We start from the raw sequence: 110505 nt of genomic DNA, 5'->3' as shown, positions 1-110505 counted from the left end.
GAGCCGGCGCCGTAGCCGCCGGCCGTCAGGCCCACGGCCAGGCCGCGGCGGTCGGGGAACCACTTGAGTGCGTTGTTGATGCAGGTGGCGTAGATCGATCCCACGCCGATGCCGCCGACGGCCGCGCCGATGTAGAAGCCCAGCAGCGTGGTCGCCTGCGAGTTGATGACCCAGGCCGCGCCGATGAAGACCGCGCCGAATGCCACGATCAGCCGTGGCCCGAACTTGTCGATGAAGTAGCCCTCGATCGGCGCCAGCCAGGTCTGGACCAGCACGAAGATGGTGAAGGCGATCTGGATCGAGGCGCGTTCCCAGCCGAAGGACTTCTGGATCTCGGGCACGAACAGCGTCCACGCGTACTGGATGTTCGCGGTCGCGATCATGCAGACGATGCCGACGACCAGCTGCGTCCAGCGGCTGGCGTACCAGCGTACCGGGACGCCGGCCGAGGCGCCGACGGCCGGCGAGAGGGATGTGGGGGTGCTCATTGTCGAATGTCTCCTTGGCAGGTCGCGCCGATCGCGTCGCGGCGCTGTCGAACTGGGTGGATGTGGCGCATCTCTCGACACGCTGCGCGATGGACGCAACTGTCGTCTCGAAAATAACTGCTCGCGCCTGCCGGAAGTCACGCCGCGACCCGAGGAAAACCCCGAGATGTCAGGGTAAGTGCCCATACCGAAAGTCATGGGCTGACGCGCCGCGGGTCCTTTGCGACAATGCGCCGCCCATGACCGCGCGCCCCCCTTCCGCCTCGCCGGCCTCGACCCCTCGATGAGCCTGCTGCAGCGCATCGACCCCCGGCGCAGCCTCGCCGCCGCGATCGGCTGGCTGATGATCGCGCTGGCCATCTGCCTGGCGCTGGCGGCCAATCTCTGGCTGCGCAGCTTCGTGCGCTCGACCCTGCTCGAGGTGCACTCGCAGCGGCTGGAGACGGCCGGCGAGCACGTCAGCGCCGAGCTCGATACCGCGATGCTGTTGCGCCTGCAGTCGGTGAGCGTGGTGGCCTCGATCCTGTCGCAGGACGTGCAGGGCGACGATGCCGCGTGGCGGCAGCGCTCGCTCGAAGCGGTGCACCGTGGCGTGCCGGACCTGATATGGCTGGCGCTGACCGATGCGGACGGCTTCATCGTCGCCGCCACCGACAGCCAGGTGGTGGGCCAGAACGTCAACCAGCATGCGTGGATCTCGCAGGGGCTGGCCGACGCGTGGATCGAGGAGGGCCGCTCGCCGGGCGAGCATTTCCTCAAGCTCAGCGCGCCGGTGAGCAATGCCGATGGCGCCATCGTCGGCGTGGTCGCGGCGCAGCTCAGTTGGCAGTGGGTGGACCACACGGTGTCCGGCATCAAGGCCTCGCCGGGCGAGTGGCTGCTGATCGACCGCGACGGCATGGTGCGCCACGGCCCGGCGGCCCTGCTCGGCACGCGCTGGCGCGAGACCGGCGACCTGGCCGCGCCCTTCGACCCGACGGTCGCGGGCCTGGGCACCGATGGCGCCGACCTGCCGGCGCGCATCCGGGTGCGGCGGCTGGTCGACAACAAGCCCTTCCTGGTGGCGGCGCCGCGCACCGAGCGCGACGGCACCTTGCGGCGCCTGGGCTGGCGCGTGGTGGTGGTGGAACCGGTGGCGTCGCTGGCTTCGTTCGCGACCGCCATCGAATGGCGCATCACGCTGGTGCTCAGCATGCTGGGCCTGTGCGCCGCGGTGGTCGGCGTGGCGATGACGCACCGCCTGACCCATCGCGTGAGCGCGATCGCGAGCTCGGCCGATGCGGTGCTCGCCGGCAGCGCCTCGCGCATCGAGGTGCCCGAGGGCGCCGACGAGGCGGCGCGCCTGGGCACCGCGCTCGACCGGCTGCTCGACACCCTGCAGCGCGAGCGCGACGAACTGCGCCTGCTCAACGCGGAACTCGACGAGCGCGTGCGCCAGCGCACCATGGAGATCAGCCGGCTGGCGCAGGAGTCGCGCGAGTCCGCCGTGATGCGCGAGCGCCTGCGCATGGCGCGCGACCTGCACGACACGCTGGCGCATTCGATGATGGCCATGCTCACCGAGATCCGCGTGCTCAAGCACATCGCGACCGCGCAGCCGCAGCAGCTGCCCGACGAGCTGATGCGTGCCGAACAGGCCGCGCGCGAGGGCCTGGACGAGGCGCGCCGCGCCATCGACCAACTGCGCAGCAACCCGGTGCGCGACATCGGGCTGGGCGCGGCGCTGACCGAGCTGGCCAGGGGCACCAGCGAGCGCACGGGCATCGCCGTGGACTGCGAGCTCGCGCCCGGGCTGCCGGCGCTGGCCGCCGAGCCCGCGGAAACGGTCTACCGCATGTGCGAGGAGCTGCTGCGCAATGTCGAGCGGCACGCGGGCGCGCGGCATCTGGGCCTGCGCCTGCGGCGTGCCGACCCCGGCGTTCTGCACCTGGAGATCGCGGACGATGGCGTGGGCTTCGACAGCCGGGCCATCGCGCCCGGGCACTACGGGCTGGTCGGCTTGCGCGAGCAGGCCGAGGCGATGGGTGTGCGGCTGGACATCGACAGCCGGCCCGGGCAGGGCACGCGCGTGAGCCTGCGCTGGGCCGCGCCCGGCTACGCGCCGATCGTCTGAGCGTCGGCCCGCGGCATCGACGATCGCGCCTGCGCCATCTGCCGCGCCGCGATGTAGCCGAAGGTCATCGCCGGCCCGATGCTGCTGCCACCGCCCGGATAGCGTCCGCGCATGATGGAGTTCATGTCGAGCCCGGCCGCGTAGAGCCCCTCGATCGGTACGCCCCGTGGCGTCAGCACCCGGGCCTCGGCATCGGTCTCGAGGCCGCCCACCGTGCTGAGATCGCCCGGATGCAGCGCGAGCGCGTAGTAGGGCCCGTCGCCGATCGGCGCCACGCCCGGATTGGGCGCATGCGTCTGGTCGCCGCGAAAGCGCGAGTGCGCGTCGGCGCCCTTGCCGAACTCCGGGTCCTCGCCGCGCGCCGCGCCTTCGTTGAAGCGCCGCACCGTGGCCTCGAGTTCGCCCGGATCGATCTGGAGCCGCCCGGCCAGCTGCGTCAGCGTCGGCGCCTCGACCAGGTAGCCGGCCTCGATCAGCGAGCGCGCGCTGAAGGGCGCGGGCCGCGCGAGGCCCAGCCCGTAGCGGCGAAGGAAGTCGCGATTGGCGATCAGGTGCGCCGTGGTGATGCCCCGCCGGTGCATCGTGCCCACGAAGGTCTGGTACGACCCGCCCTCGTTGACGAAGCGCCGCCCATCGGGCCCCACGGCGATGCAGCCGGGCATGGCGCGGTCGATGAAGATGTGCGGATACCTGACGATGCCGCCGTCGGGCTTGCGCAGCACCGACACCGGCGTCCAGATGCAGTCGCCCGCATGGGCCGGGTCGTGCAGGCCGCCGGCCGCCACGCCGAGGCGCACGCCGTCGCCGACGTTGCCCTCGGGCTGCAGCGAATGGTGGTGCTCGGCGAACGGAATGTGCTTGCGGCGCATCGCCTCGCTCGCGCCATAGCCGCCGGTGGCCAGCAGCACGCCGCGCCGCGCGAGCACCTGCATGCGGCGGCCCTCGCGCTCGATCTCCACGCCGGTCACGCGGCCGTCCTCCATGGCCAGTTCGAGCGCGGGCGTGTTCTTCCACAAAGTCACGCCGGCCTGGATCGCCGAATGAAACAGCCGCGCGGCCAGCGCGTTGCCGTTGACGATGCGCGTGCCGCGCCCGTAGCGCAGCCGGTCGGCGACGAAGCGCCGCATCACGCGTGCGGTGTGGCGAAACCCGGCCCAGGTCTTGAGCGCATGGCGCATCGGGTGGATGTCTGCGCCCTCGATCTGCATGCTGCCGAACAGCATGAGCTGCGGCAGCGGCATGCGCAGGTCGGCCAGGCGGTGGCCGAGCAGCCGGCCGTCGAAGGCCTGGGTCAGCAGCGAGCGGCTGCGCGCGGCGCCCGGCAGGTCCGATTCGTAGTCGGGCAGCGGAAAGGGCTTGAAGCGCACCTCGGAGTGCCGCTCCATGAAGGCCAGCATCTCGGGCGCGTGGTCGAGGTAGCTCGCGACGAGGTCGTCGCGGTAGGCCTCGCCGAGCACGGCACGCAGGTAGGTCTCGGCGGCCGCGCGCGAATCGTCGAGGCCGATCTGCTTCATCACGTGGTTGCACGGAATCCACGGCGCGCCGCCCGAGTAGGCGGTGGTGCCGCCGAACAGCGCGGTCTTCTCGACCACCAGCACCTCCAGGCCCAGCTGGCGCGCGGTGATGGCGGCGGTGAGCCCGGCCGCGCCGCTGCCGATGATGACGACGTCGGTTTCGATCATGGGGAACCTCCGGGAAACGATGGGAAGAATGAAGATCAGTCGATGGCGAGCACGACGTTGCCCAGCACCTCGCCGCGCTCGACCAGCTCGTGCGCGCGCACGATCTCCTCGAGCGGCAGCAACTGGCCGATGGTGTGCAGCAGCAGGTCGTCCTCGAGCAGCGGCAGCAGTTCGCGCAGGCAGGCCTCGCGCTCGCTGGGTGCGATCTCGTAGATGGTGAAGAAGCGCAGTTCGGCGCTCCTCTGCATCAGCACCACGGCCGGCAGCACGGCGTCCATGCCGGTCGTGCCGTAGACCACGACGCGCGCGCCGGGCTTCAGCAGCTTTGGGTAACGCGCCGCGTTGTTCGCGAGGTCGACCTCGATCACGCGGTCCACGCCCGCGCCGCCCGTGAGGGCCTGCACGCTGTCGCCGAGGTCCTGCTCGCGGTAGTCCACGACATGGTCGGCACCGGCCGCGACCGCGTGCGCGGCCTTGCGCGCCGAACTCACGCTGGCGATGACCTCCGCGCCGCGCAGCTTCGCGAACTGGATCGCATAGTGGCCCACCGACCCGGCGCCGCCCGCCACCAGCACGCGCTGGCCGGGTCCGCATTCGGACAGGCGCACCGCATGCAGCGCGGTGAAGGCGGGAATGCCGAGGCAGGCGCCCTCGGCGAAGCCCAGCGCGGCCGGCAGCGGCACGGCCTGCGCGGACGGCAGCGCGACGTAGTCGGCCGCGGTGCCGAAGGCGCGCCGCCACTGGGCGTTCCAGGTCCACACGCGTTCGCCGATGCGCGCGGCGGGCACGCCATCGCCCACCGCATCGATCACGCCGGCGCCGTCGCTGTGCGGAACGATCAGCGGCGCCACCAGCGCGCGACCGCCGCCGCCGCGCCGCATCTTCCAGTCGGAGGGGTTCACGCCCGAGCTGCCAAGCCGCACCCGCACTTCGCCCGGGCCGGGCTCGGGCCGCGGCTGCTCGCCGATGCGGATCACCTCGGCCGCTTCGCCCTGCCGCGTGTAGAAGGCGGCGCGCATCGAGCTCATGCTTCGCTGCCCGCGACGACGCCGCGCCGCTTGAGCTCGGCGATCTGCGCGGGCGTGAGGCCGATCTCGGCGAGCACCGCGTCGGTGTCCTGTCCGAGGCGTGGCGCGTTGCGCCGCTGCGCACCGGGCGTGCGCGAGAGCTTGGGCACGATGCCCGGCACCTGCAGCGCATCGCCGTCGCCCATGGCGATGGTCTGCAGCATGCCGCGCGCGAGGTAGTGCGGATCGGCCGCGATGTCGGCCACCGAGTAGATGCGACCGGCCGGCACCGAGGCCGCGTCGAGCCGCGCGAGCACCTCGGCCACGTCGCGTTGCGCGGTCCAGGCGCCGATGGCGGCATCGAGTTCGGCCACGCGCGCCACGCGGCCGGCGTTGTCGGCCAGCGCCGGATCGGCCGCGAGATCGGGTCGCTCGATCGTCGCCATGAGCCGGCGGAAGATGCTGTCGCCGTTGCCCGCGATCAGCGCATAGCCGCCGTCCCCGCAGAGGTAGGCATTGCTCGGCGCGATGCCGGGCAGGGCGCTGCCGGCCGCGCCGCGCACCGCGCCGAAGGCGCTGTACTCGGGCAGCAGGCTCTCCATGCAGTTGAACACCGCCTCGTAGAGCGCCACGTCGATCACCTGGCCGCGGCCCGAGCGCTGGCGCTCCTGCAGCGCCATCAGGATGCCGATCACGCCATGCAGCGCGGCCAGCGTGTCGCCCAGCGAGATGCCCACGCGCACCGGCACCCGGCCGGGTTCGGCCGTGAGATGGCGCAGCCCGCCCATGGCCTCGGCCACCACGCCGAAGCCGGGACGGTCGCGGTAGGGGCCGGTCTGGCCGTAGCCGCTCACGCGCAGCACGATCAGGCGCGGGTTGGCCTCGAGCAGCGCCTCGGGACCGAGCCCCCAGCCCTCGAGCGCGCCGGGGCGGAAGTTCTCGATCAGCACGTCCGACTCGGCGGCGAGCCGGCGCACGATGGCCTGCGCCTCGCTGTCCCGCAGATCGAGCGCGATCGAACGCTTGTTGCGCGACTGCACCTGCCACCAGACCGAGGTGCCGTCCTTCAGCAGCCGCCACTTGCGCAGCGGATCGCCGGCGCCGGGCGGCTCGATCTTGACGACCTCGGCGCCGAAGTCGCCGAGCGTCTTGGCGGCGAAGGGGCCCGCGATCAGCTGGCCCATCTCGAGCACCTTCAGGCCCGCGAGCGGACCGCGCGCTTCGCTGCCCGCCGTCATGCCGGCACGATGCGCATCGGCAGCCGGTCGAGCGTGCGCATCTGGTTGATCGGCCGGTAGCTTGCCGGCGCCGTGAGTTCCATGCGCGCCACGCGGCGGCTCAGCGCGCCGATCAGCGCTTCCGATTCCTGGCGCGCGAGCATCTGGCCGATGCAGGCATGGATGCCGTTGCCCAGCGCCACGTGGCTGCCCGCGAGCGCGGGGCGGTCGACGTCGAAGCGCTCGGGCTCGGGGAACTGGCGCGGGTCGCGGTTGGCCGCGCCCATGAACACGCCGATCTTGGTGTCGGGGGCCAGGCGCACGCCCGAGAGCTCGGTCTCGCCGCGCGTGGTGCGGTAGGTGACCTGGAACGGCGTCTCGTGCCGGATGCCTTCCTCGAACGCGGCCTTGACCTTGGCCGGCTCGGCGCGCACGCGCTCCCACTGCGCCGGGTTCTTCGCGAGCTGGTGCAGCGTGAAGCCGATGCCGGCGATGGTCGAGTCGGTGCCGCCGCCCACGAAGCTGCGCACCACGTTCGAGGCGATGCCTTCGTCGAGCTCGCCCGCGTCCTCGGCGCGGAACAGCAGCTCGGCGATCGAGTCGGGAATCACGCCCTGGCGCGACACGCTCTCCTCGAACCATGCGAGGTAGGGCTGCGCGGCCTGCATCGCGCGCTCGTAGAGCGCGTTGCGCGGCCCGCTCTGGTTGAAGCGCATCTCGCCGATGGCCAGGGTCTCGGTGCGTGGCAGGCGCACGCCCACCGCGGCCGGAAAGGCCTCGAGCACGAAGCGCTCGGCGCAGTCTTCCACGCCGTCGAACTCGCGCTGCTCCAGCAGCCGATCGACCAGGGCCTCGGCCTTGCGATCGAAGCCTTCCTTCCAGCGCCGGATCACCAGCGGCGACAGCAGGCGCTTGACCACCGAGCGGATCTTCGTGTGATCGGGCGGGTCGGCCTCGAGCAGCCGGCTCGGGATGCGGAACTCGCCGGGCTTGCGGATGTCCTGGATGCCGATGCCGCCCGCGTTGGTGAAGCGCGCATGGTCGGCCAGCACCGTCTTCGCCTCGGCATGGCGGCCCACGGCATAGATGCCGTGCGGCGCGATGTAGGCCACGGGACCGGCTTCGCGCAGCGCTTCGTGGAACGGATAGGGATCGAGCAGCACCTCGATCGCGTACGGGTCGATGTCCAGCACGGGCGCGTCGCGCAGCGCGACGGGTTCGGCGGTGGTGGTCATGCAGGGGCTCCTGGCGTGGGGGAATGCATCGAGTCTCGATGCGCTCCCGCCGCTCGTCAGTCCCCTTGACGGGGACGGCGCGGGCCTGTCGAGAGACTGCGTCCCCGGCAAGGGGACAGACGCCGCGCGCTCCGCTTGATGTACTCGCGCCGGCTCGAAGAACGACCATCCCCCGGAACCAGGAGACACACACATGCGCGCTTCCCTGCTAGCCCTCGTGGCCTGCACCGCCTTCGCGACCGCGGCGACGGCACAGGCCCAGAAAACCTATGGCCCCGGCGCCAGCGACACCGAGATCAAGCTCGGCCAGACCGTGGCCTACAGCGGCCCCGGCTCGGCCTATTCGATGGTGGGCCGCATGTCGGTGGCCTACTTCAAGATGCTCAACGAGACCAGGGGCGGGGTCAACGGGCGCAAGATCAACCTGCTGTCGGTCGACGATGCCTACAGCCCGCCCAAGACCGTGGAGGGCACGCGCAAGCTGGTCGAGTCCGACCAGGTCCTGGCGCTGGTCAACTCCATGGGCACGGCCTCGCAGACCTCGGTGCAGAAGTACCTCAACGGCAAGAAGGTGCCGCAGGTGTTCTTCTATGCCTCGAGCCCGAACCTGCATGACTCCGCCACCACGCCGTGGACCGTGCCCTTCTCCTTTGCCTACGACATCGAGGGTTCGATCTACGGCAAGTACCTCGCCGAGTCCAAGCCCAACGCGAAGATCGGCGTGCTCTACCAGAACGACGACGTGGGCAAGTCCTACATGCGCGGTTTCCGCAAGGCGCTCGGCTCGAAGCAGTCGAACATCGTGAAGGAGGTGAGCCAGGAGATGAGCGACCCGACCGTCGACTCGCAGATCCTGCAGCTGCAGGCCTCGGGCGCCGAGGTGCTGGTGGCCTTCACCTCGAACAAGGCGCAGGCGCAGGCGATCCGCAAGACGGCGGCGATCGGCTGGAAGCCGTTCTACATCGTGCCCTACGTGTCGAGCTCGATCAGCGGCGTGCTGACCCCGGCCGGCCTCGACAACTCGGTGGGGCTGGTGTCGAGCTACTGGTTCAAGACGCCGTCGGACCCGACCTGGAACAACGACAAGGCGATGCAGGAGTACCTGGCCTTCTTCAAGAAGTACCTGCCCAACGACGATCCGGGCGACACCACCTCGGTCTACACCTACATGGGCGCGCAGCTCACGGCGCTGGTGCTCGAGCGCTGCGGCGACAACCTCACGCGCGAGAACTTCCTCAAGCAGGTGCAGGGGCTCAAGGACATCGAACTGGGCATGCTGCTGCCCGGCATGAAGATCAACTTCCGCGCCGACGACTACTACCCGATCCGGCAGGCGCGGCTGGCGCAGTTCGATGGCAAGTCATGGAAGCCGATGACGGAGCTCATCACGATCGAGCGCTGAACGCGCGCGGCTCGCGCGGCCCGCGACCTCGGGCATGACGAAGGTCATGCCGGGGCTTGCTTGGCGAAGGGCACGCCAGCCTCTACGATGAGGCCCCCTTTTCCCGCGGGCCCGCCGCCATGTCCACCTCCGCCCGAGCCGCCGTCCTGCTGGTCGACGACCACGCGCTGGTGCGCCTGGGCTTTCGCGCGCTGACGCAGGCGCACGGCGCCTACACCGGCGAGGGCATGGAGGCGCTGGAAGCCAACACGCTGGCAGAGGCGATGGCGCTCTACGAGCGGCACCGCGGCGCCATCGGCCTGGTGCTGCTCGACCTCGCGCTGCCCGACACGCAGGGCCTGTCGGGCCTGGCCGAGTTTCGGGCCCGTTTCCCGGACGCCACCATCGCCATGCTCTCGGGCAGCCGGCAACCGGCGCAAGTGCAGGCGGCGCTCGCGATGGGCGCGGTGGCGTGGCTGCAGAAGGGCGGCGACTTGCAGGAGCTCGCGCACTTCCTGCGCCGCTGGCGCGAGGACGGCGTGCCGCCGCTGGCCGACGCGGCCGATGCAGCTGATCCCGCCACGGCGCGGGGGCAGGCCCTCGGGCTGCGCCAGCAGCAGGTGCTGAGGCACGTGCTCGAGGGCATGTCGAACCGCGAGATCGCCGAAGCGATGTCGCTCGGCGAGGGCACGGTGAAGAACCACGTCACCAGCCTGCTGCTGCGCTTCGGCATGCGCTCGCGCTCGCAGCTCATCAGCCGTCTCGGCGCGCAGGGCTGAGCGGTGGGCGGCGACGGACTGGACACGCTCGGGCTGCCCGCCGCCGATCCGGCGCGGCAGGCCCGCGTCGAGGCGCGCGTGCGCGAGCGGCAGGCCGACCAGGTGTTGGCCTACCTGCGGCGCCTGCCCTATTCCTATGCGGGCTTCGTGCTGGTGGCGGTGATCGGCTACCGCCACGGGCTGCGGCTGTCGCTGCCATGCTGGCTCGCTGCGCTGGCTGTCGTCACCTTCCTGCGCTGCCGCCAGGGGCGCCGGATCGAGCGCCTGGGCCCTTCCGCGCGCGCCGCGGCGCTGCCGGTGCTGCTGCGCGGCTTCCTCGCGGGCGGGCTGCTCAATGGCGCGATCCTGCCCTTCGTGTTCATGGCGCCGGGCGACGACTTCGCGCCGCTGGCGGTCTCGGCGATCCTGATCCTGGTGCTCTCGGTGGGCGCCGACGGGGTGGCCGGTTCCACGCGTGCCTTCGCGAGCCTCTCGCTGCCGCCCACGCTGCTGATGTCGCTGGGCTGGTTCCTGCGCGGCACGCCGATCGACGTGCTGATCGGCTTCGGTCCCTGGCTTGCCTACTTCCTGCTGCTGGCCGGCGTGCGCGACCGCGCGCGCACCCTGCATGCGCTGATGGAGATGGTCGACGCCAACCTGCACCTGTCGAACGTGGCGCGCGAGGAGCGCGACCGCGCGCGCGAACTGAGCGCCGCCAAGACGCGCTTCCTCGCGGCCGCCAGCCACGACCTGCGCCAGCCGCTGCATGCCATCAGCCTGTTCGGCGCCGCGCTCGAGCACGAACTGGGCGGCCATCCCGCGCAGGCCAATGCGCGCCGGCTGATGGGCGCGGTGCGCACGCTCGATAGCTCGCTCGACGCGATGCTCGACATCTCGCAGCTCGACGCGGGCGTGGTCCGCACCGAGCTGCGGCCCTTGCCGCTGCAGGGCCTGCTCGAGCGCGTGTTCGACCTGTTCGAGCCGCGCGCCAACCAGCGCGAGCTGGAGCTGCGCGTGCGCTCCAGCCCGCTGTGGGTGCGCAGCGATGCGCAGCTGCTGCAGCGCCTGCTGGGCAACCTGGTGGACAACGCGCTCAAGTACACCGAGCGCGGCGGCGTGGTGGTGCGCGCCCGGCCGCGCGGCGACGCGGTATGGCTCGAGGTGCGCGACACCGGCATCGGCATCGCCGAGCAGCATCGCGCGCGCGTGTTCGACGAGTTCTACCAGGCCGGCAATGTCGGGCGCGACCGCTCGCGCGGCCTCGGCGTCGGGCTGTCGATCGTTCAGCGCATCGCGGCGCTGCTCGCGCATCCGCTGGTGCTGCGCACGCGCGAGGGGCGTGGCACCTGCTTCCGGCTGGTGCTGCCCGCGGCCGAGGCGCCGCCGATGAAGGCGAGCGCCGCGGCGGCCGCGCAGTCCTGGCAGACCGTGTTGCCGCCGCTGGGCCAGGGCGAACTCGCGCGGCGCGTGCTGGTGCTCGACGACGATGCCGACGCGCGCGCGGCGATGGTCGAGGTGCTGCGCGCGTTCGGCGTGCAGGCCGCGAGCGTGGACACCGAGGCGGCCGCCCTGGCGGCGCTGCGCGAGGCGCGGGGGGAGGGCGGCGCGCCGTTCGAGGCCGCGCTGTGCGACTGGCGGCTGCGCGACGGCGAGGATGGCCTCGCGGCCGCGCAGCGCTTGCGCGCGGCCGGCGGCGGCCTGCACGTGCTGATGGTCACGGGCGAAACCGACCCGCTGCGGCTGCAGGCGCTGCAGGCCAGCGGGCTGCCGGTGCTGTTCAAGCCGGTGGAGGCCCGGCATCTGGTGTCGGCGCTGGTGATCGATCGCGCCAGCGGTCGGTCCGCGGCGGTGGCCTCTGCCTGAAGGCATAGGCCGCCGCCACATGACCTTCTTCACTCACTGCCTGGCGCGGCTTGCTTCTAACTTCTGCGGGTGGCGCCTTCGGGCGCGGTCCACCCATTGCACGAGGAGAAGCCCATGCATCCCATCCTGCCGGCACGCAGATCGCGGCGCGGCGTCGCCCGTTTCGCCACCGCGCTCGGCCTCGCCTTGCTGCTCGCGGCCTGCGGTGGGGGCGGCGGTGGTGGTGGTGGCGTCGGCCTGCCGGTGGTCCCGCCGGCGCCGGCCCCGGCCGAAGGCAGCGCCACGCTCGGCGCCGAGGGCGGCGTGGTCGAAGGCCCCGACGGCGTGCGCGTCACCGTGCCGCCCGGCGCCTTGCGCGAGCGCGTCACCTTGCGCATTGCGCGCGACGGCAGCGGCGCGCCCGGCGTACCGGCCGAGGCGCAGCGGCTGTCGGCCGTTTATGCCTTCACGCCGCACGGGCAGCAGTTCGACCTGCCGGTGGAGATCCGGCTGCCGATCGATGCATCGGGCCTGCCCGCGGACCGCAGCCCGCCCGTGCTGCTGAGCCAGCCCGGCGAGCCGTGGATCGGCCTGCCGGTCGACGAGGTGAAGCGGGACGGCAACGCGGTGCGATTCCTCAGCACGCATTTCTCGTGGGGCCTGGCGGCCTGCGAATACAAGTGCACCGACGGCCAGCCGTGGTTCGGCGGCGCGCTGCTCGGCAGCTACACGCTGCTGCCCGCGCAGGCCGTGCCGGGCCAGCCGCAGTACAAGCTGATCGACCAGGCGGGCACGCGCATCGCGCGCCTGCAGGTGAACGCCATCGCCTACCAGCCCGGCACCAACCGCATCTGGTGCGAAGGCCCGATCACGCTGCGGCTGATGCGCCACGATGGCCGCGGCACGCGCAGCTTCATCGCCAGCCGCGTGTTGGCCGGTCCGGGCAGCGTCGACGTGCCGGTGGCCTTCGACCACGGCTTCAACGGCACCGGCGGCCTGTACGTGGACTGGAGCTGCACGCACCGCAGCGGCTATCCGCCCAACGTGGCCTTCGTCTACGACGGCTGGCCCCATCCCTTCGGCGTGGCCGCCGTGACGGTGGCGATTCCGGTGCCGGTGGCGGCACCGGTCATCACGCGCCAGCCCGCGGATGCAACGGCGGGCGCCGGCCAGGCGGCGAGCTTCAGCGTGGCGGCGACGGCGCCCGACAGCCTGTTCGTGCAGTGGCAGCGCAGCGACGACGCGGGCGCGAGCTGGCGCAACGTCGGCACCGGCACCAGCTTCTCGGTGGCGAATGTGCAGGCGGCCGACCATGGTGCGCTGATCAGGGCCCGGGTCTGCAACGCGCGCGGCCTCACGCTGAACTGCATCGATTCGGACGTGGTGCGGCTCGACTACACCGGGCCGATCGCGCCGGCCATCGTGCAGGCGCCGCATGACCTGTCGGTGGTCGCGGGGCAGACAGCCTCGTTCACCGTCACCGCCAGCGGCCGGCCCGCGCCGACCCTCGCGTGGTTCCGCGTGGAGGCGAGCGGCGACCAACAGGTGGGCACCGGCGCGACCTACACCACGCCGGCCACGCAGCTGTCCGACGATGGCGCGCGCTTCTACGCGGTGGCGACCAACAGCGGCGGGCGCGCGGTGTCGAGCGAGGCCGTGCTGCGCGTGGCCTCGGCCGCGCAGGCACCCACGGTGGGTGCGATCTCGGCAACGCCGGGGCTGTCGATCGTCGCCTGCGCCAGCGTGACCCTGAGCGCTACCGCGAGCGGCACCGCGCCGCTCCAGCACCGGTGGCGCCGCAACGGCACGCCGCTGGCCGACGGCGCGCAGGCCGCCAGCTGCAACGGCACCCCGGCCACCGTGAGCGGCGCGGGCAGCGCAACGCTGGTGCTCGGCAACGTGCCGGCGGCCTGGAGCGGCAGCAGCCTCGACCTCGCTGTGAGCAACAGCGCGGGCAATGCCAACGCCGCGGCCGTCACGCTCACCGTGATCGCGCCGCCGAGCGGCCAGGGCTGGAGCCCGGGCGCGACGATTCGCGCGCCCTTCGATGCCGCGCCGTGGAACTACGGCGATGCCGCCCTGCAGGGCTACGGCAACGGCGATGCCTGGGCCCTGCTGAGCGACGGCGGCCGCAACGTCTGGGCCACGCGCTACCGCGCGGCGTCCGGCGCCTGGGATCCGGCCGAGCCGATCGCGGCGGTCGCCGAGGCCGCGCAGGCGGCGCCCGTGGGCATCGCCACCGACGACCAGGGCCGTGCCGTGGCCGTCTGGGTCGAGATCATCAACGGCATGCCGCGCCTGTGGATGCGCCATCACGGCGGCACGGCCTGGAGCGCCGCGCGGCGGCTCGACGACGGCGCCGATCTCGGCGAGAGCGTACGCATGGGCCTGTTCCCCTGGCAGCAGGCGCGCGTGCAGCGCTCGGGCGGCCAGGCGCTGATCGCATGGTCCAGCACGCACGACAGCCTGGGCAGCACGGTGCGGGTGCGCCGGCTGCGGCTGTCCGATGGTTTGCTCGAAGCGGCGAGCACGCTCGGCAGCTCGATCGCGTCGCTCGAGCGCGATACCTATCGCATGCCGCTGCAGCTCGCGGTGAACTCGCGCGGCGACGCGATGGCCTTCTGGCATCACCTCGACGGCACGGTGCGCGCCGCGCGCTATGCGTTGTCCACCGAGCAATGGACGCTCTGGTCCGGTCCCGGGCCCAATGCAGCCGACTACCCCGCGTTCGCGCTCGACGGCACGGGCCGCGCCTGGCAGGCCGTGCCCGTGGACAGCAACAGCCAGGGACAGGAGATCGACGTCTACAGCCTCGGCCCGGCCGATACGCGCTGGACGCCGCACGGTTTCGTCACGGCCGGCCGCCTCGGGGCCTACGTCGCGCCGAAGCTGGTGGCCGACGATGCCGGCAACGCGATCCTCGCGTGGCCCTGCGGCACCTGCGTGGGCGCCAACCTGCCGATGAACAACGCGCCGATCCACGGCAGCCGCTTCTCGGCAGCGACCCAGGCCTGGAGCGCGCCGCAGCAGCTGGACCCGCGCGCCGCGGGCAGCAACGGCTTCGTCGACATGAGCAGCTTCGACCTGCGCATGAACGCGCGCGGCGATGCGCTGCTGACCTGGGCCTATACCGAGAACGTGCTGGGCAACGGCACGGGCGTGGGCCTCAGGATCCATGCGCGGCAGTTCCGGCACGACACGCTCGCGTGGGGCGCGGTCACGCAGATCGCTGCCTCGAACGTCGGCGAGCACTTCGCGCCGATCGCCTGGCTGGCGCCCGATTCACCGCGTGCCATGCTGCTGTGGTCGCATGCGCCGGGGGCGCAGGGCACGCAGGCCGGCTGGTCCGTCTACCTGCCTTGATTGAACGCGGGGCGCGCGGCTCAGGGCCGCGGCTGGCGCTCGATGCTGAGTTCGCGCCGGCAGCTCATGTCGGCCATGCGGATCGCCTGCGGCGCGCTGTCCATCGAGCGGCCCGTGGGCTCGAGCGCGCCCCACTGGTTGCGCGCGAGCTCCACGCCATAGCGCATCTCCCAGCGCTTGCCGATGATCCGCTCCATGCAGTGCTCCGCATCCGCATAGCGTTCGGCCATCTCCATCGCGTCGGCGGGTTCGGCCCGCACGGCGGCGGTGGCAAGCAGCGAACACAGGAGGAGGGCGGAGCGTGCGGGGAAGCGAAGGAGCATGGTGGATGCGAAAGAGGGGATTGAAGGAAAGTCGCGGATTTTAACGACCGGCCCGCGCACGATGCCGGCTGTTACAAGACGGCGGCCCGCGGCCTCAGTCGCGCAGGCTGCTCGCCAGCCGCACCACCTCGGCCAGGGTCGCGAGCTGCCCCGCGTGCTCGGTCGCGAGCCGCGCGAGCTTCTTGCGGCCCGCGGGCAGCAGGTGCACCTCCACCTGGCGCCGGTCGACGGCGCTGGGCTTGCGCACGACCAGGCCCGCTTCCTCGCAGCGCGACACCAGCGCCACCACGCCGTGCGGCTGCGCCTGCAGGCGCTCCGCCAGCTCGCCGATCGAGGCCCAGTCGCGGCCCGGAAAGCCCTGCGTGTGCAGCAGCAGCTGGTATTGCAGCGCGGTGATGCCTTCCTCGCGCGCGGCGTCCTCGCTGAAGCGCAGGAAGCTGCGCAGCGTGTAGCGGAAATCGGAGAGGGCTTCGAAGCGCTGCTTCTGGAGCGGGCTGGAGGAAGTCGGCATGGGCGGGATCGGCAAAGGAGACCGCAATGTATCAGCCGTTGCGCGGGCCCAGAGGGTAATCACTCATGCTGTGACATAAAACATGTCATAGCATGATGAAACTGATCGGAAGCTGACCGCGAGGCGGCGACCGGTTCTTCCGCGCGAACGCCCCGGCGTCCGTTGTCGACAACACCCCCGCTTCGCCCCGCCCGCGTCCTTCGGCGCGGAAGGTCGCGGCGTTCCCTCCTCCTCATCCATGAAGATCAAGAGCCAGAAGGACTTTCTGTCTGGAATCATGTTCATCTGCGTCGGCGCGGCCTTCGCGATCGGTGCCACCAACTACACCATCGGCAGCGGGGCGCGCATGGGCCCGGGTTACTTCCCGCTCGTGCTGGGGATCCTGCTGGCGATCGGCGGTGCCGTCGTGCTGGCGGGCTCGCTGCGTTTCGGCGCGGCCGGCGGCGAGCCGGTCGGGCGCATCGCCTGGAAGCCGCTGCTGCTGATCATCGGCGCCAACCTGGTGTTCGGCGTGCTGCTCGGCGGCCTGCCGACCTGGGGCGTGCCGGCCATGGGCCTGATCGCGGCGATCTACGCGCTGGTCGCCGTCGCGAGCGTCGCGGGGCCGCGCTTCTCGATGCGCACCGCGCTGATCCTCGGCACCATCCTCGCGATCGGCAGCTACCTCACCTTCATCGTCGGCCTGAGCCTGCAGTTCCAGGTCTGGCCCACCTTCATCAGCGGCTGAGGAAGAGCGCCATGGACCTGATCAACAACCTCTCCATCGGCTTCGCGGCGGCCTTCACGCTGCAGAACCTGGTCTACGCCTTCATCGGCTGCCTGCTCGGCACGCTGATCGGCGTGCTGCCCGGCATCGGCCCCGTCGCGACCATCGCGATGCTGCTGCCCGCGACCTACGCGCTGCCGCCCGTGGCCGCGCTCATCATGCTGGCGGGCATCTACTACGGGTCGCAGTACGGCGGCTCGACCACCGCGATCCTCGTGAACCTGCCCGGGGAATCCTCCTCGGTCGTGACCGTGATCGACGGTCACCAGATGGCGAGGCAGGGCCGGGGAGGGCCCGCGCTCGCCGCGGCCGGCCTGGGCTCGTTCTTCGCGGGCTGCGTGGGCACGCTGATCCTGGCCGCCTTCGCGCCGCCGTTGACCGAGCTGGCCTTCAAGTTCGGCCCGGCCGAGTACTTCTCGCTGATGGTGCTGGGCCTGATCGGCGCGGTGGTGCTGGCCTCGGGCTCGCTGATCAAGGCCATCTGCATGATCATGCTGGGTTTGCTGCTGGGCCTGGTGGGCACCGACGTGAACTCGGGCGTGGCGCGCTTCAGCTTCGACATTCCCGAGCTCACCGACGGCATCAGCTTCATCGCCATCGCGATGGGCATCTTCGGCTACGGCGAGATCATCGCGAACCTCTCGCAACCCGAGGAGGAGCGCGAGGTCTTCACGGCGAAGCTGCACGGCCTCATGCCCACCAAGGAGGACTTCCGCAACATGATCCCGGCCGTGCTGCGCGGCACGGCGCTCGGCTGCTCGCTGGGCATCCTGCCCGGCGGCGGCTCGCTGCTGTCGGCCTTCGCTTCCTACACGCTCGAGAAGAAGCTCAGCCTCAAGCCAGGCGAGATTCCCTTCGGCAAGGGCAATATCCGCGGCGTGGCCGGCCCCGAGTCGGCCAACAATGCCGGTGCCCAGACCTCGTTCATTCCGCTCCTGACGCTTGGCATTCCGGGCAACCCGGTGATGGCGCTGATGGTGGGCGCGATGACGATCCACAACATCCAGCCGGGCCCACAGGTCATGACCAGCAACCCCGAACTGTTCTGGGGGCTGATCGCCTCGATGTGGATCGGCAACCTGATGCTGATCGTGTTGAACCTGCCGATGATCGGCATCTGGATCAAGCTGCTGTCGATCCCCTACCGCTGGCTGTTCCCGGCCATCGTGCTGTTCTGCGCGATCGGCGTGTACTCGACCAACAACAACACCTTCGACGTCTGGATGGTGGGCTTCTTCGGCATCGTCGGCTACGCCTTCCTGAAGCTGGGCTGCGAGCCCGCGCCGCTGCTGCTGGGCCTGATCCTCGGGCCGATGATGGAAGAGAACCTGCGGCGCGCGCTGCTGCTGTCGCGTGGCGACTGGAGCGTGTTCGCGACGCGGCCGATCTCGGCCGGGCTGCTGATCGGCGCGGCGCTGCTGCTGGTGATCGTGCTGTCGCCGGCGGTGCGCTCGAAGCGCGAGGAGGCGTTCGTCGAGGAGGGGTGAGTCCGCCGGGCGCCTGGCGTCAGCGCGGCGCCGGCACATAGAACGAAGCGCTGGCCTGCACCAGCAGCTTCTCGCCGCAGACCACGTCGCATTCGCCGAAGCGAACCCGTCCATGCCCCTTCACGAGCCGCACATGCGCTTCGATCCAGTCGCCGACCTGCGCCCCCGCGATGTAGTTCAGCGTCAGGTTGACGGTCAGAGTGGTGTCGACCGACGAGCCGGCGCCCGTGCGCGCGAGGTTGGCGCCGATGGCCGTGTCCGCCAGCGTGGCCAGCAGGCCGCCGTGCACCACGCCATAGCGGTTCGCATGCTGCGCGCCCGCCCGCAACGCCAGCACGAACTCGCGCGACTCCTTGCGATGCGGCCGCATGTAGAGCGGGCCCACGTGCACGAGAAATCCCTCGTCGAGGTCGGAGGGTAAGAAGCCTTGGGGAACCGTTGAGTCGATGCGCATGGCGCGATGGTGCGATCGACCGTGCCGCCGGCGACTCAGGGTTTCTGACATGTTCACATAGTGAACGATGCACCGCTTTTCCGCCGGTGAAGCCTGGCCGGATGTCCACACTCTGCACGCGATCAACACAAAGCGGAGACAAGCATGAGTGGACTTTCAAGGCAATCGACGGGCCGTCGCCAATGGCTGATGGCGATGGCACTGGGCCTCGGCCTGGCCGGAACCGCCGTGGCTCAGACCACGGTCAAACTGGGTTGCGTACTACCGCTCAGCGGTGGGTCGGCCGCCGTTGGAAACCAGACGCGCGCCGGCGTCATCGCGGCCGTGGAGCAGGTCAACGCGGCCGGTGGCATCAAGTCGCTGGGCGGCGCCAAGCTGCAGGCCCTCTTCGGCGACTCGCAATCCAAGGCCGACGTGGGGGTCTCGGAAACCGAGCGGCTGATCCAGCGCGAGAACGTCGCGGTGCTGTGCGGCGCGTTCAACAGCGCCGTCACCTTCCCCGCCACCGAACTGGCCGAGCGCAACAAGACCCCCTGGGTTGCCGTGGGCGCGGTCAAGGACGAGATCACCGAGCGCAATTTCAAGTACGTGTTCCGCATCAACAACAAGGCCACCTACGATGCGCGGGAGCAGCTCGAGGCCATGGCGCTCCTCGCGAAGGAGACCGGCAAGTCGGTCAAGCGCGTGGCGCTGTTCTATGAAGGCGGCGACTGGGGCCGCTCGCACGTCGCCAACGTGCGCAAGATGGCGGCCTCGTACGGGCTGGAGATCGTGCTCGACGAGCCCGCGCCGCCGAACCAGGTCGACTTCACCTCGCAGCTGCTGAAGATCCGCGCCGCCAAGCCCGACGCACTGATCCTCGCGCTGTACACGCCCGACCAGTTGCTCTTCACGCGGCAGCTGGCCGAACAGCGGCTGGACCTTCCGTTCGGCGTGCATTCGGCGGGGGGCGGCACCGAGGACCCGAGCTTCTACGCGACGGTCGCACCGAAGTCGGTGGCCTACTACTTCGTGCAGGAGGACTGGCAGGTCGACGCGCTCGAAGTGAACAAGGATCCGTTGCTGCACGCGGCGGACAAGCGCACGCGCGAACTGCTCGGCTATGGCATGAGCGCCTACGTCTCGCAGGGCCTGTCGGCGGTCTACGTGATCGCCGATGCACTCGAGCGCGGCAAGAGCGCCGAGCGCCAGGCGCTGCGGGATGCGCTGTCCGCGACGGACATCAGCGCCGGGCCCGCGCTGTTCCCCGGCTACCAGCGCATCAAGTTCGACGAGCAGGGCCAGAACACCTTCGCCCACGGCGTCATCTCCGAGAACATCGACGGCAAGCGCCGCACGGTGTGGCCGCTGGCCAACCGGGCGGCGGGCACCAAGCCCGTCTGGCCCGTTCCGGGCTGGGCGCAGCGCGCGAACAACTGAGCCCCTCGTTCTCCTGCACGCCTCCCTGGCGCGAGACAGGGCGGGGAGCGCGTGCGCGGAGAAGTTCGTCCGACATCTCCTGAGGTCTACCCATGGACTGGTTTGTACTTGGCTATGCCGCCATCAACGGCATCCTGGTCGGCGCGATGCTGGGCGGCATCGCCCTCGGCCTGAGCCTGATCTTCGGCGTCATGCGCATCGTCAACTTCGCGCACGGCTCGTTCCTGATGCTGGCGATGTACACGGCCTTCTGGCTGCAGCAGCGCCTGGGGCTCGATCCCTACCTGAGCATCGCCGTGGCGGCACCGGCCATGTTCGCGCTGGGTTATGCGGTGCAGGCGCTGGTGATCGCCCCGCTGGTGCGGCGCGAGCGTGCCCTGGTGGTCGAGCCCATCAGCGCGCTGCTGCTGACCGCCGGCGTCTACATCCTGATCGACAACCTGGCGCTGATGGCCTTCGGCCCCAACGTCCGCTCGGCCAGCTCCGGCATCGCCGTGCAGACGATCATGCTCGGCGAGTTCCCGATCAACACGCTGCGCCTGGTGTCCGCCGCCGTGCCGCTGTTGATGGCGCTGGGCCTGTCGTTGTGGCTGGGCCGCACCGACCTGGGACGGGCGGTGCGCGCCACGGCCTCGAACCGCGACGCGGCCGCCATGTCGGGCATCGACGTGGCCCGCATCTACAACCTGACCTTCGGCCTCGGCTGCGCCACCGTAGCCGTGATGGGCTGCCTGATCGCGCCCTTCATCCCGGTGACGCCGCAGGTCGGACTGGCCTTCGGCATCAAGAGCTTCATCGTCGTGGTGCTGGGCGGCATCGGCAGCATCGCCGGTTCGCTGGTCGGCGGTGTCGTGATCGGCCTCTTCGAATCGGTGGCCTCGCAGTTCGTCGCCACGCCCACGGCCGCGATCTTCTCGCTGGGCCTGTTCATCGTGATCCTGCTGCTGCGGCCGCAGGGGCTGATGGGCAAGAAGGGAGGCGTCTGATGTCCGCCATTCCCTCCGCGCTGGCAGGTTCGGTTCGACCGGCCGCGGCCCGCGGCGTCCATGTCGCCAGGATCGCCCTGGCGGGGTTGCTGCTCGCCGGATTCGCGCTGCCGCTGGCCGTGCACGACGAGTTCTTCCTGCACAGCGCCATCATGGTGCTGTACTTCGCCTACCTGGCCAGTGCCTGGAACCTGATGTGCGGCTACGTGGGACAGATCTCGTTCGGCCACTCCGTGTTCAGCGGCGTGGGCGGCTATTGCTCGGTGCTGCTGCTCACCGGCCTCGGCCTCTCGCCGTGGATCGGCATGCTGGTCGGCGGTGCGCTGGCGGCGCTGCTGGCCGTGGTCATCGGCTACCCGACGATGCGCCTGCGCGGGCCGTACTTCGCGCTGACCACCATCGCCGTGGCCGAGATCGTGCGCATCTGGGTCGAGAACACCGACCTGGTGATGGGCATCTCGCTCAAGGGTGCCGAAGGCCTGCGCGTTCCGCTGGTCGGCACCGACTGGCGCCTGTTCCAGTTCGAGAGCAAGGTGCCGTACTACTACATCATCCTCGTGCTGGTGGTGGTGATCACGGCCATGACGTGGCTGATGGAACGCAGCCGGCTCGGCGTGTGCCTGAAGGCCATCCGCGGTGATCGCGATGCCGCCGAATCGCTGGGCATCAATCCCACCCGCTACACGCTGAGCGCGTATGCACTGAGCGCGTTCATGACGGCACTCGGCGGCAGCTTCTACGCGCAGTTCATCCGCTTCATCAACCCGGAGCGCAACATGGGCACCGAGCTGTCCATCGACATGGCGCTGATGGCCATCATCGGCGGCCAGGGCACGGTGTTCGGTCCGCTGGTGGGCGCCGCGTTCCTGGCGCCGCTCGCCGAGGTGACGCGCGGCTACCTGGGCGGCCAGTTCATCGGGCTGCACCTCGTGATCTACGGGCTGGTCCTGATCCTGGCCGTGCTGTACCTGCCCAAGGGCCTGTGGGATCCGATCAAGCGGCTGGGGACCTGGCTGCTGCGCGGCGGGAGCACGCGATGAGCACGGGTTCCGACATCCTGCTCTCGGTGCGCGGCATTTCCAAGCGCTACGGCGGCGTGCAGGCCGTGAAGGGCCTGTCCTTCCAGTTGCGGCGCGGCGAGATCCTGGGGCTGCTGGGCCCGAACGGCGCAGGCAAGACCACGGCCTTCAACATGATCGCCGGCTTCGTCGGCGTGGACGAGGGCGAGATCGAGCTCGACGGGCGGCGGATCAGCGGCCGCAAGCCCTGGGACGTCTGCGCCGCGGGGCTGGCGCGCACCTTCCAGCTGTCCAAGCCCTTCGGCGGCATGACGGCGCGCGAGAACCTCGTCGTGGGCAGCCTGGTCAAGACGCGCGACCGCGCGCGCAGCCTGAGCAAGGCCGACGAACTGCTGGACTTCCTCGGCATGTCGGCCCTGGCCTCCACGGATGCCGACAACCTCACCGCATTCGAGCGGCGCAAGGTCGAACTGGGCCGTGCGCTATCGACCGAACCCAGCCTGCTGCTGATGGACGAGGTGGTGGCCGGCGCGACACCGCAGGAAGCCATGGTGATGGTGGAGCTGATCAAGAAGGTGCGCGACCGCGGGGTCACGGTTCTGATCATCGAACACGTGATGAAAGTGATCATGGGCCTGTCCGACCGCGTGATCGTGATGAACCTGGGCGAACTGATCGCCGACGGGCTGCCGGCCGACGTGGTGCGCCAGGACGCGGTGCTCAAGGCCTACTTTGGAGAAGACTATGTCGACGCCGGCGCTTGAGATCCGGGGCCTCGTGGCCGGCTATGGCGACGTGTCGGTGCTGCGCGGGCTGGACCTGTCCATCGCCCCGGGCCAGCTCGTCGCGTTGATCGGCGCCAACGGCGCAGGAAAGACCACGCTGCTGCGCACCATCTCCGGCCTGATCAAGCCGCAGGCCGGCGAGATCCGGCTCGAAGGCTCGCCGCTGCAGGGCCTGGCCCCCTACGAAGTGGTCAGGCAGGGCTTCGTGCAGTCGCCCGAAGGCAAGCAGCTGTTCGGCGGCATGTCGATCCGCGAGAACCTGCTGATCGGCGCGCACAACGCACGTGCGCGCGAGGTCCGCGACCAGACCTTGAAGGAAGTCTTCGCGCTGTTCCCGATCCTGGAAGAGCGCCAGAAGCTCGCGGCCAACACGCTGTCGGGCGGCCAGCAGCAGATGGTGGCGGTCGGCCGCGCGCTGATGGCCAAGCCGCGGCTGCTGGCGCTGGACGAACCTTCGCTGGGCCTGGCGCCCATCATGGTCGACCGGCTCTTCGAGTCGATCCGGCGCATTCGCGACCTGGGCGTCACGGTGCTCGTGATCGAGCAGAACGTCTTCAAGGTGCTGCAGATGGCGGACCACGGCCACGTGCTGGAGAACGGCCGCATCGCCCTGTCGGGCAGCGGTCGGGAGCTGCTGGCCGACGGCCACCTGCGCGCCACCTACCTCGGCATTTGAACCACCACGCAAGGAGCACACATTTCATGAACGCGAGACCGAACCCGCCGGACGAGGCGGCCGATGTGCAGAGGCTGCGGGCCAAGGCCCTGGCCCTGCGCCGAAAGATGGTCGTGCAGGCACGCGGCAAGGGCCAGGGCTATCTGGGCCAGGGCCTGGGCATCGCCGACTTCCTGGCCGCGCTCTACTTCCACGAGTTCAGCGCGGACGACCTGGACTTCACGCGCGCCGACCGCAAGCGCTTCTACCTGTCCACCGGCCACTACTCGATCGCGATGTGGGCCGTGCTGGCCGAGGCCGGGCTCATCGACGCGGCCAGCCTGCCCAGCTACGGCGCCGACGGCAGCCCGCTGGAGATGAGCACGATGGAGGGCCATGTGCCCGGCGTGGAGATGACCGGCGGTTCGCTGGGCCACGGCCTGGGCATCGCCACCGGTGCTGCGCTGGGCTACCGGCTGGACGGCCACCAGTCGGCCATCCATGTCGAGCTGTCCGACGGCGAGCTGCAGGAAGGCTCGACCTGGGAAGCAGCCACCGCTGCCGCCAGCTTCGGCCTGGACAGGCTGGTTGCGTGGATCGACTGCAACGGCATCCAGGCCGACGGGCCCATGGTCGTGAACATCGAGCCCGTCGCGGGCCGCTTCGCCGCCTTCGGCTGGGCCGTGCGCGAGATCGACGGCAACGATCTCGCACAGCTGCTGGAAGCCCTGGCCTGGGCGCGCCTGTGCGAGGGCAAACCCAAGGCCGTGGTCATGCGCACCCGCCCCGGCCGCGGCATCCGCCGCATCGAGCAACGCGATCGCGCGCACTTCGTGCGCATCGACGCCGACGAATGGGACGACGTCGCCCGCGAACTGGAGATCGAGAATGCCTGAGACCCTTGTCCCTTCGCGCACGCTCGCGATGAGCGAATCGGAGGCCGTGGTCGGCCGTCCCGCGCAGTTCGCGCCGTTCGCCATCGGAACCCTGAAGGCCGCCGAGCGGCATCCCGAACTCGTGGTGCTGACAGCCGACCTCGGAAAGTACACCGACGTACACGACTTCCGCCACAAGTACCCGCAGCGCTTCTTCAACGTCGGCATGGCCGAACAGGCGCTGGTCATGGCCGCGGCCGGGCTGTCGAAGACCGGCAAGGTCGCCTACTGCACGACCTACGGCACCTTCGCCACGCGGCGCGCCTACGACTTCCTCGCGATCGCCTGCGCGCACAGCGACGAGAACGTGAAGATGTTCGCCGGCAACCCCGGCCTGGCCTCCGGCTATGGCGGCACGCACCAGGCCAACGAGGACCTGGGGTTGATGCGCGCGATCCCGAACATGACGGTGCTCGACCCGTGCGACGCGACCGAGATGGCGCAGATCGCCGAGATGGCCGTGGACATCCCCGGCACCGTCTACAGCCGCCTGCTGCGCGCCAACGTGCCCGTGGTGTTCGATCCCGCGACGCATCGCGTGCGCATCGGCAAGGGCCATGTGGTGGCCGGCGGCAGCGACGTGGGCTTCGTCTCCACCGGATCGATGACCGAGCGCGTCATCGATGCGCAGCGCGAGCTCGCGGCAGGCGGCATCGCCAGTTCGTTGTTCCACACCGCGTCGATCAAGCCCTTCGACGCGGCCGGCCTGGTCGAGTTCGCCGCCTCCGTCAAACGCCTGGTGGTCTGCGAGAACCATGTCGCCAGCGGCGGCCTGGCTTCCCTCGTGATCGACGCGCTGTACGAGGCCGGCCAGCACCGCCCGTTGCTGAAGATCGCGATTCCCGACCAGTTCACCGAATGCGGCTCGCACGCCTATCTGCTGGACAAGTACGGCCTCAGCAAGGCGCGCATCGTCGAACGCGTGACGGCATGGCTGGCATGAGCGCGAACCCGCAGGCGATCCGCGCGTTCGGCGCGGCGCACCGCTACTACCAGGGCCCCGGCGCGCTGGGACTGGTGGGCGATGTGGTGAGCCGCCTGGGCCGCCGGCCCGTGCTGGTGTGCGACGCCATCGTCGCCGGCCTGCTGCGCCCGGCCGTCGATGCGGGTTGCAGCGCGCAAGGCATGGCGGTTCCGTGGCTCGAGGTGCGCGGCGATGTCACGCGCGCCATGGTGCAGGGGCTGGTGCGGCAGGCTCGAGGCACCGACGCGCCGGACGTGGTGCTGGCGGCCGGTGGCGGCAAGGGCGTGGATGCCGGCAAGGCGGTGTCGCGCGAGCTCGGCGCGCGGCTGGTCGTGCTGCCGACCTCGGCCTCCAACGACGGGCCCTGCAGCGAGTCCTTCGTGTACTACGACGATGAGCACCGGATGGAATCGGTCGAGCACCTGCCGCGCAACCCCGATGCGGTGATCGTGGACACCGAGGTGCTGGTGCGCGCGCCGCGTGCATTGCTGGTCTCCGGCATCGGCGACGCGCTGTGCAAGTTGTACGAGGGCGAGCAGGCGCGCCGCGCCCATGGCCTGAACCTGTTCGGCGGGCGCAACACGCTGGCCGCGGCGCAGCTGTCCATCGCCTGCGAACGGGCCATTCGCGAGCACGCCGTGCCGGGGCTGGCCGCACTGCAGGCCGGCTCGCCCGACATGCATTTCGAGCACCTGACGGAAGCGCTGGTGCTGCTGGCGGGGCTCGCGTTCGAGAACAGCGGCCTGTCGATCGCGCATTCGATGACGCGCGGCCTGACGCGCGTGCCGCGGATAGCCGCGACGCTGCATGGCCAGCAGGTCGGCTACGGACTGCTGGTGCAGTTCATGCTCGAGCGCCGCCCGCAGGACTTCATGCAGCAGCAGTTGGACTTCCATCGTGCGGTCGGCCTGGCGACCAGCCTGCAAGGCTTCGACGTCCCCGCCACCGACGACGTGCTGCGGACGATCGCCGACGGCGCGATGACGGCGCCGCACCTGAAGCACTTCGAGCGGCCGCTGAGCGCATCGGACTTCGTGGCCGCCATGCGCGGGCTCGAAGCGCTGGCGGACCGGTCCCCTTCGCAATCCCTGGAGAACGCATGACACACGCGCAAGACGATCGCCTTGCCATCATCACGGGCGGCGGCACCGGCCTGGGCCTGGCCACCGGCCTCGAACTGCGCCGGCGCCACTGGCGCGTGCTGGCGCTCGGCCTGGACACCGAGCCCGGCCTGGAGGGCTCGGGCATCGAGTTCGAGCGCATGGACATCACCGATGCCGAGGCGCTGGGCGCGGTGGCACGGCGCACGCCGCGGCTGCACCTGCTGGCCAATGCGGCCGGCATCATCCTGCACGATGAGCGCGAGCACACGGTGGAGGGCTTCCGGCGCGTGGTCGACGTGAACCTGCACGGCACCCAGCTGGCGTGCACGCTGCTGCGCCCCGCGCTGGCCGCCGCTGGCGGCAGCATCCTGAACTTCGCGTCGATGTGGAGCCGCTTCGGCTCGGGCCGCAATCCGGGCTACTCGGCCAGCAAGGGGGCGGTCGAAGCGCTGACACGCGCGCTGGCGGTCGCCTACGCCGCGCAGGGCGTGCGCGTGAATGCCATCGCGCCCGGCTGGATCGACACACGCATGTCGGTCAATGCCTTCAGCGATCCCGAGCGCGCCGGCCCCATCCTGAAGCGCCTGCCGGCGGGCCATTGGGGCCAGCCGGGCGACATCGGCAAGGCGGCGGCCTTCCTCGCATCGGACGACGCCGGCTACATCACCGGCGTGACGCTGCCGGTCGATGGCGGCTACAGCATTGCGTGAGGTGGACGTGCGACCTGCCGATGAACTGAACCGCTACGGCGAACTGCACGGCCTGACCGTGCCCGCGCTGCTGCGGCGCCGCGCCGCCCAGGCGCCCTTCAAGCTGGCGTTGTCGGCCCACAGCCATCGAGGCCACCGCGACCGGCTGAGCTACGCCCAGCTGGTGATCCGCATGGAAGCGATGGCGCGCGGCCTGTCGTCGCGCGGCCTGAAGGCCGGCGAGCGCGTCGCGCTGTTCGTCTCCAACCAGGCCGTGCGCGAGGCCGTGCTGACGGCCCTGGGCTGCTGGCGGCTCGGCGCCATCGTCTCGCCGCTGAACGTGCGCGCCTCCGACGACGAACTGCGCCACGCATTGGCGCTGGTGGAGCCCGCCTTCGTCGTCTGCATGCGGGCGGAGGCCGCACGCGTGGGTGCGCTGTACCCCGTCGCGCGGGTGCTGCTGCTGGACGGCCCGGCCGCGGCCGCCGACACCTGGCCCGAACCGGAGGCCGAGTTCCATGCCGCGGTCCTGCCCGAGGTGGCGCGCCCCGAGGACCCCAGCGTTCTGTTGTTCACCTCGGGCACCACGGCGCGCTCGAAGGCCGTCACGCACTGCCACCGCAGCCAGCTCTATTGCGGTCATGCGATTGGCGGCGCGGTTGGTCTCACCGACCAGGACACCTACCAGGGCGCCTGGCCGGTCTACACCAGCTCGGTGCTCAACATGGCCTGCATGGCGGCCTGGGTCAGCGGCGCCGGTGCGGTGCTGGAGCCCAGCGTGCTCGACAACGCGGGCCGGTTGCGGCTGATCGAGACCGAGGGCACGACCGTCTACCACGGCGTGACCTCGCCGCTGAACTTCATGATCGACGAGTACCCCAACGCGGCCTACGACCTCTCGCGCGTGCGCCGGCTCGGCTACGGCGGCGCGGCCATGCCGGCCGAGGTCATCGCCAAGTTCCGCCGCCACCTGCCGTGGGTGGACCAGGTCCACATCTGGGGCATGACCGAGACCGGCCCGGCCGGCACGGTGCTCGCGCCGTGGTTCCTGCCGCGCAAGGCGGGCTGCATCGGCGTGGCGCAGCCCGGCTGCGCGGTGCGCGTGATCGGCGAGGACGGCCAACCGGCGGCACCAGGCGAGAGCGGCGAGATCGTGTTCTCCGGTCCTTCGGCCGCGCTGGGCTACTGGCGCAACCCCGAGGCCACGGCCGAGGCCTTCGTCGACGGCTGGGTGCGCACCGGCGACATCGGCCGCATCGACGACGAAGGCCACCTGCACTTCGTCGATCGCAAGAAGGACATCATCAACCGGGGCGGCCTGAAGATCGCCTCGGCCGCGGTCGAGGAGGCGATCTACCGCTTCGCCGGGGTGGCCGAGGCCGCCGTCGTCGCGGTGCCGCACGCGGGCCTGGGCGAGGACATCGCGGCCTGCGTGGTGGCCCGGCCCGGCGTGGCGCTCGACACGGCGGCGCTGCGCGCGCACTGCGCCGGCCTGCTGGCCGATTTCGCCACGCCACGCCAATGGCATGTGCTCGAAGCCCTGCCCAAGAACCCGATGGGAAAGATCCTGAAACGCGAACTGCGCGAGCAACTGCTCGCCGCCACGAAAGCCCATGCCCATGTCGACTGAATACGCGGTTCGAATCCACGCCTACGGCGGGCCCGAAGCGATGGTGTGCGAACCCATCGAGGTGCCGCCGCCGGCACCCGGCGAGGTGCAGATCCGCCAGAGTGCCATCGGCATCAACTACCTCGATACCTACCACCGCCGCGGCGTGTTTCCGCTGCCGGCGCTGCCCGGCGCGCTCGGCGTGGAGGCCGCCGGCAGCGTGGTGACCGTGGGCGAGGGCGTGACCCACCTGGCGCCGGGCATGCGCGTGTCGTACGCATGCCCGCCGGTGGGCAGCTACGCCACGCTGCGCAACCTGCCGGCGCGGCATGTGCTGCGCGTGCCCGATGGCGTGAGCGACGAGCAGGCGGCCGCCGTCACGCTGCAGGGGCTCACCGCCCACATGCTGCTGCGCAAGGTGACGCGGCCGGAGCCCGGCCAGACCGTGCTGGTGCATGCGGCCGCGGGCGGCCTGGGTTCGCTGCTCACGCAGTGGGCAAGCCGGCTGGGCTGCCGCGTGATCGGCGTGGTCGGCTCCACGGCGAAGGCCGAGCAGGCGCGATGCCAGGGTTGCGATGCGGTCATCGTGGGCAGCGAGCAGCCCTTCGTCGAGGCGGTGCGGGCGCTCACCGATGGCGCCGGTGTCGATGCGGTGTTCGAAGGCCTCGGCGGCACGGTCTTTCAAGATTGCCTGCGCGTGGTCAAGCCATTCGGCCAAGTCGTCAACCTCGGCCAGGCGGCCGAGGGCCTGCCCAACGTGGCCCTGGCCGACCTCGGGCCTGCGCGTTCGATCGGCGTGGCCGTGCCGGGCGTGTTCGCCTATGTGCGCACGCATCCCGACCTGCAGGGTGCGGCCGACGAGCTGTTCGGCCTGGTGGCCGACGGCGCCCTGCAGGTGCACATCGGCGGGCGCTTTGCGCTGCGGCAAGCGGCGCAGGCGCACGAGGCGCTGCAGTCGCGCGGCACCACCGGCTCGCTGGTGCTGCTGCCTTGAATCCACTCGCCCCCAACGACCCATGAGCCTGTTCAACACCCCCGAGCTGCGCCGCTTCCGCGCGGAAGTGCGCGACTTCCTGCAGACCCACCTGAGCGAGGACCTGCGCCACGAGACGCGCGGCGGCCTGCACATGGCGCGCGAGGACATGGCGCGCTGGCAGGCCATCCTGCACCGCCGCGGCTGGGGTGCGCCGCACTGGCCGCAAGCGCTGGGCGGCACCGGCTGGACGGCCCTGCAGCGCTACATCTTCGAGGAGGAGAGCGCGTTCGCCGATGCGCCGCTGGGCGACGTGCATGGCCTGTTCCTGGCCGGTCCGATGCTGATCGCCGAAGGCAGCGACGCGCAGAAGGCGCGCTACCTGCCCAGGATCCTTGCCGGCGAGGAGTTCTGGTGCCAGGGCTTCTCCGAACCCAATGCGGGGTCGGACCTGGCCTCGCTCAAGACGCGCGCGCGCTTCGACGGCAGCCACTGGGTCATCGACGGGCAGAAGACCTGGCTGTCGAGCGGCCATCACGCCGACCTGATGTTCTGCCTGGCGCGCACCGAGCCCGAGGCCAAGCCGCAGGCCGGCCTGTCGGTGTTCATCCTCGACATGCGCGATCCCGGCATCACGCTGCAGCCGATCCTCACGATGGACGAGGGCCACAGCGTCAACGCCGTGTTCTTCGACAGCGTGCGCGTGCCGGCCGACGCGATGATCGGCGCCCCCAACAAGGGCTGGGGCTACGCCAAGGACCTGCTGGCGCGGGAACGTGTGAACAACGCCCAGGCGCCGCGCACCAAGCGCGACATCGTCGAGCTCGACCGGCTGGCGCGCGAGTGCCGCGGCGCCGACGGCAGGCCCCTCATCGAGCAGGCCGGCGTGCGGCGCAGGCTGGCCGTGCTGACGGCGGATTTCGTCGCGCTGGAGTCGGCCGCGCTCTCGGTCATCGCCGAGCAGATGCGCGGCATCGAGCCGGGGCCCGCCGCGTCCACGCTGAAGATCCGCGGCTCCGAGCTGCAGCAGCGCGTGAGCGAAACCGCGATGGCGCTGCTGGGCGACGCCGGCCTGGTGCTGGGCGCCGACTACGGCAGCGGACTGCTGCATCCCTCGGGCCGGGGCTGGGCCGAGCGCCATTTCTTCCGCCGCGTGGTGACCATCTACGCGGGTGCGAACGAGATCCAGAAAACCATCATCGCCAAGTCCATCCTGGACATGTGAGGGAGCCGCACCATGGAACGCGAAGAACTCGATCTGCTGCTGGACGGGGCCAGGCGCTGGTTCGCCGAGCATGCACCGCTGTCCGAGCGCGTGGCCCGGTTCCGCCAGGGCCACCTTGCGCCGACAGGCTCCTGGGCCGCGCTGGCCGGCCTCGGCTGGCTCGCGCTGCCGCTGCCCGAGGAGGCCGACGGCTTCGGCGCACCGGCCAGCGCCTGCTTCGAGCTGCTGCGCCTGGCCGGCCGCGACGCGCGGCCCGAAGCGCTGGACCTGCATCTGCTGCTGGCCCCGCTGCTCGTGCGGCTGGCCCCTGAACTGGCGGCGTCGCTGAGCGCCGGAACGCTGCGCCTGGCCATGGCCGACCTGCAGCCCGAGGCCGAAGGGCCGCGCCGGGATGCGGAGCAACTGAGCGGTCGCACCGGCGCGCTGCTGGGCGCCGAGCACGCCACCCACGCGCTGCTGCCGCTCGCCTCCGGCGGCCTGGCGCTGCTGGAGCTGGCGGCCGCCGGTGTTTCGCGCGAACCGGCACGCTGGGTGGACGGGCGCGCCACGGCGCGGCTTCAACTCGACCGGACCACGGTGCGCCATTGGCCCGGCCTGGCCGAACAGGCTGTCGACCGGGCCGCGGCCGCGCTGGTGGCCGATGCCACCGGCGTGTTCGAGGCCGCGTTCGAACTCACGCTCGACTACCTCAAGCAGCGCATGCAGTTCGGCAAGCCGCTGTCGGCCAACCAGGCACTGCAGCACCGCATGGCCGAGATCTTCTGCGACCTCCAGCAGGCGCTGGCGCTGACCGAGCGCCTCGCTCAGGAGATCGATGCCGAGGCAGCTGGCCCCTGGCCCACGCTGCCGGTGGCCAAGAGCTTCGTCGGCCGGCGCGTGCTGCGCGGCGTGGGCGCGCTGATCCAGGTCACGGGGGGCATCGCCGTGACCGAGGAATACCGGCTCACGCACTGGTACCGCCGCCTGCACGTGAATGCCCGGTGCTTCGGTGCCGCCGAGGCGCAGCTGAACCGCATCGAGGTGCGCCGGCAATTGCTGGCGGCCTGACTCCCCTTCCTTCTTTCCAACCTCTTTTTCCACAGGAGACTTCCCCATGTCCAATTCCGCCCTGCAGGTCGAGATCGCCGACCGCGTCGCCCGCGTCACCATCAACCGTCCGAATGCGCTGAACTCGGTCAACGCCGAACTCCACACCGCGCTGTCGCGCGTGTTCATCGACCTGGGCGAGCGCCGCGACATCGGCGTGATCGTGCTGACGGGTGCCGGCAAGGCTTTCTGCGCCGGCGGCGACATCGAATGGATGAAGGAGGCGGTGCGCGAGCCCGAGGGCTTCGAGATCGTGACCTGGGAGGCCAAGCGCATCGTCTATTCGATGCTGGACTGCGAGATCCCCATCATCGGCCGCATCAACGGCGACGCCGTGGGCCTGGGCGCCACCCTGGCGCTGCTGTGCGACATCACGGTGATGGCGGACCATGCGCGCATCGGCGATCCGCACGTGCGCGTGGGCTTGAACGCAGCCGATGGCGGAGGCTTCCTGTGGCCGCAGATGATCGGCTTCGGCAAGGCGCGCGAACTGCTGCTGACCGGCGACCTGCTGAGCGCGGCCGAGGCGAAGCAGTTGGGCGCGGTCGGCAACGTGAGCACGGCCGACGAACTGGACGCCAAGGTCGAGGCCCTGGTGAGCAAGCTCAAGAACGGTGCCACCAAGGCCATCCGCTGGACCAAGGCCGGCTACACCATTCCGCTGCGCCAGCTGGCGCACGGCCACATGGACGCGGGCACGGCCTACGAGTGCCTGACCAACCTGACGCAGGACCACCACGAGGCGGTCGAGGCGTTCGCATCGAAGCGCAAGCCGGTGTTCAGCGGTCGTTGAAGGTACGCGCGCAGATGAGCGAGATACAGGATTTCGAGGGCCGCCTGGCCCTGGTCACCGGCGGTGCCAGCGGCATCGGCCTGGCCTGCTGCGAGCTGCTGGTCGCGCGCGGCGCCACGCTGGTGCTGGCCGACATCGACGAGGCGCGCACGCACGAGGCGGCGCGGCGCCTCGGCGCCCAGGCCCTGGTGCTCGACGTGTCCGACCACGCGGCCGTGCAGGCGGCGCAGGCACGGCTGCAGGCGCGGGGCCTGCACGTCGACCTGCTGGTGAACTGTGCCGGCATCGTGCAATCGCCCGACACGCCGGCCGACCTGCCGCATGCGGAATTCCAGCGCGTGCTCGCGATCGACTTCGAGGGCACCTATTCGTGCTGCGCGGTGTTCGGCAGCGCGATGGCACGGGCCGGGCGCGGCGCCATCGTCAACATCGCCTCGGTGGCGGGCATGCGCTCCATGCCGCTGCATGCCTATTCGCCCGCGAAGGCCGCGGTCATCTCGCTGGGCGAATGCCTTGCGGCCGAGTGGGGCCGCTCGGGCGTGCGCGTGAACACCGTGTCGCCGGGCTATACCGTCACGGCCGCGCTGCAGAGCCAGATCGACCTGGGGCTGCGCGATCCCGAGAAGCTCAAGGCGCACAGCGCGCTGGGCCGGCTGATCGCACCGCGGGACATCGCGCGGGTCGTGGTGTTCCTGCTGTCCGAAGAGGCCGGTGTGCTGACGGGCATCAACGTGCCGGCCGACGCGGGCTGGCTGGTCGCGGGCTCGTGGCAGACCTTCGGCGGGGTTCGCGCGCCCCAGCCGCGCTGATCGATTGCAAGACAAGGAGACAAGCATGAAAGATTTCGACGCTTCTGCGCACCTGAGCCGCCGCGCGCTGCTGACGCTGGCCGCGGGCGCGGCGCTGTCCACGCGGACGCTGGCGCAGCCATACCCCAGCCAGCCGCCGCGCTGGATCGTTCCCTATCCGGCCGGTGGCGGCACCGACGTGGTGGCGCGCATGCTGGGCGATTCCATGGGGCGCGCGCTGGGCCAGACCCTGGTCATCGACAACAAGCCCGGCGGCGGCACCATGATCGCGGGCGATCTGCTGGCTCGCGCCAAGCCCGACGGCCTGACGGTCGGCACGGTCGACACCTCGACGGTGGCCCTGGCCCAGCACCTGTACAAGCGCGTGCCCTACCAGCCCGAGAAGGACTTCAGCTACATCGGCGGCACCACGCGATTTCCCTTCGTGATGGTGGTGCGGCCCACGCTGAAGGCCCACACGCTGGCCGAGCTGATCGCGCTGGCGCGCACCGAGCCCGGCGGATTGAAGTACGCCACGCCGGGAGCGGGCGGACCCAACCACCTGGGCATGGAGCTGTTCCAGCGCAAGGCGGGCATCGCGCTGCTGCACGTGCCCTACAAGGGCGACGCACCGGCGCTGCAGGACCTGCTGGGCGGTCAGATCGACATGTACCTGGTCAACACGGCCGCCAGCCTGCCCTACATCAAGAGCGGCAAGCTGCGGCCGATCGCGCTGTCCATGGCGCGGCGCAGCGCGGCGCTGCCCGAGGTGCCGACCTTCGCCGAGGCCGGGCTGGCCGACTTCGAGTCGTATTCGTGGCAAGGCCTGGCGGCGCCCGCGGGCACGCCCGAGCCCATCGTGGCGCGCTTGAATGCCGAGCTCAACAAGGCGCTCGCCTCCGACGACATCCGCAAGCGCCTGGCCGACCTGGGCATCGAGCCGTCGCCGACCACGCCCGCCGAGTTCACCGCCTTCGTCAAGGCGCAGAGCGCGCTGTGGGGCGAGGTGATCCGCGCGGCCAACATCAAGCTCGAGCAATGAGCGGGCGAGAACATGCCTATCCGGAACTGCAAGGCCGGGTGGTCCTGATCACCGGCGGCGCCAGCGGCCTGGGCCAGGCCTCGGCCCGCGGCTTCGCGGCCGCGGGCGCGCGGGTGGCGGTGGCCGATCTGCGGCGGGATGCCGCGCTGGACGAGGCCGCGCAGCTGGGCCCCGACCATCTGGGCCTGGCCGGCGACGTGGCGGACGAAGGCGACGTGCGGCGCATGGTCGATGCCGCGGTGGCGCGCTGGGGGCGGCTCGATGTGCTGGTCAACTGCGCCGGCATTCCCGACACCTTCCAGCCCACCGTGGAGCAGGACGTGGCCGCTTTCCGTCGGCTGGTCGACATCCACCTGTGCGGCACCTACCTGATGTGCAAGGCGGCCGCGCCGCACATGCTGGCGCAAGGCCGCGGTGCGATCGTCAACCTCAGTTCGATCGCCGGCGTGCTCGGGCTCGCGCGTCGCAATGCCTACAGCGCGGCCAAGGCCGGCATCGGCATGATGACGCGCACGCTGGGTTGCGAGTGGGCGGCGCAGGGCGTGCGCGTGAACGCGGTGGCGCCGGGCTACATGCTGACGCCCTTCTCGCAGCGCCTGATCGACGAGGGCAAGCTCGATGCGCAGCGCGTGCGGCGCCGCACCCCGGCGGGTCGGCTCGGCACGGCGCAGCACATTGCCGACGCGGTGTTGTTCCTCGCCTCGGACCGCGCCGAGTTCATCACCGGCGTGACCCTGCCGGTCGATGGCGGCTACATGGCCTGGGGCGCCGCGAGCGACGCCTACGACGGCCCCCTGGATTGAACGGAGGCGACACATGATCTACGAAGAACGCAACTACAGTTTCGCGCCGGCCAACTTTCGGCCGTTCCTCACGCTTTTCGAGGCTGAGGGCCTGCCGCTGGTGCGCGGTCACCTGGGTCACCTGGTGGCCTACTTCACGGCCGAGACCGGGCAATTGAACACGGCGGTGCACATCTGGGGCTTCGAGGACCTGGTGGACAGGGACCGGCGCCGGACCGCGCTGTGGAACGATCCGCAGTGGATCGCGTTCTCGGCCAAGGTGCTGCCGTGGATCGTCGGCATGGAGAATCGCCTGCTCAAGCCGACCGGTTTCTCGCCGCTGCACTGAGCCGGCGCGGCGCCAATCGGCCAAGGAGGTGCGTGTGGGTTCGGAATTGTCGGCGGAAGAGAAACGCGGCGGCGAAGCGCTGGCGGAAACCGCGGGGGAAGGGCCCGGCGAGGGGCCGGCGCGCGGCACGCAGAGCGTGCGCCGCGCGCTGCAGTTGCTGCGGCGCGTGGCCAAGTGCAACGACCACGGCATCAAGCTGGCGCAGCTGGTGCGGGACTCGGGCCTGGACCGGGCCACGGCATACCGCCTGCTCTGCTGCCTGGTCGACGAACAGTTCGTCGACCGCGATGCCGAGCATCTGTACCGGCTGGGGCCCCAGGCGGTGCTGCTCGGCTCGCTGCTGCCCCAGCCCACGCCGCTGCTGCGCCGCTTCGTGCCGACCATGAAGCGCATCGGGCGCATCGGCGGCGACACGGTGTTCCTGATGATGCGCCAGGGCGACCTGGTGTATTGCGCGCATCGCGAGGAAGGCAGTTCGCCGATCAAGATCCTGACGACCAACATCGGCCAGCGCCGCCTGATCGGCACCGGCACCGGCGGCCGCGCGGTGCTCGGCTTGATGGACCCCGCGGAGATCGCCGCCATTCATGCGCGCAATGCCGCGCAGTATGCGGAGAACGGCCTGGCGGTGGAGCAGTTGCTGCAGACCGGCGTGGCGGCGCGCGAGCAGGGCTGCATGGTGACCTTCGATGCCTTCGGCGAGGTCGGTGTGGCCGGCTTCGGCATCGCGTTCCGCATGGGCGAGCACGCCATGGGCGCGCTCAGCATCGCGACGCTGACGGCGCGCTTCGGCTACGAGCGCCAGCACCGGCTGCGCCAGTTGATGGAGACCGAACTGCGCGCGCTCGGGCTGCAACCCGCGCAGTGAATCCGGTTCAGGCCGTGCCGCGCAGCGGCCGGTAGAACGCCCGGATCTCCTGGGCCAGCAGCTCGGGCTGCTCCATGGCCGCGAAATGGCCGCCGCTCGGCAGCGCGCTCCAGCGCCGGATGTCGGTGAAAGTGCGCTCGGCCAGTTCGCGCGGCGGATGCAGGATTTCGGCGGGGAACTCGGCATAGCCCATGGGCACGTCCACGGTGGCGCCCTCGGGGATCGGCCACTGCGCGGCATGCTGGCGCGCGTAGTAGGGCCAGAACGAGGAGCCGATGGCGCCGGTGAACCAGTACAGCGACACGTTGGCCAGGATCTCGTCCAGGCTGAACACCGATTCGATGTCGCCGCCGCAGTCGGACCAGGCGCGCATCTTCTCGGCGATCCACGCCGCCAGGCCGATCGGCGAATCGCTGAGACCGAAGGCCAGCGTGTGGGGTCGCGTGCCCTGGATCGCGCTGTAGCCGGTCTCTTCGCGCAGCCAGTGCTGCAGTTCCTCGCGGTAGCGTTGCGCTGCCGGGCTGGAACCCAAACGCGCCGGATCGCGCGCTATCGGCAACAGGTTCAGGTGCACGCCGATGGTCTTGCGTGGGTGCACCAGCCCGAGCCGCGCGGAAATGGAGGCACCCCAGTCGCCACCTTGGGTGGCGAAACGCTCGTAGCCCAGCACGTCGGTCATCAGCGCGGCGAACGCATCGGCGATCTGCTCCACCGAGAATCCCGGCTGGCCGGGGTGGAACGACAGGCCATAGCCCGGCAGACTGGGCGCCACCACCGTGAAGGCATCGGCGGGATCGGCACCGAAGCGCGCCGGGTCGGTCAGCCGCGGGATCAACTCGGCGAACTCGAACACCGAGCCAGGCCAGCCGTGCGAAAGCAGCAGCGGCATGGGCGCCGGGCCCTGGCCCGCCACGTGGATGTAGTGCAGCTGGATTCCGTGCAGCGGCGTCGTGTATTGCGCAAACGCGTTGAGCCGCTGCTCCTGCGCGCGCCAGTCGAAACGATGGCGCCAGTGCGTGGCGAGCCGCTGCATCCAGGTCAGGTCGGCCCCGTACGCCCAAGGCGGGCCCGCGGGCTGGTCTGGCCAGCGGGTCATGTCCAGCCGCGCATGCAAGTCGGCGATCGCAGCATCCGCGATTCGAAGCCTGAAAGGTTGGGGCGTCATGCGGAGCAATCTAGCGCAGGGCCGGCGAGGCGTGGACTCGGCAAACCCCGAGTTCGCATCGTGAGCAACTCGAAGGCTTCCTCATGCACGATGGCTGGCGAGGCTCAACCGATCGCCTGCGCCTCCCTGAACCCCTCGAGCACCGCATCGTCCACCTCCCGCGGCGCCACGCAGTCGCCGATGCGGCGCACCGCCAGGCCGCGTGCCTTCAGCTGCTGGTACAGCCCATCGTCGCTCTCGCGCAGCATCGACAGCACGACCGTGTCGGCCGCCAGCGTCTCGCTCGCGCCGCCCAGCGTGCTGCGCAGCACGACGCTGCCCGGCTCGATGCGCTCGACGGTGGTCGAGGCGCGCAACGCCACGCCGGCCGCGGCCACGCGCGGCATCAGCCAGGGCCAGTCGAGCGTGGGCTCGAGCTTGCGGCCGAGCATCGCGTCGGCGCCGACCACCGTGACCTCTCGGCCGGCGGCGCTCAGCAGCCGGGCCAGGCCCAGCGGCAGGTAGTCGCCGTTGTCGTCGACGATCAGCACGCGGCGCCCGCAGGCGGGCAGGTCGTCGAGCGCCGAGAGCGCGTCCGTCACGTGCGGCAGCTCCGCGCCCGGGATCGCGTCGCGGTCGGTGCGGAACATCGAGCGGCCGCCGCGCTGCCAGCGCGCGCCGGTGGCCACGATGACCTCGTCGGCGCCGAAGGCGGCCACCGCGTCGGCCGTGGCCTCGCGGCGCGGCACGATCTCCACGCCGCGCCGGCGCAGCGAGGCTTCGAGGTCGTCGACCAGGAAGTTCCATGAGCCGTAGTCGGGCAGCAGGCCGGCGCGTCGGATTTGGCCGCCGAGCCGGTCCGTGCGTTCCCACAGGGTGACGCGGTGGCCGCGCGCGGCCGCGCTGTCGGCGAACTTGAGGCCGCCCGGACCGCCACCGATCACGAGCAGCGTTCGCGGCGTGGCGGCGGGACGCGGCAGCGCCGCGCCGAACTGCAGCTCGCGGCCCGCCTCGGGGTTCACGGTGCAACTGACGTTCTGTCCGAGCCGTCGCCAGCAGCCCTGGTTGGCGCCCACGCAGCGCCGGGTCTGGTCGGCACGGCCTTCCCTGGCCTTGCGCACGATCTCGGGGTCGGCGATCTGGGCGCGCACCAGGCCGACCATGTCGGACTGTCCATGTTCGACGATGTTCGCGGCGGTGGCGATGTCGCGCACCGAGCCCTGGATCAGCAGCGGGATGCGCCCGCGCAGCGCCTCGCGCACGCGCGCGGTGTTGGCGGCCAGCGGCGCGGTCTCGCCGCTCGACTGCGGCGGCACCAGCCGGTGGTTCTGGTGGTAGTCGGTGTGGGAGAGGCACACGTAGTCGAACAGGCGCTCGGCCTCGAGCAGCGCGACCACGCGCAGCGTTTCCTCGGGCGTGGTGCCGGCGTCGCCGAGGTACTCGTCGAGGCTCAGCTTGATGCCGATCGCGAAATCGCTGCCGCAGCGCGCGCGCACCGCGCGGCCGATCTCGAGCGCGAGCCGCGCGCGGCGTTCGGTGTCGCCGCCCCAGCGGTCGTGGCGCCGGTTCCAGTACGGCGAGAGGAAGTTGCTCAGCAGGTAGCCGTGCGAGCCATGGATCTCCACGCCGTCGCCGCCACCGGCCTGCACGTTGGCGCAGGTCGCGGCGAAACCCTCGATCACTTCGCGGATGTCGTCCTCCTCCATCGGCTGCGGCATCGCACGGTGCACCGGCGAGGCCAGCTGCGAAGGCGCGAGCACGGCGCCCCAGTGCGCGATGTCGTCGGTGCGGCGCGTGCCGCTGGCGCCCATGTGCGTGACCTGCACGATCACCGGCACGCCGAGCCGCTTGCTCGGGGTGACGAAGGCCCGCACCGCATCGGCCCAGCCGGGCTCCCACGGCGACACGCCGGCGCGCGCGCTGGCCGGATGCACATGGAAGCCGTGCGTGACGATCAGGCCGACGCCGCCGCGCGCGCGTTCGGCCAGGTAGGCGCCATAGGCCGGCGGCGGCAGGCTGACCTGGTGCGCGGGCAGGTAGATGCGGTTGAGCGCCTGCACGGGGCCGATGCGCACCGGCTCCCACAGGACGTCGAGCGCGGTCGGCATCGTCATGCGCGGCTCAGGAGAAGCACATGCCGCCGTTGACGTCGAGCACCGCGCCGGTGGTGAAGCTGGCGCCGCGCGAGGCCAGGAAGGCGGCGGGCCAGCCGATCTCCTCGGGCTGGCCCAGGCGCTTCATCGGGTACTGGTCGACGGTGAAGGGCTGGTTCGCCGACACCAGCAGCGGCGTGAAGATCGGCCCCGGCGCCACGCCGTTGACCACCACGCCCGAGGCCGCGGCCTGGCGCGCGAAGTAGCGCACCAGCGCCGACAGCCCGCCCTTCGAGGCCGCGTAGGCCGGCTCCACCGCCAGCGTCGAGCCCGCGTTGCGCGCGGCCATCGAGCTGGTCAGCACGATGCGGCCGCTGCCGCGCTTCATCATCGCGGGCAGCGCGGCGCGCAGCAGGTTGACCGGGCCCTTCACGTTCACGGCCATGGTGCGCTCGAACAGCTGTTCCCATTCGTCGCCGCCATCGAGCCAGTCGCCCTTGACGTAGTAGCCGCTGGTGTCGATCAGCGCGTCGATCTCGCCGATGTCCTGCAGCAGTGCGTTGACGTCGTCGCGCTTCGTGTTGTCGAGCGCGGCGGCGCGCGCCTTCAGTTGGTCGGCCAGCTCGGTCGGCGCCTTCAGGTCGGCGATGAACAGCTCGGCACCGAGCGCGGCGCACACGCGCGCGGTCGCGCCGCCGATGGCGCCGCCGGCGCCGGTGATCAGGATGCGCTCGCCGCGCAGGTCGAAGAGGTTCTTCATGGGTTGTCGTCCTTCAGGGAGTGGTGCAAAGAGTTCGGTTCATTCGGGCGCGCCGTAGGCGCCCGCCTCGAGCAGCGCGCGCGAGCCGAGGTCGGCGCCGTTCCAGCGCGTGAAGAAGCCCGCGGCGCTGCCGCCGTCGACGGTCATCACCGAGCCGGTGACGTAGCTCGCGGCATCGGACAGCAGGAACAGCGCGGGGCCGGCCTGCTCCTCGGCCCGGCACAGGCGGCCCAGCGGGTTGCGGTCGACCATCGCGTACTGCAGGTGGTCGGGCGGGATGTTGGCCTGCACGAGCGGCGTGTCGACCACGCCCGGCGCGAGCGCATTGACGCGCACGCCGAAGCGGCCCCACTCGATCGCGAGCGCGCGCGTGAGGCCGATCACGCCGTGCTTCGAGGCGCTGTAGTGCGCGCGGCCCGCATGGCCGCCGAGGCCGTCGATCGAGGCCACGGTGACGATCGCGCCGCGCCGGCGCTCGAGCATGCGCCGGCCCACGGGCTGCAGCGAGCGGAACATGCCCGTGAGGTTGACGTCGAGGCAGCGGGTCCAGAGTTCGTCGGGCATCGCGTGGGCGGGCGCGGGCGGCGAGATGCCCGCGCAGGCGACCATGCCGTCGATGGCGCCGAGCTGTTCCTCGATGCGTGCCACCGCGGCTTCGCAGGCGGCGGCATCGCGCACGTCGAGCGTCTGTGCGACGGCCTGCGCGCCGAGTTCGCGCAGTTCGGCCGCCACGCTCGTTGCGCGCTCTGCCACCGCGTCGACGACGGCGATGCGCGCGCCGCCGCGCGCGGCCTCGATGCCGATCGCGCGGCCGATGCCGCTACCGCCGCCGGTGACGAGGATCACGCGGTCCTGCAGTCCGTAGTCCATGGCTGTGCCTCCACGAGGGAATGAATGAGTGAATGAGGAGTGGGAAGAGGGGAGTGCGGCGAATGTGGCAGCCGCGTCGCGCGGCGTCTGTCCCCGTGGCAAGGGACAGCGCGGCCTGTACCACGGGCAGGGGACTGACGGGCCCGCGATGCGCGGCGAATACTGCCCGCCATGACAACCCCCTCCGCCTCCACCAACGCCGCCGCCGACGTGCTGCTGCGCGTCAGCGGCCTCGGCGTGCGCTTCGGCGGCATCGTGGCGCTCGACGGCATCTCCTTCGAGGTGCGCCGCGGCCAGATCTGCGGGCTGATCGGTCCCAACGGGGCCGGCAAGACCACGCTGTTCAACTGCCTGAGCCGCATCTACACGCCGGCTTCGGGATCGATCGTGTTCGACGGCGTCGACCTGCTCGCGCAGCCGCAGCATGCGATCGCGGCGGCGGGCATCGGCCGCACCTTCCAGAACGTGGCGCTGTTCCCCGCGATGACGGTGCGCGAGAACGTGATGGTGGGCCGCCATTGCCGCACCGGCACCGGCTACCTCGCCAATGCGTTTCGCCTGCCCTCGGTGCGGCGCGAGGAGGCCGAGGTGCGCGAGCGCACCGAGCGGCTGCTGGCCCTGCTTGACCTCTCGGCGCTGGCCGAGACGCCGGTGAAGAACCTCTCGTTCGGCACCCGCAAGCGCGTGGAGATGGCGCGCGCGCTGGTGGCCGATCCCAAGCTGCTGCTGCTCGACGAACCCGCGGCCGGCCTCAACCACGAGGAGGTCGACGGGCTGCGCCAGCTGATCCTCGACGTGCGCGAGCGCTTCCACGTGACCGTACTGCTGGTCGAGCATCACCTGAACCTGGTGATGCGGGTGTCCGACCAGGTGGTGGCGATGAACTTCGGCCGCAAGATCGCCGACGGCCCGCCCGCGCAGGTGCAGGCCGACCCGGAAGTGGTGCGCGCCTACCTCGGCACGGAGACCGCCTGATGGCCGCGCTGCTGGAGGTGAAGAACCTCGAGGCCTTCTACGGCCCCACGCGCGTGCTCGAGGGCATCGACTTCGAGGTCGCCGAGGGCGGCATCACCACCATCCTCGGCGCCAACGGCGCGGGCAAGACCACGACGCTGCGCGCGCTGAGCGGCCTGGTGCGACGCACCGGCGAGATCCGCCTCGCGGGCCAGCGCATCGACGGCCACAGCACCGAGAAGACCGCCGCGCTGGGCATCGCGCACGTGCCCGACGGGCGCGGCACGCTGGTCAACATGACGGTGGAGGAGAACCTGCGCGTGGGTGCCTACCTGCGCCGCGGCAAGGCCGAGGTCGAGCAGGACATGGAACGCATGTTCGGCTACTTCCCTCGGCTGCGCGAGCGGCGCGGGCAGCAGGCCGGCACGCTCTCGGGCGGCGAGCAGCAGATGCTGGCGATCAGCCGCGCGCTGATGCAGCGCCCGCGCCTCCTGCTGATGGACGAGCCCTCGTTCGGCCTCGCGCCGCTGGTGATCCGCGAGATCTTCGAGATCATGCGCGTGGTCAATCGCGAGGAGGGCGTGGGCATCCTGCTGGTCGAGCAGAACGTGGCGCGCGCCCTCGAGATCGCCGACCACGCCTGGTTGCTCGAGACCGGCCGCACCGTCATCTCGGGCACCGCGAAGCAGCTGCGCGACGACGCGCAGATCCGCCGCTCCTACCTCGGCTTCTGACAAGGACCCTCCCCATGTACAGCCTGCTGCAACAGATCGCCTCCGGCATCGCCATGGGCGGCATCTACGCCTGCCTCGGCCTGGCGCTGGTGATGATCTACCAGTCCACCCACCACATCAATTTCGCGCAGGGCGAGATGGCGATGTTCTCCACCTTCATCGCCTTCCTGCTGCTGAAGTGGGGCCTGCCGTACTGGGCCGCCGCGCTCGCCACGCTGGCCTTCGGCTTCGTGGCCGGCTTCGCCATCGAGCGGCTGGTGCTGCGGCCGCTGGGCGACGTGCCCGAGCTGTCGGTGATCGTGGTCTTCATCGGCCTGTTCGTCGGCATCAACTCGCTGGCCGGCTGGATCTTCGGCCACCAGCTCGAACCCTTCCCGAGTCCGTTCCCCGACAAGCTGCCCGGCGGCAGCACGCTGATCTCGGGCCACGAGCTCGGCACGGTCGCGGTGGTGCTGCTGGTGATGGCGCTGCTCTATGTCTTCCTGCGCTTCACCAAGGTCGGGCTCGCGATGCGCGCCTCGGCCGAGAACCCGGTGTCCTCGCGGCTCGCGGGCATCCCGGTGTCGCTGATGCTCTCGCTGGGCTGGGGCCTGTCGGCGCTGATCGGCGCGGTGGCCGGGCTGATGGTGGCGCCCGTGGTCTTCCTCGAGCCCAACATGATGGGCGGCGTGCTGATCTACGCCTTCGCGGCGGCGCTGCTCGGCGGCATCGACAACCCCTGGGGCGCGGTGGCCGGCGGGCTGATCGTGGGCGTGGTCGAGAACCTCGCGGGCACCTACCTCGTGGGCACGGAGCTCAAGCTCACGCTGGCCCTGGTGCTGATCGTGGCCGTGCTGCTGGTGCGGCCCTCGGGCCTGTTCGGCCGCAAGCTGGTGGCGAGGGTCTGAAGATGTCGGCACTGCCCTTCATTCCCGAGCAGGCACCGGCGCTGGCCGCCGATGCCGCGCCCGCGCGTTCGCCCTGGCGCATCGCCGTCTTCGCGCTGCTCGCTATCGCGTCGCTCGCGCTGCCCTTCGCGCTGTCGGACTACCGCCTCTTCCTCGTCACCATGACGCTGATCACCGCCATCGGCGTGCTCGGCCTCAACATGCTGGTGGGCTACAACGGCCAGCTCTCGCTGGGCCATGGCGCGCTGTACGCGCTCGGTGCCTACGTCACCGCGGTGCTGATGGAGCACGGCGGCTTCGCCTGGTGGGCCACCCTGCCGGTGTCGGCCGCGGTGTGCTTCGGCTTCGGCTTCCTGTTCGGCTGGCCGGCATTGCGGCTCAAGGGCCACTACCTCGCGCTTGCCACCTTCGCGCTCGCGCTGGCCACGCCGCAGCTGCTCAAGCACAAGGCGCTCGAGCCATGGACCGGTGGCGTGCAGGGCATCGTGCTCATGAAGCCCGAGGCGCCCTTCGGCCTGCAGCTGTCGGCCGACCAGTGGCTCTACCTGGTGGTGCTGGCGATCGCGGCGCTGATGTTCGTCTGCGCCTGGAACATGCTGCGCGGCCGGCTGGGCCGCGCCACCATCGCGATCCGCGAGCAGCCGACCGCCGCGGCCGCGATGGGCGTCAACGTGCCGCACGTGAAGGCCATGACCTTCGGCATCAGCGCGCTCTACACCGGCGTGGCCGGCTCGCTCGGCGCCATCGCCACCGCCTTCGTGGCGCCCGACAGCTTCGGCATGTTCGTGTCGGTGTTCTTCCTCGTGGGCGTGGTGGTGGGCGGGCTCGGCACCATCTCGGGCGCGCTGGTGGGCGCGGCCTTCATCCAGTTCATACCGAACGTCGCCGACCAGATCTCGAAGTCGGCGCCCTCGGCGATCTTCGCGGGCTTCCTGATCCTGTGCATGTTCCTGATGCCGCAGGGCTTCGTGGGGCTGGTGCGCAGCGTGCTGCGGCGCCTGCGCGGCGGCGCGGGCCAACGTCCCCGTCGAGGGGACTGACGCGAACGACCGCCTGAGAGAAAGTCCTTCCATGCCCCGTGCCATCTACATCCATTCCAACGGCGAGCGCACCGAGCTCGAGGTCGCCGAAGGCCAGAGCCTGATGCTGGCCGCCACCAGCCACGACCTGCAAGGCATCGTCGGCGACTGCGGCGGCGTCATGAGCTGCGCCACCTGTCACGTGATCGTCGACGAGGCCTTCATCGACAGGCTGCCGCCCGCGGTCAACACCGAGAACCAGATGCTCGACTACACGGCCGCGCCGCGCGAAGCGGGCAGCCGGCTGTCGTGCCAGATCGTCATGAGCGAGGCGCTCGACGGCATCGCCGTTCGCATCGCCGACCCTCAACTGTAAGAACGAGTTCCAAGAGCCGACATCAACACGGAGAAACGCTTCATGCAAGCCACTGCACCCGATCTCAGCACCAAGCCCAAGGCCCCGCTGACCCCGAACCCCGGCCTCACGCCGATGATGCTGAACCATGCGGCCTGGGTAACGCCCGACGCGGCGGCCACCACCGACTTCTACACCCGCATCATGGGCATGGAGCTCGCGAGCACGGTGCTCGACGACAGCGTGCCCTCTACCGGCGACGCGATTCCCTACTTCCACATCTTCTTCCGCATGGGCGATGGCTCCACGCTGGCCTTCTTCGAGGCGCCGGGCGTGCCCGCGCCCTCGAAGTCCAGCCATCCGGCCTACGACATCTTCAACCACATCGCTTTGCAGGCGAAGGACCGCGCCGAGGTAACGAAGTGGTACGAGTGGCTGACCTCGCAGGGCGTGGAAGTGATCGGGCCGACCGACCACAAGGGCCTGATCCTGTCGATCTACTTCCACGACCCGGCCGGCGTGCGCCTGGAGATCACCACGCCGCTGGACAAGGAATGGAACCGCCACACCGACAAGGGCTATGCCGACCTCAAGCTGTGGGAGGACTGCAAGCGCCAGGCCAAGGCCGAGGGCCGCGACGTGCCCAAGGCGCTGCTGGAGCTGATCCAGGACGTGCGCAAGCGCTACGGCACGGGCCATGGCGAGAAGGCCGGCGAGTGAGCGGCGCGGCGGCATGACACCGATCGAACTGCGACCGCTGTTCACGATCAAGGCCCAGGTCACGGCACCGGCCCAGCTCGTGGGCGCCGTGCCGCACGGCTACACGCGGCGCGTGATGTGCGTGAGCGGCGGCCGCTTCGAAGGCGAGCGGCTGCGCGGCCGGGTGCTGCCCGGCGGCGCCGACGTGGTGCTCGAGCGGCCCGACGGCGGCCTGCACCTCGACGTGCGGCTGGTGCTCGAGGCCGAGGGCGGCGGGCTCGTCTACATGACCTACAGCGGACGCCGCAACGGGCCCACGCCCGAGATCATGCGCAAGATCGTGAATCGCGAGCCGATCGCGCGCGGCGAGGACTACTTCCGCGTCGCGGTGCAGTTCGAGACCGCGGCACCGGGCCTCGAATGGCTCAACGACCGCATCGCGGTCGGCACCGGCACGCGCGAGAGCGACGGGCCCGTGTACGACGTGTGGGAAGTCGCATGAAGCGCTTCGAGGGCAGGGCCGCCATCGTGACCGCCGCGGCCTCGGGCATCGGCCGCGCCATCGCGCTGCGGCTGCATGCCGAGGGCGCGCGCGTGCTCGCGGTCGACATCAACGCCGAGGGGCTCGCGCAACTGCCGCGCGACGAGCACCTGCAGGTCTTCGCCGCCGACGTCACGGCCGACGGCGCGCCGCAGGCCATCGTCGACGAATGCATGGAGCGCTTCGGCGACCTGCGCGTGCTGGTCAACAACGCGGGACTGGGCAACTGCCCGCCGTTCCACGAGACCACCGACGACGACTACCGCAGGTTCGCCGACATCAACCAGAAGGCCACCTTCATGGTCACGCGCGCGGCCTTTCCGGCGCTGATCGCGGCGCGCGGCGTGGTGCTCAACATCGCGTCCACGCTGGGGCTGGTGGGCTACCGCCGGCAGGCCGTGTACTCGATGGCCAAGGCCGGCGTGATCGGCCTCACGCGCAACCTCGCGGCCGACTATGCCGACCAGGGCATCCGCGTCAACGCGATCGCACCGGGCATCATCGCCACGCCGCAGACCGCGGGGCGGCTGAACACCGCGCGCTTCCAGGCCACCATCGTCGGCACCACGCCGATGGGCCGGCCCGGCCTGCCCGAGGAGGTGGCCGGCGCGGCCGCCTTCCTGTGCAGCGACGACGCGGGCTACGTCACGGGCCAGGTGCTGGCCGTCGACGGGGGGCAGACCACGAGCGCCTACATCAGCGAACCGCTGGTGCAGTGCTGGGCCGAGGCCCATCCGGACCGCTGAAATCCAGGAGTCTTTTCATGCGCATCGCACTCATCACCGGCGCCGCTGGCGGGCTGGGGCTGGCCAGCGCCCGGCGGCTGGCCGAGGACGGGCTGACCGTCGCCGTGGCCGACCTGCATGCGGAGGCCGCCGAGCGCGCCGCCGCCGCCCTGCCGGGCAAGGGTCACATCGGCCTGGGCTGCAACGTGGCCGACGAGGACAGCGTGCGCGCCGCCTTCGACACGGTGCAGCAGAAGCTCGGCAGCGTCGCCGTGCTGGCCTGCTTCGCGGGCATCCTCAGCGCGCAGCCCGCGCCGGGGCGGCTGTCCACCGTCGACATCACGCTGCATGAGTGGGACACCGTGCTGCGCGTGAACGCGCTCGGCACCTTCCTCTGCGTGCGCGAGATGCTGCGCCGCTGCGGCGGCCAGGCGATCGAGCATGGCCGCATCGTCACCGTCGCCTCGCTCGCGGGGCAGATGGGCGGCATGCAGAGCGGCGCGGCCTACAGCGCCTCGAAGGGCGCGGTGCTCGCGCTGTCGAAGGTGGTGGCGCGCGAGGCCGCTTCGCTGGGCATCACCGTGAACACCGTGGCGCCGGGACCGATCGACACGCCGATGCTGCACCAGACCGTGCCCGAGGCGCAGCGCGGCCAGAAGTACCTCGGCACCGCGGCCGTGCCGCTGGGCCGCATCGGCACGCCCGAGGAGATCGCGGCCGCGGTGTCCTACCTCGTGTCGCCCGGTGCCGGCTTCGTGACGGGCGCCACGATCGACGTCAACGGCGGCATGTTGATGCGCTGACTGCTTCCGCTTCCAAGAACACCCACGCCAGGAGACTCCCCGATGAACGCCATTGCCGGTTGCCCCTTTCATGCGGGGACTTCGCCGTCCGCCGACTTCAAGCCCTACTTCAGCCCCGAGCTGCATGCGGCCTTCGAGACCCAGCGGCGCGACGAGCCCGTGTTCTGGTGCGAGGAGATCGGCTACTGGGTGCTCACCAAACACGCCGACGTCTACAGCGTGGTGCACGACGGCGCGCGCTTCTCGTCGCAGAACACCACGCGGCCCGTGACGCCGATGCATCCCGATGCGCAGGCGATCCTCAAGGAGGGCGGCTATGCGCAGACCGGCAGCCATTCGAGCCTCGACGGCGCGGTGCACAAGCGCATCCGCGGCGTGACCGGCCAGGTGCTGAACCTGCGCGAGTTCGTCAAGCTCGACGGCCACATCCGCCGGCTCGTGAACGAGGCCATCGACCGCGTCGAGGGCAGGGATGCCGTCGACCTGCTGCGCGAGGTCAACTACGAGCTGCCGGCGCAGGTGGTGTTCAAGGTGCTGGGCATTCCCGACTCGGACATTCCGAACGTCAAGCACTGGGCCGGCGCGCGCAGCGTGATCGACTTCAGCCCCGCCACCCATGCCGAGCAGCTCGAGGGCGCGCGCAACATGGTGGCGTTCTGGCAGTACTGCACCGAGATGGTCCGCGAGCGCGAGAAGCATCCGCAGGACGACTTCACCAGCCGCATGCTCGAGATCCGCAATGGCGACGACGCCGTGATGACCATTCCCGAGATCATCACCCACACCTTCGGCGTTGCCTTCGCCGGCCACGAGACCACCACCAACCAGCTCACCAACACCTTCCGCAGCCTGCTCGAGAACCGCGAGCAGTGGGAAGCGCTGTGCGCCGATCCCTCGCTCGCGGCCAACACGGTGGAGGAGGGCATGCGCTATGCCGGCGCCGTGATCGGCTGGCGCCGCATCGCGCTCGAGGACGTGGAGTTTCGCGGCGTGACGATCCCCAAGGGCGCACCGATCGTGCTGTCCTTCGCCTCGGCCAACCGCGACGAGGAGGTGTTCGAGAACCCGCAGCGCTTCGACATCCGCCGCGCTAATGCGCGCAAGCAGCTCACCTTCGGCAACGGCGTGCACTTCTGCCTGGGCGCGCCGCTCGCGCGGCTCGAGATGAAGATCGTGTTCGAGGAGTTCGCCAAGCGCTTCCCGCGCATGCGGCTGGTCGAGCCCGACCGCGCGACGCATCTGCATACCTTCGTGTTTCGCGCGCCGAGCGCGCTGGAGGTCACGCTGCGATGAGCGCGCCCGTGTTCGAAGGCCGGGTGGCGGTCGTCACCGGCGGTGCCAGCGGCGTGGGGTTGGCGCTCGCGCGGCAGCTGCTCGAGGCCGGCGCGCGCGTCGCCATCGTGGACCGCGACGAGGCCGCGCTGGACCGCGCGCTCGAGGGGCTCGATGCGCGCGATGCGATCGGTGTCGCGGCCGATGTCGCGCAGGAGGCCGACGTGCGGCGCTATGTCGATGCCGCACTGAGCAAGTTCGGCCGCATCGACCTGTTCCACAACAACGCCGCCATCGTCGGCCCGCAATCCTCGCTGCTCGAGTTCCGCATGCAGGACTTCGAGCGCATCTTCGCGGTCAACGTGCGCGGCGTGCTGCTCGGCATGCAGGCCGTGGCGCGCGCGATGCGCGACCAGGGCGGCGGCACCATGGTCAACACTGCCTCGGTGTCGGGCCAGCGCAGCAGCCGCGCCGAGGCCGGGCTCGGCGTCTACGGCGCCTCGAAGGCCGCGGTGATCCGCATGACGCAGCAGGCGGCGCTCGAGTTCGCGCCGCTGGGCATCCGCATCAACGCGATCTGCCCGGGGCCGATCGACACGCCGCTGTTGCGCAGCACCTTCCTCGTCGACGGCCGCACCGAGGCGCAGGCCGAGGCCGCGCTGAAGCAGCACTTCCTGAACCAGCCGCTCAAGCGCGCGGCGAGCGCGCAGGAGGTGGCGAACCTGGTGTTCTGGCTGCTGGGGCCGCAGGCGAGCTTCGTGACGGGTGGGGTTTACAACGTGGATGGGGGGATGACGGCCTGAGCAGGGGGTGAACCTCTACGCAACGGCGAAGCGAACGGATACATTCGGCGCCTCGGCCCCGGCACCCGCCGCGAGACCGCGCGGAGGATCGCCATGCTTCCCATCGTCGTTGCGCTCGCTGCCACCGTCGTCCTGCTGGTTTGGATGGGCTTCTTCATGATGGGCTCGCTGCCGCTGCTCGTGCTCAAGCACGACACGCCGCTGGACGGACGCTTCATCCGGGGCCTGTTCAACGTCTACTACGTGGCGGTGATCCTGACGGCGAGCGCCGCGGCGCTCAGCTATGTCTGGTCGGGCAAGCTCGTCTTCGCGCTCGGTGCCGCGGTCATCGGAGGGCTCGCCTTCGCCTTGCGGGGCTGGATCATCATCCCGCGCATGGATGAGCTGCGCGGCACGATCCCGGGCGTCGACGCCTCGATCGTCGCGTTCCGCAAGCTGCACATCGCGGGGATGCTGGTGAACGTCGCACAGCTGGCGATGGTGGCCTGGGCACTGACGCAATTGAAGATGTGACGGAGCCCTGACTCGGCGCCGTGAGTTGCACGATTTCAACAAGTTTTGCACAATGGACGTTGTTTGACTGCAAGGAGGCGCCATGCAGAGCATGACCCTGGAGCAACTCCGCACGGCCTCCGAAGCCGGCGGTGTTTCGAGCGTGACGCTCAAAGGGCAGGGGGGCACGTTTCTCGTTCAGATCGCGACGCGCAACGGTGCCGGCGCCGTTTTGGCGAAGGCCCGCAGCACCGAGCCGCGTCGTTTCGGAAATCCGGCCACTGCACTGAGCGTGCTGCGCGACCTGGGCATCACCGTCGGGCAGTTCGATGCCAGCGAGTGGAATCCGGCCGAGCGGGAGCCCGTGGAGCGTTCCACCGACAACCGTGCGCAGGCCCTGCGCAAGGCGCACGAAGCCGCTGCCTACAACGAGTGGCTGGCTGCGGAAATCCAGGAGGCGGTCGACGACCCCCGGCCGAATCTTTCGCACGATGAAGTGCTGGCCCTCATGGAGGCCGACATCGCGGCCCCGACGGCCGGACGAAAGCCCGCCGCGAAGAAACGCGCATGACGCCCTGCCGCATCGAGTGGCGGCCGAAGGCGGTCGACGATCTGCGTGCCATCGTTCGCTACATTGGCAAGGACAACCCTGCGCGGGCGCGCAGCTTCGGCCAGGAGTTGCGCGACAAGACCCTGCCCCTTGCGCAGCACCCTGAACTCGGCCGCAGCGGAAGACCCGGTCTGCCGAGCCACGTGCGCGAGCTGGTCGTGCATCGCAACTACATCGTGTTCTATCGCGTGCTGCACGAAGCGCGCATCGTCGAGATCCTGCGCGTCAAGCACGCGGCGCAGCAGACCCCCTGACTGCCGCTTCGAGTCGAATGTCCTTCGGATCGTGACGAGATCGGGGCCGCCCGAACGCGCTTGATAGAATGAGAACGACTATCAATTGCCTCGGACGGCCGCGCGTGCGGGCTCACTGAAACGAGGCTGGCATCGGCAAGGCGTCAGGCCTGCCGCCGTCATCCACCCCGTCGAAGAAACCATGGCCCAGAACGCTGTCCCCGCCCTGCAGATCGTCTCCCGCATCGGCGCCGCCGTGCTCGGCGGCTATGCGTTCTCCTGGGGCTTCGTCGCGCTCGGCATCGGCCTGCTGTTCGCCGCGGGCATGCCGTTCCACGACGCCGAGTCGCTCGCCAGCATGCTGGCCTTCCTGGGGTTCCTGGTCGCGTTCCTCTGGGCGTTCTCGGCCGCCAACGTCAAGCGCGTGTGGCTGGTGCTGGCCGGCGGCGGCCTGTCGATGACGGCGGCGGCATCGCTCGTGCAGCGCGCGCTGCTCTGACCCGACCCAAATCGAACCATTCCCGCGAGGAGAGACTTCCGTGTTCCAGAACTTCCGCCTCTCGATGGCCTGGCTCCACACCTGGTTCGGGCTGGTGCTCGGCTTCGTGCTGATGGTCGTGTTCTTCTTCGGCTCGCTGTCGGTGTTCGACCGCGAGATCGACCGCTGGGCGATCCCCGAGACGCGCTTCGAGCCGCAGCGCATGCCCTCGTTCGACCAGGTGCTGCTGCCGCTGTTCAAGGAGGCGAAGCCCACCCCCGCCAACGTCGAGGAAGCGCGCTCGCGCGTGAACGGCCCGATGGCGACGAGCTTCGAGCCCAAGCAGTGGCTGGCCTACACCACGCACCGCGACCCGGTGCTGAGCATCTATTCGGGCTTCATCCTGCCCAACGCCAAGGACCCCGAAGACGGGGTCTGGGGCAACGCCACCATCGACCCGCGCACCGGCAAGACGCTGCCGGAAGACCGGCTGAAGATCGGCAGCGACTTCTTCTACCCGCTGCACTACAGCCTGCACCTCAACTGGCTGAACCTCGGCACCTGGATCGTCGGCTTCGCGGCGCTGGTGATGCTGATCGCGCTGGTGAGCGGCGTGGTGATGCACCGCAAGATCTTCCGCGAGCTGTTCACCTTCCGCCCGGCCAAGCACGTGCAGCGCAGCGCGCTCGACCTGCACAACCTCACGGGCGTGGTCGCGCTGCCCTTCCACTTCATCTTCGCGCTGTCGGGGCTGGTGGTGTTCGCGGGCGTCTACTTTCCCGTGAGCCACACTCAGCTCGAGCCGCTGCATGAGTTGCACGAGAAGCTCGAGGCCCAGGAGACCGGCCTGCCGCACGACCGCGCGGGCACGCCGGGCACGCTGGCCTCGGTCGACGCGATGGTGGCCGAGGCCCAGCGCCGCTGGGCCAGCCGCGGCATGGCGGGCGAGGTGGGCATGCTCAACGTGCAGCATGTGAACGATGCCAATGCCTACGTCAGCGTCTACCGCGCGGGCACCGACCGGGTCACGCTCACGGGCGAGGGCATCCACTTCAACGGCGCCACCGGCGAGGTGATCCGCGAGGATCCGGCGCCCACGGTGGTCGCGGGCATCAAGGACTTCCTGACCGGCCTGCACCTGCAGCACTTCAGGCACTGGCTGCTGCGTTGGCTCTATGTGCTGGGCGGGCTGGCCGGCTGCGCCTGCATCGCCACCGGCTTCATCTTCTTCGTCGAGAAGCGCAAGCGCCAGCATGCGAAGCAGGGCCTGCAGGGCGCGCGCTGGGTCGATGCCTTCGCGGTCGCGACGGTGCCGGGCCTGCTGATCGCGACCTTCTCCATGCTGGTCGCCAACCGCCTGCTGCCGGCCGAGCTGCCGCTGCGCGGCAACTGGGAGATCGGCGTCTTCGCGGGCGCCTGGCTGGTCTCGCTGCTCCATGGTCTGTGGCGCACCGCGCCCACGGCGCAGGGCCGTCTCGCACCGGCCTGGGCCGAACAGTGCTGGGCCGTGGCGCTGCTGGGCGTGGCGGCGGTGCTGCTGAACTGGATCACCACCGGCGATCACCTGCTGCGCACCATCGGCAGCGGCTACTGGCCGGTGGCGGGCGTCGACCTGTCGGTGCTCGCGGCGGCTTCGCTGGCCGTGGTGGCCGCGCGCATGCTGCGGCGCCGTGCCGATGCGACCGCCGTCTCCACCGTGGCCGCTTCGAACGGATCGGCGGTGGCCCGTGTCTGAGGCCCTGATGCTCGCGGCCGCGCTGACCGCCAACCTCGTGGGCGCGGGCCTGTTCGCGCTGTCGATGGACGTGCACTGGGAGCAGGCGCGCCCCGGCACAGCCTACCCGGTGCGCATGGCGCGCGTGCTGCGCGTGCTGGGCGCGGCCTGCCTGGTCGTGTCGTTGCTGCTGTGCCTGCGCGTCGACCATGTCTCGATGGCCTCGCTGGTCTGGTTCATGGCGCTCGCGGGGGCAGCGCTCGCCGTGACCTTCACGCTGAGCTGGCGGCCGCGCTGGCTGGCGCCGCTGGTGGCGTGGATTCCCGCGCGGCCGGCGACGACGTCTCGCTGAGCGGCCCGGCGCCGTCCTCGAAGTACACCACCATGCGCAGGTGGCGGTACTCGTCCACCGTCAGCGCCTCGTGTTCGAAGGCCACGCGTCGGCCCTCGTCCAGCAGGGCCGAGATGCCGCGCGAGGGCTGTGGATCGCGCGGCGTGTCCCACCAGCGTCGGAAGTCGGGCGACAGCCGCCGCAGCTGATCGACCAGCTCCAGCATCGCAGGATCGTCGGGCGCGACCGCGAGCTCGCGTCGAAACGCGGCCAGCAGGCGCGGCGCATCCTCCTTCCAGTCCGGCAAGCGGCGGCGCAGCTCGGGATCGGCGAAGGCCAGGCGCAGGAAGTTGCGCTGCGCGGGCTCGCGGCCCGAGAAGCCGAACAGCCGGTCGGCGGCGGCATTCCACGCGACCACGTCCCAGCGCAGGTTGGTGACGTAGGCCGGGCGCGCGACCAGCTCGTCCATCATGCGCTGCACCAGCGGCGGGATGCTCGGCCAGTGATAGGCCTCGGCCGAGGGCGGCCGCTGCTGCGCGAGCAGGAACAGGTGGCAGCACTCGGCATCGTCGAGCCGCAGGATCTTGCCGATGCGCAGCAGGAAGGCTTCCGAGACACCGATCTCGCGGCCCTGCTCGAACCACGTGTACCAGGTGATGCCCACGCCCGCGAGCGCCGCCACCTCTTCGCGGCGCAGACCCGGCGTGCGGCGCCGCCCGCCGCTGGGCAGGCCCACGTCCGCGGGCGCGAGCCGCTCGCGATGGGCGCGCAGGAAGGCCGAGAGTTCGGTGCGCGTGCGGTCGAGCGATCTAGACGCCATGGCACGCCGCCCTTCGTATTGCTGCCAGTAATAGCATGAGAGGAAATATTGTCCTGTTGCCGATCCGTTCCCAGAATGATCGCTCCTTCATCATTCAGGAGTGGTTCGCATGGCTTTCGGTCTCAAACAGCACAACGGCAACAGCGTTGCGACAACGCCGCCGGCACGCGCGGGCCTCGCCCAATGGGCCGGCCTCGCCATGCTGGCGCTGCCTACGATGCTGCTGGGGCTCGACGTGACGCTGCTCTACCTCGCGCTGCCCAAGCTGGCCGAGGACCTGCAGCCCAGCGCCACGCAGGCGCTGTGGATCATGGACGCCTACGGCTTCATGATCGCGGGCTTCCTGGTCACGATGGGCGCGCTGGGCGATGCGATCGGCCGCCGCCGCCTGCTGCTGATCGGCGCCGCGGCCTTCGCCGTGACTTCGGTGCTGGCCGCCTTCGCACCCAGCGCCAACCTGCTGATCGCCGCGCGGGCCCTGCTCGGCATCGCGGGCGCGGCGCTGATGCCCTCCACGCTGGCGCTGATCCGCAACATGTTCCTCGATGCACGCCAGCGCGCGCTGGCGATCGGCGTCTGGGCCACCATGTTCGCCTTCGGCATGGCCGCGGGGCCGCTGGTCGGCGGCCTGCTGCTCGCGCACTTCTGGTGGGGCTCGGCCTTCCTGGTGGCGATTCCCGTGGTGCTGCTGCTGTGGATCGGCGGGCCGTTCCTGCTGCCCGAATACCGCGCACCGGGGCGCGCGCGCCTCGACCTCGCGAGCGTCGCGCTGTCGCTGGCGGCGATCCTGCCGCTGGTCTACGTGGTCAAGCAGAGCGCGAAGAGCGGCTGGGGCATTGCCACCACGCTGGCGCTGCTGCTCGGCATCGCCTGCGCGATCGCGTTCGTGCGGCGCCAGCGCGCGCTCGCGAATCCGCTGCTCGACATCGGGCTGTTCGCCGACCGCAGCTTCAGCGTCGCGCTCGGCGTGCTGCTGGTCGGGCTGACCGGCGTGGGCGGTGCGCTGCTGCTGGTGACGCAGTACCTGCAGCTCGTGATCGGCCTGCCGCCGGTGACGGCCGGCCTGTGGATGGCGCCGCCCGCGCTCGCGATGCTGGTGGCCGGTATCGGCGCGCCGCTGGTCGCGCGGCGCGTGCGCCCGGGCTTCGTGATGGCCGCGTCGCTCGCGCTGTCGGCGCTGGGCCACGGCCTGCTCGCGCTGCTGCCCGTGCTGCCCGCGACGCAGGGCCTGGGCTGGGCGGTGGCTGGCTATGCGCTGATCTACCTGGGACTGGGAACGCTGGCCGCGCTGGGCACCGACCTCGTGATCGGCGCGGCGCCGGCGGCGCACGCTGGGTCGGCCTCGGCGTTGTCGGAAACGGTGCAGGAGCTCGGGGTCGCGCTCGGCGTGGCGATCTTCGGCAGCCTGACGACCGTGGTCTATCGCGCAGGCATCGCCGAGCACCTACCGCGCGGGTTGCCCGAACAGGCCGCCCGCGCGGTGGAAGAGGGCCTCTGGAGCGCGACCTCGCTTGCGCAAAGCCTGCCCGCGGGCCTGCTCGACGAGGCCCGGCACGCCTTTGTGGCCGGGCTCGGCGTGTCGTCCGCCGTGGCGGCCGCGGGGATCGCGGCGCTGGCCGTGGTGTCGGCCGTGGCGCTGCGGCGCATCGCGATCCCCGCGCCGCGCGCGCTCAAGCCTTCGCGGAAGGCAGCGCCAGCGGCTTCGGCAGCCGGATGCGGATGAACTCGTTGCCGTCCACCTTGTTCGGCAGGCGCGAGGGCGAGCCGCCGGGGTAGTTGTTGTCGTTCACCAGCATCAGCGTCTGCGCGTCGGCGATCGTGACCACCTCCACGCACTCCATCGGGAAGGCGAAGATGCCGTCGATGGTGGCGTCGCCGCCCAGGCCCTTCGGGTCCTTCAGCGCCATCAGGTCGACGATCTCTTCCTTCTCGAGGTAGCCGCTGCTGTCGACCTGCGCGAGGTCGATCCTGTAGACGCGCTTGAAGCGCGCCGCGTTGCGCCAGGTGCCCGAGGCCGGGAACTTGCCGCTGCGCACGTCGCCCGCGCCGCTGTCCTTCTCGACCACGAGGAACTCGGTGTCGTTGATCGCGACCATGTCGTTGACGCTGTAGACCTCGGTCTCGAGGTTGCCGTCGCCGTTGATGCGCTGGCCGGTGCTGACCTTGTAGGCGTAGACGCGCGGCTCGAAGTTCTGCGAGGCCAGGTCGAACACGCTGATGATGCGGCGCTGCGCGTTGTCGCCGTTCATCTCCTTCTCGTACATCGCATAGAGCTTGGTGCGGCTGGCGTTGATCGCCATGCTTTCCAGGCCGCCCGAACCGCCGAGGTTGGCCACCGAGGTGTTCGACTGGATGTACGGGTTGTTCGGCGTCTGCACCAGTGGATTGCCGCCGATCTTCGCGAGGTTGGGCATCTGCACCTCGCGCGCGACGAGGCGGCCCTGGCGGTCGAACTTCAGCAGGAAGGGACCGAACTCGTCGCCGATCCAGAAGTTGCCCTGCGCATCGATCTGCAGCGACTCGGGGTCGATGTCGTAGCCGGTCAGCAGGCGGCCCGAGACGATCGCCGGGTCAACGGCCAGCGTCTGGCCGGCCGGCGACACCGAGCTGCCCGGGTAGTTGACCATGTCGGCCACGGCCGGATAGCCGAGGTTGCGGTAGGGATCGCTCAGGCGGATATAGCTCTGCGCACTGAAGGACGAAAGCGTCTCGCCGGTCTGGAAGTTGGCCGGGATCACCTGGCCCTTGGCCCAGTCGAACTTCACCGCGTAGATGTGCAGCAGGGCGTCGGGCGAGGCGGCGCGGCCGCCGAAGCCGTTGTCCTGCATCGCGTAGAAGACGCCCGGCATGCCGCTGGGCACCAGCGCCGAGAAGCCCTGCATCGGCTGCTTGCCCTGGAAGGGCAGGGTGTAGCCGTAGGTGTCCCTGGCGCGCGTGTAGTCGCCGCCCGAGATGAACTGGCCCGAGGTCGGGCCGGCCACGTAGCTGTCGGCCGGCAGCACGGCGCGGCCGGTCAGCGTCGGGGACGTGACCTCGGGTTCGGCCACCGGCGCGGGCGCCGGTGCGGGAGCAGGGGCCGGCGCGGGTGCCGGCACGAAGGGGAAGCCGCCGCTGCTTCCGCCGCCGCCGCAACCGGCCAGCAGCGCGCCGCCCGCGCCGAGCAGCAGGCCGCGGCGCTGGATGTTGTTCTTCGATGTCATGTCTTGGCTCTGTCTTCGATGCGCGTCAGAAGGGGGTGGGTGCCGACGTCATGTCGGTCAGCTTGTTGGTCTGCAGGTCGATCGTGAAGTGCTGCGTCGGCGCGCCCTTGGCGAGCTTCAGCAGGATCTGCATCAGCGGCTTGAAGCGCGCCTGGAACACCGCGTGGGCCGGGTTGTCGTTCATCACCTGCTGGCTGCCGTTGAGCGCCAGCGCGGTGTTGGTGCCTTCGAGCGCCTGGGCGATCAGCTTGTACTGGCGCGCGCGGTCGGCCGGGATGTCGGCGAACGCGAGGTCGCCGGCATTGGCCAGGCGCACGAAGTCGCCCGCGAGGTCGATCGCCTTCCACTGGTTGAAGTCCTCCAGCCGCATGCCGTTGGCACCCGCGAGCGCGCGCGCCTTGGCTTCCGCATCCGCGTAGTCCTTGGCGTAGGCCGCCTGCTGCGCGCTGCCGTCGCCGCCGGCGTCGCCCAGGCACGAGAAGAAGGCGCTGCTCAGCAGGCCGCGGTTGCCGGTGTTGCCCAGTTGCTTGAGCGTGACCTTGGTCTGCAGCTGCGACAGCACCAGCAGGTCGGAGCCGTAGATCGGGCTCTTCACCAGCTCGCGCATCTCGCAGCGCCAGTCGTCGTTGAGCAGCCGCAGGCGCACCAGTTCCGACATGTAGCGCGTGCTGAACTCGCCGTAGCTCTTCGCGTCGAGCACCGTCTTGTCCCACAGCACGCCGTTGCTGCCGCCCGGCAGTCGGCCCGGGAAGTCGGTGAAGAAGCGGTGTTCCTCGCGGTAGAGGTCGAACAGCTCGTCGAAGCGCGCCACGTTGTCCAGGCGCACCGTCTGCACGTCGATGTGCGTCGCGTCCTTGAAGGTCAGCAGCTTGTAGGCCGGCACGTAGGCCGCCATCGACGGTGCCTGGATGTTCACCAGGCCATGGCCGTCGTCGTAGTTGCGCACGGCGGTGTCGTTGAAATGCATGTGGCCGCCCACGTGCACCTGCAGGCCGGTGTCGGCCAGTGCCTTGGTCACGTCCTCGGCGGGACGGCGCGCCATCTGCATCTTGCCCGCGCCGAGCAGCGCGATGATGTCGTCGGAGGCGCCGTTGAAGAACTCGCTCATCGGGAAATGGCTGAAGGCCACGACCTGCTTGCCCTGCTTCTTGCCGCGTGCCACCACGTCCTTGAGCCACGCGATCACGTGCGGCTTGTGCGTCAGCATCTTGTTGTAGCCGGCGTCGCCCGAGCCGTTGAAGTCGTTGGGGCCGGTGCCGGTGGGCACGTAGACGTTGGCGTCGATGCCCACGAGCCACAGGCCTTCGACCGGCTCGACCAGGTAGCTGGTGTCGGGCACGTCATGGCAGAAGGTGTAGCCGTCCTTCTTGTAGGTGCCGCCCGCGCCCTGCGCGCAGATCTCGAAGGTGCGCCTGCTCCAGGCCGCCTGTTCCTTCGCCTTCGCGAAGTCGTAGTTCTGGTAGCTGTAGCTGCTGTAGGGCGTCTCGAAGTAGCGGTAGCCGGCCTTGGGCATCAGGCCGTGCTGGTCGAGCGCCTCGGTGATGCCCGCGTAGCCCTGTTCCTTGACTTCCTCGGTGCAGTAGCTGCTGTTGACCTTGGCCCATTCGCCGCTGTAGTTGGACGCCGCGCAGTCGCCGTTGCCGCCGCGGCTGTAGATCGGCTGGGGCGCGCCCACGCGGTTCGTGGCGGCGTCGATGCCCAGGTAGTCGGCCTTGCCGCCCGCGCGCTCGAGCGGCTTGTTCGGGTCGTGGTTGCCAGGGGCCGCGAAGAACTGGATGCCATGCTTGTTCGCATAGTCGTCCAGCACCTTCTTCAGGCCGCGCATGTGCACCGGTTGTCCGTCGTCCGAGAAGTCGCCGGGCAGGGCGATCAGCTTCACGCCGCGCGCCACCGCGTCGTCGAGCGCGGTGATGAAGGCGAAGTAGTTCTCGTTGAACAGGCGCGTCGAGGTCATCTGCGCATGCATCAGGCGGATGGTCGCGTTGCGGCCCGACTTCGGGTTGAACACGCCGGGGAACGAACCGTCCTTGAAGTTGGCGTAGACGTCGTGGAAGTGGATGTCGGGCATGAACGCGACCTGCACCGGCGGTGCGGATTCGGCCGGCGGGGGCGTGGTCTGCCCGGGGTTCGAGCCCGAGGGCGGCAGCGGGAGGAAGCCGGCGTTCTGGTTGTCGCTGCCGCCGCAGGCGGACAGCAGCAGCACGGCCGCGGCGACGGCGAGCGTCGAGGTCGCGCGCGCGGTGCGAGGGAAGGAAAAAATCATGAAAAAAGATCCGCGAAAGAAGTGACGAAACGCCCGCCGCCCCAGTGAAGGGGCCGGCGGGCGCGGGGCGGATCATGCGGGGGTCGTATGACCTCCCGGTGGCAGATGCATGACATAGGACGACTGACTGAACACTGACGCCGAAGTGAAAAGTTCGCATCGAACACGCGGCGTCGAAGACGCTCGCGCGCACCGTGCGAGGGCGGGATCGCTCGTGCCGCGCCATGGCACCATCGCCCCCATGCACGAGCCCTCCCGCCGCATCCCCTACCGCACCTGGCCGGGCGCCCTCGCGGTCTTCCTCGCCATCGCCGCCTATGTCGGCGGCCTGATCTTCTGGGACCGCCACACGCCCGGCGCGCGCCCGCTGCCGGCCGGCGAGACCGTGTCGGTCGGCCATGCGCGCTTCGAGCCCGCGCGCGGCTGGCAGATGGACGTGGCGCGCTCCAAGGCCGGCCGTTCGCTGATGCTGTTCAAGGGCAACCACAAGTTCCTCGTGACCACGCTGCCCTGGGCCGGCGGGCCCGACGGTCCGCTGGTGCGGCAGCAGCGGCTGATGGAGCGCGGCCAGGGCCTGAGCATCGAGGGCGACGTGTCCGACTTCGTCACCATGTGGGGCCTGCAGGGCAAGACCTTCGCCTACTACGGCAGCAAGATCGCCGGCCGCTTCTGGCAGGTGGTGGACCAGCGCCGCAAGTCGCTGGTGCAGATCGACGTCTACGGCGGCAGCGACGGCCTCGACGAAGCCATGGCCGATGCGCGCAGCATGCTCGAGTCGATGGACCTGGAGGCGCCGCTGTGAGCCACGACACCACCATCACCACCACCGCCTTCGACAGCGACGAGTCGCCGTGGCCGGTCGGCACCGACTCCTTCTTCCAGCCGCGCCGCGCCGCCTTCTGGCTGCTGAGCGCGCTGATAGTCAACGGCCTGTTCTACACCGCGCAGATGTTCTCGATGGGCTTTCGCGTGGTGCCCATCACGGCCTTCCTCGGGCTCGTGGTGTGGGGTCTCTACACGCTGGCCTTCCTGCTGGTGTTCCGCACGCTCGACCTGCTCGAGCAGCATCCGCCCGAGGCCTTCGTGCTGGCCTTCGCCTGGGGCGGCATGGGCGCCGTGTACTTCGCCGCGCCGGCCAACATCGCGATCCAGAGCCTGTGCGCCAAGCTGATCTCGCCCGAATTCGTGGCGGCCTGGGGGCCCGCGGTCGCGGGACCGATCACCGAGGAATTCCTCAAGCTCGCGGGCGTGGTGCTGCTGGTGCTGGTGGCGCGCAACCAGTTCCAGACCTACCTGTCGGTGCTCATCGTCGGCGCCATGGCGGGGCTCGGTTTCCAGGTGGTCGAGAACCTGACCTACACCGTCACCGCCTCGATGCGCTTCCCGCTCGAGAACCAGGTCTACCCGGTGCTGCTGAACCTGCTCACGCGCGGACTCATGAGCGGGCTGTGGAGCCACGCGGCCTACACCGCCATCGCGTCCTTCGGCGTCGCCTGGTTCCTGCTGCATCCCGAGCGGCGGCTGGTCACGCGCATCGGCGCCGCCGTGCTGTGCTTCGTGCTGGCCTGGGCCATGCACTTCGTCTGGAACTCGCCGCTGCTCGAGGACTACTTCGACGGCGGCTATGGCGAGATGGCGCTGCTGCTGCTGGTCAAGGGCATCCCGGTGCTGATCGCGGCCTGGCTGTTCTGGCGCGAGGCCGCGCGCGAGAACGGCGCCTACCTGCACGCGCTCGCGGCCTACTTCGTGCCCGAGCGCGAACTGATCCGCGACGACGAATGGGTGCGCCTGGGCCAGCCGCTGGCACGCTGGCGCGTGCGCCGCGAGATGGGCCGGGCCTTCGGCGCCAGGGCGCGGCGGCTCAAGACGCGGCTGCAGCGCGAGCAGCTGCGGCTGATCCGGCTCGCGGGCACCTACGGGCGCGGGCCGCAGACGCTGGCGAGCGAACTGGCGGTGCGGCGGATCCGGGCGGCGCTCGATCCGTTGATTCAGGCGCCGCGCTGAGACCGGGGCTCGCCCCCGGAACCGCTCAAAGCCCCATCAACGCCTGCAACAGCATCCGGCTCGCCGGCGCCGGCTCGGCCAGCGCGGGCACCGCCAGGTAGCTGACCCGGTGCGCCCAGGGCTCGTCGAGCGGCACGAAGGCCAGGTTCGGAAACTTCGCCTGCTGCTCGAGGCTGGCCTGGGGCAGCAGCCCGATGCCGAGGCCGCACTGCACCATGCGGCTGGCCGAATCCATGCCCTTGACCTGGATGCGCGTGCGCAGCCGCACGCCGTGCGCGAGCGCCTCCCTGGCCACGCGGCTCGCGAGCGCGGTGCCGGGGGGCAGCTCCACCCACTCCTCCTTCAGCAGTTGCTCGAAGCGCAGGCGCTTGCGCTTCGCGAGCCGGTGGTGCACGGGCAGGATCACGACCAGCCGCTCGGTGCGGTAGGGCTGCAGCTTGAGGCCCGGGATGTCGCCCTCGGCGACGAACACGCCGACGTCGGCCTTGCGCTGCAGCAGCAGTTCGACGATCTCCGCGCTCGTGTGTTCGGCCAGCTCGATCTTGATGCCCGGGTGCTGCTGCAGGAACAGCGCGAGGTCCTGCGGCAGGTGCTGCACGATGGCCGAGATCGAGGCGACGAGCTGGATGCGGCCCGACACGCCGGCCTGCAGGTTCTGCAACTCGGCATCGAGGGTGTCGACGTCCTCCATCATCGCGCGCGCATAGCGTGCGATCGACAGGCCCGCCGCGGTCAGGCCGGCGCCGCGCGCGGTGCGGTGCAGCAGCTCGACGCCCATGGCGTTCTCGAGTTGCGTGATGCGGCGGCTCGCGGCCGAGGGCACGATGTGCAGGGTGGCGGCCGCGCGCGACAGGCTGCCTTCGTGCTCGATCGCCGCGACGAGCTTCAGGGTGGCGAGGTTCAGGTGGTCGAGCAGGGGGCGTCGGGGTTTCATGGTGCGCGGGGCAGCGTTGCCGCAATGGCAACGCTGCCGTGAATTAATGTCGCTGGGCTTGTGGCGGGGACTGCGTCAGCATGCGGGCCATTCCAACAAGGAGACGCATCCTTCCATGCAGCAGATTCTGAACCTGCGCGATCTCACGATGATCGAGCGCACCCATGCCCGCGGCGGCAAGTTCCGCTACCACCCGCTGCTGTCCGGCCGCGACGGCAGCGTGGGCAACTTCTTCCTCCAGCTCTCGAACACCTTCAACGACTTCGACTCGCCGCGCCACCGCCACAACTTCGACCAGGTGCGCGTGCAGCTCGAGGGCGACGCCGACTTCGCGCGCGATGGCGTCATGAAGCCCGGCATGATCGGCTACTTTCCCGAGGGCGTGTTCTACGGCCCGCAGAGCATCGCGGGCGAATCGCTCACGCTGGTGCTGCAGTTCGGTGGCGCGAGCCGCAGCGGCTACCTGTCGGAGGCGGCGTTCCAGCGCGGCATCGTCGAACTGAAGAAGAACGGGCGCTTCGAGGCCGGCGTCTACAAGGTCGACAAGCCCGAGGGCGGCACGCGCAACCAGGATGCCTACGAAGCCGTCTGGGAGCACATGAACGGCCGCGAGCTGCGCTACCCCGAGAGTCGCTACGACAAGCCGATCTTCATCCGCCCTTCTGCCGCGCAATGGCTGGGCGATGCGCAGCGGCCCGGCGTGGCGCGCAAGCACCTGGGCAGCTTCTCCGAGGCGCGGACCGTGCTGTCGCTGATCGCGCTCGAAGCGGGCCGGAGCATCGAGGTGCCGCCGAACAGCATCGTGTTCGTGCTGGCAGGCAAGGGCCACGCGGGTGACGGCCGGCGCGATTGGGAAGTGCGGTCTTCGCTCTACAGCGGGGAGACAGCCAGCGCGATGACGGCCGATGCCGCGAGCGAGCTGCTGCAGATCGAGCTGCCGAGGCTGTGACCATGCGCGACCCTCAGTCCGACGGCCGGCGCCGTCGCATCGTGCTGGGACTCGGCGCCGCCCTGGCGGCCTCGCCGTTGCCGCGCGCCTGGGCCGCGGAGGAATTTCCCTCGCGCCCGATCTCGATGGTGGTCCCGTTCCCGCCGGGCGGCGGTTTCGACACCATCGCGCGGCCGTTCGCGGAGCGGCTCGGCCAGTTGCTCGGACGCGCGGTGGTCGTGGACAACCGCCCGGGCAGTGGCGGCAACATGGGCACCGACTTCGTCGCGCGCGCGCCGGCCGACGGCCATACGCTGCTGTTCGCCAACGACTACCTCGCGACCAATCCGAGCGTGAACCGCAACACGCGCTTCGACCCGCTCAAGGACTTCGCGCCCGTGAGCATGGTCGGCAGCACGCAGGTGGTGATGGCCGTGCGTCCCGACTTCCCCGCGCGCAATTTCGAGGAGCTGGTCGCGCTGTCGAAAAAGCGCTCGCTGAGCTACGGGACGCCGGGCGCGGGCACCTCGCCGCACCTGGTGGGCGAGTACCTCTCGACCATCTCGCCGCTGCAATCGCTGCACGTGCCCTACAAGGGCACGGCGCCGGCGGTCAACGATGCGATGGGCGGGCAGATCGACATGGTCTATGCCACCTCGCCCTCGGTCGCGAGCCAGATCGCGGCCGGGCGGCTGCGCGGCATCGCGGTGTTCGGCGCGCAGCGCAGCACGCAGCTGCCCGAGGTGCCCACGCTCAAGGAGATCGGCGGGCCCTCGGTCGACTACGAGGTCTGGTACTGCCTGTTGGCGCCGGCCGGCGTGCCGCCCTCCGTGCTCGCGACGATCCGCGCCGCCACGCGCAAGGCCCTCGATGCCGACCTCGCCGCGCGGCTGGCGCGCCTGGGCTATGCGGTGAGATCGAGCGAGCCCGAGGCGGTCACGCAGGCGATCCGGCAGGGGCTGGAGCGCTGGAAGGACGTGGTGGCGCGGGCCAAGATCGCGATCGACTAGCCGCGACCTTCTCTCGACGCCCGCGGGCGGATCAGGACACGGACGACTTGTCGCCCTCGTACTCGGCGGCGACGGCCTCGAAGGCCTGCGTCATGGTCCGTGCCAGGGCTTCCACCGACACTTCGACGACCCGGATCCCGGGCTGCTGCGGCGTCTCCGGCGAGGGCGTTTCGCAGCTCAGGTACACGCCGTGCGCGGTGGGGATCAGGAAGCTCAGAACGCGCAACGTGACGTCTCCGAACTGGAGGAAGGCCCAGAGGTCCGGCAAGTCGCCGGGATCGGGCGATGGATCCGGCGCGTCGGCGAGTATCCGGTGGATGTCCACGGGTCCGCGGTCGCCGAAGATGTCCGCCCTGGGCTGGAAGCGGGCCGGGTTGCGGAAGCTCTTCAGGGTCCTGTGCAGCGTGAAGAGGAAGCTGGGCACGTAGACGCCGTTATCGGTCGCGGTCACGTGCGTGCCGGCCGCGTGGATGTCCACCTGCCGCATCGCGAAGCTCTCGGGGTCCTTGAGCGCGATGTCGAACTGCAGGGTCTCCCGGGTGCCGAAGATATGTGCGGGCATGATGGGGCGATTGTCCTTGAAGCCGTCGGTTCGAGGCGCGCCGCTAGGCGCGGCACGCGGGCACGGTCGACGCGAAGCGGCGCCGCGCTGCATTGATGCGCAGGTGGTCGACCGTGCCGCGCAGCGAGACGCCGTTGTCCGAACCGGCCCAGTGGAAGATCCGCGCGCCCGAGTCCTGGAACTGGTGCACGTTGCCGTGGCTGTCGCGGGCATAGCGCACGCTTCGATCGCCGGGGTAGGAGCGGCTGCTCTCGAACAACTCGCGATGGTTCTCGGGCAGCACGCTCTTGCCGGTGTTGTAGGGATCGGTCCCGCGGCCGGGGGAGCGCATGTTGGGATCGTGATGGCCGGGGTTCTCGTAGTGGTCGAACTTGCCGTCGTCGCCGGTGACGCGCGCGAGGATGGGGCGCCCGTGCTGGCCCGTTTCGCCGATCTCCCAATAGGGGATTCTTTCGCCGGCCACCAGCCCCAGCGGATCGATGCCCAGCAGCGGGTTCTCGGCATAGCGCACGAGGTTCTCGCCCGCGCCCAGGCGCAGCGGATCGAGCGAGACGAACTGGCCGCTGCGGGGATCGAAGTAGCGGTGGCGGTTGTAGTGAAGCCCGGTCTCCTCGTCGAAGTACTGGCCCTGGAAGCGCAGCGGATTGCCGACCTCCTCGCACTGCAGCGCGCGGATCGCGCCCCAGGCCGCATGGCTCGCCGACCAGACCGTGCGGCCTTGCCCGTCCGTGAGGCGGGTCGGGCAGCCGTTCGGATCGACGTGGTAGTGGAGGACCGCGCTTCGGTCGCCATCGCGCTCGACGAGCGCGAGCGGCACGAAGGTGGACGGATAGTGCACGTACTCGCGCGCCTTCAGGTAGCGCGCGTCGTTCGTTCCGGGGGCGGCCGAGGAACGGCGCGCGCCCGCCAGTTGCAACACGGGGTTCGACGGCAGGGCCGGCGGCGGCCGCGGCACGTCGTTGTCCTCGGTCAGCTCGCCCAGCAAGGTGTTCCCGTCCCAGAAGAACCACGTGGTGCGCTGCGGACCGCGCTTGAAGACGCGCCGGCCGACCGGGTCGTAGCCATAGCGGGTGACGGCCGTTCCCCTGCGGCTCTCGACCAGCCGGTGGTTGGCATCCCAGACGAGCTGCAGCGCGTCCCCGGCCGGCATGGCATCGTGCATCTGCACGAGGTCGCCCGCGCGGTCGAACACGTAGTGGGTGCCGTCGAGGCTGCCCTCGCGCGTCCAGTGCACGGCCTCGGCATCGTTCTCGCCGCCGGCCACGCGGGCCCGCGGCGTCTGCCGCACGCGTGTGTGCAGCCGGTCGCCGGCCGGATCGTGCAGGAAGCGCTGAATCCGGCCTTGCGGGTCCGCATGCTCGAGCAGCTGGCCGAGCGCGTCGTAGCGGTAGAGATCGATCCCCTGCCGGCTGTCGGCGCGGCACTCGAGGTTGCCGGCGCCGTCGTAGTCGTAGCGCGTCTCGAACACCGGGCCCGCATCCTCGAGCAGGCGCTGCGCGGTCAGCAGGTCGCGCTCGTCGTAGGCGAAGCGGCGCTCCAGCCCCGTTCCCAACCGCTCGCTCAGCGTGCGGCCCAGCGCGTCGCGCGTCATGGCGATCAGCGGGTCGTCGTCGATCGCCATGCCCTGCAGCTGGTTGCCCAGGTCGAACGCGTAGCGCAGGCGATGGCCCGCGCTCGTCTCGCGCAGGATCCGATGGCCGACCTCGTCGTAGCGGTAGTTCGCGCGGAAGCCGCCCTGGCGCTCCTCGAGCAGGTTGCCAACGGCATCGAAGCGCCGCCGCACGTGCATCGCGTCGTTGCGCATCTCCACCAGCTGGCCGAGGCGGTCGTAGACGAAGTGCTCGTGGCGCTGGCGCCCCGCCTGCAGCGGATCGTCGAAGGTCTTGCGCGTGATGCGGCCCATCGCGTCGCACGCGAAGGCCACGCGCTGTCCCAGCGCGTCGACGGTAGCGCTCAGGCGGCCCGCACCGTCGTAGATATAGCGGCGCGACTGGTTCCAGTAGTCCACCTCCTCGACGATCCGGCCGAGCGCGTCGCGCCGCAGCGCATAGCGCTCGCCGCGCTGGTTGGTCAGCCCGACCAGCCGTTCCTCGGTGTCGTAGTGGTAGCGCACCGCCTGGCCGTCGGGCTGCACGCGAGCGGCGAGGCTGCCGGTCCCGAAGTACTGCATCCGCGTGCGCGCGCCTGCTTCGTCGACGTAGAGCAGCAACTGATCCTCGGCGTCGTAAGCGCAGGCGGCATGGCCGCCTCCGGGGCGCTCGATGCGCAGCGTGCGCCCCTTGGCATCGTGGTGGTAGCGCGTCGTTCGCCCGAGCGCGTCCTGCCGCGCCTTCAGCCGGCCCAGCACGTCGTGCTCGAAGCGGGTGCGCGCGCCCAGCGGATGGGTCAGCACGAGAAGCCGTCCATGCCGGTCGTACTGGAGCTGCGTGACGGCGCCGCGCGCATCGACATGGCGCACGAGCTGTCCGTGCGCGTCGTGCTCGAAGCGCGTGACCGCGCCGCGGGGATCGCGCTGGTTCGCCAGCAGGCCGCGTTCGTCGTAGCCCTGCGACCAGCGCTGCCCGTTCGGGTCGACGACCGCGAGCACGCGGTCCTCGTCGTCGAATTCGTTGCGGATCGTGCTGCCGTCGGGCCAGCGCGTGCTTTGCAGGTTGCCGTGCGCGTCGTAGACGAACGCGGTGCGCAGCCCCTCGGGCCGTGTCACGGCCACGGTGCGGCCCGCGTCGTCGTATTCGAAGGTGGTCACGCCGTCGAGCGGGTCGATCTCCGCGAGCGGCAACCCGGATTCGTCGAACTTGACCACCGTGAGATGACCGAGCGAGTCGGTCGCCTGCGTCTGCCGCAATGCCTCGTCGTAGGCGAAGCGGCAGTCCTGCAGGCCGCCGTCGCCCCAGGCATGCGCCACCCGCCACCGGTCGTCGTAGGCGTAGTGAAAGCTCAGGCCCAGGCGATCCGTGTGGCGGACCATGCGGTGCTGCAGGTAGGCGAACTCCCGTGCCGCGCCGAGCGCATCGACGGCCGCCACGAGATCGCCGCCGGCATGGCGATAGCTCACCAGCGGATGTTCCAGGCCGGTGAGCGGGTCGCGCAGCGCCATCGCCTCGATGCGGCCGTCGCTGGAGCGCACCTCGATGCTGCGTCCCGGCTGCCCGTGCGCGCCGCTCTCGACGATGCGCACCAGCGCGCCGTCCTCGTCGCGCACGAAGCGCCAGCCGTTGCCGCAGGCATCCTCGATGCATGCGATCGGTAGCGCCGCCGCCCGCAGTTCGCCCGCCGGCGAGAGGGCATCGTCGAAGTGAAAGTGCAGTCCGTCCTTGAACCGCACCGTCAGGCGCACGCCCTGCCGCTCGAGGCGTGCGCCGTCCACCAGGTCGCGCACCGGTTCGCGCTCGGACCGGGGCAGGGCGGGGAAGAGCGCGCAGCTGTCCGGCCCGTGCAGGCTCAGCAGGCCGTCGGGTTCGGCCACGAGGCGCAGGTCGGCCGGCGTCTGCCAGCCCTGGCCGCAGTGGCCCGCGAAGTCGTGGTCGCGCGATGCGTAGGCGCGGCTCCAGGTCAGCGGCAGGCGCCCGGGAACGTGGAAGTCCTCGTGCGTCACCGAGACGCTGCCGTCGCGGATGTCCACGGGCTCGGCGCGCAGCACCCGGCACTTGAGGAAGCCCGGCGGCATGTTCTTGAACACGCGCCGCGCGATGCGCGTGTAGGCGCGGCCCAGCGCCTTGAACAGGCCGCGCTGGATCATCGCGCCCCAGGAGATGGTGGGCGGCCCGCCGACGAACACCTGCGGCGGGATCGCCACGTTGAAGGTGGTCGGCAGCATCAGGCTCAGGCGCACGGGCTTGACCAGCTTGCGCGGGCGAAACGGCGGCACCAGGCCGACGATGTTGCAGCCGAGCACCGGCATCGTGATGCGCGAGAACGGATCGCCGTCGGCCAGCACGGTGCGGCTGCCCATGAACAGCTCGTCGTCGAACTGCGGGCCGCCCGGTCCCTTGACGATCGGCATCGGCGCGCCGACCAGGATGTGGAAGTCCACGCCGCCGGTGCCGGCATTGGCGCGCCGCACGCCGGCCACCTCGACCGTGGCGCCAAGCGGCAGCGGGATGCTCTCGGGCATCGCGCCATCGTCCGGCGGCGCGCCGGGCGGCGCCGGTATCCGAGGCGACGCCGTGCCTTCGCCGATGGCGTTCTTGGCGGCCTCGGTCGCGGTGCCGAGCGCGCCCAGTCCCTTGACGATCGGGTTGTCGGGCGACACCTCGATGGTCGGCAGGTAGTCGAACGGGTCCATCACGATGCCGATGTGCACCGTGGGCCACACGCCGGGCGGCGCCAGGTAGGTGTGGGCGTCGATGCCCAGCTGCGGATCGAAATGCTTGGCCGCGAAGAACAAGTGCTTTCCTTGGGGCGTGAAGGAGCCGGCGCGCCTCAGGCGGCCTCGACGAAGGGTTGCGGATCGGGCAGGCGCGAGAACGCGGGCGGCTCGCGCCATTCGCCGGGCGAAAGGTCCAGCGGATGCTTCACGTGCGGCAGTCCGCTCCAGGCCGGGTCGAGCCACTCGCGGCCCATGGCGACGACGGTGCGAAACACCTCCTCGCCACCCTGCACCAGTTGCTCGCGCTCGCGCAGCTGGCCCTGGAACAGCAGTTCGTAGCGCTGCACCAGTTGCGCTTCGATCGCCGCGATCGCGGCCGGCGGCGGGTGGGGGCCGAGCCGGTGGCCCGCGAGATCGGCCTCGACCAGGGCCGCGCGCGCCTCGCGCTCGTAGGCCGTGGCGCACTGCGCGATGCGCTCGCAGCGTCGGGGATCCTGCATCGCGAGCATGTCCTGCAGCAGCTGCGGCACCGTGCTGTTCGGCCGGTCGGCGTCGGCCATGGCGCGCGCCTCGCGCACGCCGGCCAGCGCCGAGGCCCAGGCCCGGTCGCGTTCGCCGGCGCCGAGCCAGGCCTGGGCCGCGGCGCGCCGGCCCTCGACCGCGAACAGGCTGTTGGGGATGCGGCGGGCCGTTTCGCCCGCCTGCTCGAAGGCCTGGGCCGACTGCTTCATGTCGCCGGCCGCGGCCCATGCGCCGCCCTCGGCCATCCAGCCCTGCATCAGCAGCATCGGGCCCATCGGGTTGCCGGCCTGCGTGGCCTCCGCCGCCGCGGCACGGGCCTGGCGGTAGCGCGCCACCGAGCGCGCGAAGTCGCGCGCCTGCAGCCAGGCGCCGCCCACCATCACGTCGAGCACGGCCCGCTGGTCGGACCAGCCGTTGCGCGTGGCCAGCCGCGCGGCGCGCTCGGCGGTCGCTTCCACGGCGGCCGCGTCGCCGCGACGCAGCAGCATCAGCATGTCGGCATGGAGCTGCCGGAACAGCGCGGCCCCCCCGGCGCCGCCGCCGGCCTGCGCGGCGATCTCGCGCGCGGCTTCCAGGATGTCGAGCGGCGCATCGACCACGCGCACGATCCCCGCGTGCCGCTCCACCAGCGGCTGCCAGGCGCGCGAGTCGCTGTCGTCCACCAGCACCAGCCGCAGCAGCCCGGCATCCTGCGGCGGCACGGGCGCCTGCATGGCCGCGTCGAGCCAGCGCTCGAAGCAGGCGAGGTCGCTCACGCCACCCGGTTGCAGCACGACCGACAGCCGCTGGCGGCGCAGGTGGCGCGCCAGCGACAGGCCGGTGTCGACGAAGCCGGCGGCACTGTCGCGGCCGCTCGCGTGTTCCTCTTCCCAGGGGCCGGCCACGCCCTGCTTCGCGAGCTGCGGCCGGTTGTGCGCGACGGTCTCGATCATGGCCTGCCGCAGCTCGCGGCTGTAGCGGTAACCGGTCTCGTAGGCCGCGTCCAGCCGCAGGAACAGGTCGGGCGTGGCGTAGTCGCTGTCCACCATCTGCAGCGCGAAGAAGGCGTCGAGCATGCGCTGCGAGTCGGGCGGCAGCCGCAGCACGACCGCGCGCAGCGAGGCATCGTCGGTGCGCTCCCACCACAGGTCGTGGAGCCGGGCCATGCGTTTTTCGACCGGGTTGCGCACCGGTGCCGCGGAGGACATCGATGCGGCCCTCAGCAGTTCAGGAAGATCTTGGTGCCGTTCACCGTGACACCCGATTCGTCGAGCATCAGCGTGGCGCTGCCCGCGCGCAGCACGATGCGCCCCGGCGTCACCTCCACCGCCGTGCCGTCGACGTTGAGCACCACGCTGGTTGGGCTCGCATGCGTCATGGCGCCCGAGGCGAAGGTGTCGAGCGTGCCGCCCTCGGCGCTCACGCCCACGCTGCCCGAGGCCACGGCCGAGAAGTCGCCGCCCTGCGCCAGCAGGCCCATGTTGAGGGCGGCCGTTCCGAACAGGTTGGCGGCCGAGCTGGTCAGCGAGACGTCGCCCTGCGCGGTGGCCGAGGCCGGGCCGGCCGGCACGTTGAGCGTCATCGCGTCGTTGTAGGTCGCGGTGTGCGAGCGGGCCGAGACCTGGTAGGCCTGCCCGATGGTGGTGGTCTGGGCCAGCGTGACGTTCCACAGGTCGTTGTCCTGCGCCGTGACGGTGCGGGCCTTGGTGACCGTCAGCGAATCCGTGCCCGTGACCGAGGTGGTCTGGTTGCCCGTGACGCTGGCGGTGCGGTGGGCCTTGGCGATGTGCGTCTGGTCGCCCGTGACCGTCAGGGTCTCGGTGCCGGTGACGGCATGGCTGCGGTTCGACTTGACGCTGACCGCCTCGTCGCCGTCCACGGTCTCGGCGCGCTGGCCGTGGATCGTGACCGTCTCGTTGCGGTCGACGGTTCGGGTGCGGTCGTTCTTGACGTGGTGGGTCTCGTCGCGCTCGACGGTCTTGCTGCGGTCGCGGCCCACGGTGTGGACCTCGTCGTTCTCGACCTCGAGCAACTGGTCGCGCTCCGCGTGCAGCCACAGCTGCTCCTCGCCGAGCTTGTCCTCGAAGCGCAGCGCGTTCGCGTTCGCGGCGTTGCCGCCCTCGGAGCTGCGCGAGAGCAGGCCGCTCTGCGTGGCGTTGGCGGGCAGGTCCCAGGGCGGCATGTTGTCCGCGTTGTAGACCCGGCCCGTGATCAGCGGGCGGTCGGGGTCGCCGTACTCGAAGTCGACCACCACCTCCTGGCCCACGCGCGGGATCTGCATGCCGCCGAAGTTGCTGCCGGCCCAGGGCGAGGACACGCGCACCCAGCACGAGCTGCTCTCGTCCTTGCTGCAGTAGCGGTTCCAGTGGAAGCTGAGCTTCACGCGCCCGTACTGGTCGGTCCAGATCTCGCGTCCCGCGGGGCCGGTGACCACCGCCGTCTGCGGGCCCGTGGTGCGCGGCTTGATCGCGTCGGGCGTGGGGCGGAAGATGTTGTTCGCCGGCAGCACCTCGAACTCGACCCGGCAGCGGAACTCCTCCTGCCCCGTCGCGTCGCCCGCTTCCTGCAGCGACAGCCGCGTGGCGGTCACGAGATAGTCGGCATTCGCGCTGTCCTGCGGGTGGTCGGTCAGCGTGAAGCGGTAGCCGGCCGCCAGGCCGCGCAGGTTGCCCGCGCCGCTGGCGACCTGGCCGGGCGCGCCGGTCTCCTCCATCCGTGCGCGCGCGATCTGCTCGCCATCGGCCTCGGCCGCGTAGTTGCCAGGCCAGGCGAACACCTCGCGCGCCGCATGCCGGGTGCGGCGCGGCATCGCCTTGGTGCGCAGCAGGTCGGCCTTGGGCCGCGTGAAGTCGAAGTCGCCCGTGACCCACTGGCCGCTCTGCAAGGCTTCGGCGAGCTGGAAGTGGTGGCAGTGTTCCTCGTTGGACGACGCCTCGGCGGCGCTGAAGGGAATGCGCTCGTAGCCGCCGGCGGGAAAGGGGCCGTGCGCCTGCATGTCGTCGACGATCACCAGCGTGTGGCTGTTGGCCGCGTGCTCGAAGTAGTAGTAGAGGCCCCACTCGTGCAGCAGGCGGCTCGCGAAGTCGTAGTCGGTCTCGCCGTACTGCACCACGAACTCGCGCGGCGGGTAGCTGCCCGTGGCCCGGATCGAGAGCGCGAAGCCGTAGGCGCCGAGCACCTCGCCGACGATGTCGAGCACGTTCCTGTTCTGGAAGATGCGGAAGTCCTGCGTGCGCTGGGCCAGGCTCAGCCACGATTCGATGACCACTTCATGGAGCGCGCGCCGGCCCTCCAGGCGCAGGAAGCGCGCCCGCGTCACGAGCCCCGAGAGATGGCGCTGCTGCTGCGCGCCGCCGGGGCGGCCGTCGAGCAGGATGTGGACGCCGAACTCCTCGCCGATCAGCGGCTTGAGCTTGATGTTCGCGGCCGAGCGCGCATCGATGGTGGACGACTCCGGCGTGGTCAGCGTGAGCGTGTAGCGATAGGGGCGGCTCAGTGCTTCCTCGCCCTCGATCAGGACGGGTTCGAGCGCGGCCATCCCGTCGAGCACGGGCATGGCGTCGGAGGTCGCGGTGATCTTGCGGCCCCGACTGGAGGCGGGCGTGGGCATGAAACTCCCTGCAACGAAGCGTGAAGGCGAAAAACCGAGCACTGTAGAGAAGCTCGTGACGATCGGCGGTAATAAGCTGCAACCAAATTGCAATGGCGATACATCCATTCCACTACCTTCGACAACGAATATCAGTCGAAGGTATGAAGCTTGGCGTTCGTCGGTGCAGCAACGTCGAGCCGATGGGGCAAACGTTTTCTTTTCGGGAAGACTCTACTGCCGTTTTTGCCGCGGGAGCACGCGACTACAAGGATTCGTAGTCGCGCGGCGCCGCGGAGTTCAGGCCCTCGACCTCGCGCCGAAGCTGCGGCGGTACGCGCTCGGACTCACGCCCGCCACGCGCTGGAACTGCGCCCTGAAGTTCGCCGCCGATCCCAGCCCGACCTTGGCGACGATCTGCTCGATGCTCAGGCGCGTGCGTTCCAGCAGCTCCTGCGCGCGGCGCACGCGCGCGCGGATCAGCCATTGCGCGGGCGAGACGCCGAACTGATCCTGGAAGCGCCGGTTCAAGGTTCGCTGGCTGCTGCAGGCCTGGCGCGCGAGGTCGTCGAGCGACAGTGGCCGGTGCAGGTTGCGCTCCACCCATGCGAGCAGCGGCTGCAGGTCGCGGTCGGCGGGCAGGTCGAGCGGCTGGATGAACTGGGCCTGGCCGCCCTCGCGATGCAGCGGCACCACCGACAGCCGCGCCACCCGCGCCGCGACGGCCGCGTCGAAGTCCTTGCGCACCATGTGCAGGCACAGGTCCAGGCCCGCCGCCGCGCCCGCGGAGGTCAGGATCCGGCCGTGGTCGATGTAGAGCACCTTGGCATCGACCTCCACCCGCGGATGGAGCTCGGCGAGCAGCGGCGCCGCGACCCAGTGCGTGGTGGCGCTCAGTCCGTCGAGCAGGCCGGCCTGCGCCAGCACGAAGGCGCCCGAGCAGATGGAGGCGATGCGCGCGCCGCGTGCCGAGGCCGCGCGCAGTGCCTGCAGCACGGCGCGGCCGATCGGTGCCGCGGGATCGGCGATGCCGGGCACGACGATGGTCTGCGCCTCATCGAGCACCGAGAGCCCGTGCCGGACCGTGAGCGTGAAGCTGCCGTTGTCGAAGGACTTCCGTTCGCCGCAGACCGCGATGCGGTAGCAGGGCTGGCCGGGCCCGAGCTCCGCATGGCCGAAGACCTCGCAGGCGCTCGCGAGATCGAAGGCGATGAGGCCGGGCAGGGCGAGCACCGCGAGCCGGTGCGGCGTGTTGGTCGGGGCACGGGGTGTCATGGCGGCGGATTCTTCCATGGTTGGCGGAAAACAGTCGAATCTTGTCAATCCGGCCACTTTCGCTTCGGGCCATGCACCGGGAGACTATGGAGGTTCCCGCCATGGAGTTGCTCTTGCCGTCCCGAGCCCTGCGCCTTTCCCGTCTCCGGCTTTTCTGCCTGCTCGAAGCCGCCACGCTGCTGGTCCTGCTGCTGGTCGCGGCGCCGATGAAACACCTCGCCGGCCTGCCCTGGGCCGTGAGCCTCATGGGGCCGCTGCATGGCCTCGTCTTCCTGGGCTTCTGCTGGAAGGTCGCGAACGCGGCGACGCTCGAGGACGTCTCCGCGCGCATGGGCTTCAAGCTCGTGCTCTTCGCCTGCCTGCCGGGCGGTGGCTTCTACAGCTGGAAGCTGCTCGATCGCGCGCCGGCTTCTCCATGATCTACCTGTGGCTCAAGGCCCTGCACCTGGCCGCGGTGCTCGCCTGGACCGGCGGCCTGCTGCTGCTCGGCGTGGCGATCGCCGCGCTCGGCCGTTCGGGCGGCGTGCTGCTGCCGCACGAGAAGCGCATGGGGCAGGCCTTCCTGCGCTGGGACCGCCGCGTCACCGTGCCGGCGATGGTGGCGGCGTGGGGCCTGGGGATCGCGCTCGCGAGCCTGGGCGGCTGGTTCGGCGCGGGCTGGCTTTACGCGAAGCTGGTGCTGGTGTTCGCGCTGTCGGGGCTGCACGGCGTGCTGTCGGCCTGCCTCCGAAGGCAGCTCGAAGGCACGAACGTCCGCGAGCGCGCGTGGATCCGGATCGGTCCGGCGTTGTGCATCGCCGCGTTCGGCGCCATCGCGCTGCTCGTCGTGCTCAAGCCCTGAGATCCAGTCCGGCTCGGTCCGTCGCGCCTGCTCAGCGATCGATCCGCGCGACGAACTCCTCGCTCGTCATCACATGCGCGGTCGAGAAGGCCAGGATGGTCAGCGTGGCCTCGTGCACCGCCTCGGCCGGCATCGCGCCCTGGCCCACGTCGGGATAGTCGAAGGTGCCGGTCGCATCCGACAGGAAGGCCACCTTGTAGTTGCGGAACATCGCGTCGCGCGCCGTCGCATGGCAGCAGTTCTCGGTGGTGGTGCCGGTGATCGCCACGGTGTCGATGCCCCATTCGCGCAGGATCAGGTCGAGGTCGGTCGCGAAGAAGCCGCTGTAGCGGTGCTTCTTGACCACGTGCTCGCCCGCGGCCGGCGCGAGCGCCGCGAAGATCTCGCTGCCGGGTGTCTCGTCGACCAGCGCGCTGCGGTCGGCGATCGGGCCGTAGAGGTCGTCGTACAGGCCCATGTCGCAGCCGTCGCGCCGGTGCACGTGCGCGGTGTAGATCACGCGGATGCCGCGCTCGCGGCAGGTGGCCAGGGTGCGCGCCAAGGTCGGCACCATGGCCGCGGCCTGGGCCGAGCGCAGCTGGGCGCCCTCGGCGACGAAGTCGTTCTGCATGTCGACGACGATGACGGCGGTGGTCGCCGGATTGATGCGATCGATCTGATAAGGCATATTGGCCCCTCGGTGGTTGAGTCGGATGGTGGCGGGTGCGGCGATCTTGGGTCGCGCCGGCCGTCCGCGCTGGCCCCGGCTTGCCAAGCTTTGTTCTCCACCTGCCATCCGTTCCATGAAAACCCTGGTCGAACCCGGCGACAGCTTCGAGAAGTGGCACCAGGTCACGTGCCGCAGCTACTCGGTCACGCAGTGCGCGAACGCGCCGGGTGGCGCGGCGTTCCGCGCCAGGGTGTCGCAGCGCGGGCTGGGCGCGCTCGCGCTCAACGAGATCGAGTCGAAGCTGCCCGGCGCGGCGACGATCCGCGTCACGCGCGGCGCCACCGACATCCGGCGCGATCCGCGCGACGACTTCTTTCTCTGGTTCGCGCTCGGCGGCAACACGCGCTTCAGCCAGGACGAGCGGCGCGTGAGCATGCGCCCCGGCGACATGGTGCTGCACGACCAGTCGCGTCCCTTCAGCCTCGAGTTCGGCGAGTGGTCGCATGCTGTCATGGTCGCGATCCCGCGCGCGCTGCTGACCAGCCGCATCGGCGCGGCCGACGAATTCGTGGCCCGGCCGGTCGGCCGCGACGCGAAGCTGGCCGCGCTCGCGGGATCGGTGCTGCAGCAATTGATGGCGCTGCACGACGATGCGCCGCCGGCGCTCGCGCAGGCCGCGATGGACATCTGGTCGACGGCGCTCGAGGCGGAGCTCGCGCCCTCGCAGGTCGAGGCCGGCGCGCGCGACGGGCGCCTGGCGGCGGTGAAGCGCTACCTCCGTGCCCGGCTCGGCGACCCCACGCTCGACGGCGAGACCATCGCGCGCGACTGCCACCTGTCGCTGCGCACGCTGATGCGGCTGTTCGCCGCCGAGGGCACCACGCCCGGCCGCTGGCTCTGGCAGCAGCGGCTCGAGGCCAGCTACCGGGCGCTCGCCGAAGGGCGCGTGCGGCAGGTGTCGCAGGCCGCGCTCGAGTTCGGCTTCACCGACCTCAGCCATTTCAGCCGCGCCTTCAAGGCGAGGTTCGGCCGCACGCCGAAGGACGTGCAGCGCCAGGGCGGATGAACACGAAGGGGATGAACGAGATGGCCGGCAAGGCGCCCACCACGATCGACGACTACATCGCCGCCGGCCCGCCCGAGGCCCATGCGCACCTGCGGCGCCTGCGCGCGCTGCTGCGGCGCGTGGCACCCGAGGCCCGGGAGGCCATCAAGTGGGGCACGCCCTTCTTCGTCGAGCCGCGCTTCCTGTTCGCCTTCTCCGCGCACAAGGCCCACCTGGGCTTCGCCCCCTCGGCCGCGGCGCTCGAGGCGTTCCGCAAGGAACTGGCCGGACACCAGACCACCAAGGAACTGCTCAAGGTCCGCTACGACGAACCGCTGCCCGAGGACCTGATCCGCCGCATCGCCGAGCACCGGCTGCGCGTGGTGAAGGCGCGCGAGGACGATTCGTTCTGGTGAAGTGCGCGCCGGCCGGCCGGCGGCGAGAATGAAGCGCAGAGCCCCAGCCAGGACACGAGATTGCACGACATCGATCGCCCGGACCCTTCGCCTCGCTTCGCCAACCTTGCCACCGCCGCATCGGCCCTCGCGGAGGCCGAAGCGCTCGTCGCGCGGCTGCTGCCGCTGAGCACGCCCGCCGACAGCGCTTCGCCCGATCTGCAGGAGCATCTGGCCTCGGCCTGGTTCCGGCAGATCGAGGCGCTGGACGCGCTCGGGCGCACGGCCGAGGTGGTGGCGGCGGCCGATGCGCTGTGCGCGCATTTCGAGCCCGGTGCGCGCGATGTGCTGGCCCCGGTGTTCGCGCCGGTCGCGGCCTGGCCGTGGATCGCGCGTGCGCAATGCGAGAAGGCCCGCGCGCTGGCTGCGACCGGCCACGCCGAGGCCGCGCTGGGCCTGCTGCGGGAAGTACAGCGCCGCTTCGAGCAGGCGCAGTCGCCGGCGCTGCGCGAATGGATCGTCGCTGCGGGGCTCGAGGAGGCGAGGCTGCGCGCCGCCGGTGGCGCGACCTTCGCGCGGGTCGACATGGTGCGGCATTGCGAGGACCTGGCGCGGCGCTTCGGCGGCGACGACTGGCTCGCGACGCGCGTGCTCGTGGCCCGCGTGCGCGCCGTGCAGGCCCGGATGCTGGCGGAGCTCGACTACCACGACGAGGCGCTGAAGAAATACGCGGCCCTGCATGAGGACCTGCAAGCCGCCACCGAACCCGCGCTGAAGGCACGGGCCGCCGCCGCGCAGCATGCCCATGCACGCCTGCTCGAGATGCTGGGCCGCGACGAGGAAGCCCGTGCGCTGCTGCACACCCTGATCGCCGCGCACGCCGATGCCGCCGAGCCCGAGCGGCGCCAGACCCTCGCACTGGCGCGCACCGACCTCGCGCTCGCCTTGCAGCGCGACCTGCTGCGCGGCGCGCAGGACGAGGACCTCGAGGAGCGCCTGCTCGCGGCCTGCGATGCCGTGCTGGACCCGCATGCGGACAGCGACGATGCCACCGTGTTGCGCTGCGTGAACCGCATCCTGCGCGTCAAGGCACAGCTGCTGCGCGACCGCGATGCCGAGCCCGACGACGAGGACCGCGCCGACGAACTGGCCGAATGGCAATGGTCGCGCTATGCCGGGCATCCCGATGCGCAGGTCCGCAAGGAGCTGCTGCTCGCGATGCTCGACCAATTGGTGCCGCTCGACGACCCGCCGCGCGAGCTGGCCGGCTACCGCCGCCTGCTCGATCGCTTCGGCGACGACCGCAGCGCGCTGCTGCAGCCGCAGCTGGCGCGCACGCGGCTGCTCGAGGCCTGGGCCCTGCGCGCGCTCGACCGCGGCGACGAGGCGCTGTCGGCGCTCTCGGAACTCGATGCGCTGCACGCCGAGTCCGCCGATGCCTACACGCGCCTGCAATGCGTGCACGGCCGCATCGAGCGCGCGAGGATTCTCTGGGCCCGCGGCGATGTCGAGGCCGCCCTGCGCGCGCTCGAAGGCTGGACCGAGGCCCGTGGCGCGGAGGACACGGCGCTGCGCCGCGCCATCGCGCGCGCCATGGACCTGCGCTGCGACATCCTGCAGGCCCAGGCGCCCGCCGCGCATCCGCGCCCGGACGGCAAGGACGAGGAGGGCCGCGCGATCGAGGTCGCCGTGGTCGAGGTCGAAGAGCGCTATGCCGCGGCGGTCGCCGCGCTCGTCGCGCGCTTCGCGAAGGATCCGGCCGAGGACCTGCGCACGATCGCGGTGAAGGCGCAGTACGCGCTCGCGGCCCACTGGCGCGGCCGCCTGCAGTTCCAGCGCGCGGTCGACGCCTATGCGGCGCTGCTGCAGGCCTTCGCGGCCGACACCTGCGCCGAGGTCGAGGGCACGGTCGCGAGCGCCTACCTCAACCAGGCCTATGCGCTGATGATGCTGCTGGGCCGCGAGGCCGACGCCCTGCCGGTCTACGACGCGCTGCTCGCGCGCTTCCCGAATGCCACCGGCGCATCGATGCGCGACACGCTGGCCAAGGCCGCGGCGAGTCGGCTGACCTGCCTCAACCGGCTGCAGCGCCAGGGCGCGGCGGTGAGCTATGGCGACCAGTACGAGGACCTGACGCTGGCGCAGCGCGACGAGATCGACGCCACCATCGAGCGCGGGCGCGTGCTGGCGGTGGAGGGCAAGCATCGCGAGGCCATCGCCTGCTACGACGAGGTGCTGCAGGCCCATGTCGAATCGCTGCATCCCGAGCTGCGGCGCCATTGCCTCGACGCGATGGTGCGCAAGGGCTACAGCCTGGGCTGCCTGTCGCAGCGCGAGGCCGCGCTGGCGGTCAACGACGAGGTCATCGCGCGCTATGGCAACGAACTCTCGACCTCGGCCGAGAAGGACGTCGCGCTCGCGATGTCGAACCGAGCGGTGCAGCTCGACAAGCTCGGCCGCCGCGCCGAGGAGCTGCAGACCTACGACGCGATCATCGTGCGCTGGGCCCGCTCCGACGTCGCCTACCTGCGCGAGCGCGTGGCCAATGCGCGCTTCTGCAAGGCGATCACCATCGCCGACACCGACCTGGATGCCGCGCTGGCGCTCTATGGCCATGTGATCGACACCTGCCTGCGGGCGCCCGAGGTCGCGCTGCGCACCTATGCCGCGAAATCCAGCGTCAACCGCGGCGTGCGGCTGCGCAAGGCCGGCCGCTACGAGGAGGCCGTGGCCTGCTGCGAGGCGCTGGTGGAGGCCTGCGGCGAAGAGGCCGACAAGGGCATCGCGGCCCAGGTCGTGAAGGCGCGCATCGGGCTCGCGCGCAGCTATGGCCACGTGGGGCAGGTGGAGCGGCAGGTCGAGACGCTGGAACTGCTGCTGGCCCTGCCCGCCGGAAAGATCGACGAGGGCTTGTGCGCCGAGCTGCGCGCGGAGTATCAGCAGCTGCGGCCGTCGCCGCTGGTCAAGGCGGCACGGGCGCTGGGCGCGTTGTTCGGCCCGAAGAAATGAATCCCGGCGCTACTGCCGGATCTTGCCCGCGTTGCTGAGGATCGTGAGCTCCACGAAGCGCGTGCCGTTGCCGCCGGCATTGGGGCCGAGGTCGACCACGTAGCCACCGAAGTCGAAATTCACCAGCGAGGCCAGCGCCGCCGCCATGCCTTCGCGCGTGGGGGTACGCCCTTGCCGGCGCACGGCCTCGGCGATCACGCGGCCCGTGATGTAGCCCTCGAACATCGAGTAGCTGACCGGCACCTCCAGCGTCTGCCCGGCCGTGGCCTCGATGAACTCGCGCGTCAGCTTGCTCGAGATGCGGAACGGGCTCGGCGTGACCTGCGCGATCACGATGCCCTGCATGTGCTGTTCCGACAGCCGCTGCGAGAGCTGCTCCACGTCGACGCCCGAATGCGCGACCAATTGCGCCGTGCCCTTGGGCGCCATGCGGTAGCGTTCGATGAAGGCCGCGGCGGCGCCGGTGCTGGTCAGCATCACGATGGCCTGCGGCGGCTCCTTGAGGAAGGCCTCGGCGGCGTCGCCCACCTTGGTGGTGCCCGCCGGGTACGAGGCCCGCACCACGATGCGCGACGACGAGGCCGCGGCCAGCTCGTCCATCAGCTTGAGCAGTTCGCCGGACGCGGGCACGTCCTCGTAGAAGACGCCGAGCCGGTTGATGCCGATGGTGGCGAGGTGGCGCGTGATCTTGGTCAGCTCCTCGCGCAGGTCGGCATGCATGTTGAACAGCAGCGGCGGCGGCGCGCGCAGCTCCGACGAGCGATAGCCCACCAGCGCGAGCTTCTCCTTCTCGAGCGTGCCCGAGGCCACGAGCGCCGCGATGTTGCGCGTGCCGAAGTAGCCCGCGAGCACCATCGGCCGGCTCTCCGCGACCAGGGCCCTGGTCAGCGCCACGGTCTGCTCGGGCTGGCCCAGGTCGTCCTTGCGCACCAGGCCCAGCGTGTGGCCGTTGATGCCGCCGGCCTTGTTGATCGCGTCGAAGCTCAGCTTGAGGCCGACCCCGAAGGCCCGTCCCTGCCGCGCCTCGAGCCCCGACATCGGGGCCACCTGCCCGACCACCACCTGCACCGCCGCAGCCGGCAGCACCGCAGCCGCCATCGTGGCGGCCGCGAGCAGCGGACGCCAGAACGCCATCGAATTCATCTGTCTCTCTCCGTCTCCGGGCGGTGAACGCCCCTTCTTGCAAGGGCCGGATCTTGGGTGTCCGGGCGGGGCGGAGGATAACGGAAAACGGTGAATCTGCGCGCGGGCCGTGGTGCGCCATCCCGGCGATATGATCTCGCGCGCTCGCAAGCGCATCGATGCAACTGTGTTGCTCGATCCATTCAATCACCAGGAGGGAGACAGGATGATGAAGACGCTCGTGTTGGCGGCCACGGCCGCATTGCTCGCCGCTTGTGGCACGACCTCCGGCAGGCTCGGCCCGTTGCCCGAGGTCCCGGATGCTTCGGTCGCCGCCAAGGTGGTGGTGGTCCGCATCAGCAGCATCGTCGGCGCGGCCAATGGCTACACGGTGGCGATGGATGGCAAGGACATCTTCGGCATCGGCTCCGGAGAGCACGCCGAATTCCAGGTGTCGCCCGGCGAGCACTACCTGGGGGTGAAATGCTTCGGCGGCTTCACGCCGACGTGGAAGGAGGACTCGCTGAAGTTCGACGCCGCGAAGGCATCGTCGAACTACTTCGTCGTCAGCCCCAGCATGACTTGCGCGGCGGTCAGGGGAGCCGACGAGGCGGAAGCGAAGAAGCTGCTGTCCGGCAGCAAGGCCGTCAATCTCGCGAATCCCGCCGGCCGATAGAGCGCCCGGGGGCGCGGCGAATCAATCGCTGTCGTCCTCGCGCGCCGCCATCCGCCCCGCTTCGCGATCGAGGGCCTCGTACTGCCCGTCGCAGAACAGCTCGCACAGTCGATCGAGCTCGCCGCGGTCGCGGGTCTCGAACACCGCCACGTCCTGCTCGAGCTTGCCCTTGCCGAAGAAGCCCCTGCGCGGGCGCATCGCCACCGACTGCAGCTGGTACTCGCCGCGCCGGTCGGTGCCGTCGCCCAGCAGCGTGACCCACAGCTCGCGCTGGTCGGCCTCATTGCGCAGCACGAGCGCGGGCAGCGGCCCGTCTTGCTGCTCGTTCCATTCGCGGTGCTGTTGCTGCCACGGATGGGCATCGATCGCGGCCATGAAGCCGAGGAGGGTGGTCTCGCCCTGCGGGTGGGTCTGCTGGAAGTCGTCGCCGACCTTCTGGATTGCGTAGCTCAGCATGCGGTGGGAGCGCGCGGTGCGCCCGGGTGATGTCGATGACCGAGTGTGCCCAGCCGCGCGGCAAGGGCGTGTCGGTCGCCGCCCCGTCTTCCTCAGCCCGTGGCGGGGCGAGAGAGTGGCCGCGGCGCGCGCGCCGCGCGGTGCTCCTGCAGCAGGGTCAGCATCACGGTCAGCCCCATGAAGACCACCGCGGCCCAGAAGATGCCGCTGAAATGCCCGCGGTCGAGCAGCCAGCCGAACAGCATCGGGCCGACCGCGCCGCCGATGTTGAAGCCGGTGGAGACGATGCCGAAGGCGCGGCCCTCGGCGCCGGGCGGGGCGGCGGCGCGCACCAGCATGTCGCGCGAAGGCGTGATCACGCCGGTCAGGAAGCCGGTGGCGCCCAGGCACAGCACGAGCGCGAGATCGGGCAGCCGGCCCCAGGCGGCGAGTGCCGCGAGCACGGCCGCGCCCGCGAACGCGACGGCCGCCACCAGGCCGTGGCGGCGCGTGCGGTCGGCCAGCGCGCCGCCGGCCAGCACGCCGAAGGCGCTGGCGAACAGGAAGGCCGTGACCGCCGCATTGGCCCAGGTGAGGTTCACGCCGTAGCCGCCGACCAGCGCCGACACCGAGAAGCTGCCGATCGAGTTGGTGCTGAGGCTCAGCAGCACGTAGAGCAGCGTGAGCGTGAGGATCGCGGGCGTGAGGATGCGCACGCCAGCCCCGCTGCCGCCCGCGGTCTTCGGCTTGCTCGCGGGTCGTGCGGCGAGGGCCGGCTTCTCGCCCGCGAACAGGAAGGCCCAGGCCAGCAGCCCCGCGAGGCCGGTGGCGGCGAAGGCCCAGCGCACGCCCAGCGTGCTGGCGATGCCCATCAGCAGGGCCGGCGCGATGGCGCCGCCGACGAAGCCCGCGAAGGTGTGGACCGAAAAGGCCTTGCCCATGCGTGCGCCGTCGATGCCGGCCGAGAGCATCGCGTAGTCGGCCGGGTGGTAGACGCCGTTGGCGATGCCCGCCAGCGCCATCGCGACGAGCAGCCAGGCGTAGTGGCCCGAGAACGCGAGCGAGCCGAAGGCCGCGCTGCCCAGCAGCAGGCCGGCCATCAACAGGCGCCGCGCGCCGAAGCGGTCGACCGCGAAGCCCAGCGGCGCCTGTACCAGCGCCGAGACCACGTTGAACACGCTGAGCGCAAGGCCGAGCTCGACGAAGCTCAGACCCCACGCGCCGGGCAACACCGGCAACAGCGCGGGCAGCGCCATGATGTGCAGGTGGCTGACGAGGTGAGCGGCGGAGACCTGCGCGAGCAGGCCGGTCTTGGGAAGGGGCATGGCCGGGGGCGTCGAAAGGACGGCGCATTGTGCGGCAAGCCCGGCGTCCGCGCTTGCCGTCCCCCGCTCAGGCGATCACTGCACCGCCACGAACTCCCCGCCCTTCACCTGCAGCAGCACGCCGCCGTAGCTCGGGTTGCGCCCCGCGTCCACGCTCCAGGTGCCGTTGCCCAGCACCATCGGCACCTTGTTGAGCTTCGCGAGCTCGTCGCGGATCTTGGTGCGGTCGGGGTTCGGGCCGGCGTTCTTCACCGCCTGCACCGCGACCTGGCCCAGCGCGTAGCCCATGCCGGCCCAGTTATCGGGCGCGGCCTTGTACTTGGCCTGGTAGGCCTTCACGAAGGCCTGGTTCATCGGCGAAGGATTGCTGGGCGAATAGTCCGACACGAAGTAGGTGCCCTCGACCGCCTTGCCGCCGGCCTTGATGAAGCCGGCCGAGCCCAGCGTCGACGGGCCGATGAACTTGACCTTCGACTCGAGCCCGGCCTGGCGGATCTGCAGGATCAGGTTGGCCGAGACCTCGGCCGGCGCGGCGATGAAGATGGCGTCGGTGGGCGTGGTCGCGACCTTGGTCGCGAGCGCGAGGAAGTTGGAGTCGGAGGAGATGAACTTCTCGTCGGCCGCGATGGTGACGCCGGCCTTGGTGAAGTAGTCGGCCAGCGCGTTCTTCTGGCCGATGTAGCCGTCGCTGCTCTGGTCGTGCAGCAGCACCACGCGCTTCACGCCGAGCTTCTCCGAAGCCAGCTTGCCGAGGAAGCCCATGATGTCGGTCGGCGTGGCCTGGATCTTGAAGGCCCAGGGGCCGGTGGCGAGGATACCGGGCGAGCTGCCGATGGCGAGGATCGGCAGCTTGAGGTCGTTGGCCACCGGCGCGCCGGCCAGGGCTTCGGCGCTGACCGTGGGGCCGAGGATCAGCATCACGTTGTCGCGCTTGCCGAACTGGTTGACGAGGTTGATGACCTGGCCCTTGTCGCCCGCGGTGTCGCCCTCGACGATCCTGAACTTGTTGCCTCCGGGCAGCCCCTGCGCGTTGGCTTCCTCCAGCGCCAGCTTCATGGCGTTCTGGATCGGCACGCCGCCGAAGGCGTAGGTGCCGGTCATGGCGTTGAACACGCCGACGGGAATCTCCTTGCCCTGCCCGAAGGCGAGGCCGCTGAAGGCGAGAAGCAGCGCGCCGGCGACGGCGGCTCTGCGATGCATGGTCATGGTGTGTCTCCAAGGGCGCGCGAAGGTGCGCGGTTTTTCTCAGGGGGCCATGGCAGTGTCTTCATGCATCCGGGTTGCGTCAGTCCCCATCACAGGGGACGGACCGACCCGAAGCGGCGCCGGGCCTACTCGGCCACGAGATTCAGCGGCAGCACGTCGAGCGTGCGCAGCGTGTTGACCGGCCGCCAGCGCGATGCGCCCGCGGGCTCGATGCGCTGCACGCGCCGCACCAGCGCGCCGAGGATGCTCTCGGCCTCGAGCCGCGAGATCATCTGGCCGATGCACACGTGCGCGCCCACGCCGAAGGCGCGGTGCACGCCCGCGGTCTGGCGCGTGACGTCGAAGCGCGCGGGGTCGGGCCACTGGCGCGGGTCGCGGTTGGCGGCGCCCATGTGGTAGCCGACCTTGGTGTCGGCGCGCAGCCGCACGCCGCCGAGCTCGACCTCGCCCGTGGTGGTGCGGAACATCACCTGCGCCGGCGACTCCAGGCGCAGCGCCTCCTCGAACGCGCCCTTGATGAGCGCCGGGTTGGCCTTCACGCGCGCGAACTGGTCGGGATGCTCGGCCAGCAGCTTGAGCGTGGAGCCGATGCCGGCGATGGTGGTGTCGACGCCGGCGCGGAAGAAGGAGCGCACGTGCAGCGGCGCCGTCCCCTTGTCGAAATGGCCCGCGTCCTCGGCCTCGTAGATCTTCTCGGCGAAGCCGCCGGGCAGCGTGTGCTCGCGCTGCAGCACCTGTTGGTACCAGTCCATGATCGGCGCGGCGCGCTCGAGCGCCTGCGCCACGCGCTCGTTGTTCGGCCCGAGCTGGTTGAAGTTGAGCTCGCCCGTGAGCTTGATGCGCTCGGGCGGCACCGCGATGCCGAGCACGGCCGGGAACACCTCGAGCACGTAGGCTTCGGTGATGTCGGCCACGCCGTCGACGCGGCCGCGCGCCACCGCGGCCTCGGCGATCTCCTCGGCGCGCTGCGCGAACTTCTCCTTCCAGCTCTTGACCACCAGCGGCGACAGGATGCGCTGCAGCGCGGCGCGCACGCGCGTGTGCTCGGGCGGGTCGATCTCCGAGATCGGGCTGCGCGTGCGCCAGGCGCCGGGCTTGCGGATGTCGCTCATGCCCACGCCGCCCTCGACCGTGAAGCGCTCGAAGTCGCTCGCGACGATGCCGGCCTCGACATGGCGCGTGACGGCGTAGTAGCCGTGCGGCGCGACGTAGACCGCGGGCGCCATCTCGCGCATGCAGTCGAACAGCGGATAGGGATCGGCGATGTTCGCGTCGGAGAACGGGTCCTCGTCGAGGACCGGTGCGTCGGGAACGGACAGGGTGGCGGTGGCGTTCATGGGTCGGTCCTCCTCAATCCGCGCTCGGCAGCACGCGCACGGTCATGTCGGCGATGCGCCAGCCGTCGCCGGTGCGCCGGAAGCGCAGCTCGTACTTGCCGAACATCGCGATCTTGCCGGGGCCGTCGCGCCAGTCGGTGATGAGCGCGCGCGCATGGCCGTGGGCCTCGTCGGCGCCTTCGCCGGGCACGGCGTAGAAGTCGGTCATCTGGTGGTGCATGCGCTGCCTGAACTTCTTCTTCATCACCTCTTCCATCAGCGCCAGCAGATGGTCGCGGCCGCGGATGGTTTCGGGCGGCAGGCCGCTGCCGCCCTGCGAGGCAGGTGGAGAGTTGGCGCGGGTCCAGCTCGCGTCCTCGGTGAACAGCTGGGCGAAGTCGGGGTCGCCGGCGTCGGCCAGGTGGCCGTAGCGGGCGAACAGGGAACGGATCTCGAGCTCGTCCTCGACGGGCAGTTGCGGAAAGCGCATGGGGTCTCCAGGGTCGGCACAGTGCTTCGCCCAGTGTCCGCAGGCGCGCCGCGCGCGTCTGTCCCCATGCGGGGGACGGCGGCCCCGGGCGCACCCGTACCGTCGCAAGGGGACATACAACCAAGGGCCGCATTCCGATGATCGCCGCCATGCTGATGCAACAACTACTCAATGGCGTGGTCGTGGGCAGCGTCTACGCGCTGTTCGCGCTCGGGTTTACCCTTCTGTTCGGGGTCAACCACATCATGAACATGGCCCACGGCTCGGTGTTCATGTGGGGCGCGTTCGCGGGCCTGTACGCGGTCACGGTGCTCGACGCGCCGATCTACGTCGCCCTGCTGATCGGCATGCTCGCGGGCGGGCTGGTGTCGGTGGCGCTCGACCTGTTCGCGTTCCGGCCGCTGCGCCGCCGTGGCGCGCCGGAGTTCTCGGCCATCGTCTCGTCGATCGGCGCCGACCTGGTGCTGCTGGCGCTGGCGCAGAAGCTGTCGAACACGGCCGTGATGCGCTTTCCCTTCGATGCCTTCCCGGTGGTGATCTACACCATCGGCGGCGTGCGGGTGCAGCTGCTGCAGCTGGTGATCGTGGCACTGGTGGTGGCGATGGTGTTCGGCCTGGTCTGGTACCTCTACCGCACCGGCTTCGGCCAGCGCATCCGCTGCGTGGCCTATTCGGAGCAGACCTCGCGGCTGCTGGGCATCAACCCCGGGCCGGTGAACATGCAGGTGTTCCTGATCTCGGGCGCGCTCGCGGGCATGGCCGGCGTGCTGATCGGGCTGGTCTTCAACTCGGTGCACTTCGCGATGGGGGAGCCGCTGCTGCTGCGCGCCTTCGTGATCATCATCCTCGGCGGGCTCGGCAGCATTCCGGGCGCGCTGATCGCGGGGCTCGCGATCGGCATCGTGCAGACGCTCGCGGTGGCCTACGTGTCCTCTGGCGTGGCGGAGGCGATCGTCTTCACCGCGCTGTTCGTCGTCATCCTGGTCCGGCCCACCGGGCTGTTCGGTCAATCGTCCGCCGCCATGCGGGTGCAACGCGCATGATGAACTTCTTCTACACCTACCAGTCGCTGTTCGACCACATCCTGGTCTACGCGATGCTCGCGATGAGCCAGTACGTGGTGCTGCGCGCGGGCGTGTTCTCGCTCGGCAGCGCGGGCTTCGCCGCCATCGGCGCATATGGCTGCGCGCTGCTGGTGGTCAAGGCCGGCTGGCCGCCGCTGGCTGCGATCGCCGCGGGCACCGCGCTCGGCGGCGTGGCGAGCGCGGTGCTGGCCTTTCCGCTGTCGCGGCTGCGCGGCGTGTTCCAGGCAGTCGCCACCCTGGCCATGGTGCAGATCGTGCTGTCGGCCACGCAGAACTGGACCAGCGTGACCAACGGCGCGATCGGCATCAGCGGCATTCCGAAGGTGGCCGGCACCGGCGAGCTGCTGCTGATCGTGGTCGCGGTGGTGGTGCTGCTGGCCGCGATGGGCCGCCACAGCATCGGCCGCGCGATGGACGTGATCCGCGAGGACGAGACCGTGGCCGTGTCGCTCGGCATCTCGGTGCCCTACCACCAGCGCATCGCCTTCATCCTCTCGGGCCTGCTCGCGGGCCTGGGCGGCGCGCTGCAGGCCTCGAGCAGCTACGCCATCACGCCCGGCGAGTTCGGCTTCGGCATGCTGGTGGCGGTGCTCGCGATGGTGGTGCTAGGCGGGCGCACCTCGGTGTGGGGCGCGCTCGTGGGCGCGGCCATCCTCACCACGCTGCCCGAGCTGTTCCGCGTGTTCGCCGACTACCGTAACGTGGTGCAGGGCATCCTGCTGATGCTGGTGATCGTCTACCTGCCGCGCGGCGTGGCCGACACCGCGATCGCGCTGCTGCACGACCGCCGGCTGCGGCGCCAGGCGGGGCATGCGGCGCGCGCGCCCGCGGCACCGGCGGTGCCCAAGGCGTCCATCGTCAAGACATCGATCGAAGGAGGCGTGCGCCCATGACAGCGACTTTGGTTCTCGAAGGCGTGGCCCGCCATTTCGGCGGCGTGCCGGCCGTCGACGGCCTGAGCCTGCAGGTGCCGGCCGGCCAGATCACCGGCCTGATCGGCCCCAACGGCGCGGGCAAGACCACGGTGGTCAACCTGATCACCGGGCTGCTGCACCTGACGGCGGGCCGGGTGCTGCTCGAGGGCCGCGACGTATCGCGCGACGAGGCGCCCGCGCTCGCGCGCGCCGGCGTGGCGCGCACCTTCCAGAACATCCGGCTGGTGCCCGATGCGAGCGTGCGCGAGAACGTGGTGGCGGGCTTCCATCGTCACGAGAAGTCCGGCCTGTGGGCCAACCTGCTGGGCCTGCCGTCGGCGCGCGCCGAGGCGCGCGAGCTCGATGCGCGCGCGATGGAACTGCTCGAGCGCTTCGGCATGGCCGCGCTGGCCGAGCACCGCGCGGGCAGCCTCTCGTACGGCCACCAGCGGCGCATCGAGATGATGCGCGCGCTGGCCACCAGCCCGAAGCTGCTGCTGCTCGACGAGCCCGTGGCCGGCATGAACGACGCCGAGGCCGAGAGCCTCGCGGGCATCTTCCGCAACGTCGCCGCCAGCGGCGTGGCGGTGCTGCTGATCGAGCACAACATGCGCTTCGTCATGTCGCTGTGCTCGCACCTGTACGTGCTGGCCTCGGGCCGGCTGATCGCCGACGGCCTGCCCGAGGCGGTGGGTCGCGACCCGAAGGTCGTCGAAGCCTATCTGGGGGCCTGAACCATGCTCGAGATCCGGAACCTCGACGTCCACTACCGCGGCATCCAGGCGCTGCGCGGTGTGAACCTCCATGTGAAGCAGGGCGAGATCTTCGCGCTGATCGGCCCCAATGGCGCCGGCAAGTCGAGCCTGGTGAACGCGCTCTCGGGCCTCGTGCCCGCGGGCGGCGAGATCCGCTTCGAGGGCCAGCCGCTGGGCCGCATGCCCGCGCACCTGCGTTCGCGCGCCGGCATCATCCAGGTGCCCGAGGGCCGGCGCGTGATTGCGCCCCTGTCGGTGGCCGAGAACCTCGAGCTCGGCCGCCAGGCCGCCGGCGTGCGCGGCAGCGACGCGAAGGACCTGGAGCGCGTGCATGCGCTGTTCCCGGTGCTCAAGGACCGGCGCCACCAGCTCTCGGGATCGCTGTCGGGCGGCCAGCAGCAGATGCTCGCGATCGGCCGCGCGCTGATGGCACGCCCGCGCGTGCTGATGCTCGACGAGCCCAGCCTCGGGCTCGCGCCCGTGATCATCAAGGAGGTGTTCCGCGCGCTGGTGCAGCTCAACCGCGAGGGCATGACCATCCTGCTGGTGGAGCAGAACGCGCGCCTCGCGCTGCAGACCGCGCACCGCGCCGCGGTGCTCGAGCAGGGGCGCATCGTGCACGAGGGCATGGCGAGCGACCTGGCGAACGATCCGGTGATTGCGGACCACTATTTCGGGCGCGCGGGATTGATCGCCTGATCGGCACGCTCGGGGTCAGGCGGTGGTGATCGTCTTCGGCTCGAGGAAGGCTTCGAGCCCGAAGACCCCGAACTCCCGGCCGAGGCCCGACTGCTTGACCCCGCCGAAGGGCGCGAGCAGGTCGGGCGCGATGCGGTTGACGAGCACCGTGCCGGCCTCGAGGCGCGCGGCGACGCGGCCGGCGCGTTGCGCATCGGACGAGAACACGTAGGCTTGCAGTCCGTAGGGCGAGTCGTTCGCGATCGCGACAGCCTCGTCCTCGCCCTCGTAGCCGAGCACCGACAGCACCGGCCCGAAGATCTCCTCGCGCGCGATGTCCATGTCGTTGCGCACGTCGGCGAACACCGTGGGTCTGACGTACCAGCCGCGCGACAGCCCCTCGGGCCGGCCCTCGCCGCCGGCCACGAGCGTCGCGCCCTGTTCCTTGCCGCGCCGGATGAAGCGCTGGATGCGCTCGAACTGGGCCGCGTTCAACAGCGGACCGATCGCGGTGGCCGGATCGCGCGGATCGCCCACGCGCAGCGCTGTCGCGATGGCGGCGATGCGCTCGATCGCTTCCGGCATGCGCGCACGCGGGATCAGGAGCCGCGTGCCCGCCACGCAGGCCTGGCCGTTGTTCATGAAGGCCGCGTTCAGCGCCAGCGGCAGCGCGCTCGCGAAGTCGGCGTCGTCGAGCACGATCGAGGCCGACTTGCCGGTGAGCGCGAGGCTCACGCGCTTCATGGTGTCGAGCGCGGCGCGCGCGATCAGCTTGCCGGTGGGCGTCGAGCCCGTGAACGACAGCTTCGCGATGCCGGGATGGGTGGCGATCTCGTCGCCCACGTCGGCGCCGCGGCCGAGCAGCACATTGAACGCGCCCGCCGGCAGGCCCGCGTCGTGCAATGCCTCGGTCACCACCCGGGCCTGGATCGGCCCCAGCTCGCTGGGCTTGATGACCGATGCGCAGCCCGCCGCGATCGCCGAGGCGAGCTTGCTGCAGACCGAGCCGGCGACGCTGTTCCAGGGCGCGATCAGCCCGGCCACGCCGACTGGCGCCAGCGTCACCGTGGAATCGCCCACGCGGCGCGTGAACTCGAAGGCCTCGAGCGTGCGTGCCGCGTTGGCGAAGCATTGCGAGGCGTAGTCGCTGACCCACTGGGCGCGCGCGAGCGGGCCGCCGTACTCCTCGATGGTCGCGTCGCGGATCGCGTCGGTGCGTGCGAGCACGGCGGTGCGCAGCCGCTCCAGCATCTCGATGCGCTCGGCCTTGCCAGTGGCGGCCAGCGCGGGCTGGGCGCGCTGCGCGGCCGCGATCGCACGCTTCGCATCGTCGCGGTTGGCGAGCGTCGCGCTGCCGATGCGCTGTTCGGTCGCGGGGTTGGCGATCTCCACGACCTCGGTGCCCTGCACGGGCACGAAAGCGCCGTCGATGTAGGCCTTGTCGATGTTCCACATGGTGCTGACTCCTGGCTTGTTGCCGCCGGTTGGCGGGGTTGAAGGCAGTCTAGGAATCCGCCATCGTTTTGAGAATCCGATCAAAATGAGATGACTCATCCAGAAAATCGGAACAATGCACAAGAGCGGCCTGATCGAACTCGAGGTGGTGCTGGCCGTCGCGCGGCGGCAGGGCTTTCGCGCCGCGGCGGTGGAACTGGAGATGTCGACCACCGCCGTCAGCAATGCCGTGTCCAGCCTCGAGGCCCGGCTCGGCGCGCGGCTGTTCCATCGCACCACGCGCAGCGTCTCGCTGACCGAGGCCGGCCGGCAGTTCGTCGAGCAGATCGGCCCGGCCGTCACCAACATCCGCGATGCGATGGACAGCGTGGGCGAGCGCCGCGCCACGCTGGGCGGCACCCTGCGCATCAACAGCGCGCTGGGCGCGGCGCTGATGGTTTTCCGCCCGCTCGTGGCGGAGTTCCTGCGCCGTCACCCCGGCGTGACCGTCGACATCGTCACCGAAGGGCGCATGGTCGACATCGTCGCCGAGGGCTTCGACGCCGGCCTGCGCCTCGCGCCGCTGGTGCCGCGCGACATGGTGCGCGTGCCGCTCGGCGGCAGCCTGCGCATGGCCGTGGTGGCGTCGGCCGAGTACTTCGCGAACCGCCCCCGGCCCGAGGTGCCGGCCGACCTGATGCAACACGCCTGCATCCGCGCGCGACTGCCGAGCGGCGTGCCCTCACCGTGGGAGTTCGCGCAGGGCGGCGAGCCTTTCACTGTGGATGTGCCGGGGCCGCTCGTGCTCGATGCGCCGATGCTGATGCTGGAGGCGGTGCGGCAAGGCGTCGGCGTTGCGCAACTGGCCGAGTGGTACGTGGCCGAAGACCTCGCGAGCGGGCGGCTGGTGCGCGTGCTCGACGAGTGGACGGTGCCGGTGCCGGGGTTGTGCATTTATTACGCGGGGCATCGGCATCTGCCTGCGGCGTTGCGGGCGTTGGTGGATTTGGTGCATGAGCTGCGGGCGGGTGAGGAGAAACGAAGTGGCGGGGCCGGCGTTGCGAAAGGAAAGCGCGGGAGCGGCAAGGCGAGATCGAAACACGGGTGATTTTTTCGGCAGGCCTGTGTGCGACGGCGCGCCCGCACCTTCCTTGCACTTCTGCCAAGTTTCTGCCGCGCCGGGGTTCCACCTGAGCGTGGCGAGCCTCCAGACGGAGGTCCGTCGGGGTAGTCTTCACCCCACAAGAGCAAGCGTGAGGGAGGAGGCGAAAAGATGGCAAGTCGATGCGGCCCTTCATCGATGCGTTGACATTTTTCGTCTATAAACGAAAATGAATGCCTACAGCGTCGAGCACTATCTGACGGCGGAAGAGCACCGCGATCCCTACCTGGACTGGTTGCAGCGTCTGCGTGACAACCAGGCGAAGGTGTCGGTCATTCGACGTGTGGCCCGGATCGAGCTGGGCAATTTTGGCGATCACAAGTCTTGCCGCGATGGTGTCTGGGAATTGCGCATCGACCTGGGGCCGGGCTACCGGGTGTATTACGCCCTGTCCGGCCATCGCGTGGTGCTGTTGCTGTGCGGTGGCGACAAGCGGACTCAGGAGGCGGACATCGCCAAGGCGGTGATTCATTGGCAGGACTGGCAACGGAGAGCGGACGATGAGAAGCAAGCCCCATGACGAAGCGATGGCCGAGCTGTATCGCAGCGATCCGGCCCTCGCGCTCGAGGTCATCAACACCATCCTGGCCGATGGCGACCAGGCCGAACTGCTGATCGTGCTGCGCCAGATGACGCAGGCATTCGGCGGGGTGCAGGCCGTGGCCGAGCAGGCGCAACTGAATCCGACCCAGCTCTATCGCACGTTGTCGCCGAAGGGCAACCCTGCGCTCAGCAGCCTGTCTGCCATTCTCAGGGCGATGGGGTTGCGATTGGCGGTGCAGCCGCTGGTGGCCGCATCCGCTTCCATCAACTGAGTTCCGCCCAGCCGGAGCGGATCGACTTGCAGGGGCCGCGTCAGCGACCCCTTCGCTCACCGCAGCCCCTGCGCCTTCAACGCCAGCAGCAGCCTCTCGGCCCCGATCCCGAAACCAGCGCCCTCCAGGTATGCACCGCCACCGAGCACTTGCTGTTGCGCACCCAACTGGGTGCAGCGCGCTTCGAAGCCACGCCCCCCGAGGTAGTAGCTGAGACCCCGCCTCGCGGCGGCATCGAGCTCGAAATCCAGGCCCAACGATCCGAGAAAGCCTGTACCGATTTCCTGGCTGCGCTGCGCTGAACGTTCGGAATCGGGCGATAGGTATTCGAAGCCGAGCTGCACGAACTCGCGGTAGCGGCCGGCCTGTGGGCGTTCGTAGCGATAGCAGCGCGCGATGTAGAACAGCATGCGTTCCCGCCGGCTGCCGAGCAGTTCCCGGCATTGCTCCTGGAACAGCGCGGTGGCTTCGGGGATCAGGCAGCAGGGTCGCCCTTTCTTGTCGGCGAAGGTCCACATCTGGCCGATGACTTCGCTGCCGCCGGCTTTCTCGATAAAGGTGTCCTGCGACCACAGCGCAGGCACGATGGCTTCCTCGGCGCCGGCCTCAATGAAGATAGCCCCGGAAGCGTGCTTCCAGGTCGCGCGCCTGGGCGGCTTCTTCGCCGACGATGAAACGGGTTCCGCGAAGCATGGTCATGACGGTCTCTCTTTCGTGTAGACATAAAAAAAGGCGCCCTGGGGCGCCTCAGGCTGCTGACGAACCCCATGTTTTCCGGAACATGGGGTTTTGTCTTTCAAGCGAAGCCGATTTCTGCGCGGCGCTCGCCCCATCGAGCTGCAACGAGGTCCGAGCAGGCCTGGATGCGCTGTTGCGCAGTCAGAACGCGCCTGCGATGACGTAAAAGCGCCCTCAGACGCGCCAGCAGCAGCGCGATCTTCTTGATGTTCTGCGCAGCCGCCGCCAGCAAGCACTGCTCGGCCACCTTGCGCAGCCCTCGCATGCGTGCGTAGCGATGCCCGTGCAGCTGCTTGGCATCGGCGAAGCTGCGCTCCACCGTCTCCTTGCGCCGCGCATACAGGCGCTTGCCCTCTTCGGTCAGACGCCTGGTGTCCACCCGCTCCTTGGCCCACTCCCAGACGTGGCGCACCACCACCTTCACCGCATTGGCGCTGCTCGTGCACTGCCCGCGCAGCTCGCAGCGTCGGCAGATTGCCGGATCGGACTTGTACTCGCGATAGCCCACCCGGCTGGTCGTGCTGTACGCCAGCGCCTGCCCCGCCGGGCAGACATACTCGTCGCGGTAGCGGTCGTATTCGTACTGGCGCTTGTAGAAGGTGCCCGGCTTGTGGGTCGGCGTGCGGTAGCCCATTACCCCGGCGATGCCACGCGTCTCCAGTCCCTGGCAGATCGCCGGTGTGAAGTAGCCCGCATCCAGGCCCACGGCCTGCACCTGCAGGCCGAAGCGCTCTCGCTGATGGTCCAGCCGCCCCAGGTACGGCTGGCTGTCGTGCACCGAGGCCGGCGTGACGTGGGTGTCGGTGATGATGGCGTGCTTGGCGTCGACCGTGCGGTGGTCCAGGTAGAAGAAGCCTCGAGGCTTGTCGTCGCGCACCATGAAGCCGCTGTCGGGATCGGTGCGGCTGCGCTTGACTTCCTTGCTCGGCGGCGGGGTATCGTCGTCATCACGCTTCAAGGGCTTCTTGCCCTGCGCGGCGCGATCCGCATCGACCGCCGCGTCCAGCGCTCCCAGGTAGGCCGAGGGTGTCTGCTGGACCTGCACGAGGTCGAACTTGTTCTTGTTGGCGTTGGCCTTCAGGTGGGTGCTGTCGGTGTACAGCACCCGGCCATCGACCATGCCGTGGCCGATGGCCTGGCGCACGATCTCGTCGAAGATCTCCTGGTACACGGTGGTGTCGCTGTAGCGGCGGCGCCGGTTCTGCGAGAAGGTGGAAGCGTCGGGGACCTTGTCGGTCAGGCGAAAGCCGGCAAACCAGCGGTAGGCCACGTTGACCTGCACTTCGCGCATCAGCTGCCGCTCGCTGCGTACGCCGAACAAGTAGCCCACCAGCAGCAGCTTGAACATCACGACCGGATCGAGCGCCGGGCGGCCGTTGTCGGCGCAGTACAGGTGAGCGACCTTGGCCCGGATGAACTCGAAATCGATCGCCGCTTCGATCTTGCGCAGCAAGTGGTCCTGCGGCACCAGCATCTCCAGCGTCACCATCTCGAGTTCTTGCTGCGCGGGGGTGGGGCTCTTGAGCATCCCGCCATTTAAAAGCACAAAGCCCTCGCCGGGGGCGAGGGCTTGGGGTTTGTCAGCAATCTGAGGCGCCCTGGGGCGCCTTGGTTTGCGGTCGACCGGCTCTCAGTGCCGGCCCGACATGGACGCATCAACCCAGGCGTAATCGCTGCGGCCATGGTGATGGCGGAAGAAAGCGGTGGGAATGAAGCGGTCCATGCGTTCATTCTTGCACAGGGATTGCATGCAGAGAAGGGCGAGAAGCCAACGCCCGTTCCACAGCCGGCTTGGCATACGCCACAAACCCCGCCACCTCGCCCTGACGCGACGCCAGATCGTCCTCCGCCTGCCCCAGATAAGCCTCCCTCGCCCGCGCCATCAACGGACGCAGTTCATCAGGCAGCCGTTCGATCACCCAAGCCGCGGCCGCATCCTTCGAAGCAATGCGCCCGGTCGCGGCGCTGAACCAGATGCGCGCCAACGCGAGCACCACGTTGCGTTCGTCGCCCTCCCAATCCGCGGGTTCGTTCCAGATGCCGATGGTGTCGTGCAGCGCCTGCGCGAAGTCGCTCGCGGGCACCGGATCGAACAGGGTCTCGGCGGCGGGGCCGATCAGCGGGACGCTGTGTTGCCTGGCCTTGGTCAGCAGGATCGCGAGGTCGCGGTCGATCTCGGGCGCGTCGAAGACGCCGGCCTTCAACTCGTCGCGCAGCCATTCGCCGAACTGCAGTTCGCGCCGCGCCGGGTAGCGCCAGGGCAGCACCTCGTCGCGCACGACGATCGTGACCTCGAGCGGGCGCAGGGCCGCGTCGGTGCCGGGCGCGGCCGACACCGAGAGCAGGTCGGTCATCAGCGCCTGCCGGGTCGCGAGCGCCAGCGGCGCGGTCACGCAGACCAGCAGGTCGATGTCGCTCCCGGGCTGGAGGCCACCGTCGACGGCGGAGCCGAACAGGTGCAGGGATTCGAGGGTGTCGGACAGGTGGCGTTCGAGCACGACACGGGAGAGCGCGAGTTGCGGTGCGATGTCGATGGGGAGCAATGCGGTCATCGGGCTATTCGAACGTCGACGCATCGCGGTTGCAATCGTGCACCCGTCGGGCCGAGGGGTTTTCGACCGTCAGCGCAGCGCGATCAGCAGCAAGCCTGTAGCCGCCAGCGCCGCGGTCCAGCCGCGCTTCAGTGCCTGCCCTTCGAGCCACCGCGGATGCCGCGCGATGCCGCGGCACACGCCGGTCGCGATCAGCCCGGTGGCCAGCAGCATCGCCGCCGTGTGCACCGCGACCGCGGCGAGCGCCAGCGTCATCGAGCCCGATGCGGTGATGGCCCGCGCGGGGTCGCCGCCGAGGCACAGCGGCACGAGCGCGGGCACCAGCATGAGCCCGGCGCCGTGCGCGGTCGCCATCACGAAGGACCAGCCCGCGAGGCCCGCATGGCCGGCTCGCCATCCGATGGTGGATCGACCGCTGCGAAACAACCGGCAGGCGGCCGCGAAAAGGAGCGCCGCGCCCGCCAGCACCTGGACCAGTGCGCGGTCCAGCCACATCCCTTGCGCGACGACGAAGGCCACGATCGCGACCGATGCGAAATGCCCGACGGCGATCGGCAGCAGCGCGCGCCGTGCCCTTCCATCGTCGCGCGCCTGCACGCCCCAGGCCGCGGCAAACATCCAGCCGTTGGCCGGACTCAGTCCATGCAAGGCGCCGAGTCCCGCGACCGCCAGCCAAGGCCAGAGCGCGGTCATGGGAGGTCTCAGCCGCGCGACGAGCAGCACGCATGCGCCGCGGGCCGCGTCTCGTAGCGGTCGTGATGCCGCACCCATGCCATCGTGTGCTCGAGCCCTTCCTCGTCGCGCCCCTTGGGCACGAGGTCGATCAGCGGATAGGCGCCCATCATCACCTCCACGCCGCGGCCATAGCGCGAGTAGGTGTGGAACACCTGGCCCGCCGCGTCCTTGAAGAACACGCTGATGCCCGGCGCCTCGGCCTGCGGAAAGGGTTGCATGGCGAAGTTGTAGTAGACCGAGCCGCTCGCGAATTCCTCGGGCGTGAAGCTGACGTGGAAGTCGTGGTTGAAGTCGTTGCGCGCCGACGAAACCCACTTGAACTTCCAGCCCATGCGCTCGCGAAAGCGCTCGATCTCGGGCAGCGCATTGCGCGAGACCACGAGCAGCGTGACGTCGCGCGCGGCCAGGTGCGGGGCGGCGCCGTCGTGGTGGTCGGCCATGTACGAGCAGCTCGGGCAGCCCTGTTCCCAGCCGGGCGCGAACATGAAGTGCTGCACCAGCAGCTGGCTGCGGCCCTCGAACAGATCGGCCAGCGCGCGCGGGCCGTCGGGCGTGTCGAAGACGTAGTCTTTCTCGACACGTACCCAGGGCAGGGCGCGGCGTTCGCGCGCAATCTGGTCGCCCAGCCGCGTGAGTTCCTTCTCGCGTTCCAGCAGGGCACGGCGCGCCTCGGTCCATTGCGCCCTGGAGACGATGGCGTGGTGCGTCGTACCCGCCTCGGTGGTCGTTGCATTCATCGGATGCTCCTTGCGTGAGGTTCGGTGGATCAGTGCGCGGGCCGGCGCACCGCGCGGACCTTGCCGCTCGGGCCGCCGCCGCAGTAGAAGAGGCCGGCACCATCGGACTCGAGCCCGCTGACGCCCGTGCCGCGCGGCATCTCGAGCCGCTCGAGCACCTCGCCGCTGCGCGGGTCGATGCGGCGGATGTCGCTCTCCTCGGCCTCCCAGGTGCCGTGCCACAGCTCGCCGTCGACCCAGGTCACGCCGGTGACGAAACGGTTGCACTCGATGGTGCGGCGCACGGCGCCGGTCGCGGGATCGATCTCGTGGATCTTGCGGTCGCGGTACTGGCCCACCCACAGGCTGCCCTCGGCCCAGGTCAGGCCCGAGTCGCTGCCCTGGCCGGGCGCGGGGATCGAGGCCAGCACCCGGCCGGTGGCGGGGTCGATCTTGTCGATGCGGGCCTCGGCGATCTGGTAGAGATGGGTGCCGTCGAAGGCCGTGCCGGCATCGCAGGCGCGGTCCAGCGCCTTCGTGGTCTCGCCGCTGTCGGGGTCGAAGGCCACCAGCTTCTCGCCGGTGGCGGCCCAGACGCGCTGGCCGTCGTGGGTCACGCCGTGCACCTGGGTGGCGCCCGCGAAGGGCCCGTACTCGCGCACGATCTCGGCCGCCTGGGCCCTGGAACTGTCGTGGATGGTTTTGGCTGTCATGGTTGGCTCCTTGGGAGGCACCGAAACGTCGGCGCCTTGGAGACAACTCTATGCAATCGCGAGCGTGGAGGGGAGTAACAAGATCGTCGTGAAACCGGCCAGCGGCGGCGCCAGCCAGCGGCGCGCGCGGGTCTGGCCGATGGCGCGCACGCGGCCCTCGGCCTCGAGATCGGCCAGCGCGCGCTGCACGGTGCGCTGGCTGGCGTCGAGCGCGAGCGCCAGCGCCGAGGTCGACCAGGCGGCGCCGTCGGACAGCAGCGCGAGCAGCGCGGCCTGGTCGCCGGCGATCGGCGGCGCCAGCACCGAGACCGGCCGCTCGTCGTGCGGCCGCAGCACGAAGCCGCGCGCGCTGGCCTCGATGCGCGCCAGCGGCTTGACGAGCGCGCGCAGCCGGCCGATCTCGACGCGCAGGCGTGCGCGGTGGGTTTCGTCGGGGTCGCGCGTGCGGAACACCTGCGCGATCAGCGCCTCGCGTTCCACGTCGCCGGGCCAGGCCTCGGCCAGCGCGAGGGCGAGCGCGAACAGCACCGGGCGGCGCGCCAGCGCGCGCCACGTCGTGCCCGCGCCCACGCCGCGGCGGCAGGCATCGACCACCAGCGTGCCCGAGTCGAGCAGCGCCTCGACCTCGTCGAGCCGCAACATTCGCTCGCCGCCGGAAAAGCATTGCCGCGCGGCGGGCCGGTCGAGCGCGGCGCGCGTGTCGACCACCTCGGCCAGCAGGGCCGGCACGCCCGCGTGTTCGGCGGCGATGCGCGCACGGGCCAGGGCTTCGCGCGCCGGCGCAGTGCGCAGGGAACGCAGCGCCAGTTCGGCGGTGGCGAGCTCGGCCACGGCCGCGAGCGAGGCCGGCAGGCCCTGGCCGTCGAGACGGGCCAGCGCTTCGCGAGCCTCGTCGAGCCGCCCGAGCAGCAGCGATCGCCGCGCCGCGATCAGCCAGGCCTGCAGCGCGTTGGCGGGGTCGGCATGCGCCTCGAGCGTGGCGGCCGCCGCCAGCAGCGCGCGCGGCGAGCCGCCGAGGTCGCGCATCGCCAGCGCCACCTCGGCCTCGGCGACCACGCAGCGCGCGCGTGCCAGCGCCTCGTGCGCGCCGAAGCCGCGCGCGGCACGGCGCAGCAGTTCGCGGGCGCGCGCATGGTCGCCGAGCTGTGCCATGGCGATGCCGCGCAGCGCCAGCGCCGGCGGATCGTCGCGCAGCGCGACCCGCTTGAGCGCGCCGAGCGCATCGCCCGCGGCCAGCGCGCGCGCGGCGGCGGCGATCAGGGAGTCCATCGAAGTGGCGCCGCTATTCGATCCAGGTTCGCGCGCCCACGCCCTGGTACTGGCGCCGGTAGGCCGAGGGCGTGGTGCCCACCACCTGCCGGAACCGGCGCGCGAAATGGGCCGGCTCGGCGAAGCCCGTGCTCTCGCCGATCTCGGCCGCCGAGGCCGAGGTGAAGACCAATAGCGTCTTGGCGCGGTCGATGCGCCGCTCGGTCACGATCTCGAGGAAGGTCTTGCCGGTCTCGCTCTTGAGCAGGTGCGCCAGGTGGGTGGCCGACACGTGGCTGGCCTGCGCCGCGTCGCCCAGGGTCAGTTCCTGCGCCAGGTTCTGCGTGATGTAGCGGATGCAGCGCAGCACCGCCTGCTTGTACGACTGCAGCACCAGGCCCTGGGCCTCGCAATGGCGGAAGTCCTCGCCGTAGCGCCGCCACACCATGCCGATCAGGTTCAGCAGATGGCTGCGGATCAGCAGGTGGCTGGCCGTGTCCTCGCCCGAGGGCCGCTGCGCCTCCTGCGTCATGCGCTCGCACAGCGCCTGCAGCTGCTCGGTCTCGGCCGCGTCGAAGCGGAAGTCCAGGCAGTGCTGGAAGCGGAACGGCGCGAGCTCGGGCGCGCGCGCCAGCGGCACCTCCGACAGCTCGAACACGTCGAGATCGAGCGAGGGCAGCAGGTAGTCCTTGCTGATGTTGATGATGTGGAACACGCCGTCGGCCGCGTTCGGGATGTAGTGGACCAGGAAGGGCAGCACGAAACTCACCGTGCCGGGCCCGATCGGGCGCTGGCCGCCGCCGATGTAGTGCGTGGTCTCGCCGCGCGTGTTGACGTAGATCTGGAAGTATTCGTGCCGGTGCGGCACCGGGTTCGGCAGGATGTTGCTCTGGTCGTGGATGCCGAAGTAGGCGCGCTGCGCCCGCGTGGCCATGGTGTAGTTGCCGATGGCGGGGCGCGCGGCGCCGGAACGCGGCAGGGGCGGGTCGATGAGGGAGGGCGCTGGTTGCATGGCGGGCCTGGCACGAGGAATCGCAAGGATTGCATATCTTTGCGCAAGCCTGTGCGTTGAGGCAGAAGGGCCTCGTTCCTAGACTCTAGCCACTCCTTCACAACCCTTCCAGAGAGACAACACGCAATGTCCCCCAGCCCCGCGCCCGGCGCCGCCGACGCCCTCCAGGTCGCCCCCATCTCCATCGACATCGTCGGCAGCGACCGGCAGTTCCCCGTGCGCCGCGTCTACTGCGTGGGCCGCAACTACCTGGCCCACATCCGCGAGATGAAGGAGGGCGACGAGCGCGATCCGCCGTTCTTCTTCCAGAAGCCGGCCGATGCCGTGGTGACGGACGGCCGCGTGCCTTATCCGGCGCTGACCGAGGACTTCCAGTTCGAGTTCGAGCTGGTGGTGGCGATCGGCAGCGAGGCCTCCAATGTCTCGCCCGACACCGCGCTCGACCATGTGTTCGGCTACGCGGCCGGCCTCGACATGACGCGCCGCGACCGCCAGCGCGAGTGCAACAAGCGCGGCCTGCCGTGGGAGCAGGGCAAGTCCTTCGACCATTCGGCGCCCTGCGGCCCGATCCACCCGGTGGCGCGCGTCGGCCACATCCGCTCGGGCGCGCTGAACCTCGCGGTCAACGGCAGCGTGCGGCAGGATTCGGTGCTCGAGAAGATGATCTGGAACGTGCACGAGATCGTCAGCGAGCTGTCGAAGCAGTACCGCCTGCTGCCCGGCGACCTGATCTTCACCGGCACGCCCGAGGGCGTGGGCCCGGTGCAGCGCGGCGACCGGCTCACGGGCTGCATCGAGGGGCTCGAGCCGCTGCAGGTCGAGATCGTCTGAACGCACAAGGCCAAGGAGACACCGCATGAAACCGCTCGAACGCATCGCCTATTCGGCCATCGCCGACCGTCCCGCCCGCCGGCTGCCCGGCGGCAAGCGGCTCGCCGTCTGGGTCATCGTCAACGTCGAGGAATGGAACATCGACGAGACCATGCCGCGCACCGTGCTCACGCCGCCGGCCGGCGGCTCGCCCATGCCCGACATCCCGAACTGGGCCTGGCACGAGTACGGCAACCGCGTCGGCTTCTGGCGCATGCTCGAGGCGATCGACGCGCTCGGCATTCCCGCCACGCTCGCCATCAACGGCTCGGCCATCGGGGCCTACGAGCCGATCGCCAAGGCGGCGAAGGCGCGCGATTGGGAGTTCATCGGCCACGGCTTCGGCCAGCGCAACATGCAGAAGGTGCCCGACGAGGCCGAGGACATCGCCAGGACCACCGAGGCGATCCGCGCCTACATCGGCAAGCGCCCGCGCGGCTGGCTCGGCCCGGGCCTCACCGAGACCTGGCACACGCCCGACATCCTGGCCGAGCAGGGCTACGAGTACGTCTGCGACTGGGTGCTCGACGACCAGCCGGTGGAGCTGAAGACGCGCAACGGCGGCCACATCGTCAACGTGCCCTACACGCAGGAATGCAACGACGTGGCGATGATGCTGATCCAGCACCACAAGGCCAGCGAGTACCGCGACCGCGCCATCGACCAGTTCGAGCAGCTGTACGCCGACGCCCGGGACTCGGCGCGCGTGATGGCGCTGGTGGTGCATCCGTACATCATGGGCGCGCCGCACCGGCTGCGCTATTTCCGCGAGGCGCTGGCGCACATCCGCGAGCGCGAGGACGTCGGCTTCTTCACCGGCGAGCAGATCCTCGACTGGCATCTCGCGACGCGCGACGCCGCTTGAGACCCGCCCCGGCGCGCGCCGCCGGGGCTGCCTTTTCCCCAGAACAAGAGTCTCGCCCCGGCGAGAAGGAGACAGATCGTGCATTCCACCACCTCGGCCCTGCCGCTGGCCGGCGACGCGCGCCGCGAGGCGCCCATCAGCGGCCTCGAGATCGCCATGTTCCTGGTGCTGCTCGCGTCCTACGCGCTCAATGCGATGGACCGGCAGATCTTTCCGCTGATCGCGGCCGACGTGCGCCGCGAGTTCGGCTTCGGGCTGGCCGACACCGGACTGCTGTCGACCATCTTCACGCTCGGCATGGCGGTGGCCGGCGTGCCCACCGGCTACCTGCTGGCGCGGCTGTCGCGCAAGACCGTGCTGCAGATCGGCATCGCCATCTTCTCGCTGGGCACGCTGCTCACGGCCTACTCGCACGGCTTCGCCGACATGATCGCCTACCGCGCCGCCACCGGCATCGGCGAGGCGATGCAGCTCACGGTGGTGATCGCGATCGCGGCCAGCCACTTCGCGCGCTACCGCGCCACGGCCGTGGGCGCGATCAATTTCTCGTTCGGCATCGGCGCGATCGTGGGGCCGCTGCTCGGCGGCCACCTGATCGGCGCCGAGCGCGACTGGCGGCTGCCGCTGGTGGTGTTCGGCGTGGCGGGCTTCGCGGCCATGGCGCTGATCGCGCTCACCGTGGGCCGTCGCATGACCGAGAACGTGGCCGCGGCCGACACTCGCGCCGACCAGCGCGGCGCCGAGCGCATGTGGAACCGCAACACCGTGCTGCTGACCGCGATGAGCGTGATCGGCGGCCTGTGCATCTACGGCTACCTCGGCATGTACCCGACCTTCCTGCGCGAGCACCTGCACTACACGCCGGCCGACACCGGCCGCGTCATGAGCATCTTCGGCTTCGGCGTGTTCGCCTCCATCTTCGGCGGCTGGCTCGGCGACCGCTTCCATCCCAAGCTGGTGCTGTCGCTGAGCTTCGTCGGCACCGGGCTGCTGGGCTTCCTGCTGTTCTCGGGCCCTACCGGCATCTGGGTGCAGTCCGCGTTGTCCTTCGCCTGGGGCCTGGTGGTCAGCGGCGTGCTCTACGTGAACCTGGCCGGCTATCACATCAAGGCGGTGCGCGCCTCGCTCACCAACCGCGCCACCGGCGTGTTCGTGACCACGCTGTACGGCGCGGGCGCCTTCGCGGGCTACATCATCGGTGCCATCGCCGCGCGCCTCGGCTGGGGCTCGGCCGGGCTGCTGCAGATCACGCTGCTGGCGGCCGTGGGCGTGGTGCTGACGGCGCTGCTGCGCACCGACCGCATGTCGCTGCCGGCGCGCAAGCCGTGACCACGGCCTTCGAATGGGCGCTGCTCGGCGGCGCCGCGGCGCTGGCCGGCGCGCTCAATGCGGTGGCGGGTGGCGGCAGCTTCCTCACCTTGCCGGCGCTCGCGCTGGTCGGCGTGCCGCTGGTGTCGGCCAATGCCACCGGCACCGCGGCGCTGCTGCCGGGCTACCTGGCCGGGGCCTGGGCGCTGCGGCGCGAGCTCGCGGGGCCGATGTCGCCCTCGCTGCTTCGGCTGGGCGTGCTCTCGGTGTTCGGTGGCGCGGCCGGTGCGGCATTGCTGCTGTCGACCTCGAACCAGGCCTTCGGCCGCATCGTGCCCTGGCTGCTGCTGGCCGCGACGCTGCTGTTCGCGATCGGGCCCGCGCTGGTGCGACGCCGGGCCGAGGTCGCCGCACCGGGGCGCGCCTGGCTCGCCGACCTGGGCATCGTGGCGGTCGCGGTCTACGGCGGCTACTTCAACGGCGGCCTCGGCATCCTGCTGCTCGCGGTGCTCGGCGCGCTCGGGCATGCGGACATGGGCCGCATGAACGGCATCAAGAACTTCGTCTCGGCCATCCTCACGCTGATGGCGGTCGCGATCTACGCGGCCAGCGGCGCGATCGTCTGGACCCATGCGCTGTGGATGGCGCTCGGCGCCACGGCCGGCGGCTATGCGGGCGGCACGGCCGCGCGGCGGCTGCGGCCGGAGCTGGTGCGTGGGTTCGTGGTGCTGACGGGGCTCGCGATGACGGGGGCCTTCTTTCTCAATGCGCGCTGAGGCGCGCGATCCTTTTCCTCACTTCCTCACCGGGACAGCCCATGCAAACCAGCAAGAGAGACTTCATTCGCCTGGCCGGCGCCCTGGCGGTGGCCGCCACCGGCGCGCCAGCGCTCGCCACTTCGGCCCGGGCAAGCCGCGGCAGCTACCTGATCCGCAACGGCGCGGTGATCACGGTCGACCGCGCCACCGGCACCCTGCCGCGCGCCGACGTGCTGGTGCGCGACGGCACCATCGAGAAGGTGGGCCGCGGCCTGCGCGCGCCGGGCGTCGAGGTGATCGACGCCACCGACCGCATCGTGATGCCGGGCTTCGTCAATTCCCACTACCACCTGTGGAGCGCGATCGGCCGCAGCTTCACGGCGCGCGAGGGCTTCTCCTACTACCCGGCCAAGGGCGCGACCTCCACGCTCTACACGCCCGAGGACTTCTACAACAGCGTGCTGCTGGGCTGCGCCGAGCTGGCCCATGGCGGCACCACGACCGTGCACAACTGGTCGCACAACACGCGCTCGCCGGCCCATGCCGACGCCGAGTTGCGCGCGCATCGGCAGTCGCTGCTGCGTGCGCGCTATTCCTACGGCCACGTCGACCAGATGCCGGCCGACGAACTCAACCGCTACGAGGACCTGGCGCGCGTGCGGCGCGACTGGTTCGGCGAACGTTCGCCGCTGGCCGGCCTGGTGCACCTGGGGCTGAACCTGCGCGGCCCGCAGCAGAGCACCGAGGCCGTCTTCCACGAGGAGATGAAGTTCGCCAAGGCCAGCGGGCTGCCGGTCGCGATCCATGCGCCGCAGGAGGCGCCCAACAACGTCGACGCGCTCGACTACGAGCGGCGCGGCTACCTCGGGCCCGATTTCATGATCGCCCACTACGTGCCCGCGAGCCCGGCCGACCTCGCGGCGCTCGCGCGCACCAGGACGCCGCTGAGCTTCGCCACCCATTCCGAGCTGCGCCTGAGCGGCACCGGCGACGCGCGCGCCGCGCTGTTCGCGATGCGCGCGGCGGGCCTCGCGGTCTCGCTGTCGAGCGACGCCACCTCGATCGCGCCGCCAGACATGTTCGAGGCGATGCGCTTCACCTGGAACCTCGGCGTGCCCTGGGCCGGCACGCCGAGCGCGGGCGCGAAGCCGGTGGGCGTGCACGAGGTGATCGAGATGGCGACGATCAACGGCGCCATCGCGCTGGGGCTCGGCGATGTCACGGGCTCGATCGTCGAGGGCAAGCGCGCCGACATCATCCTGGTGCGCGCCGATGACCTGAACATCGGCCCGGTGGGCAACGCCGAGACCGCGATCGTGCAGAGCGGCAGCGCCGCCAACGTCGAGACCGTGATGGTCGATGGCCGCATCGTCAAGCGCGGAGGTCGTCTGGTGGCCTACGACACCCCGGCCCTCATGCGCCGCGCGCGCCAGTCGGCCGAGCGGATTCGCGCGGCGGCGGGCGCGGCCCTGCAGTCCTGAATACAGCGGCCGCCTACAAGCGCCGGGCTTCGGCACTGACGGGTGCCCGCACGGCCGGCCCCTACCATCGGTCCCCATGCGCCGGGCCTGTTGCCCGGCAAGCACCAGGAGCCGCACATGACGAAAAAAATAGGATCGCTGGCAGCCGGTGCTGCCCTGCTGGGATCGTTCTTCCTCGCGATCCTCGCGCCCATGGCGTGGGCGGTGGAGAAGGACGATGCCGCCACCGAGACGGTGATCCAGACCGCCGCGCCGGCCTGCGAGGCCACGGCCGCGCACGACGGCGTCTTCACCAAGGCCTGCCTCAAGTAGTCGGTCAGGCCGCCGTCATTCGGCCTTGATGCCCCGCTCCCGCACCACGCGGCCCCACTTCACGGTCTCCGACTGGATGTACTGGGTGAACTGCTCGGGCGTGCCGCCCACCGGGTCGATGCCCGCCTCGCCGAGCTTGCGCCGGATCTCGGCCGGCGCGATGGCCTTGAGATAGGCCGCCTGCAGTGCCTGCACCACGGCATCGGGCGTGCCGGTGCGCACGCTGAAGCCCTGCCAGCCCTCGACCTCGAAACCCTTCACGCCCTGCTCGGCCACGGTCGGCACCTCGGGATAGGCCGCGATGCGCTTGGCGCCGGCCGCGGCGATAGGCCGCAGCCGGCCCGACTCGATGTGCGGCCGCGCGGTGGCGCGGTCGAGGAACATCAGCCCCACCTGGCCGCCCAGCAGGTCCTGCACCGCGGGGCCGCCGCCCTTGTAGGTGATGGCGACCAGCTTCATGCCGGTCTCGCGCGCCAGCAACTCGGTGGCGAGGTGGTGCGTGGTGCCCACGCTCGGCGAAGCGTAGTTCAGGCCCTCGGGGGTGCGCGCGGCCAGCGCGATCAGCTCCTGCAGGTTGCGCACCGGCAGGGTGTTCGGGTTGACCACCAGCAGGAAGTCGAACTTCGCCGTCATGGTCACGGTGCGCAGGTCCTTGAGCGGGTCGTACGACAGCTTGTCGAACATCGCCGGGTTGACCGCGTAGGTGGTCATGTCGCCGAGCAGGAAGGTGTGGCCGTCGGGCGCGAGCTGCTTGGCCACGGCGGTCGCGCCGATGATGCCGGAGGCGCCGGGGCGGTTGTCCACGATCACGGGCTGGCCCAGCACCTCGCCCATGCCGGGCGCGACCAGGCGCGCGAAGAAGTCGGTGCCGCCGCCGGCCGGGTAGGGCACGATCAGGCGGATCGGCTGGCTGGGCCAGTTGCCTTGGGCAGCAGCGCCGAAGGCCGCGGGGGCCAGGGCGCCGGTGGCCAGGAGCGAAAGCAGGGTGCGTCGTTGCATGGTGGCTGTCTCCTCGTTCGTTGGAATATCAGGCCGCGAGATCGCGTTGCAGGATCTTCGCGAAGGCCGCTGCGAGCTGGCCGTGCGCGTTGTTGCCGCGGCCCATGGCGCGCCAGGCCACGTGCTGGTCGGGCCGCACCAGGATCCCGCCGTCCGACGAGACGCCGCGCAGGCAGCGCCAGGTGCCCTCGACGTCGCGCACCGCGGCCGCGTCGTGGATCTCGACGATGTCCACCGGCAGGCCGGCACCATGCGCCAGTGTCGCCGCGGCATCGGCCCAGGCCGAGCCCTGGCGGCCGGTCAGCAGCGTGAAGCGGCCCGGGCGCACCAGGTCGAGCGTGGAGATCTTCCTGCCGTCGCGCTCGAGCCAGGCATGCGGCAGCCGGTGGCCGGGCCGGGTGGTGGGCACGTAGGTCTGGCCCAGCGGATCGCGCTCGGGCGTGGGCGTGCCGTCGGGCATGACGGCGCCGAGCTCGTAGTGGTAGCCGAGCTCGATGTCGTGCGCCTGCCATTCCATGCGCTGCACTTCCATGATCTGTGCCAGCCGCGCGCGCCGCGTGCGGCCCTCGGCGTCGTCGGCGAAGTAGCGGCGGAAGTTCGCCTGGCTCAGCTCGGCGTTGCCGCGCACCAGGCCGATGCCGGCATCGGTGAGCTGGTGGTTCTGAAAGGTCATCAGCGCCCACTGGATGTTGAACGCGGCCACCGGGCGGCGCTCGGCCTCGTAGCTGTCGAGCAGGCTGTCGTGCGCCTCGCCCTTCAACACCGCCGCGAGCTTCCAGGCCAGGTTGTGCGCGTCCTGGATCGCCGAGTTCAGGCCCAGGCCGGTGGTCGGCGGATGGCGGTGCGCGGCATCGCCCGCGAGCAGCGCGCGGCCCCAGCGGTAGCGGTCGACCAGCACGCCCTCGACCGTCCAGTGGCCGATGCCGATGATGTCGGGATGCAGGTCGGGGATCTTGAGCAGCTCGCGCATGCGCGGCAGCAGCGACGACTCCTCGAAGCGGGACGGGTCGTCGGGCCGGAAGCTGAAGTGGAACATCCATTCCTCGGAATGCCGGCCGAAGCGCGTGGGCCCGAGCTGGCCCAGCACGCCGCTGGCCCAGGAGCCGCCCTCGGGGTTGACGAACCAGGTGGTCATCGAGTGGTCGTCGTCCCAGTACTTCGAGAGGTCGGCGCGGAAGTAGACCGTGACCATGTGCGCGAGGTCGGTCGCGCCGCTCATCACCGCGCCCAGCGTCGG

106 protein-coding genes (2 of these 106 cut by a window edge) are annotated in these 110505 nt (G+C 70.5%); 67 read left to right on the top strand and 39 right to left on the bottom strand.

What is annotated here, in order from left to right; all coding sequences use genetic code 11:
- Positions 1-488: the 5' end (the start) of an oxalate/formate MFS antiporter gene (gene oxlT, locus ACEN9J_RS35360; RefSeq protein ID WP_261206040.1), read on the bottom strand. 844 nt of this gene lie to the left of the window's left edge; 488 of the gene's 1332 nt are visible here — the first part of the coding sequence; its start codon is at positions 486-488; the stop codon falls past the left edge of the window.
- A 283-nt stretch (positions 489-771) separates the two neighbouring features.
- Here oxlT and ACEN9J_RS35355 point away from each other — a divergent pair, with 283 nt between their 5' ends.
- Positions 772-2601 (top strand): histidine kinase, encoded by a 1830-nt coding sequence (locus ACEN9J_RS35355; RefSeq protein WP_413765672.1) that lies wholly within the window; start codon positions 772-774, stop codon positions 2599-2601.
- On the opposite strand, the gene ACEN9J_RS35350 is transcribed toward ACEN9J_RS35355, so the two are convergent.
- The 4 genes from ACEN9J_RS35350 to ACEN9J_RS35335 are packed head-to-tail and all read right to left on the bottom strand — an operon-like array spanning position 2583 to position 7742.
- Entirely contained in the window at positions 2583-4283 is a 1701-nt protein-coding gene (locus ACEN9J_RS35350; protein ID WP_413765671.1) for an FAD-dependent oxidoreductase, read from the bottom strand. The two genes, ACEN9J_RS35355 and ACEN9J_RS35350, sit on opposite strands and share 19 nt — an antisense overlap.
- A 35-nt stretch (positions 4284-4318) precedes the next feature.
- A complete protein-coding gene (locus ACEN9J_RS35345; protein ID WP_413765670.1) occupies positions 4319-5311 on the bottom strand; it encodes an NADPH:quinone reductase in 993 nt (330 codons plus the stop codon).
- Positions 5308-6528 (bottom strand): CaiB/BaiF CoA transferase family protein, encoded by a 1221-nt coding sequence (locus ACEN9J_RS35340; protein WP_413765669.1) that lies wholly within the window; start codon positions 6526-6528, stop codon positions 5308-5310. Before ACEN9J_RS35340 ends, ACEN9J_RS35345 begins: the two co-directional genes overlap by 4 nt.
- A complete protein-coding gene (locus ACEN9J_RS35335; protein WP_413765668.1) occupies positions 6525-7742 on the bottom strand; it encodes a cytochrome P450 in 1218 nt (405 codons plus the stop codon). The genes ACEN9J_RS35340 and ACEN9J_RS35335 overlap by 4 nt, the downstream gene beginning before the upstream one ends.
- Before the next feature lie 193 nt (positions 7743-7935).
- Between ACEN9J_RS35335 and ACEN9J_RS35330 the strand changes: the two genes are divergently transcribed.
- From ACEN9J_RS35330 to ACEN9J_RS35315, 4 genes are all read left to right on the top strand, one after another.
- A complete protein-coding gene (locus ACEN9J_RS35330) occupies positions 7936-9144 on the top strand; it encodes an ABC transporter substrate-binding protein (RefSeq protein WP_296726443.1) in 1209 nt (402 codons plus the stop codon).
- 119 nt (positions 9145-9263) lie between these two features.
- Positions 9264-9902: a response regulator transcription factor gene (locus ACEN9J_RS35325; RefSeq protein WP_413765667.1), complete on the top strand. Its 639-nt coding sequence runs from the start codon at positions 9264-9266 to the stop codon at positions 9900-9902.
- 3 nt (positions 9903-9905) lie between these two features.
- Positions 9906-11744, top strand: coding sequence for an ATP-binding protein (locus ACEN9J_RS35320; RefSeq protein WP_296726451.1), 1839 nt, complete (start codon positions 9906-9908; stop codon positions 11742-11744).
- Between the two features lie 114 nt (positions 11745-11858).
- Positions 11859-15086 carry a hypothetical protein gene (locus ACEN9J_RS35315; RefSeq protein WP_261206033.1) on the top strand — a complete coding sequence of 1076 codons (3228 nt, stop codon included), beginning with the start codon at positions 11859-11861 and terminating at the stop codon, positions 15084-15086.
- A 20-nt stretch (positions 15087-15106) separates the two neighbouring features.
- On the opposite strand, the gene ACEN9J_RS35310 is transcribed toward ACEN9J_RS35315, so the two are convergent.
- A complete protein-coding gene (locus tag ACEN9J_RS35310) occupies positions 15107-15346 on the bottom strand; it encodes a hypothetical protein (RefSeq protein ID WP_216087275.1) in 240 nt (79 codons plus the stop codon).
- A gap of 157 nt (positions 15347-15503) precedes the next feature.
- Positions 15504-15920 (bottom strand): MarR family winged helix-turn-helix transcriptional regulator, encoded by a 417-nt coding sequence (locus tag ACEN9J_RS35305; RefSeq protein WP_057593515.1) that lies wholly within the window; start codon positions 15918-15920, stop codon positions 15504-15506.
- A gap of 238 nt (positions 15921-16158) precedes the next feature.
- On the opposite strand from ACEN9J_RS35305, the gene ACEN9J_RS35300 reads away from it, so the two are divergent.
- Both ACEN9J_RS35300 and ACEN9J_RS35295 read left to right on the top strand, forming a co-directional pair.
- Complete coding sequence (locus ACEN9J_RS35300; protein WP_057593516.1) at positions 16159-16647, top strand: tripartite tricarboxylate transporter TctB family protein; 489 nt, start codon at positions 16159-16161, stop codon at positions 16645-16647.
- An 11-nt stretch (positions 16648-16658) separates the two neighbouring features.
- Entirely contained in the window at positions 16659-18173 is a 1515-nt protein-coding gene (locus ACEN9J_RS35295; RefSeq protein WP_261206032.1) for a tripartite tricarboxylate transporter permease, read from the top strand.
- A gap of 19 nt (positions 18174-18192) precedes the next feature.
- Here ACEN9J_RS35295 and ACEN9J_RS35290 read toward each other — a convergent pair whose 3' ends face one another.
- On the bottom strand, positions 18193-18627 hold the full coding sequence (locus ACEN9J_RS35290; protein ID WP_296726504.1) for a PaaI family thioesterase: 435 nt from the start codon (positions 18625-18627) through the stop codon (positions 18193-18195).
- 144 nt (positions 18628-18771) lie between these two features.
- Here ACEN9J_RS35290 and ACEN9J_RS35285 point away from each other — a divergent pair, with 144 nt between their 5' ends.
- The 19 genes from ACEN9J_RS35285 to ACEN9J_RS35195 all read left to right on the top strand — a co-directional run bounded on the left by ACEN9J_RS35285 (position 18772) and on the right by ACEN9J_RS35195 (position 36697).
- Positions 18772-20046 (top strand): ABC transporter substrate-binding protein, encoded by a 1275-nt coding sequence (locus ACEN9J_RS35285; protein WP_208510692.1) that lies wholly within the window; start codon positions 18772-18774, stop codon positions 20044-20046.
- Positions 20047-20138: 92 nt separating this feature from the next.
- Positions 20139-21032, top strand: coding sequence for a branched-chain amino acid ABC transporter permease (locus ACEN9J_RS35280; RefSeq protein WP_057593520.1), 894 nt, complete (start codon positions 20139-20141; stop codon positions 21030-21032).
- Complete coding sequence (locus ACEN9J_RS35275) at positions 21032-22072, top strand: branched-chain amino acid ABC transporter permease (protein ID WP_296726515.1); 1041 nt, start codon at positions 21032-21034, stop codon at positions 22070-22072. The genes ACEN9J_RS35280 and ACEN9J_RS35275 overlap by 1 nt, the downstream gene beginning before the upstream one ends.
- Complete coding sequence (locus tag ACEN9J_RS35270) at positions 22069-22815, top strand: ABC transporter ATP-binding protein (protein WP_413765666.1); 747 nt, start codon at positions 22069-22071, stop codon at positions 22813-22815. The genes ACEN9J_RS35275 and ACEN9J_RS35270 overlap by 4 nt, the downstream gene beginning before the upstream one ends.
- On the top strand, positions 22796-23512 hold the full coding sequence (locus ACEN9J_RS35265; protein ID WP_057593522.1) for an ABC transporter ATP-binding protein: 717 nt from the start codon (positions 22796-22798) through the stop codon (positions 23510-23512). Before ACEN9J_RS35270 ends, ACEN9J_RS35265 begins: the two co-directional genes overlap by 20 nt.
- Positions 23513-23538: 26 nt before the next feature.
- The gene (locus ACEN9J_RS35260) at positions 23539-24387 is read left to right on the top strand and encodes a transketolase (protein WP_057593523.1); all 849 of its coding nucleotides are present in this window, start codon (positions 23539-23541) and stop codon (positions 24385-24387) included.
- On the top strand, positions 24380-25369 hold the full coding sequence (locus tag ACEN9J_RS35255) for a transketolase family protein (RefSeq protein ID WP_413765665.1): 990 nt from the start codon (positions 24380-24382) through the stop codon (positions 25367-25369). The genes ACEN9J_RS35260 and ACEN9J_RS35255 overlap by 8 nt, the downstream gene beginning before the upstream one ends.
- On the top strand, positions 25366-26493 hold the full coding sequence (locus tag ACEN9J_RS35250) for a glycerol dehydrogenase (RefSeq protein ID WP_413765664.1): 1128 nt from the start codon (positions 25366-25368) through the stop codon (positions 26491-26493). Before ACEN9J_RS35255 ends, ACEN9J_RS35250 begins: the two co-directional genes overlap by 4 nt.
- The gene (locus tag ACEN9J_RS35245; RefSeq protein WP_057593525.1) at positions 26490-27203 is read left to right on the top strand and encodes an SDR family NAD(P)-dependent oxidoreductase; all 714 of its coding nucleotides are present in this window, start codon (positions 26490-26492) and stop codon (positions 27201-27203) included. The genes ACEN9J_RS35250 and ACEN9J_RS35245 overlap by 4 nt, the downstream gene beginning before the upstream one ends.
- Before the next feature lies 1 nt (position 27204).
- Positions 27205-28812, top strand: coding sequence for a class I adenylate-forming enzyme family protein (locus ACEN9J_RS35240; RefSeq protein WP_413765663.1), 1608 nt, complete (start codon positions 27205-27207; stop codon positions 28810-28812).
- Positions 28802-29785: a quinone oxidoreductase family protein gene (locus tag ACEN9J_RS35235; protein ID WP_413765662.1), complete on the top strand. Its 984-nt coding sequence runs from the start codon at positions 28802-28804 to the stop codon at positions 29783-29785. Before ACEN9J_RS35240 ends, ACEN9J_RS35235 begins: the two co-directional genes overlap by 11 nt.
- A 22-nt stretch (positions 29786-29807) precedes the next feature.
- A complete protein-coding gene (locus ACEN9J_RS35230; protein ID WP_413765661.1) occupies positions 29808-30989 on the top strand; it encodes an acyl-CoA dehydrogenase family protein in 1182 nt (393 codons plus the stop codon).
- A gap of 12 nt (positions 30990-31001) precedes the next feature.
- On the top strand, positions 31002-32036 hold the full coding sequence (locus ACEN9J_RS35225; RefSeq protein WP_413765660.1) for an acyl-CoA dehydrogenase family protein: 1035 nt from the start codon (positions 31002-31004) through the stop codon (positions 32034-32036).
- A gap of 46 nt (positions 32037-32082) precedes the next feature.
- On the top strand, positions 32083-32868 hold the full coding sequence (locus ACEN9J_RS35220) for an enoyl-CoA hydratase/isomerase family protein (RefSeq protein ID WP_057593530.1): 786 nt from the start codon (positions 32083-32085) through the stop codon (positions 32866-32868).
- 14 nt (positions 32869-32882) lie between these two features.
- Entirely contained in the window at positions 32883-33677 is a 795-nt protein-coding gene (locus ACEN9J_RS35215; protein WP_413765659.1) for an SDR family NAD(P)-dependent oxidoreductase, read from the top strand.
- A 25-nt stretch (positions 33678-33702) separates the two neighbouring features.
- On the top strand, positions 33703-34698 hold the full coding sequence (locus tag ACEN9J_RS35210; RefSeq protein WP_296726563.1) for a Bug family tripartite tricarboxylate transporter substrate binding protein: 996 nt from the start codon (positions 33703-33705) through the stop codon (positions 34696-34698).
- Positions 34695-35501, top strand: coding sequence for an SDR family NAD(P)-dependent oxidoreductase (locus tag ACEN9J_RS35205; protein WP_057593532.1), 807 nt, complete (start codon positions 34695-34697; stop codon positions 35499-35501). Before ACEN9J_RS35210 ends, ACEN9J_RS35205 begins: the two co-directional genes overlap by 4 nt.
- A 13-nt stretch (positions 35502-35514) precedes the next feature.
- Positions 35515-35829: an NIPSNAP family protein gene (locus ACEN9J_RS35200; RefSeq protein ID WP_413765658.1), complete on the top strand. Its 315-nt coding sequence runs from the start codon at positions 35515-35517 to the stop codon at positions 35827-35829.
- A 34-nt stretch (positions 35830-35863) separates the two neighbouring features.
- Positions 35864-36697, top strand: coding sequence for an IclR family transcriptional regulator (locus ACEN9J_RS35195; RefSeq protein ID WP_172705230.1), 834 nt, complete (start codon positions 35864-35866; stop codon positions 36695-36697).
- Between the two features lie 7 nt (positions 36698-36704).
- On the opposite strand, the gene ACEN9J_RS35190 is transcribed toward ACEN9J_RS35195, so the two are convergent.
- From ACEN9J_RS35190 to ACEN9J_RS35175, 4 genes are all read right to left on the bottom strand, one after another.
- Entirely contained in the window at positions 36705-37862 is a 1158-nt protein-coding gene (locus tag ACEN9J_RS35190) for an epoxide hydrolase family protein (protein WP_413765657.1), read from the bottom strand.
- 104 nt (positions 37863-37966) lie between these two features.
- A complete protein-coding gene (locus tag ACEN9J_RS35185) occupies positions 37967-39955 on the bottom strand; it encodes an FAD-dependent oxidoreductase (RefSeq protein WP_413765656.1) in 1989 nt (662 codons plus the stop codon).
- Between the two features lie 7 nt (positions 39956-39962).
- A complete protein-coding gene (locus ACEN9J_RS35180) occupies positions 39963-40694 on the bottom strand; it encodes an SDR family NAD(P)-dependent oxidoreductase (RefSeq protein ID WP_413765655.1) in 732 nt (243 codons plus the stop codon).
- Between the two features lie 39 nt (positions 40695-40733).
- Positions 40734-41564 (bottom strand): SDR family NAD(P)-dependent oxidoreductase, encoded by an 831-nt coding sequence (locus ACEN9J_RS35175; RefSeq protein WP_261206029.1) that lies wholly within the window; start codon positions 41562-41564, stop codon positions 40734-40736.
- Positions 41565-41735: 171 nt separating this feature from the next.
- On the opposite strand from ACEN9J_RS35175, the gene ACEN9J_RS35170 reads away from it, so the two are divergent.
- The 17 genes from ACEN9J_RS35170 to ACEN9J_RS35090 all read left to right on the top strand — a co-directional run bounded on the left by ACEN9J_RS35170 (position 41736) and on the right by ACEN9J_RS35090 (position 54235).
- Positions 41736-42539, top strand: a complete 804-nt coding sequence (locus ACEN9J_RS35170) for an ABC transporter ATP-binding protein (RefSeq protein WP_413765654.1) — start codon at positions 41736-41738, stop codon at positions 42537-42539.
- On the top strand, positions 42539-43252 hold the full coding sequence (locus tag ACEN9J_RS35165) for an ABC transporter ATP-binding protein (protein WP_057597313.1): 714 nt from the start codon (positions 42539-42541) through the stop codon (positions 43250-43252). The genes ACEN9J_RS35170 and ACEN9J_RS35165 overlap by 1 nt, the downstream gene beginning before the upstream one ends.
- Positions 43253-43266: 14 nt before the next feature.
- A complete protein-coding gene (locus tag ACEN9J_RS35160; RefSeq protein ID WP_261206027.1) occupies positions 43267-44139 on the top strand; it encodes a branched-chain amino acid ABC transporter permease in 873 nt (290 codons plus the stop codon).
- A 2-nt stretch (positions 44140-44141) separates the two neighbouring features.
- On the top strand, positions 44142-45179 hold the full coding sequence (locus ACEN9J_RS35155) for a branched-chain amino acid ABC transporter permease (protein WP_413765653.1): 1038 nt from the start codon (positions 44142-44144) through the stop codon (positions 45177-45179).
- Positions 45180-45210: 31 nt separating this feature from the next.
- Positions 45211-45534 (top strand): 2Fe-2S iron-sulfur cluster-binding protein, encoded by a 324-nt coding sequence (locus ACEN9J_RS35150; protein WP_413765652.1) that lies wholly within the window; start codon positions 45211-45213, stop codon positions 45532-45534.
- 42 nt (positions 45535-45576) lie between these two features.
- Positions 45577-46233, top strand: a complete 657-nt coding sequence (locus ACEN9J_RS35145) for a VOC family protein (protein WP_057597317.1) — start codon at positions 45577-45579, stop codon at positions 46231-46233.
- A 13-nt stretch (positions 46234-46246) separates the two neighbouring features.
- Entirely contained in the window at positions 46247-46714 is a 468-nt protein-coding gene (locus ACEN9J_RS35140) for a DUF3237 domain-containing protein (protein WP_413765651.1), read from the top strand.
- Positions 46711-47499 carry an SDR family NAD(P)-dependent oxidoreductase gene (locus tag ACEN9J_RS35135; RefSeq protein WP_413765650.1) on the top strand — a complete coding sequence of 263 codons (789 nt, stop codon included), beginning with the start codon at positions 46711-46713 and terminating at the stop codon, positions 47497-47499. Before ACEN9J_RS35140 ends, ACEN9J_RS35135 begins: the two co-directional genes overlap by 4 nt.
- Positions 47500-47516: 17 nt before the next feature.
- Positions 47517-48281 (top strand): SDR family NAD(P)-dependent oxidoreductase, encoded by a 765-nt coding sequence (locus ACEN9J_RS35130; RefSeq protein ID WP_413765649.1) that lies wholly within the window; start codon positions 47517-47519, stop codon positions 48279-48281.
- Positions 48282-48323: 42 nt separating this feature from the next.
- Positions 48324-49574, top strand: a complete 1251-nt coding sequence (locus ACEN9J_RS35125; protein ID WP_413765648.1) for a cytochrome P450 — start codon at positions 48324-48326, stop codon at positions 49572-49574.
- Positions 49571-50356, top strand: coding sequence for an SDR family NAD(P)-dependent oxidoreductase (locus tag ACEN9J_RS35120; protein ID WP_261206020.1), 786 nt, complete (start codon positions 49571-49573; stop codon positions 50354-50356). Before ACEN9J_RS35125 ends, ACEN9J_RS35120 begins: the two co-directional genes overlap by 4 nt.
- Positions 50357-50449: 93 nt before the next feature.
- Entirely contained in the window at positions 50450-50869 is a 420-nt protein-coding gene (locus ACEN9J_RS35115) for a hypothetical protein (RefSeq protein ID WP_261206018.1), read from the top strand.
- An 82-nt stretch (positions 50870-50951) separates the two neighbouring features.
- Positions 50952-51419, top strand: coding sequence for a hypothetical protein (locus ACEN9J_RS35110; protein ID WP_413765647.1), 468 nt, complete (start codon positions 50952-50954; stop codon positions 51417-51419).
- Positions 51416-51712 carry a type II toxin-antitoxin system RelE/ParE family toxin gene (locus ACEN9J_RS35105; RefSeq protein ID WP_261206015.1) on the top strand — a complete coding sequence of 99 codons (297 nt, stop codon included), beginning with the start codon at positions 51416-51418 and terminating at the stop codon, positions 51710-51712. Before ACEN9J_RS35110 ends, ACEN9J_RS35105 begins: the two co-directional genes overlap by 4 nt.
- Positions 51713-51893: 181 nt before the next feature.
- A complete protein-coding gene (locus ACEN9J_RS35100) occupies positions 51894-52190 on the top strand; it encodes an iron uptake protein (protein ID WP_413765646.1) in 297 nt (98 codons plus the stop codon).
- Between the two features lie 40 nt (positions 52191-52230).
- Entirely contained in the window at positions 52231-53904 is a 1674-nt protein-coding gene (locus ACEN9J_RS35095) for a PepSY-associated TM helix domain-containing protein (protein WP_296726634.1), read from the top strand.
- Positions 53897-54235, top strand: coding sequence for a DUF3325 domain-containing protein (locus ACEN9J_RS35090; protein WP_296726639.1), 339 nt, complete (start codon positions 53897-53899; stop codon positions 54233-54235). Before ACEN9J_RS35095 ends, ACEN9J_RS35090 begins: the two co-directional genes overlap by 8 nt.
- On the opposite strand, the gene ACEN9J_RS35085 is transcribed toward ACEN9J_RS35090, so the two are convergent.
- On the bottom strand, positions 54156-55034 hold the full coding sequence (locus ACEN9J_RS35085) for a helix-turn-helix transcriptional regulator (RefSeq protein ID WP_413765645.1): 879 nt from the start codon (positions 55032-55034) through the stop codon (positions 54156-54158). The two genes, ACEN9J_RS35090 and ACEN9J_RS35085, sit on opposite strands and share 80 nt — an antisense overlap.
- A 109-nt stretch (positions 55035-55143) precedes the next feature.
- On the opposite strand from ACEN9J_RS35085, the gene ACEN9J_RS35080 reads away from it, so the two are divergent.
- Positions 55144-56757 carry an MFS transporter gene (locus ACEN9J_RS35080; protein ID WP_413765644.1) on the top strand — a complete coding sequence of 538 codons (1614 nt, stop codon included), beginning with the start codon at positions 55144-55146 and terminating at the stop codon, positions 56755-56757.
- Here the strand turns inward: ACEN9J_RS35080 and ACEN9J_RS35075 are convergent.
- Together ACEN9J_RS35075 and ACEN9J_RS35070 are read right to left on the bottom strand one after the other, a co-directional pair.
- Positions 56705-58234 carry an esterase-like activity of phytase family protein gene (locus ACEN9J_RS35075; protein ID WP_413765643.1) on the bottom strand — a complete coding sequence of 510 codons (1530 nt, stop codon included), beginning with the start codon at positions 58232-58234 and terminating at the stop codon, positions 56705-56707. The two genes, ACEN9J_RS35080 and ACEN9J_RS35075, sit on opposite strands and share 53 nt — an antisense overlap.
- Before the next feature lie 25 nt (positions 58235-58259).
- Positions 58260-60497 (bottom strand): metallophosphoesterase, encoded by a 2238-nt coding sequence (locus ACEN9J_RS35070; RefSeq protein WP_413765642.1) that lies wholly within the window; start codon positions 60495-60497, stop codon positions 58260-58262.
- A 241-nt stretch (positions 60498-60738) separates the two neighbouring features.
- Here ACEN9J_RS35070 and ACEN9J_RS35065 point away from each other — a divergent pair, with 241 nt between their 5' ends.
- Complete coding sequence (locus ACEN9J_RS35065; protein WP_057594117.1) at positions 60739-61299, top strand: hypothetical protein; 561 nt, start codon at positions 60739-60741, stop codon at positions 61297-61299.
- Complete coding sequence (locus ACEN9J_RS35060; RefSeq protein WP_413765641.1) at positions 61296-62501, top strand: PrsW family intramembrane metalloprotease; 1206 nt, start codon at positions 61296-61298, stop codon at positions 62499-62501. Before ACEN9J_RS35065 ends, ACEN9J_RS35060 begins: the two co-directional genes overlap by 4 nt.
- 25 nt (positions 62502-62526) lie before the next feature.
- Here ACEN9J_RS35060 and ACEN9J_RS35055 read toward each other — a convergent pair whose 3' ends face one another.
- On the bottom strand, positions 62527-63435 hold the full coding sequence (locus ACEN9J_RS35055) for a LysR family transcriptional regulator (RefSeq protein WP_296726720.1): 909 nt from the start codon (positions 63433-63435) through the stop codon (positions 62527-62529).
- A gap of 115 nt (positions 63436-63550) precedes the next feature.
- Here ACEN9J_RS35055 and ACEN9J_RS35050 point away from each other — a divergent pair, with 115 nt between their 5' ends.
- Positions 63551-64384: a hypothetical protein gene (locus tag ACEN9J_RS35050; RefSeq protein WP_413765640.1), complete on the top strand. Its 834-nt coding sequence runs from the start codon at positions 63551-63553 to the stop codon at positions 64382-64384.
- A gap of 2 nt (positions 64385-64386) precedes the next feature.
- Positions 64387-65373, top strand: a complete 987-nt coding sequence (locus tag ACEN9J_RS35045) for a Bug family tripartite tricarboxylate transporter substrate binding protein (RefSeq protein ID WP_057594120.1) — start codon at positions 64387-64389, stop codon at positions 65371-65373.
- Positions 65374-65404: 31 nt separating this feature from the next.
- On the opposite strand, the gene ACEN9J_RS35040 is transcribed toward ACEN9J_RS35045, so the two are convergent.
- The 5 genes from ACEN9J_RS35040 to ACEN9J_RS35020 all read right to left on the bottom strand — a co-directional run bounded on the left by ACEN9J_RS35040 (position 65405) and on the right by ACEN9J_RS35020 (position 75609).
- Positions 65405-65935: a hypothetical protein gene (locus tag ACEN9J_RS35040; RefSeq protein WP_413765639.1), complete on the bottom strand. Its 531-nt coding sequence runs from the start codon at positions 65933-65935 to the stop codon at positions 65405-65407.
- A gap of 43 nt (positions 65936-65978) precedes the next feature.
- Positions 65979-70322, bottom strand: a complete 4344-nt coding sequence (locus tag ACEN9J_RS35035) for an RHS repeat-associated core domain-containing protein (RefSeq protein WP_413765638.1) — start codon at positions 70320-70322, stop codon at positions 65979-65981.
- A 35-nt stretch (positions 70323-70357) separates the two neighbouring features.
- Positions 70358-71953: a hypothetical protein gene (locus tag ACEN9J_RS35030; RefSeq protein WP_413765637.1), complete on the bottom strand. Its 1596-nt coding sequence runs from the start codon at positions 71951-71953 to the stop codon at positions 70358-70360.
- An 11-nt stretch (positions 71954-71964) separates the two neighbouring features.
- Positions 71965-74355 carry a type VI secretion system Vgr family protein gene (locus ACEN9J_RS35025; protein ID WP_413765636.1) on the bottom strand — a complete coding sequence of 797 codons (2391 nt, stop codon included), beginning with the start codon at positions 74353-74355 and terminating at the stop codon, positions 71965-71967.
- 279 nt (positions 74356-74634) lie between these two features.
- Complete coding sequence (locus tag ACEN9J_RS35020; RefSeq protein ID WP_413765635.1) at positions 74635-75609, bottom strand: GlxA family transcriptional regulator; 975 nt, start codon at positions 75607-75609, stop codon at positions 74635-74637.
- 101 nt (positions 75610-75710) lie between these two features.
- On the opposite strand from ACEN9J_RS35020, the gene ACEN9J_RS35015 reads away from it, so the two are divergent.
- Positions 75711-76028 carry a DUF3817 domain-containing protein gene (locus tag ACEN9J_RS35015; RefSeq protein ID WP_413765634.1) on the top strand — a complete coding sequence of 106 codons (318 nt, stop codon included), beginning with the start codon at positions 75711-75713 and terminating at the stop codon, positions 76026-76028.
- Positions 76025-76450: a CopD family protein gene (locus ACEN9J_RS35010; protein ID WP_413765633.1), complete on the top strand. Its 426-nt coding sequence runs from the start codon at positions 76025-76027 to the stop codon at positions 76448-76450. Before ACEN9J_RS35015 ends, ACEN9J_RS35010 begins: the two co-directional genes overlap by 4 nt.
- A 31-nt stretch (positions 76451-76481) precedes the next feature.
- Here ACEN9J_RS35010 and ACEN9J_RS35005 read toward each other — a convergent pair whose 3' ends face one another.
- Positions 76482-77117, bottom strand: a complete 636-nt coding sequence (locus tag ACEN9J_RS35005) for a cysteine hydrolase family protein (protein WP_057594126.1) — start codon at positions 77115-77117, stop codon at positions 76482-76484.
- A 115-nt stretch (positions 77118-77232) separates the two neighbouring features.
- Between ACEN9J_RS35005 and ACEN9J_RS35000 the strand changes: the two genes are divergently transcribed.
- The 3 genes from ACEN9J_RS35000 to ACEN9J_RS34990 are packed head-to-tail and all read left to right on the top strand — an operon-like array spanning position 77233 to position 81548.
- Positions 77233-78165, top strand: a complete 933-nt coding sequence (locus ACEN9J_RS35000) for a helix-turn-helix domain-containing protein (RefSeq protein WP_413765632.1) — start codon at positions 77233-77235, stop codon at positions 78163-78165.
- An 11-nt stretch (positions 78166-78176) separates the two neighbouring features.
- A complete protein-coding gene (locus ACEN9J_RS34995) occupies positions 78177-78560 on the top strand; it encodes an iron chaperone (RefSeq protein ID WP_413765631.1) in 384 nt (127 codons plus the stop codon).
- 60 nt (positions 78561-78620) lie between these two features.
- Positions 78621-81548, top strand: coding sequence for a hypothetical protein (locus tag ACEN9J_RS34990; RefSeq protein ID WP_413765630.1), 2928 nt, complete (start codon positions 78621-78623; stop codon positions 81546-81548).
- 9 nt (positions 81549-81557) lie between these two features.
- Here ACEN9J_RS34990 and ACEN9J_RS34985 read toward each other — a convergent pair whose 3' ends face one another.
- Positions 81558-82691: an ABC transporter substrate-binding protein gene (locus ACEN9J_RS34985; protein ID WP_413765629.1), complete on the bottom strand. Its 1134-nt coding sequence runs from the start codon at positions 82689-82691 to the stop codon at positions 81558-81560.
- Between the two features lie 205 nt (positions 82692-82896).
- Here ACEN9J_RS34985 and ACEN9J_RS34980 point away from each other — a divergent pair, with 205 nt between their 5' ends.
- A complete protein-coding gene (locus tag ACEN9J_RS34980) occupies positions 82897-83346 on the top strand; it encodes a hypothetical protein (protein WP_057594129.1) in 450 nt (149 codons plus the stop codon).
- A gap of 21 nt (positions 83347-83367) precedes the next feature.
- On the opposite strand, the gene ACEN9J_RS34975 is transcribed toward ACEN9J_RS34980, so the two are convergent.
- From ACEN9J_RS34975 to ACEN9J_RS34955, 5 genes are all read right to left on the bottom strand, one after another.
- On the bottom strand, positions 83368-83802 hold the full coding sequence (locus tag ACEN9J_RS34975; protein WP_296726768.1) for a hypothetical protein: 435 nt from the start codon (positions 83800-83802) through the stop codon (positions 83368-83370).
- 92 nt (positions 83803-83894) lie between these two features.
- Positions 83895-85106: an MFS transporter gene (locus tag ACEN9J_RS34970; protein WP_296726775.1), complete on the bottom strand. Its 1212-nt coding sequence runs from the start codon at positions 85104-85106 to the stop codon at positions 83895-83897.
- A 75-nt stretch (positions 85107-85181) separates the two neighbouring features.
- A complete protein-coding gene (locus ACEN9J_RS34965; RefSeq protein WP_057594132.1) occupies positions 85182-86312 on the bottom strand; it encodes an ABC transporter substrate-binding protein in 1131 nt (376 codons plus the stop codon).
- Between the two features lie 125 nt (positions 86313-86437).
- On the bottom strand, positions 86438-87649 hold the full coding sequence (locus tag ACEN9J_RS34960; protein WP_413765628.1) for a cytochrome P450: 1212 nt from the start codon (positions 87647-87649) through the stop codon (positions 86438-86440).
- Between the two features lie 13 nt (positions 87650-87662).
- Positions 87663-88118, bottom strand: coding sequence for a nuclear transport factor 2 family protein (locus tag ACEN9J_RS34955; RefSeq protein WP_413765627.1), 456 nt, complete (start codon positions 88116-88118; stop codon positions 87663-87665).
- 137 nt (positions 88119-88255) lie between these two features.
- Here ACEN9J_RS34955 and ACEN9J_RS34950 point away from each other — a divergent pair, with 137 nt between their 5' ends.
- The 4 genes from ACEN9J_RS34950 to ACEN9J_RS34935 are packed head-to-tail and all read left to right on the top strand — an operon-like array spanning position 88256 to position 91571.
- Complete coding sequence (locus ACEN9J_RS34950) at positions 88256-89161, top strand: branched-chain amino acid ABC transporter permease (protein ID WP_256222704.1); 906 nt, start codon at positions 88256-88258, stop codon at positions 89159-89161.
- A complete protein-coding gene (locus ACEN9J_RS34945) occupies positions 89158-90096 on the top strand; it encodes a branched-chain amino acid ABC transporter permease (protein WP_413765626.1) in 939 nt (312 codons plus the stop codon). The genes ACEN9J_RS34950 and ACEN9J_RS34945 overlap by 4 nt, the downstream gene beginning before the upstream one ends.
- Entirely contained in the window at positions 90093-90851 is a 759-nt protein-coding gene (locus tag ACEN9J_RS34940) for an ABC transporter ATP-binding protein (RefSeq protein ID WP_057594135.1), read from the top strand. The genes ACEN9J_RS34945 and ACEN9J_RS34940 overlap by 4 nt, the downstream gene beginning before the upstream one ends.
- Before the next feature lie 3 nt (positions 90852-90854).
- Positions 90855-91571 (top strand): ABC transporter ATP-binding protein, encoded by a 717-nt coding sequence (locus ACEN9J_RS34935; RefSeq protein ID WP_057594136.1) that lies wholly within the window; start codon positions 90855-90857, stop codon positions 91569-91571.
- 15 nt (positions 91572-91586) lie between these two features.
- On the opposite strand, the gene ACEN9J_RS34930 is transcribed toward ACEN9J_RS34935, so the two are convergent.
- Positions 91587-93005: an aldehyde dehydrogenase family protein gene (locus ACEN9J_RS34930; RefSeq protein WP_413765625.1), complete on the bottom strand. Its 1419-nt coding sequence runs from the start codon at positions 93003-93005 to the stop codon at positions 91587-91589.
- A 115-nt stretch (positions 93006-93120) separates the two neighbouring features.
- On the opposite strand from ACEN9J_RS34930, the gene ACEN9J_RS34925 reads away from it, so the two are divergent.
- The 3 genes from ACEN9J_RS34925 (at position 93121) to ACEN9J_RS34915 (ending at position 94961) form a co-directional block, all read left to right on the top strand.
- Positions 93121-94092, top strand: a complete 972-nt coding sequence (locus ACEN9J_RS34925; RefSeq protein ID WP_413765624.1) for a LysR family transcriptional regulator — start codon at positions 93121-93123, stop codon at positions 94090-94092.
- 223 nt (positions 94093-94315) lie between these two features.
- Positions 94316-94666 (top strand): type II toxin-antitoxin system RelE/ParE family toxin, encoded by a 351-nt coding sequence (locus ACEN9J_RS34920; protein WP_413765623.1) that lies wholly within the window; start codon positions 94316-94318, stop codon positions 94664-94666.
- A complete protein-coding gene (locus tag ACEN9J_RS34915) occupies positions 94647-94961 on the top strand; it encodes a DNA-binding protein (RefSeq protein ID WP_413765622.1) in 315 nt (104 codons plus the stop codon). Before ACEN9J_RS34920 ends, ACEN9J_RS34915 begins: the two co-directional genes overlap by 20 nt.
- A 56-nt stretch (positions 94962-95017) precedes the next feature.
- Here the strand turns inward: ACEN9J_RS34915 and ACEN9J_RS34910 are convergent, their stop codons facing one another.
- The 8 genes from ACEN9J_RS34910 to ACEN9J_RS34875 all read right to left on the bottom strand — a co-directional run bounded on the left by ACEN9J_RS34910 (position 95018) and on the right by ACEN9J_RS34875 (position 102675).
- Entirely contained in the window at positions 95018-95545 is a 528-nt protein-coding gene (locus ACEN9J_RS34910; RefSeq protein ID WP_413765621.1) for an ATP phosphoribosyltransferase regulatory subunit, read from the bottom strand.
- Positions 95546-95757: 212 nt separating this feature from the next.
- Positions 95758-97227 (bottom strand): IS1182 family transposase, encoded by a 1470-nt coding sequence (locus tag ACEN9J_RS34905; RefSeq protein ID WP_413761731.1) that lies wholly within the window; start codon positions 97225-97227, stop codon positions 95758-95760.
- Between the two features lie 199 nt (positions 97228-97426).
- Positions 97427-98251, bottom strand: coding sequence for an AadA family aminoglycoside 3''-O-nucleotidyltransferase (locus ACEN9J_RS34900; protein ID WP_413765620.1), 825 nt, complete (start codon positions 98249-98251; stop codon positions 97427-97429).
- A 69-nt stretch (positions 98252-98320) separates the two neighbouring features.
- The gene (locus tag ACEN9J_RS34895) at positions 98321-98944 is read right to left on the bottom strand and encodes a hypothetical protein (RefSeq protein WP_413765619.1); all 624 of its coding nucleotides are present in this window, start codon (positions 98942-98944) and stop codon (positions 98321-98323) included.
- 8 nt (positions 98945-98952) lie between these two features.
- Positions 98953-99723, bottom strand: coding sequence for a DUF899 domain-containing protein (locus ACEN9J_RS34890; RefSeq protein ID WP_413765618.1), 771 nt, complete (start codon positions 99721-99723; stop codon positions 98953-98955).
- Positions 99724-99752: 29 nt separating this feature from the next.
- Positions 99753-100415 (bottom strand): PQQ-binding-like beta-propeller repeat protein, encoded by a 663-nt coding sequence (locus ACEN9J_RS34885; protein ID WP_296726819.1) that lies wholly within the window; start codon positions 100413-100415, stop codon positions 99753-99755.
- A gap of 48 nt (positions 100416-100463) precedes the next feature.
- A complete protein-coding gene (locus ACEN9J_RS34880) occupies positions 100464-101684 on the bottom strand; it encodes a helix-turn-helix domain-containing protein (protein WP_413765617.1) in 1221 nt (406 codons plus the stop codon).
- Between the two features lie 13 nt (positions 101685-101697).
- Positions 101698-102675, bottom strand: a complete 978-nt coding sequence (locus ACEN9J_RS34875) for an AraC family transcriptional regulator (RefSeq protein ID WP_413765616.1) — start codon at positions 102673-102675, stop codon at positions 101698-101700.
- Positions 102676-102801: 126 nt separating this feature from the next.
- Between ACEN9J_RS34875 and ACEN9J_RS34870 the strand changes: the two genes are divergently transcribed.
- The 6 genes from ACEN9J_RS34870 to ACEN9J_RS34845 all read left to right on the top strand — a co-directional run bounded on the left by ACEN9J_RS34870 (position 102802) and on the right by ACEN9J_RS34845 (position 108269).
- Positions 102802-103506, top strand: a complete 705-nt coding sequence (locus ACEN9J_RS34870; protein ID WP_413765615.1) for a fumarylacetoacetate hydrolase family protein — start codon at positions 102802-102804, stop codon at positions 103504-103506.
- 25 nt (positions 103507-103531) lie between these two features.
- Entirely contained in the window at positions 103532-104410 is an 879-nt protein-coding gene (locus ACEN9J_RS34865; protein ID WP_413765614.1) for a polysaccharide deacetylase family protein, read from the top strand.
- A gap of 78 nt (positions 104411-104488) precedes the next feature.
- Positions 104489-105739 (top strand): MFS transporter, encoded by a 1251-nt coding sequence (locus ACEN9J_RS34860; RefSeq protein WP_395346658.1) that lies wholly within the window; start codon positions 104489-104491, stop codon positions 105737-105739.
- Positions 105736-106494, top strand: coding sequence for a sulfite exporter TauE/SafE family protein (locus ACEN9J_RS34855; protein WP_261211052.1), 759 nt, complete (start codon positions 105736-105738; stop codon positions 106492-106494). Before ACEN9J_RS34860 ends, ACEN9J_RS34855 begins: the two co-directional genes overlap by 4 nt.
- Positions 106495-106535: 41 nt before the next feature.
- Positions 106536-107957 (top strand): amidohydrolase family protein, encoded by a 1422-nt coding sequence (locus ACEN9J_RS34850; RefSeq protein ID WP_413765613.1) that lies wholly within the window; start codon positions 106536-106538, stop codon positions 107955-107957.
- 117 nt (positions 107958-108074) lie between these two features.
- Positions 108075-108269 carry a hypothetical protein gene (locus tag ACEN9J_RS34845; protein ID WP_413765612.1) on the top strand — a complete coding sequence of 65 codons (195 nt, stop codon included), beginning with the start codon at positions 108075-108077 and terminating at the stop codon, positions 108267-108269.
- 15 nt (positions 108270-108284) lie between these two features.
- Here the strand turns inward: ACEN9J_RS34845 and ACEN9J_RS34840 are convergent, their stop codons facing one another.
- Positions 108285-109268 carry a Bug family tripartite tricarboxylate transporter substrate binding protein gene (locus tag ACEN9J_RS34840; protein ID WP_413765611.1) on the bottom strand — a complete coding sequence of 328 codons (984 nt, stop codon included), beginning with the start codon at positions 109266-109268 and terminating at the stop codon, positions 108285-108287.
- A 28-nt stretch (positions 109269-109296) separates the two neighbouring features.
- Positions 109297-110505: the 3' portion of an FAD-dependent monooxygenase gene (locus tag ACEN9J_RS34835; RefSeq protein WP_413765610.1), read on the bottom strand. Its footprint extends 573 nt past the window's final position; the window shows 1209 of its 1782 coding nt (coding positions 574-1782); its start codon lies beyond the right edge, outside the window — the gene reads right to left on this strand; it ends in the stop codon at positions 109297-109299.

The sequence above is a fragment of the Variovorax sp. Varisp41 genome (genome assembly GCF_047325085.1).
GTDB lineage: Bacteria > Pseudomonadota > Gammaproteobacteria > Burkholderiales > Burkholderiaceae_C > Variovorax.
The sequence above is the reverse complement of the archived record's forward strand: the minus strand, read 5'-3'. Positions and strand labels throughout refer to the sequence as shown.

Excerpts from the sequence above, each read along its gene's own strand:
- ACEN9J_RS35355 (WP_413765672.1), top strand. The coding sequence starts at position 772 with ATGAGCCTGCTGCAGCGCATCGACCCCCGGCGCAGCCTCGCCGCCGCG.
- ACEN9J_RS35350 (WP_413765671.1), bottom strand. The coding sequence starts at position 4,283 with ATGATCGAAACCGACGTCGTCATCATCGGCAGCGGCGCGGCCGGGCTC.
- ACEN9J_RS35345 (WP_413765670.1), bottom strand. The coding sequence starts at position 5,311 with ATGAGCTCGATGCGCGCCGCCTTCTACACGCGGCAGGGCGAAGCGGCC.
- ACEN9J_RS35340 (WP_413765669.1), bottom strand. The coding sequence starts at position 6,528 with ATGACGGCGGGCAGCGAAGCGCGCGGTCCGCTCGCGGGCCTGAAGGTG.
- ACEN9J_RS35335 (WP_413765668.1), bottom strand. The coding sequence starts at position 7,742 with ATGACCACCACCGCCGAACCCGTCGCGCTGCGCGACGCGCCCGTGCTG.
- ACEN9J_RS35330 (WP_296726443.1), top strand. The coding sequence starts at position 7,936 with ATGCGCGCTTCCCTGCTAGCCCTCGTGGCCTGCACCGCCTTCGCGACC.
- ACEN9J_RS35325 (WP_413765667.1), top strand. The coding sequence starts at position 9,264 with ATGTCCACCTCCGCCCGAGCCGCCGTCCTGCTGGTCGACGACCACGCG.
- ACEN9J_RS35315 (WP_261206033.1), top strand. The coding sequence starts at position 11,859 with ATGCATCCCATCCTGCCGGCACGCAGATCGCGGCGCGGCGTCGCCCGT.
- ACEN9J_RS35305 (WP_057593515.1), bottom strand. The coding sequence starts at position 15,920 with ATGCCGACTTCCTCCAGCCCGCTCCAGAAGCAGCGCTTCGAAGCCCTC.
- ACEN9J_RS35300 (WP_057593516.1), top strand. The coding sequence starts at position 16,159 with ATGAAGATCAAGAGCCAGAAGGACTTTCTGTCTGGAATCATGTTCATC.
- ACEN9J_RS35295 (WP_261206032.1), top strand. The coding sequence starts at position 16,659 with ATGGACCTGATCAACAACCTCTCCATCGGCTTCGCGGCGGCCTTCACG.
- ACEN9J_RS35290 (WP_296726504.1), bottom strand. The coding sequence starts at position 18,627 with ATGCGCATCGACTCAACGGTTCCCCAAGGCTTCTTACCCTCCGACCTC.
- ACEN9J_RS35285 (WP_208510692.1), top strand. The coding sequence starts at position 18,772 with ATGAGTGGACTTTCAAGGCAATCGACGGGCCGTCGCCAATGGCTGATG.
- ACEN9J_RS35280 (WP_057593520.1), top strand. The coding sequence starts at position 20,139 with ATGGACTGGTTTGTACTTGGCTATGCCGCCATCAACGGCATCCTGGTC.
- ACEN9J_RS35275 (WP_296726515.1), top strand. The coding sequence starts at position 21,032 with ATGTCCGCCATTCCCTCCGCGCTGGCAGGTTCGGTTCGACCGGCCGCG.
- ACEN9J_RS35270 (WP_413765666.1), top strand. The coding sequence starts at position 22,069 with ATGAGCACGGGTTCCGACATCCTGCTCTCGGTGCGCGGCATTTCCAAG.
- ACEN9J_RS35265 (WP_057593522.1), top strand. The coding sequence starts at position 22,796 with ATGTCGACGCCGGCGCTTGAGATCCGGGGCCTCGTGGCCGGCTATGGC.
- ACEN9J_RS35260 (WP_057593523.1), top strand. The coding sequence starts at position 23,539 with ATGAACGCGAGACCGAACCCGCCGGACGAGGCGGCCGATGTGCAGAGG.
- ACEN9J_RS35255 (WP_413765665.1), top strand. The coding sequence starts at position 24,380 with ATGCCTGAGACCCTTGTCCCTTCGCGCACGCTCGCGATGAGCGAATCG.
- ACEN9J_RS35250 (WP_413765664.1), top strand. The coding sequence starts at position 25,366 with ATGAGCGCGAACCCGCAGGCGATCCGCGCGTTCGGCGCGGCGCACCGC.
- ACEN9J_RS35245 (WP_057593525.1), top strand. The coding sequence starts at position 26,490 with ATGACACACGCGCAAGACGATCGCCTTGCCATCATCACGGGCGGCGGC.
- ACEN9J_RS35235 (WP_413765662.1), top strand. The coding sequence starts at position 28,802 with ATGTCGACTGAATACGCGGTTCGAATCCACGCCTACGGCGGGCCCGAA.
- ACEN9J_RS35230 (WP_413765661.1), top strand. The coding sequence starts at position 29,808 with ATGAGCCTGTTCAACACCCCCGAGCTGCGCCGCTTCCGCGCGGAAGTG.
- ACEN9J_RS35225 (WP_413765660.1), top strand. The coding sequence starts at position 31,002 with ATGGAACGCGAAGAACTCGATCTGCTGCTGGACGGGGCCAGGCGCTGG.
- ACEN9J_RS35220 (WP_057593530.1), top strand. The coding sequence starts at position 32,083 with ATGTCCAATTCCGCCCTGCAGGTCGAGATCGCCGACCGCGTCGCCCGC.
- ACEN9J_RS35215 (WP_413765659.1), top strand. The coding sequence starts at position 32,883 with ATGAGCGAGATACAGGATTTCGAGGGCCGCCTGGCCCTGGTCACCGGC.
- ACEN9J_RS35210 (WP_296726563.1), top strand. The coding sequence starts at position 33,703 with ATGAAAGATTTCGACGCTTCTGCGCACCTGAGCCGCCGCGCGCTGCTG.
- ACEN9J_RS35205 (WP_057593532.1), top strand. The coding sequence starts at position 34,695 with ATGAGCGGGCGAGAACATGCCTATCCGGAACTGCAAGGCCGGGTGGTC.
- ACEN9J_RS35200 (WP_413765658.1), top strand. The coding sequence starts at position 35,515 with ATGATCTACGAAGAACGCAACTACAGTTTCGCGCCGGCCAACTTTCGG.
- ACEN9J_RS35190 (WP_413765657.1), bottom strand. The coding sequence starts at position 37,862 with ATGACGCCCCAACCTTTCAGGCTTCGAATCGCGGATGCTGCGATCGCC.
- ACEN9J_RS35185 (WP_413765656.1), bottom strand. The coding sequence starts at position 39,955 with ATGACGATGCCGACCGCGCTCGACGTCCTGTGGGAGCCGGTGCGCATC.
- ACEN9J_RS35180 (WP_413765655.1), bottom strand. The coding sequence starts at position 40,694 with ATGAAGAACCTCTTCGACCTGCGCGGCGAGCGCATCCTGATCACCGGC.
- ACEN9J_RS35175 (WP_261206029.1), bottom strand. The coding sequence starts at position 41,564 with ATGGACTACGGACTGCAGGACCGCGTGATCCTCGTCACCGGCGGCGGT.
- ACEN9J_RS35170 (WP_413765654.1), top strand. The coding sequence starts at position 41,736 with ATGACAACCCCCTCCGCCTCCACCAACGCCGCCGCCGACGTGCTGCTG.
- ACEN9J_RS35165 (WP_057597313.1), top strand. The coding sequence starts at position 42,539 with ATGGCCGCGCTGCTGGAGGTGAAGAACCTCGAGGCCTTCTACGGCCCC.
- ACEN9J_RS35160 (WP_261206027.1), top strand. The coding sequence starts at position 43,267 with ATGTACAGCCTGCTGCAACAGATCGCCTCCGGCATCGCCATGGGCGGC.
- ACEN9J_RS35155 (WP_413765653.1), top strand. The coding sequence starts at position 44,142 with ATGTCGGCACTGCCCTTCATTCCCGAGCAGGCACCGGCGCTGGCCGCC.
- ACEN9J_RS35150 (WP_413765652.1), top strand. The coding sequence starts at position 45,211 with ATGCCCCGTGCCATCTACATCCATTCCAACGGCGAGCGCACCGAGCTC.
- ACEN9J_RS35145 (WP_057597317.1), top strand. The coding sequence starts at position 45,577 with ATGCAAGCCACTGCACCCGATCTCAGCACCAAGCCCAAGGCCCCGCTG.
- ACEN9J_RS35140 (WP_413765651.1), top strand. The coding sequence starts at position 46,247 with ATGACACCGATCGAACTGCGACCGCTGTTCACGATCAAGGCCCAGGTC.
- ACEN9J_RS35135 (WP_413765650.1), top strand. The coding sequence starts at position 46,711 with ATGAAGCGCTTCGAGGGCAGGGCCGCCATCGTGACCGCCGCGGCCTCG.
- ACEN9J_RS35130 (WP_413765649.1), top strand. The coding sequence starts at position 47,517 with ATGCGCATCGCACTCATCACCGGCGCCGCTGGCGGGCTGGGGCTGGCC.
- ACEN9J_RS35125 (WP_413765648.1), top strand. The coding sequence starts at position 48,324 with ATGAACGCCATTGCCGGTTGCCCCTTTCATGCGGGGACTTCGCCGTCC.
- ACEN9J_RS35120 (WP_261206020.1), top strand. The coding sequence starts at position 49,571 with ATGAGCGCGCCCGTGTTCGAAGGCCGGGTGGCGGTCGTCACCGGCGGT.
- ACEN9J_RS35115 (WP_261206018.1), top strand. The coding sequence starts at position 50,450 with ATGCTTCCCATCGTCGTTGCGCTCGCTGCCACCGTCGTCCTGCTGGTT.
- ACEN9J_RS35110 (WP_413765647.1), top strand. The coding sequence starts at position 50,952 with ATGCAGAGCATGACCCTGGAGCAACTCCGCACGGCCTCCGAAGCCGGC.
- ACEN9J_RS35105 (WP_261206015.1), top strand. The coding sequence starts at position 51,416 with ATGACGCCCTGCCGCATCGAGTGGCGGCCGAAGGCGGTCGACGATCTG.
- ACEN9J_RS35100 (WP_413765646.1), top strand. The coding sequence starts at position 51,894 with ATGGCCCAGAACGCTGTCCCCGCCCTGCAGATCGTCTCCCGCATCGGC.
- ACEN9J_RS35085 (WP_413765645.1), bottom strand. The coding sequence starts at position 55,034 with ATGGCGTCTAGATCGCTCGACCGCACGCGCACCGAACTCTCGGCCTTC.
- ACEN9J_RS35080 (WP_413765644.1), top strand. The coding sequence starts at position 55,144 with ATGGCTTTCGGTCTCAAACAGCACAACGGCAACAGCGTTGCGACAACG.
- ACEN9J_RS35075 (WP_413765643.1), bottom strand. The coding sequence starts at position 58,234 with ATGACATCGAAGAACAACATCCAGCGCCGCGGCCTGCTGCTCGGCGCG.
- ACEN9J_RS35070 (WP_413765642.1), bottom strand. The coding sequence starts at position 60,497 with ATGATTTTTTCCTTCCCTCGCACCGCGCGCGCGACCTCGACGCTCGCC.
- ACEN9J_RS35065 (WP_057594117.1), top strand. The coding sequence starts at position 60,739 with ATGCACGAGCCCTCCCGCCGCATCCCCTACCGCACCTGGCCGGGCGCC.
- ACEN9J_RS35055 (WP_296726720.1), bottom strand. The coding sequence starts at position 63,435 with ATGAAACCCCGACGCCCCCTGCTCGACCACCTGAACCTCGCCACCCTG.
- ACEN9J_RS35050 (WP_413765640.1), top strand. The coding sequence starts at position 63,551 with ATGCAGCAGATTCTGAACCTGCGCGATCTCACGATGATCGAGCGCACC.
- ACEN9J_RS35045 (WP_057594120.1), top strand. The coding sequence starts at position 64,387 with ATGCGCGACCCTCAGTCCGACGGCCGGCGCCGTCGCATCGTGCTGGGA.
- ACEN9J_RS35040 (WP_413765639.1), bottom strand. The coding sequence starts at position 65,935 with ATGCCCGCACATATCTTCGGCACCCGGGAGACCCTGCAGTTCGACATC.
- ACEN9J_RS35030 (WP_413765637.1), bottom strand. The coding sequence starts at position 71,953 with ATGTCCTCCGCGGCACCGGTGCGCAACCCGGTCGAAAAACGCATGGCC.
- ACEN9J_RS35025 (WP_413765636.1), bottom strand. The coding sequence starts at position 74,355 with ATGCCCACGCCCGCCTCCAGTCGGGGCCGCAAGATCACCGCGACCTCC.
- ACEN9J_RS35020 (WP_413765635.1), bottom strand. The coding sequence starts at position 75,609 with ATGACACCCCGTGCCCCGACCAACACGCCGCACCGGCTCGCGGTGCTC.
- ACEN9J_RS35015 (WP_413765634.1), top strand. The coding sequence starts at position 75,711 with ATGGAGTTGCTCTTGCCGTCCCGAGCCCTGCGCCTTTCCCGTCTCCGG.
- ACEN9J_RS35010 (WP_413765633.1), top strand. The coding sequence starts at position 76,025 with ATGATCTACCTGTGGCTCAAGGCCCTGCACCTGGCCGCGGTGCTCGCC.
- ACEN9J_RS35005 (WP_057594126.1), bottom strand. The coding sequence starts at position 77,117 with ATGCCTTATCAGATCGATCGCATCAATCCGGCGACCACCGCCGTCATC.
- ACEN9J_RS35000 (WP_413765632.1), top strand. The coding sequence starts at position 77,233 with ATGAAAACCCTGGTCGAACCCGGCGACAGCTTCGAGAAGTGGCACCAG.
- ACEN9J_RS34995 (WP_413765631.1), top strand. The coding sequence starts at position 78,177 with ATGAACGAGATGGCCGGCAAGGCGCCCACCACGATCGACGACTACATC.
- ACEN9J_RS34985 (WP_413765629.1), bottom strand. The coding sequence starts at position 82,691 with ATGAATTCGATGGCGTTCTGGCGTCCGCTGCTCGCGGCCGCCACGATG.
- ACEN9J_RS34980 (WP_057594129.1), top strand. The coding sequence starts at position 82,897 with ATGATGAAGACGCTCGTGTTGGCGGCCACGGCCGCATTGCTCGCCGCT.
- ACEN9J_RS34975 (WP_296726768.1), bottom strand. The coding sequence starts at position 83,802 with ATGCTGAGCTACGCAATCCAGAAGGTCGGCGACGACTTCCAGCAGACC.
- ACEN9J_RS34970 (WP_296726775.1), bottom strand. The coding sequence starts at position 85,106 with ATGCCCCTTCCCAAGACCGGCCTGCTCGCGCAGGTCTCCGCCGCTCAC.
- ACEN9J_RS34965 (WP_057594132.1), bottom strand. The coding sequence starts at position 86,312 with ATGACCATGCATCGCAGAGCCGCCGTCGCCGGCGCGCTGCTTCTCGCC.
- ACEN9J_RS34960 (WP_413765628.1), bottom strand. The coding sequence starts at position 87,649 with ATGAACGCCACCGCCACCCTGTCCGTTCCCGACGCACCGGTCCTCGAC.
- ACEN9J_RS34955 (WP_413765627.1), bottom strand. The coding sequence starts at position 88,118 with ATGCGCTTTCCGCAACTGCCCGTCGAGGACGAGCTCGAGATCCGTTCC.
- ACEN9J_RS34950 (WP_256222704.1), top strand. The coding sequence starts at position 88,256 with ATGATCGCCGCCATGCTGATGCAACAACTACTCAATGGCGTGGTCGTG.
- ACEN9J_RS34945 (WP_413765626.1), top strand. The coding sequence starts at position 89,158 with ATGATGAACTTCTTCTACACCTACCAGTCGCTGTTCGACCACATCCTG.
- ACEN9J_RS34940 (WP_057594135.1), top strand. The coding sequence starts at position 90,093 with ATGACAGCGACTTTGGTTCTCGAAGGCGTGGCCCGCCATTTCGGCGGC.
- ACEN9J_RS34935 (WP_057594136.1), top strand. The coding sequence starts at position 90,855 with ATGCTCGAGATCCGGAACCTCGACGTCCACTACCGCGGCATCCAGGCG.
- ACEN9J_RS34930 (WP_413765625.1), bottom strand. The coding sequence starts at position 93,005 with ATGTGGAACATCGACAAGGCCTACATCGACGGCGCTTTCGTGCCCGTG.
- ACEN9J_RS34925 (WP_413765624.1), top strand. The coding sequence starts at position 93,121 with ATGCACAAGAGCGGCCTGATCGAACTCGAGGTGGTGCTGGCCGTCGCG.
- ACEN9J_RS34920 (WP_413765623.1), top strand. The coding sequence starts at position 94,316 with ATGAATGCCTACAGCGTCGAGCACTATCTGACGGCGGAAGAGCACCGC.
- ACEN9J_RS34915 (WP_413765622.1), top strand. The coding sequence starts at position 94,647 with ATGAGAAGCAAGCCCCATGACGAAGCGATGGCCGAGCTGTATCGCAGC.
- ACEN9J_RS34905 (WP_413761731.1), bottom strand. The coding sequence starts at position 97,227 with ATGCTCAAGAGCCCCACCCCCGCGCAGCAAGAACTCGAGATGGTGACG.
- ACEN9J_RS34900 (WP_413765620.1), bottom strand. The coding sequence starts at position 98,251 with ATGACCGCATTGCTCCCCATCGACATCGCACCGCAACTCGCGCTCTCC.
- ACEN9J_RS34895 (WP_413765619.1), bottom strand. The coding sequence starts at position 98,944 with ATGACCGCGCTCTGGCCTTGGCTGGCGGTCGCGGGACTCGGCGCCTTG.
- ACEN9J_RS34890 (WP_413765618.1), bottom strand. The coding sequence starts at position 99,723 with ATGAATGCAACGACCACCGAGGCGGGTACGACGCACCACGCCATCGTC.
- ACEN9J_RS34885 (WP_296726819.1), bottom strand. The coding sequence starts at position 100,415 with ATGACAGCCAAAACCATCCACGACAGTTCCAGGGCCCAGGCGGCCGAG.
- ACEN9J_RS34880 (WP_413765617.1), bottom strand. The coding sequence starts at position 101,684 with ATGGACTCCCTGATCGCCGCCGCCGCGCGCGCGCTGGCCGCGGGCGAT.
- ACEN9J_RS34875 (WP_413765616.1), bottom strand. The coding sequence starts at position 102,675 with ATGCAACCAGCGCCCTCCCTCATCGACCCGCCCCTGCCGCGTTCCGGC.
- ACEN9J_RS34870 (WP_413765615.1), top strand. The coding sequence starts at position 102,802 with ATGTCCCCCAGCCCCGCGCCCGGCGCCGCCGACGCCCTCCAGGTCGCC.
- ACEN9J_RS34865 (WP_413765614.1), top strand. The coding sequence starts at position 103,532 with ATGAAACCGCTCGAACGCATCGCCTATTCGGCCATCGCCGACCGTCCC.
- ACEN9J_RS34850 (WP_413765613.1), top strand. The coding sequence starts at position 106,536 with ATGCAAACCAGCAAGAGAGACTTCATTCGCCTGGCCGGCGCCCTGGCG.
- ACEN9J_RS34845 (WP_413765612.1), top strand. The coding sequence starts at position 108,075 with ATGACGAAAAAAATAGGATCGCTGGCAGCCGGTGCTGCCCTGCTGGGA.
- ACEN9J_RS34840 (WP_413765611.1), bottom strand. The coding sequence starts at position 109,268 with ATGCAACGACGCACCCTGCTTTCGCTCCTGGCCACCGGCGCCCTGGCC.